The organism is Pseudomonas sp. TWR3-1-1, from assembly GCF_049896545.1.
In the GTDB taxonomy this organism is placed as follows: domain Bacteria; phylum Pseudomonadota; class Gammaproteobacteria; order Pseudomonadales; family Pseudomonadaceae; genus Aquipseudomonas; species Aquipseudomonas weihenstephanensis.
Window position 1 is genome coordinate 622314 of record NZ_JAFCUO010000001.1, and the last position, 112729, is coordinate 735042.

The 112729-nt window shown below is 58.9% G+C and carries 103 protein-coding genes, 3 tRNA genes, 1 pseudogene and 1 riboswitch (1 of these 108 running past the window's edge); of the genes and pseudogenes, 55 read left to right on the plus strand and 52 right to left on the minus strand.

Annotated features, from left to right (window positions below; translation table 11 throughout):
- Positions 1–608 carry the 5' portion of a LysR family transcriptional regulator gene (locus ACP7A4_RS02985; RefSeq protein ID WP_048362754.1) on the minus strand. It extends 319 nt beyond the left edge of the window, so only the first 608 of its 927 coding nucleotides appear in the window; its start codon is at positions 606–608; the stop codon falls past the left edge of the window.
- A gap of 117 nt (positions 609–725) precedes the next feature.
- On the opposite strand from ACP7A4_RS02985, the gene fpr reads away from it, so the two are divergent.
- Positions 726–1505 carry a ferredoxin-NADP reductase gene (gene fpr, locus ACP7A4_RS02990; protein WP_048362755.1) on the plus strand — a complete coding sequence of 260 codons (780 nt, stop codon included), beginning with the start codon at positions 726–728 and terminating at the stop codon, positions 1503–1505.
- A 62-nt stretch (positions 1506–1567) separates the two neighbouring features.
- Here the strand turns inward: fpr and tsaA are convergent, their stop codons facing one another.
- The 5 genes from tsaA to rimO all read right to left on the minus strand — a co-directional run bounded on the left by tsaA (position 1568) and on the right by rimO (position 5615).
- Positions 1568–2263 carry a tRNA (N6-threonylcarbamoyladenosine(37)-N6)-methyltransferase TrmO gene (gene tsaA, locus ACP7A4_RS02995; RefSeq protein WP_426245463.1) on the minus strand — a complete coding sequence of 232 codons (696 nt, stop codon included), beginning with the start codon at positions 2261–2263 and terminating at the stop codon, positions 1568–1570.
- 122 nt (positions 2264–2385) lie between these two features.
- Positions 2386–2850, minus strand: a complete 465-nt coding sequence (locus ACP7A4_RS03000) for a DUF1456 family protein (protein WP_048362757.1) — start codon at positions 2848–2850, stop codon at positions 2386–2388.
- Positions 2851–2926: 76 nt separating this feature from the next.
- Entirely contained in the window at positions 2927–3637 is a 711-nt protein-coding gene (locus ACP7A4_RS03005) for an rRNA pseudouridine synthase (protein ID WP_048362758.1), read from the minus strand.
- Between the two features lie 50 nt (positions 3638–3687).
- A complete protein-coding gene (locus tag ACP7A4_RS03010) occupies positions 3688–4173 on the minus strand; it encodes a GNAT family N-acetyltransferase (protein ID WP_426245465.1) in 486 nt (161 codons plus the stop codon).
- A 104-nt stretch (positions 4174–4277) separates the two neighbouring features.
- On the minus strand, positions 4278–5615 hold the full coding sequence (rimO, locus tag ACP7A4_RS03015) for a 30S ribosomal protein S12 methylthiotransferase RimO (RefSeq protein ID WP_048401048.1): 1338 nt from the start codon (positions 5613–5615) through the stop codon (positions 4278–4280).
- A gap of 291 nt (positions 5616–5906) precedes the next feature.
- Between rimO and ACP7A4_RS03020 the strand changes: the two genes are divergently transcribed.
- Positions 5907–7808, plus strand: coding sequence for a potassium transporter Kup (locus ACP7A4_RS03020; RefSeq protein WP_426245468.1), 1902 nt, complete (start codon positions 5907–5909; stop codon positions 7806–7808).
- Positions 7809–7972: 164 nt separating this feature from the next.
- Here ACP7A4_RS03020 and ACP7A4_RS03025 read toward each other — a convergent pair whose 3' ends face one another.
- From ACP7A4_RS03025 to ACP7A4_RS03045, 5 genes are all read right to left on the minus strand, one after another.
- On the minus strand, positions 7973–9253 hold the full coding sequence (locus ACP7A4_RS03025; protein ID WP_203302408.1) for a virulence factor family protein: 1281 nt from the start codon (positions 9251–9253) through the stop codon (positions 7973–7975).
- Complete coding sequence (gene mprF / locus ACP7A4_RS03030) at positions 9253–11895, minus strand: bifunctional lysylphosphatidylglycerol flippase/synthetase MprF (RefSeq protein WP_059761484.1); 2643 nt, start codon at positions 11893–11895, stop codon at positions 9253–9255. The genes ACP7A4_RS03025 and mprF overlap by 1 nt, the downstream gene beginning before the upstream one ends.
- A gap of 259 nt (positions 11896–12154) precedes the next feature.
- A tRNA-Met gene (locus tag ACP7A4_RS03035) sits at positions 12155–12231 on the minus strand.
- A 147-nt stretch (positions 12232–12378) separates the two neighbouring features.
- Positions 12379–12455 (minus strand) — tRNA-Met (locus ACP7A4_RS03040).
- A 230-nt stretch (positions 12456–12685) separates the two neighbouring features.
- Positions 12686–12762 (minus strand) — tRNA-Met (locus ACP7A4_RS03045).
- Positions 12763–13050: 288 nt separating this feature from the next.
- On the opposite strand from ACP7A4_RS03045, the gene dinB reads away from it, so the two are divergent.
- Positions 13051–14118, plus strand: a complete 1068-nt coding sequence (gene dinB, locus ACP7A4_RS03050; protein ID WP_059761568.1) for a DNA polymerase IV — start codon at positions 13051–13053, stop codon at positions 14116–14118.
- A gap of 37 nt (positions 14119–14155) precedes the next feature.
- Here dinB and ACP7A4_RS03055 read toward each other — a convergent pair whose 3' ends face one another.
- The 4 genes from ACP7A4_RS03055 to ACP7A4_RS03070 form a co-directional block, all read right to left on the minus strand.
- Positions 14156–15109, minus strand: coding sequence for a hypothetical protein (locus tag ACP7A4_RS03055; protein ID WP_048362798.1), 954 nt, complete (start codon positions 15107–15109; stop codon positions 14156–14158).
- A gap of 17 nt (positions 15110–15126) precedes the next feature.
- Entirely contained in the window at positions 15127–16842 is a 1716-nt protein-coding gene (locus tag ACP7A4_RS03060) for a proline--tRNA ligase (protein ID WP_048362799.1), read from the minus strand.
- A gap of 103 nt (positions 16843–16945) precedes the next feature.
- Positions 16946–18490: an AmpG family muropeptide MFS transporter gene (locus ACP7A4_RS03065; RefSeq protein ID WP_059761566.1), complete on the minus strand. Its 1545-nt coding sequence runs from the start codon at positions 18488–18490 to the stop codon at positions 16946–16948.
- A gap of 42 nt (positions 18491–18532) precedes the next feature.
- The gene (locus ACP7A4_RS03070; RefSeq protein WP_059761565.1) at positions 18533–18886 is read right to left on the minus strand and encodes an MGMT family protein; all 354 of its coding nucleotides are present in this window, start codon (positions 18884–18886) and stop codon (positions 18533–18535) included.
- Positions 18887–19051: 165 nt separating this feature from the next.
- Here ACP7A4_RS03070 and ACP7A4_RS03075 point away from each other — a divergent pair, with 165 nt between their 5' ends.
- Positions 19052–20065: a DUF481 domain-containing protein gene (locus ACP7A4_RS03075; protein ID WP_059761564.1), complete on the plus strand. Its 1014-nt coding sequence runs from the start codon at positions 19052–19054 to the stop codon at positions 20063–20065.
- Positions 20066–21005: 940 nt separating this feature from the next.
- Here the strand turns inward: ACP7A4_RS03075 and ACP7A4_RS03080 are convergent.
- Positions 21006–21764, minus strand: coding sequence for an SDR family oxidoreductase (locus tag ACP7A4_RS03080; RefSeq protein ID WP_426245472.1), 759 nt, complete (start codon positions 21762–21764; stop codon positions 21006–21008).
- Positions 21765–21920: 156 nt separating this feature from the next.
- On the opposite strand from ACP7A4_RS03080, the gene ACP7A4_RS03085 reads away from it, so the two are divergent.
- From ACP7A4_RS03085 to ACP7A4_RS03125, 9 genes are all read left to right on the plus strand, one after another.
- On the plus strand, positions 21921–22646 hold the full coding sequence (locus ACP7A4_RS03085) for a HugZ family protein (protein ID WP_059761562.1): 726 nt from the start codon (positions 21921–21923) through the stop codon (positions 22644–22646).
- A 71-nt stretch (positions 22647–22717) separates the two neighbouring features.
- Positions 22718–23191 (plus strand): FxsA family protein, encoded by a 474-nt coding sequence (locus ACP7A4_RS03090; RefSeq protein WP_059761561.1) that lies wholly within the window; start codon positions 22718–22720, stop codon positions 23189–23191.
- Positions 23192–23434: 243 nt separating this feature from the next.
- A complete protein-coding gene (locus ACP7A4_RS03095) occupies positions 23435–23728 on the plus strand; it encodes a co-chaperone GroES (RefSeq protein WP_016779794.1) in 294 nt (97 codons plus the stop codon).
- 49 nt (positions 23729–23777) lie between these two features.
- The gene (groL, locus tag ACP7A4_RS03100) at positions 23778–25421 is read left to right on the plus strand and encodes a chaperonin GroEL (RefSeq protein ID WP_048362806.1); all 1644 of its coding nucleotides are present in this window, start codon (positions 23778–23780) and stop codon (positions 25419–25421) included.
- 443 nt (positions 25422–25864) lie between these two features.
- Positions 25865–26548, plus strand: a complete 684-nt coding sequence (colR, locus tag ACP7A4_RS03105) for a two-component system response regulator ColR (RefSeq protein WP_048362807.1) — start codon at positions 25865–25867, stop codon at positions 26546–26548.
- On the plus strand, positions 26538–27815 hold the full coding sequence (locus ACP7A4_RS03110; protein ID WP_048362808.1) for a sensor histidine kinase: 1278 nt from the start codon (positions 26538–26540) through the stop codon (positions 27813–27815). Before colR ends, ACP7A4_RS03110 begins: the two co-directional genes overlap by 11 nt.
- A 203-nt stretch (positions 27816–28018) precedes the next feature.
- Positions 28019–28699 carry a class I SAM-dependent methyltransferase gene (locus ACP7A4_RS03115; RefSeq protein WP_059761560.1) on the plus strand — a complete coding sequence of 227 codons (681 nt, stop codon included), beginning with the start codon at positions 28019–28021 and terminating at the stop codon, positions 28697–28699.
- A 3-nt stretch (positions 28700–28702) separates the two neighbouring features.
- The gene (locus tag ACP7A4_RS03120; protein ID WP_048362810.1) at positions 28703–29416 is read left to right on the plus strand and encodes a lipopolysaccharide kinase InaA family protein; all 714 of its coding nucleotides are present in this window, start codon (positions 28703–28705) and stop codon (positions 29414–29416) included.
- Positions 29416–29637, plus strand: a complete 222-nt coding sequence (locus tag ACP7A4_RS03125; protein WP_426245476.1) for a hypothetical protein — start codon at positions 29416–29418, stop codon at positions 29635–29637. Before ACP7A4_RS03120 ends, ACP7A4_RS03125 begins: the two co-directional genes overlap by 1 nt.
- A 124-nt stretch (positions 29638–29761) precedes the next feature.
- Here ACP7A4_RS03125 and ACP7A4_RS03130 read toward each other — a convergent pair whose 3' ends face one another.
- From ACP7A4_RS03130 to ACP7A4_RS03160, 7 genes are all read right to left on the minus strand, one after another.
- The gene (locus tag ACP7A4_RS03130; protein ID WP_426245478.1) at positions 29762–30859 is read right to left on the minus strand and encodes a DUF1513 domain-containing protein; all 1098 of its coding nucleotides are present in this window, start codon (positions 30857–30859) and stop codon (positions 29762–29764) included.
- Positions 30860–30873: 14 nt separating this feature from the next.
- Positions 30874–31938, minus strand: coding sequence for an imelysin family protein (locus tag ACP7A4_RS03135; RefSeq protein WP_059761558.1), 1065 nt, complete (start codon positions 31936–31938; stop codon positions 30874–30876).
- Positions 31939–31964: 26 nt separating this feature from the next.
- The gene (locus ACP7A4_RS03140; RefSeq protein ID WP_426245480.1) at positions 31965–33386 is read right to left on the minus strand and encodes a di-heme oxidoredictase family protein; all 1422 of its coding nucleotides are present in this window, start codon (positions 33384–33386) and stop codon (positions 31965–31967) included.
- Between the two features lie 296 nt (positions 33387–33682).
- Complete coding sequence (locus ACP7A4_RS03145) at positions 33683–35029, minus strand: imelysin family protein (protein ID WP_059761556.1); 1347 nt, start codon at positions 35027–35029, stop codon at positions 33683–33685.
- A 162-nt stretch (positions 35030–35191) separates the two neighbouring features.
- Entirely contained in the window at positions 35192–37243 is a 2052-nt protein-coding gene (locus ACP7A4_RS03150; protein ID WP_059761555.1) for a putative bifunctional diguanylate cyclase/phosphodiesterase, read from the minus strand.
- A 264-nt stretch (positions 37244–37507) separates the two neighbouring features.
- Positions 37508–38104, minus strand: a complete 597-nt coding sequence (locus ACP7A4_RS03155; RefSeq protein WP_059761554.1) for a superoxide dismutase — start codon at positions 38102–38104, stop codon at positions 37508–37510.
- Between the two features lie 212 nt (positions 38105–38316).
- Positions 38317–38919, minus strand: coding sequence for a LysE/ArgO family amino acid transporter (locus ACP7A4_RS03160; protein ID WP_048362818.1), 603 nt, complete (start codon positions 38917–38919; stop codon positions 38317–38319).
- Positions 38920–39029: 110 nt separating this feature from the next.
- Here ACP7A4_RS03160 and ACP7A4_RS03165 point away from each other — a divergent pair, with 110 nt between their 5' ends.
- The 3 genes from ACP7A4_RS03165 (at position 39030) to ACP7A4_RS03175 (ending at position 41940) form a co-directional block, all read left to right on the plus strand.
- The gene (locus ACP7A4_RS03165; protein ID WP_048401009.1) at positions 39030–39923 is read left to right on the plus strand and encodes a LysR family transcriptional regulator ArgP; all 894 of its coding nucleotides are present in this window, start codon (positions 39030–39032) and stop codon (positions 39921–39923) included.
- Between the two features lie 52 nt (positions 39924–39975).
- Positions 39976–40974, plus strand: coding sequence for an NAD-dependent epimerase/dehydratase family protein (locus tag ACP7A4_RS03170; RefSeq protein WP_426245484.1), 999 nt, complete (start codon positions 39976–39978; stop codon positions 40972–40974).
- A gap of 111 nt (positions 40975–41085) precedes the next feature.
- The gene (locus ACP7A4_RS03175; RefSeq protein WP_426245486.1) at positions 41086–41940 is read left to right on the plus strand and encodes an ATPase; all 855 of its coding nucleotides are present in this window, start codon (positions 41086–41088) and stop codon (positions 41938–41940) included.
- Between the two features lie 130 nt (positions 41941–42070).
- Here the strand turns inward: ACP7A4_RS03175 and ACP7A4_RS03180 are convergent, their stop codons facing one another.
- The 3 genes from ACP7A4_RS03180 to ACP7A4_RS03190 form a co-directional block, all read right to left on the minus strand.
- Positions 42071–43588, minus strand: a complete 1518-nt coding sequence (locus ACP7A4_RS03180; RefSeq protein WP_059761552.1) for an MDR family MFS transporter — start codon at positions 43586–43588, stop codon at positions 42071–42073.
- Between the two features lie 136 nt (positions 43589–43724).
- Complete coding sequence (locus tag ACP7A4_RS03185; RefSeq protein WP_156425770.1) at positions 43725–43901, minus strand: hypothetical protein; 177 nt, start codon at positions 43899–43901, stop codon at positions 43725–43727.
- A 118-nt stretch (positions 43902–44019) separates the two neighbouring features.
- A complete protein-coding gene (locus ACP7A4_RS03190; RefSeq protein WP_426245489.1) occupies positions 44020–44925 on the minus strand; it encodes a LysR family transcriptional regulator in 906 nt (301 codons plus the stop codon).
- A 113-nt stretch (positions 44926–45038) separates the two neighbouring features.
- Here ACP7A4_RS03190 and ACP7A4_RS03195 point away from each other — a divergent pair, with 113 nt between their 5' ends.
- Positions 45039–45923 (plus strand): MBL fold metallo-hydrolase, encoded by an 885-nt coding sequence (locus ACP7A4_RS03195; protein WP_426245491.1) that lies wholly within the window; start codon positions 45039–45041, stop codon positions 45921–45923.
- A 48-nt stretch (positions 45924–45971) separates the two neighbouring features.
- Positions 45972–46160: pseudogene (locus ACP7A4_RS03200) on the plus strand (NAD(P)-dependent oxidoreductase); the annotation flags it as partial.
- A 1778-nt stretch (positions 46161–47938) separates the two neighbouring features.
- Here ACP7A4_RS03200 and ACP7A4_RS03205 read toward each other — a convergent pair.
- On the minus strand, positions 47939–48829 hold the full coding sequence (locus ACP7A4_RS03205; RefSeq protein ID WP_426245493.1) for a LysR substrate-binding domain-containing protein: 891 nt from the start codon (positions 48827–48829) through the stop codon (positions 47939–47941).
- Positions 48830–48978: 149 nt separating this feature from the next.
- Between ACP7A4_RS03205 and ACP7A4_RS03210 the strand changes: the two genes are divergently transcribed.
- Entirely contained in the window at positions 48979–50616 is a 1638-nt protein-coding gene (locus ACP7A4_RS03210; RefSeq protein WP_426245495.1) for a 5-guanidino-2-oxopentanoate decarboxylase, read from the plus strand.
- Here ACP7A4_RS03210 and ACP7A4_RS03215 read toward each other — a convergent pair.
- On the minus strand, positions 50611–51540 hold the full coding sequence (locus tag ACP7A4_RS03215; RefSeq protein WP_059761794.1) for an AraC family transcriptional regulator: 930 nt from the start codon (positions 51538–51540) through the stop codon (positions 50611–50613). The genes ACP7A4_RS03210 and ACP7A4_RS03215 overlap by 6 nt on opposite strands.
- Positions 51541–51856: 316 nt before the next feature.
- On the opposite strand from ACP7A4_RS03215, the gene ACP7A4_RS03220 reads away from it, so the two are divergent.
- Both ACP7A4_RS03220 and ACP7A4_RS03225 read left to right on the plus strand, forming a co-directional pair.
- A complete protein-coding gene (locus tag ACP7A4_RS03220) occupies positions 51857–52186 on the plus strand; it encodes a putative quinol monooxygenase (protein WP_426245497.1) in 330 nt (109 codons plus the stop codon).
- Between the two features lie 41 nt (positions 52187–52227).
- Positions 52228–52461 (plus strand): hypothetical protein, encoded by a 234-nt coding sequence (locus ACP7A4_RS03225; RefSeq protein WP_048362829.1) that lies wholly within the window; start codon positions 52228–52230, stop codon positions 52459–52461.
- Here ACP7A4_RS03225 and ACP7A4_RS03230 read toward each other — a convergent pair whose 3' ends face one another.
- The 6 genes from ACP7A4_RS03230 to ACP7A4_RS03255 form a co-directional block, all read right to left on the minus strand.
- On the minus strand, positions 52462–53082 hold the full coding sequence (locus ACP7A4_RS03230) for a flavin reductase family protein (protein ID WP_048362830.1): 621 nt from the start codon (positions 53080–53082) through the stop codon (positions 52462–52464).
- 201 nt (positions 53083–53283) lie between these two features.
- Positions 53284–53580 carry a hypothetical protein gene (locus ACP7A4_RS03235; protein ID WP_203302826.1) on the minus strand — a complete coding sequence of 99 codons (297 nt, stop codon included), beginning with the start codon at positions 53578–53580 and terminating at the stop codon, positions 53284–53286.
- Positions 53581–54004: 424 nt separating this feature from the next.
- Positions 54005–55327 (minus strand): MFS transporter, encoded by a 1323-nt coding sequence (locus tag ACP7A4_RS03240; protein WP_048362832.1) that lies wholly within the window; start codon positions 55325–55327, stop codon positions 54005–54007.
- A gap of 199 nt (positions 55328–55526) precedes the next feature.
- Positions 55527–56861, minus strand: coding sequence for a sigma-54-dependent transcriptional regulator (locus tag ACP7A4_RS03245; RefSeq protein WP_048362833.1), 1335 nt, complete (start codon positions 56859–56861; stop codon positions 55527–55529).
- A gap of 3 nt (positions 56862–56864) precedes the next feature.
- Positions 56865–58619 carry an ATP-binding protein gene (locus ACP7A4_RS03250; protein ID WP_426245501.1) on the minus strand — a complete coding sequence of 585 codons (1755 nt, stop codon included), beginning with the start codon at positions 58617–58619 and terminating at the stop codon, positions 56865–56867.
- Positions 58620–58769: 150 nt separating this feature from the next.
- A complete protein-coding gene (locus tag ACP7A4_RS03255) occupies positions 58770–59513 on the minus strand; it encodes a 4'-phosphopantetheinyl transferase family protein (RefSeq protein ID WP_426245503.1) in 744 nt (247 codons plus the stop codon).
- Positions 59514–59657: 144 nt separating this feature from the next.
- On the opposite strand from ACP7A4_RS03255, the gene ACP7A4_RS03260 reads away from it, so the two are divergent.
- The 3 genes from ACP7A4_RS03260 (at position 59658) to ACP7A4_RS03270 (ending at position 63385) form a co-directional block, all read left to right on the plus strand.
- Positions 59658–60335, plus strand: coding sequence for a response regulator (locus ACP7A4_RS03260; RefSeq protein ID WP_059761797.1), 678 nt, complete (start codon positions 59658–59660; stop codon positions 60333–60335).
- Positions 60332–61678, plus strand: coding sequence for an ATP-binding protein (locus ACP7A4_RS03265; protein ID WP_059761798.1), 1347 nt, complete (start codon positions 60332–60334; stop codon positions 61676–61678). Before ACP7A4_RS03260 ends, ACP7A4_RS03265 begins: the two co-directional genes overlap by 4 nt.
- A gap of 372 nt (positions 61679–62050) precedes the next feature.
- Complete coding sequence (locus ACP7A4_RS03270; RefSeq protein WP_048362837.1) at positions 62051–63385, plus strand: dicarboxylate/amino acid:cation symporter; 1335 nt, start codon at positions 62051–62053, stop codon at positions 63383–63385.
- 49 nt (positions 63386–63434) lie between these two features.
- On the opposite strand, the gene ACP7A4_RS03275 is transcribed toward ACP7A4_RS03270, so the two are convergent.
- Both ACP7A4_RS03275 and ACP7A4_RS03280 read right to left on the minus strand, forming a co-directional pair.
- The gene (locus ACP7A4_RS03275) at positions 63435–63929 is read right to left on the minus strand and encodes a SprT family zinc-dependent metalloprotease (protein WP_048400987.1); all 495 of its coding nucleotides are present in this window, start codon (positions 63927–63929) and stop codon (positions 63435–63437) included.
- Positions 63930–64095: 166 nt separating this feature from the next.
- Positions 64096–64698: a Yip1 family protein gene (locus ACP7A4_RS03280; RefSeq protein WP_048362839.1), complete on the minus strand. Its 603-nt coding sequence runs from the start codon at positions 64696–64698 to the stop codon at positions 64096–64098.
- A gap of 271 nt (positions 64699–64969) precedes the next feature.
- Here ACP7A4_RS03280 and ttcA point away from each other — a divergent pair, with 271 nt between their 5' ends.
- Complete coding sequence (gene ttcA / locus ACP7A4_RS03285; RefSeq protein ID WP_048362840.1) at positions 64970–65794, plus strand: tRNA 2-thiocytidine(32) synthetase TtcA; 825 nt, start codon at positions 64970–64972, stop codon at positions 65792–65794.
- 56 nt (positions 65795–65850) lie between these two features.
- Positions 65851–66522, plus strand: a complete 672-nt coding sequence (locus tag ACP7A4_RS03290) for a DNA-3-methyladenine glycosylase I (protein ID WP_059761799.1) — start codon at positions 65851–65853, stop codon at positions 66520–66522.
- Between the two features lie 105 nt (positions 66523–66627).
- On the opposite strand, the gene ACP7A4_RS03295 is transcribed toward ACP7A4_RS03290, so the two are convergent.
- Genes ACP7A4_RS03295 through arsC form a run of 3 tightly spaced genes read right to left on the minus strand, consistent with a single transcriptional unit; the run spans position 66628 to position 67983 of the window.
- Positions 66628–67035, minus strand: coding sequence for a DUF2069 domain-containing protein (locus ACP7A4_RS03295; protein WP_059761800.1), 408 nt, complete (start codon positions 67033–67035; stop codon positions 66628–66630).
- Entirely contained in the window at positions 67028–67633 is a 606-nt protein-coding gene (gene wrbA / locus ACP7A4_RS03300) for an NAD(P)H:quinone oxidoreductase (RefSeq protein ID WP_426245508.1), read from the minus strand. Before wrbA ends, ACP7A4_RS03295 begins: the two co-directional genes overlap by 8 nt.
- Positions 67630–67983, minus strand: coding sequence for an arsenate reductase (glutaredoxin) (arsC, locus tag ACP7A4_RS03305; RefSeq protein ID WP_426245510.1), 354 nt, complete (start codon positions 67981–67983; stop codon positions 67630–67632). Before arsC ends, wrbA begins: the two co-directional genes overlap by 4 nt.
- A gap of 126 nt (positions 67984–68109) precedes the next feature.
- Here arsC and ACP7A4_RS03310 point away from each other — a divergent pair, with 126 nt between their 5' ends.
- Positions 68110–68574, plus strand: coding sequence for a TlpA disulfide reductase family protein (locus ACP7A4_RS03310; protein WP_048362845.1), 465 nt, complete (start codon positions 68110–68112; stop codon positions 68572–68574).
- Positions 68575–68621: 47 nt separating this feature from the next.
- Here ACP7A4_RS03310 and ACP7A4_RS03315 read toward each other — a convergent pair whose 3' ends face one another.
- From ACP7A4_RS03315 to ACP7A4_RS03330, 4 genes are read right to left on the minus strand one after another with little or no spacing between them, the layout of a single operon-like run.
- On the minus strand, positions 68622–69026 hold the full coding sequence (locus tag ACP7A4_RS03315; RefSeq protein ID WP_048362846.1) for an META domain-containing protein: 405 nt from the start codon (positions 69024–69026) through the stop codon (positions 68622–68624).
- The gene (locus tag ACP7A4_RS03320; RefSeq protein WP_426245515.1) at positions 69023–69460 is read right to left on the minus strand and encodes a hypothetical protein; all 438 of its coding nucleotides are present in this window, start codon (positions 69458–69460) and stop codon (positions 69023–69025) included. Before ACP7A4_RS03320 ends, ACP7A4_RS03315 begins: the two co-directional genes overlap by 4 nt.
- A 60-nt stretch (positions 69461–69520) precedes the next feature.
- Complete coding sequence (locus ACP7A4_RS03325; protein ID WP_426245517.1) at positions 69521–70510, minus strand: 2-hydroxyacid dehydrogenase; 990 nt, start codon at positions 70508–70510, stop codon at positions 69521–69523.
- Between the two features lie 27 nt (positions 70511–70537).
- Positions 70538–73297, minus strand: a complete 2760-nt coding sequence (locus tag ACP7A4_RS03330; RefSeq protein WP_426245519.1) for a response regulator — start codon at positions 73295–73297, stop codon at positions 70538–70540.
- A 214-nt stretch (positions 73298–73511) separates the two neighbouring features.
- On the opposite strand from ACP7A4_RS03330, the gene ACP7A4_RS03335 reads away from it, so the two are divergent.
- The 7 genes from ACP7A4_RS03335 (at position 73512) to ACP7A4_RS03365 (ending at position 81811) form a co-directional block, all read left to right on the plus strand.
- Positions 73512–74240: a response regulator transcription factor gene (locus tag ACP7A4_RS03335; protein ID WP_426245521.1), complete on the plus strand. Its 729-nt coding sequence runs from the start codon at positions 73512–73514 to the stop codon at positions 74238–74240.
- Complete coding sequence (locus ACP7A4_RS03340) at positions 74230–75615, plus strand: histidine kinase sensor domain-containing protein (RefSeq protein WP_426245888.1); 1386 nt, start codon at positions 74230–74232, stop codon at positions 75613–75615. The genes ACP7A4_RS03335 and ACP7A4_RS03340 overlap by 11 nt, the downstream gene beginning before the upstream one ends.
- Positions 75616–75701: 86 nt before the next feature.
- Positions 75702–76604, plus strand: a complete 903-nt coding sequence (gene cysM / locus ACP7A4_RS03345; RefSeq protein WP_059761807.1) for a cysteine synthase CysM — start codon at positions 75702–75704, stop codon at positions 76602–76604.
- A complete protein-coding gene (gene rlmD / locus ACP7A4_RS03350) occupies positions 76604–77956 on the plus strand; it encodes a 23S rRNA (uracil(1939)-C(5))-methyltransferase RlmD (RefSeq protein ID WP_059761808.1) in 1353 nt (450 codons plus the stop codon). The genes cysM and rlmD overlap by 1 nt, the downstream gene beginning before the upstream one ends.
- A gap of 120 nt (positions 77957–78076) precedes the next feature.
- Positions 78077–80329 carry a GTP diphosphokinase gene (gene relA / locus ACP7A4_RS03355; protein ID WP_048362854.1) on the plus strand — a complete coding sequence of 751 codons (2253 nt, stop codon included), beginning with the start codon at positions 78077–78079 and terminating at the stop codon, positions 80327–80329.
- 80 nt (positions 80330–80409) lie between these two features.
- On the plus strand, positions 80410–81243 hold the full coding sequence (gene mazG, locus ACP7A4_RS03360) for a nucleoside triphosphate pyrophosphohydrolase (protein ID WP_059761809.1): 834 nt from the start codon (positions 80410–80412) through the stop codon (positions 81241–81243).
- Between the two features lie 22 nt (positions 81244–81265).
- A complete protein-coding gene (locus ACP7A4_RS03365; protein ID WP_048362856.1) occupies positions 81266–81811 on the plus strand; it encodes a DUF2058 domain-containing protein in 546 nt (181 codons plus the stop codon).
- Positions 81812–82562: 751 nt separating this feature from the next.
- Here the strand turns inward: ACP7A4_RS03365 and ACP7A4_RS03370 are convergent.
- From ACP7A4_RS03370 to purM, 4 genes are all read right to left on the minus strand, one after another.
- Positions 82563–82745: a hypothetical protein gene (locus ACP7A4_RS03370; RefSeq protein ID WP_048362857.1), complete on the minus strand. Its 183-nt coding sequence runs from the start codon at positions 82743–82745 to the stop codon at positions 82563–82565.
- A 262-nt stretch (positions 82746–83007) separates the two neighbouring features.
- Positions 83008–83721, minus strand: a complete 714-nt coding sequence (locus ACP7A4_RS03375; protein ID WP_048362858.1) for a DUF3108 domain-containing protein — start codon at positions 83719–83721, stop codon at positions 83008–83010.
- Positions 83722–83729: 8 nt separating this feature from the next.
- On the minus strand, positions 83730–84380 hold the full coding sequence (gene purN / locus ACP7A4_RS03380; protein ID WP_059761810.1) for a phosphoribosylglycinamide formyltransferase: 651 nt from the start codon (positions 84378–84380) through the stop codon (positions 83730–83732).
- The gene (gene purM, locus ACP7A4_RS03385; RefSeq protein WP_059761811.1) at positions 84380–85438 is read right to left on the minus strand and encodes a phosphoribosylformylglycinamidine cyclo-ligase; all 1059 of its coding nucleotides are present in this window, start codon (positions 85436–85438) and stop codon (positions 84380–84382) included. The genes purN and purM overlap by 1 nt, the downstream gene beginning before the upstream one ends.
- Positions 85439–85822: 384 nt before the next feature.
- Here purM and ACP7A4_RS03390 point away from each other — a divergent pair, with 384 nt between their 5' ends.
- The 5 genes from ACP7A4_RS03390 (at position 85823) to ACP7A4_RS03410 (ending at position 90405) form a co-directional block, all read left to right on the plus strand.
- A complete protein-coding gene (locus ACP7A4_RS03390; protein WP_426245526.1) occupies positions 85823–86851 on the plus strand; it encodes a DUF2066 domain-containing protein in 1029 nt (342 codons plus the stop codon).
- Positions 86852–86883: 32 nt separating this feature from the next.
- Entirely contained in the window at positions 86884–87957 is a 1074-nt protein-coding gene (locus tag ACP7A4_RS03395; RefSeq protein WP_203302836.1) for an AI-2E family transporter, read from the plus strand.
- A 225-nt stretch (positions 87958–88182) separates the two neighbouring features.
- Positions 88183–88887 carry a DnaA regulatory inactivator Hda gene (gene hda, locus ACP7A4_RS03400; protein ID WP_047276383.1) on the plus strand — a complete coding sequence of 235 codons (705 nt, stop codon included), beginning with the start codon at positions 88183–88185 and terminating at the stop codon, positions 88885–88887.
- Positions 88888–89097: 210 nt separating this feature from the next.
- The gene (locus ACP7A4_RS03405) at positions 89098–89721 is read left to right on the plus strand and encodes a C40 family peptidase (protein WP_426245529.1); all 624 of its coding nucleotides are present in this window, start codon (positions 89098–89100) and stop codon (positions 89719–89721) included.
- A gap of 144 nt (positions 89722–89865) precedes the next feature.
- Positions 89866–90405, plus strand: a complete 540-nt coding sequence (locus tag ACP7A4_RS03410) for a C40 family peptidase (RefSeq protein ID WP_203302837.1) — start codon at positions 89866–89868, stop codon at positions 90403–90405.
- Between the two features lie 87 nt (positions 90406–90492).
- Here the strand turns inward: ACP7A4_RS03410 and ACP7A4_RS03415 are convergent, their stop codons facing one another.
- Positions 90493–91800 carry a PQQ-dependent sugar dehydrogenase gene (locus tag ACP7A4_RS03415; protein WP_059761816.1) on the minus strand — a complete coding sequence of 436 codons (1308 nt, stop codon included), beginning with the start codon at positions 91798–91800 and terminating at the stop codon, positions 90493–90495.
- A gap of 126 nt (positions 91801–91926) precedes the next feature.
- Positions 91927–92170: riboswitch (cobalamin riboswitch) on the plus strand.
- A gap of 82 nt (positions 92171–92252) precedes the next feature.
- On the opposite strand from ACP7A4_RS03415, the gene cobO reads away from it, so the two are divergent.
- Genes cobO through ACP7A4_RS03485 form a run of 14 tightly spaced genes read left to right on the plus strand, consistent with a single transcriptional unit; the run spans position 92253 to position 103554 of the window.
- Complete coding sequence (cobO, locus tag ACP7A4_RS03420; protein ID WP_048362866.1) at positions 92253–92864, plus strand: cob(I)yrinic acid a,c-diamide adenosyltransferase; 612 nt, start codon at positions 92253–92255, stop codon at positions 92862–92864.
- Positions 92865–92874: 10 nt separating this feature from the next.
- Complete coding sequence (locus tag ACP7A4_RS03425) at positions 92875–94188, plus strand: cobyrinate a,c-diamide synthase (protein WP_059761817.1); 1314 nt, start codon at positions 92875–92877, stop codon at positions 94186–94188.
- The gene (gene bluB / locus ACP7A4_RS03430; protein WP_426245532.1) at positions 94185–94835 is read left to right on the plus strand and encodes a 5,6-dimethylbenzimidazole synthase; all 651 of its coding nucleotides are present in this window, start codon (positions 94185–94187) and stop codon (positions 94833–94835) included. The genes ACP7A4_RS03425 and bluB overlap by 4 nt, the downstream gene beginning before the upstream one ends.
- Positions 94832–95740 (plus strand): adenosylcobinamide-phosphate synthase CbiB, encoded by a 909-nt coding sequence (gene cbiB, locus ACP7A4_RS03435; RefSeq protein ID WP_203302839.1) that lies wholly within the window; start codon positions 94832–94834, stop codon positions 95738–95740. Before bluB ends, cbiB begins: the two co-directional genes overlap by 4 nt.
- Positions 95733–96725, plus strand: coding sequence for a threonine-phosphate decarboxylase CobD (gene cobD / locus ACP7A4_RS03440; RefSeq protein WP_059761819.1), 993 nt, complete (start codon positions 95733–95735; stop codon positions 96723–96725). The genes cbiB and cobD overlap by 8 nt, the downstream gene beginning before the upstream one ends.
- Positions 96722–98176 carry a cobyric acid synthase gene (locus ACP7A4_RS03445; RefSeq protein WP_426245535.1) on the plus strand — a complete coding sequence of 485 codons (1455 nt, stop codon included), beginning with the start codon at positions 96722–96724 and terminating at the stop codon, positions 98174–98176. The genes cobD and ACP7A4_RS03445 overlap by 4 nt, the downstream gene beginning before the upstream one ends.
- A 49-nt stretch (positions 98177–98225) precedes the next feature.
- Entirely contained in the window at positions 98226–98747 is a 522-nt protein-coding gene (gene cobU, locus ACP7A4_RS03450; protein WP_203306612.1) for a bifunctional adenosylcobinamide kinase/adenosylcobinamide-phosphate guanylyltransferase, read from the plus strand.
- Entirely contained in the window at positions 98744–99799 is a 1056-nt protein-coding gene (cobT, locus tag ACP7A4_RS03455) for a nicotinate-nucleotide--dimethylbenzimidazole phosphoribosyltransferase (RefSeq protein WP_426245537.1), read from the plus strand. Before cobU ends, cobT begins: the two co-directional genes overlap by 4 nt.
- Positions 99796–100374: an alpha-ribazole phosphatase family protein gene (gene cobC, locus ACP7A4_RS03460; protein WP_203302842.1), complete on the plus strand. Its 579-nt coding sequence runs from the start codon at positions 99796–99798 to the stop codon at positions 100372–100374. The genes cobT and cobC overlap by 4 nt, the downstream gene beginning before the upstream one ends.
- A complete protein-coding gene (locus ACP7A4_RS03465; protein WP_426245540.1) occupies positions 100374–101108 on the plus strand; it encodes an adenosylcobinamide-GDP ribazoletransferase in 735 nt (244 codons plus the stop codon). Before cobC ends, ACP7A4_RS03465 begins: the two co-directional genes overlap by 1 nt.
- Positions 101109–101152: 44 nt before the next feature.
- On the plus strand, positions 101153–101566 hold the full coding sequence (locus ACP7A4_RS03470; protein ID WP_059761824.1) for a MarR family winged helix-turn-helix transcriptional regulator: 414 nt from the start codon (positions 101153–101155) through the stop codon (positions 101564–101566).
- Positions 101567–101618: 52 nt separating this feature from the next.
- Positions 101619–102827: an MFS transporter gene (locus ACP7A4_RS03475; protein WP_426245543.1), complete on the plus strand. Its 1209-nt coding sequence runs from the start codon at positions 101619–101621 to the stop codon at positions 102825–102827.
- Positions 102824–102946 carry a hypothetical protein gene (locus ACP7A4_RS03480; RefSeq protein ID WP_256209668.1) on the plus strand — a complete coding sequence of 41 codons (123 nt, stop codon included), beginning with the start codon at positions 102824–102826 and terminating at the stop codon, positions 102944–102946. The genes ACP7A4_RS03475 and ACP7A4_RS03480 overlap by 4 nt, the downstream gene beginning before the upstream one ends.
- 56 nt (positions 102947–103002) lie before the next feature.
- Positions 103003–103554, plus strand: coding sequence for a glutathione peroxidase (locus tag ACP7A4_RS03485; RefSeq protein ID WP_426245545.1), 552 nt, complete (start codon positions 103003–103005; stop codon positions 103552–103554).
- Positions 103555–103640: 86 nt separating this feature from the next.
- Here ACP7A4_RS03485 and ACP7A4_RS03490 read toward each other — a convergent pair whose 3' ends face one another.
- The 3 genes from ACP7A4_RS03490 to ACP7A4_RS03500 form a co-directional block, all read right to left on the minus strand.
- Entirely contained in the window at positions 103641–104909 is a 1269-nt protein-coding gene (locus ACP7A4_RS03490; RefSeq protein WP_426245547.1) for an OmpP1/FadL family transporter, read from the minus strand.
- 148 nt (positions 104910–105057) lie between these two features.
- A complete protein-coding gene (locus ACP7A4_RS03495) occupies positions 105058–105537 on the minus strand; it encodes a hypothetical protein (RefSeq protein WP_426245549.1) in 480 nt (159 codons plus the stop codon).
- 270 nt (positions 105538–105807) lie between these two features.
- Positions 105808–106032, minus strand: a complete 225-nt coding sequence (locus ACP7A4_RS03500) for a hypothetical protein (protein ID WP_019407963.1) — start codon at positions 106030–106032, stop codon at positions 105808–105810.
- A 1046-nt stretch (positions 106033–107078) separates the two neighbouring features.
- On the opposite strand from ACP7A4_RS03500, the gene ACP7A4_RS03505 reads away from it, so the two are divergent.
- Both ACP7A4_RS03505 and rmuC read left to right on the plus strand, forming a co-directional pair.
- Positions 107079–107402: a hypothetical protein gene (locus ACP7A4_RS03505; RefSeq protein ID WP_059761829.1), complete on the plus strand. Its 324-nt coding sequence runs from the start codon at positions 107079–107081 to the stop codon at positions 107400–107402.
- Positions 107403–107574: 172 nt separating this feature from the next.
- A complete protein-coding gene (gene rmuC / locus ACP7A4_RS03510) occupies positions 107575–108939 on the plus strand; it encodes a DNA recombination protein RmuC (RefSeq protein WP_165599911.1) in 1365 nt (454 codons plus the stop codon).
- A gap of 126 nt (positions 108940–109065) precedes the next feature.
- On the opposite strand, the gene ACP7A4_RS03515 is transcribed toward rmuC, so the two are convergent.
- Entirely contained in the window at positions 109066–112536 is a 3471-nt protein-coding gene (locus tag ACP7A4_RS03515) for a hybrid sensor histidine kinase/response regulator (protein ID WP_203302846.1), read from the minus strand.
- Positions 112537–112729 lie beyond the last annotated feature (193 nt).

Below are 112729 nucleotides of genomic sequence, written 5' to 3' on the forward strand. Positions count from 1 at the left end.
GTCAGCCGTGTGCCCGAACCCTGTTCACGCAAAATCCACGCTTCACGAGTCAGCTCTTGCAGTGTGGCGCTCCCCTTGGCGGCCAGCGGATGCTGCGGTGCGCAAAACACCACCAATTCATCCTCGACCCAGCTCTGAACTTCGATGTCCGGGTGGCTACAGTCGCCCTCAATTAGACCCAGATCAATTTCATAATGGGTCACTTGTTGCACGATGTGCGCTGTGTTTTGAACAACCAGTTTCACTTGGCTTTCGGGGTGAGCTTGCATAAAGCTGCCGATGAGCAAAGTGGCCAGGTAATTGCCGATGGTCAGGGTTGCCCCCACCGTCAGCGAGCCAAACCCGGACTTACCGTTGAGCAGGTCTTCGATTTCTTTGGCCTGGTCGAGCAGGGCGACAGCTTGTGGCAATAGTTGGCGGCCGAGCGCGTTGAGGCTTAAACGCTTGCCGGCGCGATCAAAGAGTTGGCAACTGGTTTGGCGTTCCAGTTCGGTAATTGAGGTACTGGCGGCCGATTGTGAAAGGGCCAACAAGCCAGCAGCGCGTGACACGCTCTCTTGTTGGGCGACGGTGACGAACACTTGAAGTTGTCTGAGAGTAAATCGCATATCGATATAACCGATAACCCTTATCTTAATAATTCAGTTAACAGATATTGTCGTCGCCATTAGAATGCTATGCAATCGCGCCCATAGTCAGCGCAGGCGAAATTAGGAGCCCCGTACATGAGCAACATGAACCACGAACGTGTCCTCAGTGTTCATCACTGGAACGACACCCTGTTCAGCTTCAAGTGCACCCGCGACCCGGGCCTGCGCTTTGAGAACGGTCAGTTCGTGATGATCGGCCTGCAACAACCCAACGGCCGTCCGCTTATGCGTGCCTACTCGATCGCCAGCCCGAACTGGGAAGAGCATCTGGAGTTCTTCAGCATCAAGGTGCCAGACGGCCCGCTGACGTCCCAGTTGCAGCACTTGAAGGAAGGCGACGAGATCATCATCAGCAAAAAACCTACGGGTACGCTGGTGCTGGACGACTTGAAGCCGGGCAAGCATTTGTACTTGCTCAGCACCGGTACAGGCTTGGCGCCGTTTATGAGCGTCATCCAGGACCCGGAAACCTACGAGCGTTTCGAAAAAGTGATCCTGTGCCACGGTGTGCGTTACGTCAACGAAGTCGCTTACCGCGAATTCATCACCGAGCATTTGCCGCAGAACGAGTTCTTCGGTGAAGCGCTGCGTGAAAAGTTGATCTACTACCCCACCGTAACCCGCGAGCCGTTTGAAAATCAGGGGCGCCTGACCGACCTGATGCGCAGTGGCAAACTGTTCAGCGACATCGGCTTGCCGCCGATCAATGCGCAAGATGACCGTGCCATGCTGTGCGGTAGCCCAAGCATGCTGGACGAAACCAGCGAAGTTCTGAACAGCTTTGGCCTGACCGTTTCGCCGCGTATGCGCGAGCCGGGTGATTACCTGATCGAGCGCGCTTTCGTAGAAAAGTAAGTGTCTTTCAACAAAAAGCCCGCGGTGTCTGACGACAGCGCGGGCTTTTTGTTGACCGGGTTTTAGGCCGCTGTGATGACTTCCAGCACTCGGATCATGCCCGGCTCGGGGTAGTGCCAGCGCACATCCAGGTCCCAAAACTGAGCACCGTACTCTCGTTCTGCTGTAGGCGTCTGGTAGGCCGGACGTGGGTCTTGCGCCAAACACTGTTCAATCAGGGCCACGAGCGGCTCTTGAAGGCGCAGGGCGTGGGCATGCGCCTGTTGCAGCGCGTTCTCGGCCCAAACCACCGGGATCAGCACAGGGGCTGCGCTGGCCATGTCGTTACTGGCGCCAGGGATTATGTCGGCGTAAGGCACATAGGGCTTGATGTCCAGAATCGGCGTACCGTCGAGCAGGTCGATACCCGAGATGTGCAGCCGGCCTGCTTCAACGCGATCCAGCTTGACGACAGACTGGCCGATGCCATTTGGACGATGAGTGGCACGGGTCGCAAATACGCCCATCGACGTGTTGCCCCCAAGGCGCGGCGGTCGCACTTTTAATCGTGGTGTGTCCTCCAGGGCTTGATGGAACACAAAGAGCAACCAGACATGGCTGACCTGCTCAAGCCCTTGCACCGCATCGCCCTGATTGAACGGCGCGACCAGCTCCAGCACACCACGGGCGGCGGGGGCCAATTGCGGCTGACGCGGAATGGCGAACTTCTCCTTGAAACAGGAGCGCACAAAACCGATGGGGGAAACGCTGTAGCTCATGAAGGGACCCTGTAGTCGCGGCCGCAGGCTGCGATGGGCTGCGGTTGCGGCCCATGAAATAGGTGTTGCATCAGATCTTCAGATCTTTTCGCGGCCTGTGCCAGTGACGACTACGGCAGCACTCAGGCGGGCCGGACGCGCAGGGTCAGGCCTTTGAGGAAGTTGCGCAGCAACTGGTCGCCGCAGGTGCGGTAGTTGGTGTGACCAAACTTGCGGAACAGGGCGCTCAGCTCAGGCTTGGACACCGGGAACTCGGCGGCTTTAAGAATCGCGTGCATGTCGTCTTCTTTCAGCTCGAAGGCCACGCGCAGTTTTTTCAGGATGATGTTGTTGGTCACTGGCGTTTCAATCGGTTGCGCAGGACGGCTTTCGTCTTTGCCGCGCTTGAAGATCACCAGGCCATCCAGGAAATGCGCCATCACCACGTCCGGGCAGAAGACATAACCTTCTTCATCTTCTTTTTTCAGGTAGTTCAAGAGGTCTTCCTTGGACACTTCAAAGCCGCCCAGTTTGATGATGTCGACCATCTTGTTGTCGCTGATGTCGAGCATGTAGCGCACGCTGCGCAGTACGTCGTTATGAATCATGGTGGGTAATCCTGATATTCAGCAGAGAGCACCGCAGGCGTGCTGCGGTGTCGATATGTTCGGGGTGAAGCCGTGTTTAGAACTTTTCTTTGGTCGTCATGTAGCGCCATTGGCCTACAGGCAGCTTGCCCATCGACACGCCGCCGATACGAATACGGCGGGTGGAAATAACCGTCAGGCCCACGGCCTGGCAAAACAGTGCAATAACCCCCGGCTGCGGGTTTTTCATCGCAAAGCGCAGGCGGTTTTCACTCTGCCAACTGGCTTTGACGGCAGGCAGCTCACGGCCTTTGTACGTCATGCCGTGATTGAGCCGATTGAGGCCGTGAGGCGCCATCTCGCCAGACACTTCAACCACGTATTCCTGTTCAATCTTGTTGGCGTCAGCGGTCAGCTTGCGCACGATCTTCCAGTCCTGGGTGAACACCAGTAAGCCGCTGGCGCCTGCTTGCAGTTCATTGCCAACGCTCAAGCGCAGGAAGTGACCTTTTAGCGGGCGTTTGCCGTAACGGTGCTCTTCACTCAGGGTGTCCGGGCCGATCAACGCCATGGCGCTGTCAGTGTCCAGCCCGGCGGGGGCATTCAGCAAGATGGTCACCGGCTCGGGGGCGGTGGCCTTGGCTTCAGGGTCCAGCTCGACTTTTTGGTTGTCGACCTTGAATTGTGGTTCGTCGATGACTTCGCCATCTACCGTGACCCAGCCACCTTCAATGAACAGTTCGGCCTCACGGCGCGAGCAGCCGACGAGTTCGATGAGGCGTTTGGAGAGACGTATCGGTTCAGACATGACAAGGGCCGTAATGTAATTGGGCGGCTATTGTACCCGCCTCGCGTCGGTTAAGCCCGGCTACATTTGCCTTGGGCCGGTGTTGTGCGTTTATAACGCAGGTGCAGGAGTGGATAAGGCTCACCCATGCCGTCTGTTTCACTGCGGCCGATGACTTCAAATCCTTGTTTGAAGTAAAAGCCGATGGCTTGCGGGTTCTGCACATTGACATCGAGTTGTACGGCATGGAGGTTGTCGATGGCATGCCTGAGCAGTGTTTTACCTACGCCACGCCCTCGGTACTCAGGGTCAATGAACAGCATTTCAACTTTGTCGGCATGGATCCCGGCAAACCCCACGATGCGGCCGGTGAGCGGGTCTTTACAGCAAATCAGCTTCACCGCCTTAAGGTAGGCGTGCGCCACTAGTTCGCGCAGTTCTTGGATATAACGGTCAGGTAAAAAGTCATGGCTTGCCCGCACGGAGCCTTCCCAAACCTGGCACAGCTCTGTGAAATCGTCCTGTTGTGGTGTTTCTACCACCCATACCCGGCCCATTACGCCTTTCTCCTGACGCCCGTCGTTAAACCATGAGGTTAACCATAGCCGTAAAAAAAGCCCTGGCGCGAGTGCGGCAGGGCTTTTTCAGAGCGTGCGGCGATTTAGATCACTTCAGCCCACAGGTCATACTCGTCGGCGTCGGTCACGCGACACATGATCTTGTCACCCGGCTTGATGTCTTTGTCGGTGGCGATAAACACGTTGCCGTCGATTTCCGGTGCGTCAAAGAAGCAACGGCCTACAGCGCCTTGCTCGTCCACTTCATCGATCAGGACTTCGATGTCCTTGCCGATTTTCATTTGCAGACGTGCCGCACTGATGGCTTGCTGGTGCGCCATAAAGCGATCCCAACGGTCCTGCTTGATGTCATCGGGCACGATGTCCAGATCCAGATCGTTGGCCGGTGCGCCTTCTACGGGCGAATACTGGAAGCAACCCACGCGATCCAGTTGCGCTTCGCTCAGCCAGTCCAGCAGGTACTGGAAGTCTTCTTCGGTTTCGCCGGGGAAGCCGACGATGAAGGTCGAGCGGATGATCAGGTCCGGGCAGATGACGCGCCAGTTCTTGATCCGCGCCAGGGTCTTGTCTTCAAACGCCGGGCGTTTCATCGACTTGAGCACTTTAGGGCTGGCGTGCTGGAACGGGATGTCCAGGTACGGCAGGATTTTGCCGGCGGCCATCAACGGGATCAGCTCATCAACGTGCGGGTACGGGTAAACGTAGTGCAGGCGCACCCATACACCCAGCGAGCTCAAGGCTTCGCACAGTTCAGTCATACGGGTTTTGACGGGGGCGCCGTTCCAGAAACCGGTACGGTATTTCACGTCAACGCCATAGGCACTGGTGTCTTGGGAAATCACCAGCAGCTCTTTAACCCCGGACTTGACCAGACGCTGCGCTTCGTCAAGCACGTCGCCGACCGGGCGGCTGACCAGCTTGCCGCGCATCGAAGGGATGATGCAAAAGCTGCAACTGTGGTTACAGCCTTCGGAGATTTTAAGGTACGCGTAATGGCGCGGGGTCAGCTTGATGCCTTGAGGCGGCACGAGGTCGATCAGCGGGTTGTGGTCCTGACGCGGTGGCACCACTTGGTGAACGGCGTTGACCACTTGCTCGTACTGCTGCGGGCCGGTGACGGCGAGCACGCTTGGATGAACGTTGCGGATATTGCCTTCTTCGACGCCCATGCAGCCAGTCACGATGACTTTGCCGTTTTCCTTGATGGCTTCGCCGATGACTTCCAGCGATTCAGCTTTGGCGCTGTCGATGAAGCCGCAGGTGTTAACCACCACGACGTCAGCGTCCTGATAGGTGGAGACGACATCGTAGCCTTCCATACGCAGCTGCGTGAGGATGCGCTCGGAGTCGACCAACGCTTTTGGGCAACCCAGGGAGACAAAACCAACCTTGGGGTTGGCAGGCTTGGTAACGGTGGACATGGCGAACCTCGGTATGTAGTGACGTTACATGCCCGTAAAGGCTGCACGACGAACGGGCGCTTGATGCGCCTCTAATGAAAAAAAGTGCGTGATTTTAGCTATGGTCAACGCACTTGACCAGCGTTATGCGGGGATTTACGACGAGTGCTGCGCTATGCTGCGCGCCGTCACGAAAGTAGGGTTTCTAACCTATGAATTTTCGTAGATAACAGTCAGACAATCAGCGCATGCTGCCGAGCAAACGTAGCGCTCGCCATTAAGAACAGCGGTCTAGAGTTGTAGGAGTGGTTGATGGGGCAGGCAAGTAGTCAGGCGGCAGACGGCGGGCATTCGAAAGCCAAGCCGATTGGGATGCTGGTTGCGGCGGTCGGGGTGGTTTACGGCGACATTGGTACCAGCCCGTTGTACACCCTCAAAGAGGTGTTTTCCGGCGGTTATGGGGTACAGGTCAACCACGACGGTGTGTTCGGCATTTTGGCGCTGATTCTGTGGTCGCTGATTTGGGTCGTGTCGATCAAATACGTACTGTTCATCTTGCGCGCCGATAACCAGGGCGAAGGCGGCATTATGGCCTTGACCGCGCTGGCTCGCCGAGCCGCTTCGCCTTATCCCAAATTGCGTTCGGTGCTGGTGATTCTGGGGTTGATCGGCGCATCGTTGTTTTACGGTGACAGCATGATCACCCCGGCGATCTCGGTTCTATCCGCGGTTGAAGGGCTTGAGCTGGCGTTTGATGGCCTGGACCACTGGGTAGTGCCCCTCGCGTTGGTGGTGCTGGTGCTGCTGTTTCTGATTCAGCGCCACGGGACTGCCAGCATTGGCAAGCTGTTTGGCCCGGTGATGGTGGTGTGGTTTCTGGTATTGGGCGGGCTGGGCATTCACGGGATAACCCAGCACCCTGAAGTCCTCAACGCACTGAACCCTGTTTGGGGCGTGCGTTTTTTTGTGTCACACCCTGGCATGGGCGTGGCCATTTTGGGCGCGGTGGTCCTGGCCTTGACCGGGGCCGAGGCGTTGTACGCCGACATGGGGCACTTTGGTCGCAAGCCGATTGCACGGGCGTGGTTCATTTTGGTGTTGCCTGCGCTGGCGCTTAACTACTTTGGACAAGGCGCATTGCTGCTCGAAAACCCGGGCGCTGCGCGTAACCCGTTCTATCTTCTGGCCCCCAGTTGGGCGCTGATCCCGTTGGTGGTGCTGTCGACGCTGGCCACGGTGATTGCATCGCAAGCGGTAATTTCCGGGGCGTTTTCCTTGACCCGCCAGGCGATCCAGTTGGGTTACATCCCGCGTATGCACATCCAGCACACTTCCAGCGCCGAACAGGGCCAAATCTACATCGGCGCCGTGAACTGGTCGTTGATGGTGGGGGTGATTTTGCTGGTGTTGGGCTTTGAGTCCTCGGGCGCGCTGGCATCGGCTTACGGCGTGGCGGTGACCGGCACCATGCTGATCACCAGTATTTTGGTGTCGGCGGTGATGTTGTTGCTGTGGAAGTGGCCACCGATTTTAACGATGCCTATTTTGGTCGGCTTTCTGCTGGTGGATGGCCTGTTTTTTGCGGCCAACGTGCCGAAAATCGTGCAGGGCGGAGCGTTTCCGGTGTTGGCGGGTATTGTGCTGTTTGTACTGATGACCACTTGGCGTCGCGGTAAACAGTTGTTGGTTGATCGTCTCGACGAGAGCGCCTTGCCACTGCCGCTGTTTATTAGCAGCATTCGCGTGCAACCGCCGCACCGTGTGCAGGGCACCGCTGTGTTTTTGACTGCCCGCCCGGACGCTGTACCCCACGCGCTATTGCATAACCTGCTGCATAACCAAGTCCTGCATGAGCAAGTGGTGCTGCTGACGGTGGTCAACGAAGACTCGCCACGGGTGCCCGCTGAGCGACGCTTTGAGGTGGATGCTTACGGTGATGGCTTCTATCGGGTGATTCTGCATTTTGGTTTTATGGATGAGCCGGATGTACCGCAAGCGTTGAAGCTGTGCCATCTGGACGAGCTGGACTTCAGTCCGATGCGCACGACCTATTTCCTCAGTCGCGAGACGGTGATCCCTTCAAAACTGGTGGGCATGGCGCGTTGGCGCGAAGGGCTGTTTGCTTTCATGCTCAAAAACGCCAACGGCAACCTGCGCTTCTTCAAGCTGCCGGTAAACCGGGTGATCGAGCTGGGAACCCAGGTCGAGATGTAGCCTGATAAAAAAGCCCGGCCTTGTGAGAGGTCGGGCTTTTTGTTGCGCCATGGGTTGACGTGCTCAAGGCCTGTAGCCGATGACGCGCCATGCGAGGCTGCGTGCAGTTGCGCAGCCGTCGTAAACTCACCCGTCATGGACGTCTGCGCACCGCTTGCACCGGGTTATTCGGCTACGGCCTGGTGTTTCTTGATCAGGTCGACCAGCCGTTGCGCCAGTGCCGGGTAGTTCTCGTCGAAGTGATGGCCGCCCGGTAGCTTCAAGCCTTCACCCACTGCTGTTTTGGCCGTACAGCCGCTTTCGTCGACTTCCTCTTCGCCATAAATACACACGACTTTGGCTGGCGGCAGTTTTGACATTTCTTCGCCTGTGTCGGCTTCTGCACCCGCTTTACCCAGCCAGCCATCCACATGGATTTCAAAACTGCCACTGCGGGCAAATGCCAGCAACATAATGGCATCTACGCGCTTTTGCTCGGCTTCTGGTAGACGGTTGTAGGTGGCAGGCAGCACATCAGCACCAAACGAGTAGCCGACCAGCACAAAACGCTGGGTGCCCCATTTCTGACGGTAGTGCTGCATCAGTTCTGTCAGGTCGGTAGCGCTTTGCTCCGGGGTTTTGTGCTGCCAGTAGTAGCGCAGCATGTCGATACCCACCACCGGGTAGCCGATCTTGGCCATTTCACCGGCCACGTCACGGTCCAGATCACGCCAGCCGCCATCACCCGATAAAAACAGCGTCACGGTATTGTTTTGCTGACCGGCCGGGACTTCGACCACCGGCATGCTCAGCCCACCGTTCTCATTGCCCACCAGGATTTTGCGCAGTTCATTGCTCAGCACTTGCGGCAAATGGATGTCGTAGTCGCTGATGCTGGTCTGTGCATTGCTTTGATCGCGTACGAACGCAGCACTTGGATCGTCAGGGTTGTCGTTCCAGGCCACCAGCCAGTTGCCGTGGGCAGCCGCCTTTGGCACGGGCAGGGCGCATCCCGGCTCTTCGAGCTTGAAGCCCACTGACACCGCTTGCGCTTTGTCGTTGGTTTGCCCGGCCAGCCAGCGCCAGGCCAACGTTGCGCCGGGACCTATGCCACTGACCAGCGTGGCCGGACCTTTGAGCTGAGCGAGTGCGTTTTGCAGCGCTTGCTGCTGCAAGGTGCAGTCCTCTTTGGGCAGGATGACCTGCGCCAACTGAGCTGCGCCGCCGCGGCTCAACGCCAGTAATTGCTTATCGTTGAGCGCTTCTTCGGCGGGTACGGCGATGACCACTTGGGCGCGGGCTTTCTGGCCCGGGATGACCTTGGTCAGCGTCGAGCCGTCGGCTTGGCTGATGTGTTCAATTGTGGGCTCAGGAGCGGGGCGGTTCCATGCCCAATAGCCGCCTGCCACCAGCGCGACCAACACCACCAGAGTGACCAGCAAAAACCGCCAGGAACGATGTTTCATTAACGTTTCACCAATCCAGTCAAGCCGCCTGCAATCAGGGCGGCGGTATCAGCCAGTGCGACCAGCGGATCAAGTCCGGCAGGCACGGCCATATAACGAGGTTCCCAGTCAGGCTGGAATTTGTCTTTAAAACGGCGCAACCCCTGGAAGTTGTACAGGTGCTCGCCGCGCTGGAACAACATCGACCCCAAACGCTGGGTCAGCGGTGCGCCCCGACGCGGTTGCAAGCCGGACAACGGCACCATCCCCAGGCTGAAACGGGCATATCCGTGCTTCTTATAATGCTGAATCAGGCCGACCATCATGAATTCCATGGTCAACTTCGGCGCATCGGGGTGAGCGCGCATCAGGTCAAGGCTCGACAATTCGTGGCTGTGAGTCTCCAGCAAGTTGGCGAACGCCACCGGTTTACCTTCGAAACGAATAATCGCCACACGAAAATGCTTGATGTAGTCCTCGCTGAATCGTCCCAGCGAGAAGCCTTTTTCGCGCACGTTCTTGCCCGTGAGCCAGGCATCGGAAATCACCTTCAATTCATCCATCGGCGCTTCACCCGGTTCGTGAATCTCCAGTGACAGGCCGTCACGAGTGCCGCGGTTCCAGGTGTAACGCAGGTCCTTCATCTCTTTGCCTTTGGCGTCGAGATCAAAGCGCTGCAAATCGACGCGGGCTTCTTCGCCCAGCTTGATCGCGGTCAGGCCGATGTCCATATAGAACGGCAGGTTCTCAGCACGAACCTGATAAAAAACGGGGCGCGCGTGATAGGTGTCGCACAGGTCGCGAAACTGCCAGATCAACTCGGCACGTTGCTGGTTCGGCCCAATCGGGTCGTACAAGGCCACCAGGCTGCGGCCACGGCGGGCGTACATCAAAAAAGCGTTATCGTGCGGGTGGAACAGCAAGGCTTTATCGCCGGTCAGGGCCAGGCCGCCGTCGGGTTGGTTGGACGCCAGGAGGATTTTCTCGGCGCGTGCCAGTTCCTCGGCATCCGGCAGGTGGATGACGGGCCGGGCGGTGCGCAGCAGCCAGGTCAGCGAAACGATCACCAGCACCACGGCGGCGCCCAGCAATGAGCGCAACCCGCGTGGCGCATCGGCATCCAGGGTGAATTGCCACCACAGCTGATGGCTGTAAGGCACGTCCTGATAGGCAAACAGCAGCAGCCAGATCGAGGCGCCCAGCACACAGAGGCTGGCGACCAGATACAGGGGAGAGAAGGGCAGTTCAGTCAAACGGCTGGGGCGATAGAACGAGCGGCGAAACAGCGCCAGCAGGCTGGCGGTCAGGGCCAGAATGCACGCTTCTTCCCAGTCAAAGCCCTTGAGCAGCGACAGCACGGCACCCACCAGCAGCAAAATGGTGGTCAGCATCCACGCCGCCGACAAGCGTCGACGCAAGCCTTGAGCCAGCAACAGGCACAGCACGCCAATCAGGCTGGCGCCAAAGTGTGAGGCATCAATCAGGCGGTGCGGGATAAGAAAGCCGATGTGTTCAAGGCGGGTGTCGATTTCAGGAGTCGCCCCCGAGAACAGCAACACCACGCCCGACATGAACACCAGCACCGCGAGGATCGGGGCGGCAAGGCCCGAAGCGACGCGCAGACTTTGGCGGGTTTGAATCAGGCGCTGGGCTTCGTTGATCAGCAGCATCAGGCACGCGACCAGCAGCGGCAGAATCACGTAAATCATGCGGTACAGCAGCAAAGCGGCGGCCAACGGCGCAGCCCCCAGCTTGTCGGCAAAGGCGGCGAGCAATATCGCCTCAAAGACACCCACGCCGCCGGGTACATGACTCAACACGCCTGCAGCCAGCGCCAGCAGGTAAACCAGCATGAAAGCGCCAAACGGGGGCGCTTCGGGCAGTAACAAATACAGCACGGTAGCTGCTGCGGCCACGTCCAGGGCGGTGATCACCAGTTGCAGGAGCGTCAGGCGTGGGCTCGGCAGGCGCAGGGTGCGTCGGCCAGCCTTGACCAGCAAGTTGTCCGGTATCGGTTGTTCGGGCAGTCGGCGACGATAAATGCCCAGTGCCAACAAACCGAACAGTGCCAGCACCGCGAAAGAAATCGCACCCAATAAATAGGCGGGAAGGTGCAGGGCGGCTGCGGCTGCGGGCAAATTGCTTAATGTTGCGAGCGCTGCCAGGGGCGGTAACGCGCAGCCTAAAGAGAGGCTGGCGAACAGCGTCATGTGTGCCACTTCCGAGGCGCCGACACCGTGGCGTGCATATAAACGGTAGCGCACCGAGCCGCCGGACAGCAGCGACAGGCCGATGGCGTTACCAATGGCAAAAGCTGTGAAGCCGCCAAGAGCCAAAGTTTTGGGAGGCAGTTTGACCCCCGCGTAGCGACTCGCAGACCATTCATACCCGAGCAGGATCAGAAACCCGACAGCCGTGGCAGCCACAGCGCCGAAGAGGGCGGGCTTGGGCACTTCAAGAATGGAGTCGTGCAGTGCGTACAGGTCAAGTTCGCTGAGTAGATGGCGACATGCAATCAGGGCTATCGCAAACAGCAGCAAGGTGAGCACCAGCCCGATGGGTTGGCGGTACTTGCTCAACAAATCCAGCCAGCGCAAGCGGGTCGCGGCAATCGGGTGGGCTGCTGTAACGGTGTCTTTGGGGAGTGGCGAGTTATCGGGCATCAATCACCTCGTGGATCGTGCGCGATAGGATGGAGGCATCGACTCAAGTTACCAATCCTTTTGGCTAAAATATTTTGAAATACTTTCAGTTGTTTGCCTGAGGTTCAGGTTGACGAGGTGAAAAGAAGGTAGTTGCTGCGTCAGGGGATAGCTGCACGAACTTTCAGAAATATGCCGTTTATTGTCAATAAACGCGTGCCGGGCACTTTTCGAGCGCGCACAAAAAAGGCCACTCTTTCGAGTAGCCTTTTTCGATGTTTGGTTGCGGGAGCCGGATTTGAACCGACGACCTTCGGGTTATGAGCCCGACGAGCTACCAGACTGCTCCATCCCGCGTCTGTGTGGGCGCATTCTACAGATGAACGAAGATGTGTCAACGCTTAATTGACCGTGCGGTCGAAATAAACAACGTTGAGGTGGTAGGTCAGCAAAAACACACACGCACAAAAAAGGCCGCTCTTTCGAGCAGCCTTCTTCGATGTTTGGTTGCGGGAGCCGGATTTGAACCGACGACCTTCGGGTTATGAGCCCGACGAGCTACCAGACTGCTCCATCCCGCGTCTGTGGGGCGGATTCTACAGCGATACGCCGCAGTGTCAAACTTTAATACGTAAAAACAATGAATTAGGTCGCATGCGCAGATTTCAACCTGAAAGCCGGGCGCGGACTTGCCAGTCACTGCCGCAGGCTGCAATGGGGGTGGCAGTGCAAATGAGGGTCAGCAAGTGTCATTGCATAAAACGCGCGCGCACAAAAAAGGCCACTCTTTCGAGTAGCCTTTTTCGATGTTTGGTTGCGGGAGCCGGATTTGAACCGACGACCTTCGGGTTATGAGCCCGACGAGCTACCAGACTGCTCCATCCCGCGTCTGTGGGGTGGATTCTACAGCGATAGGCTTTGCTGTCAAACGTTAATTTACGGAAAAACCTTTTGGTTCAATCGGTTAGCTGATAAATGCAGCTATAAAAAGCGTCACAGAGCCCGCAGCGCAAGGGCTTAGGTTCTATTAGGGGTGTGATTCCGATTAGAAAAATAAATTAAGCGTGAAAATTCCCACGCTGGTCGGGGAGTATTAAGACTACTGGTGCTATATACAGTTCAGGGTGACATACTAGCGATCCGCTTTACTTCACCTCGGAAAGAACGCCGGCCTACATGACGCAGCGAAAAATCATCCACGTCGACTGTGACTGTTTCTATGCCGCCATCGAGATGCGTGATGATCCGAGCCTGGCCAACAAGCCTATGGCGGTCGGCGGCTCGGCCGATCGACGCGGCGTGATCTCTACCTGTAACTATGAAGCGCGGGCTTACGGCGTGCGCTCGGCGATGTCATCCCGGCATGCCCTTAAGCTGTGCCCGGACCTGGTGATTGTCCACGGTCGCATGGAGGCTTATAAAGAGGCGTCCAGGGAAATACACGGCATCTTGCGTGATTACACCGAGCTGATTGAGCCGCTGTCGCTGGACGAAGCTTATCTGGATGTCTCCGATAGCCCGCATTTTGCAGGCAGTGCAACGCGTATCGCGCAAGATATTCGGCGCCGGGTCTCTAATCAGTTGCATATCACCGTCTCTGCGGGCGTGGCGCCAAACAAATTCCTGGCCAAAATTGCCAGTGACTGGCGCAAGCCCAATGGTTTGTTCGTCATCACCCCTGACCAAGTGGACGATTTTGTATCGGCACTGCCGGTAAACAAGTTGCATGGGGTGGGCAAAGTCACGGCTGACAAACTGGCGCGACTGGGGATTGAAACCTGCCTTGATTTGCGCGACTGGAAAAAATTGGCGTTGGTGCGTGAATTCGGCAGTTTCGGTGAGCGACTTTGGGGATTGGCGCGGGGGATTGATGAGCGCTTGGTGCACAGCGACAGTCGTCGTCAGTCGGTCAGTGTCGAAAACACCTACGATGTGGACTTGCCGGACCTTGCCGCATGCCTGGAAAAAATCCCTGAACTGCTCGATACCCTCAATGGGCGCATCAGTCGGCTCGATGCCAGTTATCGCCCGGGCAAACCGTTCGTCAAAGTGAAGTTTCATGACTTCACCCAAACCACTCTTGAGCAGTCGGGTGCAGGGCGGGACGTGGAAAGCTATCAAAGCCTGATGAGTCAGGCGTTCGCACGAGGCGCCAAGCCCGTTCGATTGCTCGGGCTGGGGGTGCGTTTACAGGATTTGAGCACCGGATTTGAGCAATTGGAGCTGTTCAGCGCACGCCCGTAGCCGCAGCCTTGGGCGGCCGCTACGGATGGCTTTTATGTCAGCTAACCCCCGGATCTGCCACCAGGCGCCCGGCGTTTTTGGTCAAGGACTGAAGGAATTCGCGCTGTAATTCAGGATCATTACGCGTGAGTTCGATCAAGCTCTGCTCCAGCTCGCTGGCTTCTTCTTCCAGCCCCAGTTCAGACAAGCGTTTAACCCGATGCACCCATTGGCTGACGTCATCACCCTCCAGGTCGTCGTAAATCAGGTTGTGCGCTTCCAGCAGTTTGCCTCGCAGGTTGCTGCTTACCGACAGGGTTGAATCCGAATGGGTTTCGTCCTGCGCGTCTTCTACGGTGATTGTCAGCTTGCCGACGTGATTGAGGTCTTGTTCGGCAAACGGGCTGTCCAGCAAATTGAGGCGCAGCACGCCATTACGGTCAGTGGTCAGCTCATGGTGTTGGGTGCCTGCGGTCACCACCACGGGACGCTCGGCCCACGGCAGGCTGGAATATTCCAGGCGCGATTCGCGCTGAACGTCTTCAATGCCTGCCAGGTTCTGCTGCGCACGGCCGTTGGATTGCACGTTCATGGCCGGGTTCAGGCCGTCGACGCCATAGCTGAGCCAGTCTCTGGTGACACTGTCTGGCAGTTGCCCAAACATGAAGATGTTCAGCACATTGGCGCCCACACCTGCCACAACCGCTACAGCCCCCAGTGGTACCTCGTAGATTTCTCGCCAGGGTTGGTAGGGGGTGTAGCGGTCATAGCGCCGGGTAACATCGAACTCAGTGACCTCAAAGGTCTTTTGTTCATTGATGCGCACACGGCGTTGCGGCAGCTCAAGCACAGACGGTGAGCCCACATCGATTTGTAAGCTGTGGGAGAGCAATTTGCGCTCAATGCGCTCCTCGTGCTCGCTGCGTTGCGACATGTGATTGGCACAGCCGCTCAACAGCAGGGCGCCGCACATGGCGGCGCCCCCGAGGGTTAAGGTACTTCGATTGAACATGGCGTCTCTATCTGGGTTCAGCGACGGATACGCGCCTGAAGGAATGCGAGGACGTCAGCGACAGGCAGGGCTTGCGGCTCTGCTTCGGTGCGGCTCTTGTACTCAAGGTTGCCTTCGGCCAGGCCACGGTCGCTGACCACGATGCGGTGCGGGATGCCGATCAGTTCCATGTCCGCGAACTTGATGCCCGGGCTGGTTTTCTTGTCGCGATCATCCAGCAGCACTTCAAAGCCTGCGGCGGTCAGTTGGGCATACAGGGCATCTGTGGCTTCACGTACCGCTTCGGTTTCGTAGCGCAGGGGTACCAAGGCAACCTGGAAAGGTGCCAGAGCATCGCTCCAGATAATGCCGCGCTCGTCGTTGTTCTGCTCGATGGCGGCTGCCACCACGCGCGAAACACCGATGCCGTAGCAGCCCATGCTCAGCGTGACCGGCTTGCCGTTCTCACCCAGCACCTGGCACTTCATGGCTTCGCTGTACTTGGTACCCAGCTGGAAGATGTGACCGACTTCGATGCCGCGCTTGATTTCCAGCGTGCCTTTGCCGTCCGGGCTAGGGTCGCCAGCCACCACGTTGCGCAGGTCGGCAACGGTAGGGACGGGCAGGTCACGTTCCCAGTTCACGCCGAAATAATGCTTGTCGTCGATGTTGGCGCCAACGGCAAAGTCGCTCATCAGCTCGACCGAGCGGTCAATGATGCACGGCAATGGCAAGTTCAGCGGGCCCAAAGAACCTGCACCGGCACCAATGGCCTCGCGCAGTTCAGCGTCACCGGCCATGACCAGCGGGCTGGCCACGAGCGGGTGGTTGGAGGCTTTGATTTCGTTCAGCTCGTGGTCGCCACGGATGACCAGGGCGATCAGCTTGCCTTCTTCGGCAGCGTGAACGATCAGGGTCTTGACGGTTTTCTCGATCGGCAGGTCGTAGCCTTCGACCAATTGCACGATGGTTTTGGCGTCTGGAGTGTCCACCAGGCGCAGCTCCAGTGCAGGAGCAGGGCGCGAGGTCTCGGTGGGTACGGCTTCGGCTTTTTCAATGTTGGCCGCGTAGCTCGAACCGTTGCTGAAAACAATGTCGTCTTCGCCTGACTCGGCCAAGACGTGGAACTCGTGGGAACCGGCACCACCGATAGAGCCGTTGTCGGCTTCAACCGGGCGGAAATTGAGGCCCAGGCGTGTAAACACGTTGCAGTACGCCTGATGCATGCGGTCATAAGTGACTTGCAACGACGCTTCGTCAGCGTGGAAGGAGTAAGCGTCCTTCATGATGAATTCGCGGCCGCGCATCAAGCCGAAGCGTGGGCGGATCTCATCACGGAATTTGGTCTGGATCTGATACAGGTTGATAGGCAGCTGTTTGTAGCTGTTCAACTCGTTGCGGCACAGGTCAGTAATGACTTCTTCGTGGGTCGGCCCCACGCAGAATTCGCGACCGTGGCGATCTTTAAGGCGCAACAGCTCAGGGCCGTACTCTTCCCAGCGACCGGACTCCTGCCACAGCTCAGCCGGTTGAATGCTCGGCATCAGCACTTCCAGAGCACCGGCAGCGTTCATTTCTTCGCGAACAATGGCTTCGGCCTTGCGCATGATGCGCAGGCCCATCGGCAGCCAGGTGTACAGCCCCGAAGCCAGTTTGCGAATCATGCCGGCGCGCAGCATCAGCTGATGGCTGATAACGACCGCGTCCGATGGCGTTTCTTTTTGTGTGGCGAGCAAATATTGACTGGTGCGCATGGTTAGCCGGTGCCGTTGCTGATGACTAGAAATGACTGGGCATTGTACGGGCGAGAGGTGCTTGCGTACAGGCCAGGCGGGGGAGCTAGGCTCCCCCTCGTGTTTACGGGGTTTTTTCGAGGTCGACGGGGGGATTCAAGCGAGCGCGACGGCTCTCTTGATACCAGTGCAGGCTAATCAGCAGCAGCGTTGGTATGCCCATGACGGCCGTAATGATGAAGAAGGTGTGGTAGCCAAACTTTTCGACCATCACACCCGAATAGCCGCCCATCAAGCGCGGGAGCAATAACATGATCGAGCTGAGCAGGGCGTATTGCGTGGCCGAGAACTTCAGGTTGGTCAGGCTCGACAGGTAGGCCACGAACGCTGAAGTGGCGAGGCCCGAGCTGAAATTGTCGAGTGAAATCGTGACAATCAGCATCTGCAGATTCGGCCCCATATCCGCCAGCAGCATAAACAGCAGGTTCGTCCCTGCCGACGCCGCGCCGCCAATCAGCAGAATCGGCAAAATGCCAAAGCGCACAATCAGCAAGCCGCCCATGCCAGCACCGACCAGGGTCATGATCAGGCCAAAAATCTTGCTGACGCCGGCGATTTGATCTTTGGTGAAACCTTGGTCGATATAGAACACGTTGGCCATCACGCCCATTACCGTGTCCGACATGCGGTAGGTGGCAATCAGCCCGAGCAGCAGCAGGGCTTGCCAGCGATAGCGCACGATAAAATCGTTGACTGGCGTCAGTACAGGCGCCAGCCCGCGTCGTCCAATTGACGACAAACACAGCACCGTCAGCAGGGTGTACAGAATCGCTCGCAAGAATGCGCGGTCTTCGAGCAGCAGGTCAGTGGGGCTCAGGTCCCCAAACATGACGCCCGCAAAGTCGGTGTTGTAGAGCTGCGTAAACATCGCGGGCACCGACACCAGCAGCACAATCAGCACAAAAACCGACGCCAGCTGATGGCCGAAACTGTAACGCCCGGCGGACAATTGGGTGCGCAAAGGCACCGGGGGTTCGCGCATAAAGAAAGTGGTCAGCAGGGCTGGGACCATCAGCAACCCAAACAGCACGTAGGTGCCTGTCCAGGCCGAGTGTTTGTAGTTAAAGCCGGTTGAGCCGAAGCCTTCGGCAAAAAACAGTGCGCCCGCGGTGGCCAGTAACGCGGCCACGCGATAGCCGGACATGTAACTGGCGGCGAGAGCGGCCTGGCGGCTGTCTTCTGCAATCTCCAGGCGATAGGCGTCCACGGCGATGTCTTGGGTTGCCGAGGCAAATGACACAATCACCGCGATGGCAATCAGCCACGAAAGGTGTTTTTGCGGATCACAGAAGCCCATGCCGATCAGGCCCAGGATCACCAGCGATTGCGACAGCACAAGCCATGAACGCCGCCGTCCCAGTTTGCCGAGCAAAGGCAGGCGCCACTGGTCGAGCAGCGGTGACCACACCCATTTAAAGGCGTAAGCCAAACCAATCAGGCTGGCATAGCCGATGGTTTCGCGGGCCACACCGGCTTCTCGCAACCACACGGAAAGGGTTGAGAACACCAGCATGTACGGCAAGCCGGCGGCAAAACCGAGCAACAACAGCACAAGAGTCGAGGGGCTGGCATAGGCAGCGAGCGCGGCGCGCCAGGTTTTACGGGGCATGGGCTGGAGTCTGCCTCAGGTTACGGAAACAAAGGGCGCACTCTAACCGCAGTGCTCTATCGGGCGCCAGCCATGACGCTGGATATCCACACGATTATTCATAATGCTCAAGCCCTCAGTGCGCAGGCGCGCACGTTGCTCGTCCCCCGACGGGCTGCCTGCTGGCAAACTGATACGTCCTCCAGCGGCCAGCACGCGGTGCCAAGGCAGTCGCGAGCCTTCGGGCAGTTGGCTGAGAGTGCGTCCCACCCAGCGAGCGGCCCGGCCCAGGCCTGCCAGCTCGGCGAGTTGGCCGTAAGTCACAACGTAACCGGCAGGGACCTGCATCAATGTGGAGTACAGCGCCTCACGACGAATCTCGGCGGCTGTTTGAGTGGCGCAAGAGTCTGAATTCACCGCAAGTGCCTTAATGTTTTTTGCCTATAAATGTAAATGAAGACATTTCTGTCAATTGGACTAATGAAGGAACTACAACCTTTTCAGTCGGTCTTTCTATGCCTGGGGCGTATCCATCGGGATAATGCCGGCATTCTTTCGCAAATCTGAGTTTCGCATCTGCTTATGTTGTCCAGAACCTTGTTATGCCTCGCTGTCCTGAATGTGTCCACGCCTTTGCTCGCAGATACGGTCTGGTTGAAAAACGGTGACCGCCTGAGCGGCAAAATCAAAGTGTTTGATGGTGGCAAATTGCTCATTCAAACGGAATATGCGGGTGCCATTCCGATTGACTGGAAGCAAGTCAAAACCCTGGAGAGCGATCAGGAGCTTCTGGTCAAGCAAGATGCTTACGCAGGCGAAAAGGCCAAGTCACTCAAAGCCGCTGAAGACGGCAAGGTTATTCTGGCCAACGGCGAAGCGCCTAAAACGGTAGAGCTGGCGAGCATTCAGCAAATACTCAAGCCCAAGCCGGTGATTGAAGACCTGGTCTGGAAGGGCAATGTAGATGTGGCGCTGGACTACAAGCGTGCAGACAAAGACACCGACGATTACGACATCGATTTCAAAACCACGGCGCGTCACGGGTCTTGGCGTCACCATGCTGAAGGCGAATACAACCGCGAGTTCCAGAACGACGTTGTGACCACAGACAACTGGAGCGCCGAATACGCGCTCGACCACTTTATTGATGAAAAGTGGTATTGGCAGGGCCGTTTGACCTACAAGCGCGACAAAGTAGAAGACGTCTCCCGCCAGCGCACTGTGGGTACCGGTCCCGGTTACCAGTTTTGGGATGATGAGTTGGGTTCGTTTTCCTTGGGTTCTTTGCTCAACCGTACCGATTACGAATACTCGGATGGCAAAAAAGACAATTTCTACTCTTTGGCCATGAAGTGGGATTACAACCGTTACTTGTTGGGTAAAACGGTTTCGCTCTTCACCAATGGCGAGTTGGGTAAACCGCTGGGCAGTGCTGCGGATTACAGCCTGGATGCCGAGATCGGCCTGCGCTACAAAGTCACCGAATGGGCATCGCTCAACCTCAAGGCAGAGAAAGACCTGATTGGTGGCGGCAGCGGCAGTGACAACACCCTCAACAAAACCCGCTACACCGCAGGCTTTGGTGTGACCTGGTAATGGCCTCGACAGCTAAAGAGCACTGATCACCCTGTAGCCGCTGACGAGCAACGCGAGGCTGCGTCCGGCGGCGAAGCCGTCGCAAACCTCTCTAGGCCGGAAAATAAGCTGTTCGAATTGAGGCTGCTTCACACCTCGACAGCAAAAGAGCACAGAGCACCCTGTAGCCGCTGACGAGCAGCGCGAGGCTGCGTCCGGCGGCGAAGCCGTCGCAAACCCCTCCAGGCCTGAACATCAGCTGTTCGAATTGAGGCTGCTTCACACCTCGACAGCTACAGAGCACAGAGCACCCTGTAGCCGCTGACGAGCAGCGCGAGGCTGCGTCCGGCGGCGAAGCCGTCGCAAAACCAACCAGCGCGAAACATCAGCTGTTCGAATTGAGGCTGCTTCACACCTTGACAGCAAAAGAGCACAGAGCACCCTGTAGCCGCTGACGAGCAGCGCGAGGCTGCGTCCGGCGGCGAAGCCGTCGCAAACCCAACCTACGCGGAACATCATCTGTTCGAATTGAGGCTGCTTCACACCTCGACAGCAAAAGAGCACTGATCACCCTGTAGCCGCTGACGAGCAGCGCGAGGCTGCGTCCGGCGGCGAAGCCGTCGCAAAAACCCCTCCAGGCCGGAACAGCAGCTGTTCGAATTGAGGCTGCTTCACACCTCGACAGCTAAAGAGCACTGAGCACCCTGTAGCCGCTGACGAGCAGCGCGAGGCTGCGTTCGGCGGCGAAGCCGTCGCAAACCCAACCAGCGCGAAACATCAGCTGTTCGCATTGAGGCTGCTTCGCACCTCGACAGCAAAAGAGCACAGAGCACCCTGTAGCCGCTGACGAGCAGCGCGAGGCTGCGTCCGGCGGCGAAGCCGTCGCAAAAACCCCTCCAACCTTGAACGTCAGCCCTACCGCAGTACGCGCCTCACTTACCGGTGCGGTGTCCCCTGCGGGTTAAATCCGTAACCCGCCATCCAGCTCAAGAATCCGGCCGGTGTAGTAGTCGTTTTCAAAGATGTAGGCCGCCGAATGGGCAATTTCTTCAACGTTGCCCATGCGCTTAAGCGGAATAAATGCCGTCATTTTTTCCAGCGCTTCGGGCTTCATGCCCAAGGTCATTTCTGTCTCAATAAACCCCGGAGCAATACCCGCCACGCGGATGCCATAGCGCGCCAGTTCTTTGGCCCAGGTCACGGTGGCGGCAGCAACCCCTGCTTTGGCGGCAGAGTAGTTGGTTTGACCCACATTACCGGCCCGCGAAATGGATGAGATGTTGATGATCGCGCCCTGATTGCTCAGCTCGACCATCTTGGCCGCCACTTCACGGGTGCACAGAAAAACACCGGTCAGGTTTACGTCGATCACCGCTTGCCATTGCGCCAGGCTCATTTTGCTCATGACGCCATCTTTGACCTTGAGCAACAGGCTGTCACGCAGGATGCCGGCATTGTTGATGAGGCCGTTGATCGCACCAAAGTCCTCAGCAATTTGTGACACGGTTTGTATGACTTGTTCTTCATCCGCCACGTTGCACAGGTATGCACGGGCCTCGACGCCGTGGGCCTGACAGGCCGCCACAGCCAATTCGAGCTTCTCGGGGTTGAGGTCAATCAACGCCAGTTTTGTCCCTTTGCCAGCCAGATACTCTGCCATGGCACGACCTAACCCTTGGCAACCGCCAGTGATAATGATTACTTTGTCTTTTAGTTGCATGACAGCCCTCGGCAGCAGTTGAACGGTGTGATTCCTTACGCAGCCGTTGATCAACGCCTTGGGAGCGGTCGTCTATCAAACATAGCCCTGAGTGCGGGTGTACTGCATGCCCTGAACTCGTCCGTTTTTGACGGAGTTTTTATAAGGAGTCATAAGTTGAGCGTTGAAGCCGTCAAGCATGCCCGAGAATTACTGCTCAAGGAATACCGTGGAGCGCTGGCCACCCAGTCCAAGGCGATGCCGGGCTTCCCGTTTGGCTCGGTGGTGCCCTATTGCCTGGACGAGCAAGGGCGGCCCTTGATCCTTATCAGCCGGATTGCCCAGCACACCCATAACCTGCGCAAAGACCCCAAGTGCTCCTTGATGGTCGGCGAGCGGGGCGCTGAAGATGTGCAGGCGGTGGGTCGCCTTACCTGCCTGGCTGAAGCCGAGCAGTTGACTGACCCTGAGGCGATTGAAGCGGCTGCCGAGCGTTACTACCGCTATTTCCCTGAGTCGCAGAGCTACCACACGGCCCATGATTTTGACTTTTGGGTGCTCAAGCCCGTTCGTCATCGTTACATCGGCGGTTTTGGCGCGATTCACTGGCTCGATCAGGTTACGTTGGCAAACCCGTTCGCCGGTCAAGCTGAAGTGCGCATGGTCGAGCACATGAACGATGACCACGCCAATGCGATCCAGCACTACGTTGAACTGGCCGGCTTACCGCAAACCGTGCCCGCCACGCTGGTCGGTATTGACAGTGAAGGCATGCATTTGCGCATCGGCGACGGCCTTTATTGGCTAGGCTTTCCAGAGGTGTGTAACAACCCTACACAGGCCCGCGAGGCTCTGGTCTTTCTGGCGCGTGCGAGCCAGTGGCCGAAAAAACAGCCAGCCTGACCTTGAATTCAGCGCCAAGCGCCGTCATCTAAGAGGGGTTGGAAGATATTCTTCCGGAGAGGAATCATTTGATGCGCGCTTTTCTATTGCTCTTTCTGTTGTTTCCAGTGCTAGAGCTGTACGTCTTTTTCAAGGTCAGCACCGCTATCGGGTTCTTCCCCGCGTTGCTGCTGATCATTGCTGGCTCCATGCTGGGCGTTCTCGTCGTGCGTGTGGCAGGTTTGGCGACTGCGCTCAGTGCGCGTGAAAGCTTGAACCGCGGTGAGTTGCCCGCCGAACAAATGCTTCACGGTCTGATGATGGCATTGGGTGGCGGTTTGCTGGTGCTTCCAGGTTTTATCAGCGATGTTGCCGGTTTGCTGTTGCTGCTGCCGCCCGTGCGCAGCCTGTTGGTGAATCGTCTGCGTAAACGTGCGCAAGAACAGGCCATCCGTCAGCGTGCTTTCGCCGATGAATTTGATGTGCCGACCCGGCCTGGTTCGCACACGCCTCTAGGCCGTGAGCCTAATGTGATCGAAGGCGAATTCGAGCACCGCGACAAGTAAAGCGGCTTAGCGTTTTCAACACGGCACCTAGAGTGCCGTGTTTGTTTTTTAACGGTGTGCAAACGCAAAAAAAACACGCGTGGGCCCTTGTAATCACTAAGGGCGCCCTCATGTAACGGACACCGCAGGGTTTTGCTGGCAACAGCAAACACTCTTTCGCGAAACACTCCCGGCAATTCCGGACTTGTAAACCCAGCCGGTATGAAACCGGCCGATGAACACCACAATTAGGAGAGATCGACAATGAAGCTTCGTCCTCTGCATGACCGCGTCGTAATCCGTCGCAGCGAAGAAGAAAAGAAAACCGCTGGCGGTATCGTTCTGCCGGGTTCGGCTGCTGAGAAAGCCAACAGCGGTGAAGTCATCGCTGTGGGCACTGGTCGCGTTCTGGACAACGGTGAAGTGCGCGCGCTGGCCGTAAAAGTGGGTGACAAGGTTGTGTTTGGCCCGTACTCCGGCAGCAACACCGTGAAAGTAGACGGCGAAGACCTGTTGGTAATGGCTGAGAACGAGATTCTCGCTGTTATCGAAGGCTGATTTCCCGCTCATTTTCCCGTTACTACACAGTATTTAAGGAAGAACGAACATGGCTGCTAAAGAAGTTAAATTCGGCGACTCCGCCCGTAAAAAAATGTTGGCCGGTGTAAACGTCCTGGCTGACGCAGTAAAAGCGACCCTGGGCCCTAAAGGCCGCAACGTGATCATCGAGAAGAGCTTCGGCGCTCCGACCATCACCAAGGACGGCGTGTCCGTTGCCAAAGAAATCGAGCTGAAAGATCGCTTCGAAAACATGGGCGCGCAGTTGGTTAAAGACGTTGCCTCCCGTGCCAACGATGACGCCGGTGACGGCACTACCACTGCAACCGTACTGGCTCAGTCGATCGTCAACGAAGGCCTGAAAGCCGTCGCTGCCGGCATGAACCCGATGGACCTCAAGCGCGGTATCGACAAAGCGACCATCGCTATTGTTAAAGAACTGCGTCAGCTGGCCAAGCCATGCGCTGACAGCAAGGCTATCGCTCAGGTAGGTACTATCTCTGCCAACTCCGACAGCTCCATCGGCGACATCATTGCCGAAGCCATGGAAAAAGTCGGTAAAGAAGGCGTGATCACCGTTGAAGAAGGCTCGGGCCTGGAAAACGAACTGTCTGTGGTTGAAGGCATGCAGTTCGACCGTGGCTACCTGTCCCCTTACTTCGTAAACAAGCCAGACACCATGGTGGCTGAGCTGGACGGCCCGCTGATCCTGTTGGTTGATAAAAAAATCTCCAACATCCGCGAAATGCTGCCAGTGCTGGAAGCCGTTGCAAAAGCCGGCCGCCCACTGCTGATCGTGGCTGAAGACGTTGAAGGCGAAGCCCTGGCGACTCTGGTTGTGAACAACATGCGCGGTATCGTTAAAGTCGCTGCTGTTAAAGCACCTGGCTTCGGCGATCGTCGTAAAGCAATGTTGCAGGACATCGCTGTTCTGACAGGCGGTACCGTAATCTCCGAAGAGATCGGCCTGAGCCTGGAAAGCACCACCCTGGAGCACCTGGGTAACGCCAAGCGCGTGATCCTGTCCAAAGAAAACACCACCATCATTGATGGCGCTGGCGTTGACGCGGACATCCAGGCCCGTGTAACTCAGATCCGTGCACAAGTGGCTGATACCACTTCTGACTACGACCGTGAAAAACTGCAAGAGCGTCTGGCCAAGCTGTCGGGCGGCGTTGCAGTGATCAAGGTTGGCGCTGGTTCTGAAGTAGAAATGAAAGAGAAGAAAGCTCGCGTTGAAGACGCCTTGCACGCAACCCGTGCAGCCGTTGAAGAAGGCGTGGTACCTGGCGGTGGCGTGGCACTGGTGCGTGCGTTGCAGGCTATCTCCGAACTGAAAGGCGACAACGCTGATCAGAACGTAGGTATTGCTCTGCTGCGTCGTGCTGTTGAAGCCCCTCTGCGCCAGATCGTTGCCAACTCCGGTGACGAGCCAAGCGTAGTCGTCGACAAAGTGAAGCAGGGTTCGGGTAACTACGGTTACAACGCTGCCACTGGCGAATACGGCGACATGATTGAAATGGGTATTCTTGACCCGGCTAAAGTGACGCGTTCGGCTCTGCAAGCGGCTTCCTCGATTGCCAGCCTGATGATCACCACTGAGGCGATGATCGCTGAGATCCAGGAAGACAAAGCAGCTGGCGGCGGTATGCCAGACATGGGCGGCATGGGTGGTATGGGCGGCATGATGTAAGCCAGCCTTACCCCGCTACGCAAAAGCCCCGCCTGAGTAATCAGGCGGGGCTTTTTAGTGCCCGGCTATTAGTGGTGGTTGTCCGGCGCACATGTGCTTGCGAGGCCATCGCGCGGTGATAGCAAACTGGCGTAGAACTGCTGGTCATCGAGTTCGTTGTTACGAGAAGCGGCGAAGAATTGAGAGGGGCCGTTACTGGCCCGTTCGGGCTGGTAAGCATTGCCGCCCTGGCCGCGCCAGCAGACCTGCGAAAACGATCACGCGCGTGCGCAAGTCTGCTGGCGCGGCTGTCGATCGTTTGTGAACCGCAGGTGAAAAAAATGTCAGGGTCTGATGAGCGTCAACTAAATACGCAGAACGCCTTATGGCACTGGCCCTGCGCCGATCTTCACTCTAAGCTGCGCGGGCCAAGACGGCCGTAACTGCGTACGGAGAAAGTGCCCATGCGAATTCTGTTGGTTGAAGACAACCGCGATATCCTCGCCAATCTGGCCGATTATCTAGGGCTTAAAGGCTATACCGTGGATTGCGCACAGGACGGTTTGTCGGGCCTGCACCTGGCGGCCACCGAGCATTACGACTTGATCGTGCTCGACATCATGCTGCCCGGCATTGACGGCTATACCTTGTGCAAGCGCTTGCGTGAAGACGCGCGCCGCGACACACCGGTGATCATGCTCACCGCCCGTGATCAGTTGGACGATCGCCTGCAAGGCTTCAAGTCCGGTGCCGATGATTACCTGCTCAAACCCTTTGCGCTGTCTGAATTGGCGGCGCGCATTGAAGCCGTATTGCGCCGTGCCCAGGGCGGCGGGCGGCGCGAGTTGCAAGTGGCAGACCTTAAATATGACCTGGACACCCTTGAAGTCACGCGCGATGGGCGCCTGCTCAAGCTCAACCCGGTAGGGCTAAAACTGCTGGCTGTGCTGATGCAAAAAAGCCCGCACGTGCTGCGCCGCGAAGTTTTGGAAGAAGCCTTGTGGGGCGACGATTGCCCGGACAGCGACAGCCTGCGCAGCCACGTCCACCAACTGCGCCAGGTGATCGACAAACCGTTCGATAAACCGCTGCTGCAAACCGTGCATGGCGTGGGCTATCGCCTCGCCGAGGCACGCGATGGAGTTTAAGCAAAGCCTTGCCCAGCGGATCATCATCGCGTTTGCGCTGATGAGTGCGCTGGTTGCGGGCACCTTCGCGATGGGTATTGTCGCCACCGTGCACCTGGTGGAAGAAAAACTGATCTCGGCCGGTTTGGGCGGTGACTTGCAGCGCTTGCTGTTGATGGACAACGTTGCCGACTGGAATCACCGCCCCGAGCCAGACCAGTTGTTCTACTTCAGTGGTGGGCGCGGCGACTTTGCCTTACCCAAGGATCTGCGCCATTTGCAGCCGGGCTTTCATGAGGTGTTTCGCGACCAGTTGTCGTATCACGCCATGGTTGAGGTGGTTGACGGGCGGCGCTATGTCTTGCTGCAAGACCAAAGCGATTTTGAAGAGCGTGAGCGCGTACTGTTTGCCGTGGTGCTGGTGGGCTTTGTGCTGGCGCTGGCGCTGGCGGTCTTCCTGGGTTGGGTGCTGGCCAGACGGGTGATGGCGCCGGTGGTAAGGCTGGCGCGCCAAGTGCGCCATCGCGATCAATTGCTCGGGTTGGCCCCGCCCTTGGCGCCCGATTACGCTGCCGATGAAGTGGGTGAACTGGCCGTTGCCTTTGACGCCACGTTGGGGCGCTTGCGCGATACGCTGACCCGCGAACGGCTGTTTACCAGTGACGTGAGCCACGAGTTGCGCACGCCGTTGATGGTCCTGGCCAGCTCCTGCGAGCTATTGCTCGAAAACCCGGCCCTGGATCAACGCAGTCGTTCACAAGTGGAGCGTATTTCCCGCGCTTGCGAAGAGATGCGCGAGTTGGTGCAGACCTTTCTCATGCTGGCTCGCGCGCAACACGAAGACGCCAGTATGTCGCCAAAGGTCAACCTCACCACCGTGGCTGAAGGCTTGATCAGCCTGTGGCGTGGCCCGATTGAAGCCAAAGGCCTGGAGCTGATCTACCAGCCGGGTCAGCCGCTGGACACGCTCTATAACGCAACATTCCTGCACGCGGTGATGGGTAACTTGTTACGTAATGCGTTGCACTACACCGATACCGGCTTCATTCGCCTGACCCTCGAACCGACCGGTTTTGTGGTGGAGGACAGCGGTGTCGGCATCCCGGAAGAGAAACGCCAGGCCATGTTCCAGCCTTTTGTACGCGGCAGTGAAAAGCGCGGAGAGGGGCTGGGGCTGGGCTTGTCATTGGTTCAGCGCATCTGTGACAGCCAGGGCTGGCGTGTGTCATTGACCACGATGGAACCCAACGGTTGCCGTTTTCACGTCGAACTCGATCCCAAGGATTGATGCCCGCTTAACGACGGCCTGCACCTTGCTCGCCGTCGTCTCCTCTTAGCTTTTAGTCGTTAAATGGCCCCGCGCCAGCACTCCATGCCTGTAAAACCCTGCGATCTTTGCGGTGTTTAGCGGCACAAATTTTTCACTCGATGATGACCTGATGCTCACACCCGCCTGATTAAGGTAGGGCTACATGCTTCAGGAGAGCCGTCATGAGCCCCGCGATCACACTTAAGTTTTCTGAAAAGTACGACCAGCAGCACGCAGCTGATTATCTGTTAAAGCACCAGAACGGTTGGGCGCGACGCTTGTCCCATACCCGTGACGAGCAGTTGGCGCGTCGCGCCCTGGCGATAGCGGGCGAACCTGGGGTGGTGCTGGATTTACCGTGCGGCGCAGGTCGTTTTTGGCCGTTACTGGCCGCAAAACATAACCGTGAAATCATCGGGGCTGATAATTCAGCGTCTATGCTGGAAGTGGCTTGCGTCGCTCAGCCGGCCGAAGTGGTGAAACGGGTACGCCGTTTGCAGACGTCTGCGTTTGATATAGACCTGCCAGATAACGCGGTCGACAGTATTTTTTGTATGCGCCTGCTCCACCATATCGGTGACGCAAGTCATCGGATGGCTCTATTGCGGGAGTTTCACCGTGTCAGCCGCGACAGCGTGATTATTTCTCTGTGGGTCGACGGCAACTTCAAGGCGTGGAAGCGCAAGCGTCTGGAGCGTCAACGGGGCACTTCGCCTGTGCAGGAGGGTTACCAAAATCGGTTTGTGTTACCTGCTGTTACAGTTGAGGCGGAGTTTAGAAAGGCTGGTTTCACCGTTCAGGAGCATTTGGACTTTATTCCGCTGTATGCGATGTGGCGGGTTTACGTACTACGCAAGAGGTAACTCATGGCCGTTGATTGTGTACAGCAACCCCCGATGTCGACAGAAGACTGTTTTGAACATTACTGGCGCCAGGAGGGCGAGTGGGTCGAAGAACCCAACCAGCGTCGTGGCGGGGAGAGTGGGGTACAACGAATCCACGAAGCGGGTCGGTTGTTGTATGCCAAGCGCCAAGTGGGCCATATCTACCGCAGTTGGCGCTACCCGCTAGGGCGCCCGACTGTGTTGCGTGAGCGCGATGCGCTGCTGGCCCTGAGCGCCTTGTCAGTCAATGTGCCGGAACTGGTGTTTTGTGGGGCCAGGCAGGCACCGGACGGGCAATGGCGTGCGTTGTTGGTGACGGCGGCGCTGGACGGCTTTATCGAAATCGACAATTGGTACGCCGCCGGTGGGCGTGAGCGCTATGGCGAAGCCGTGCATGAGCGCGTGCTTGAGGCGGTGGCGCAAAACCTGGCGCGCATGCACCTGGGGCGTTGGCAGCACGGTTGCCTTTATATCAAACATGTCTTTGTACGGGTCACGGGCAGCGCGCAGAGTGCAACGGTAGATGTTGCCCTGCTTGATCTGGAGAAATGCAGGCAACGCCTGACACCCTACAAGGCGGCCTCACACGATCTGAAGCAGCTGCGTCGCCATTCGTCGTGGAGCGACACCGACTGGCGCAAGTTGATCTACTTTTATGAGACGGTGTTTGGCAGCGCCATCAAAGGTTTACGGTGATGAAGAGAGAAATAGCACGAGGTTTGTTCCTGCTGGGTGCGCTGGCGATTGCTTCGGTGGCAATGGCTGCCTGGGAGCAACCCCGTTTGCAAGTGCTGAGTTCAACCACCAGTGGCAGTCAATGCCCGCTGCCGCGCGTCGCTAAAGTCGAAACCATAGCCAGGCCGGATCATGATTTATTGCTGTTCATGTTTGGTATGTCCCAAGGCCTGCGCCCCTGACAGGCTGTCTGTCACCGTTGCCGAAGGCCATGTGCGCAAGCGAAGACGTCGTTAACTCAGGGTGCTGGTTTTGCCTGATTTAACGACGTTATCGGATTTGGTGATTGCTGCGCAGGCAAGTGCCCTACATCACATGCAAATGGTTGTCCCAAAGCCCTGCGGGCAAATCCAGCGGTTTGGCGGTCAACGGTGTTTGTCGGCAGTCATAGAACCGGCAGCGCCCCTGGCCTGATGTCACCACGAAACCATCTTTTACCGCGGCTACGCCTGCGCAATCGGGCAACGGCGCATCCAGTCGTACTGCGCCACTGTCCAGATCCCACACAAAAAACCGATTACCGCGAGGGGCCGTCAATGCCACCAGCCGCAGGTCGCTGTGCACCGCCACGCTGGCGGTGTAATGGCCCATTGCACGCAGTTGCTGTTCGGCCACCGGGAACGGCTCAAAGGGCTGGCCGGGGCGCTTGATTGCCAACAACTCGGACAGCGCGTGGGCGTCACCCATAAATTGCTGGCACGCCACTATTGTGCCGTCGTTGGCAATGCCTAAGTGACGCACGCTGTTCATCTGCTGGCTGAGGGTTTCTTTACTCAGCAGGGTGCCGTCACGCTGCATCAGCACCAAGCTGGGTTGCATGGCGTTGAGGTTCATCTCGACCCGGCTTTCAGCTTCGGTACGGATACCGCCGTTGGCCACCACCAGCGTTTCGCCGTCTGGCATCCACGACACTTGATGCGGGCCTACGCCGTGAGTCGGGATTTCGCCACTGTGTATCAGACGCTCGCCTTCAAAGCGGTAAACCCCCAGCACGCCCCGGCCCGGGTCGGTGGTGTCGTTTTCTGTGGTGTACAGCCACTCGCCATCTTTATGAATCACCGCGTGACCATAAAAGTGGCGATTGGGCAGGGATGTCAGGGTTTGCAGCAACTGCCCATCCTTGAGGTTGATCAGGTAGCTCTCGGTGCCGGGGCGCCGGGCAACGAACAACGCAATGGGCAGTGTGGGGTGGTTGATGATGTCGTGGCAGCGCTGGCCCACTTGGGTGTTGAATACCTGAGTGCCGTCGAGCGTGTAACCCACGGCAAAGTGATTGCCGTCCACGTCATCCCGGGCGCTCAACAACAGCGGGCTGTGGCCTTTGTTTTTGAACAGCGACCAGCCGCCCAGCGTAACGGCGCTCAGCAGTAAACCGCCGAGTTTCAGAGCTTGCCTGCGCATCATCGAACCTTCCTTCATTAATCGCCGTCGTTGGCGTTAAAGCCCAGTTGAATGCCCAGCGCCTTGGCCAGTTCACCTTCGTGCAAGCGGTGAACCACGTTCAGGCTGTCGTAAATCGCATTCAGCCTGGCGCGGCCGGCGTCATCGGCCAGCAATTCATTAAGCGACTGCTGGTTATCATTGAACAATTTGAGCGAGGCGGCATACGCGGCGTCAATTTTGTCGGCCAACGGTTTCTGGTCGGCGGGCAACAGGCCACGCAAACCTTTGTTGTCAACGCCAGCCCATACGGTCTGAGCGGCGGCCAAGCTGGCGGCCAGGCTCTTGAGCGACGACTCGCTGCGCCATGCATCGGCCTGGAAAGGCTGTGCAATGCCCTTGCTCTGGCGGCCCATCGGGGTGCCGAGTTTCTTTTTCAGGGTGTCCAGTGCGGTGACCTGAACCCGCAGCAGGTCAGCAATGGCTTCGTGGGAATCGGCATAGCGCTGGTTGGGGAACTTGCTCATCTGCGCCAGCATGCCGTCGGTGCTGTTCCAGCTCGCCAGAATTTCTTCGGCCAGTTGTTTCTGACGCTCGCCAATGGCCGTCAGCAGTGGGCAATAACGGGCTTTTTGCGTGTCATCGGCAAGGTCAATCTTGCTGTCGAACAAGATGTACTCGTAAGCCGACAGACCCTGCACCACAACACTGGATTTGGCCAGGGCAGCGGCATCGATCTGCGGCTGAGCGATGACCAGTTGTTCAACCTGACGCCCGACCAGGTTCTTTTTGTCCGGCCAGAACTGCACTTGCCACGAACGGTTGCCCTCAGCCAGCGGACCGATCAGCAGCGGTTGCAGCTCGGCCCAGGCTTTCTGCGCATGCAGGAAGTCGGCACGGGCGGTTTCCAGGGTTTCTTTGCCTTCGCAATACGCCAGGGCGCTGACAGCCAATTGGCGATCGGCATCGGCCCAGCGGCTGTAAGTTGGCAGGATCACTTGCTTGGCAATGGCGGCCGAGGTCACGGCCTGCGGGTCTTGCGGTGCACACGCGCCCAAGGCAAGGGCGGCAAGGCTGGTGAACAACAACTTGGGTCGAAACATGTCGGGGTCCCCGATCTTATAAGCGTTTAAAGAGAATTCAGGAACGCCAGCAACGCAGCGCGCTGCTCGGCATTGAACTGTAAAACCTGCTGCCTGGCCGGTTCGGCCTCGCCACCATGCCACAGCACGGCTTCGAGCAGGTTGCGCGCACGTCCATCGTGCAAAAACTGGGTATGGCCGCTCACGTTCTGGGTCAAGCCAATCCCCCATAAGGGCGCAGTGCGCCATTGTCGACCACTGGCGGTGAACTCGGTGCGGCCATCGGCCAGCCCTTCGCCCATGTCGTGCAATAACAGGTCGCTGTAAGGATGAATGACCTGATTGGCCAACTCCGGTTCAGCCGCCGTGGCTGAGGTGGTGAAGGTCGGGGTGTGGCACGCAACGCAGCCAGCTTTGTAGAACAGGTTTTTACCGGCCAGCACCTCTGGTGCGCCGACATCACGACGCGCGGGCACCGCGAGGTTGCGGGTATAGAACTCGACCAGACGCAGAATGTTGTCGCTGACCTCAGGCTCACCTTGCGGGCCATTGCCGTTGGGCGCTTCAAGGCAGGCAGTTTGAGCCTGGGTGCAATCATCAAACGGTCGCAGGGACGTGGTAAGCCCCATATCACCAGAAAAGGCGTGAACATTTTGTTGATTGAGATTGGGTTGGCCCGCTTTCCAGCCAAATCGGCCCAAGACAGTTTTTTGTTGTGCGTCGTCCCACACCCAATTAGGGCGCCCGGTCACGCCATCAGCGCTCTTGTCTTTGGCGTTGGCCAAAATGTCTTGGTCCGGGATCGCTTCAAGCAGCCCCAGGCCAATCATCGGCGGCGCAATACGGGCGGAAAAACGCGTGTCGGGGTGCATCGGGCCGTAGCCTAATTGAGTGATGTGCAGCACAGGTTTGCGCAGTTCGACTTCGGTGCCGTCCTTGAATCGCACGGGCACCGGCGTGTAATCGACCCGCACCTTGCCCTCAGGGGGCACGCCGGGCACTGACATGTCCTGTAATTGGCCGCCGTAGACCGGTTCGGGGACGATGCCGATGTGTTCGATCAGCGTGGCAAATGCCGGGTCATTGGGAATCGACAGGCGTACCAGCATCGACACGGCGTTCTTGGCGTTGGGGGCGGGCGGATGACCACGGCCGTCCTTGATGTGGCAGTTTTGGCAGGCGTTGGTATTGAACAGGGGGCCCAGCCCGTCGCGCGCCGTGGTGGTAGACGGGGCGATCACCCACGGGCTGCGGAAAAAACTGTTGCCGACACTGAAATCCAGACGCCGGGTGGGCGCCAGGTTGGCGGAGGGCATTGAAAACGCATTTTGATCGGTTTTACGCACCGTCGTGGCCCCACCGGAGCGGGCTTCGCCAGGCTCGGGTTTGGTAAAGCGCGGGGCGTCATCACAACCGCCAAGGCCAAGGGCCAGGAGCAGCAGAGACAGGCGAAGAGGCAACGAAGGCATCAAGCGTCCAGTTCAGCGAGCAAAATCGAGGGCGCAAAGTTTATCAGGGAAGGTGAATTGAAATAAGAGGAATTAGCATTTGGTTTGATCTGCGGCAGTCAACGACCGTAAACCCTTCATCGGATGGAATGATCTGCCGGGTTGAATAATCGCGTGCCGGGCTGGCGCATCGCGACCCATCGCAGCCTCGCTTTACTGGTCAGCGACTGCGGGCCATGCATCGGTGATGCATCGGTACACCCACAAAAAAGGCGGCCCGCAGGCCGCCTCATGTTCACTCATTCAAACGCTGTCGATCAAAAATCGTGATCGGCGTTGTCCGGGTTCAGGTCGCTGATGCCCAGCTTGCCAGCGGCTTGTTCAATGGCACCGGTCTGCTTGACCAGCGCGCCGATGGCGTCACGAACCACTTGGTTGCCGGACTCGTTGCCCGCGGCGATCAATTGGTCGTAGTGCTCGCCCTTGGCTGCACGATCCACCATGACCTGGATCTTGGCTTCGGTGTCGGCCAGGTCAGACTTCAAGGTGGCGTCAGCAGCCGGGTCAACCACGACTACCAGCGAAGACAGGCTAGGGCCGGTCATCTTGGTGCCATCGGCGCGTACGTATTCACCCAGGTACACGTTACGAATGCCTTTGGCGTCGTAGAAGTGCGAGTTGTGGGTGTTGTCGCTGAAGCAGTCTTGCTCGTCTTCAGGGGAGTTGGCTTCCAGCGAGACTTTCATGCGCTCGCCTGCCAGTTCGCCCAACGACAGGCTGCCCATGCCGAACAGCATTTTGCGCAGACCGTTTTGGACAGGCTCTGCTTCCAGCGATGCGCGGTAGTTGTCGGCCACCTCAGGTGCCCAGTTCGCCACCATTTCGTTCAGGTCATTGACCAGCAATTGGGTCACGGCTTTCAGGTAGGCACGACGACGGTCGTTGTGGCCGCCCGTAGCGCCTTCACCTTCCAGGTAGTCCGACGCAGGGCGGTTGCCTGCACCCGGACCGGTGCCGTTGAGGTCCTGACCCCACAGCAGGAATTCGATAGCGTGATAGCCCGTGGCTACGTTAGCTTCCGAACCGCCCAGCTCGTTGAGGCTGGCAAGGACTTCAGGGGTGATTTGGGTGACGTCGACTTTATCTTCGCCGACCTGGATCTGGGTGTTGGCAATGATGTTGGCGGTGGCACCCGGGTTGCCCAGAGCGTGCGCGTAGCTGGCGTCAACGTAGTCGATCAGGCCCTCATCCAGTGGCCAGGCGTTAACCTGACCTTCCCAATCGTCAATGATGGTGTTGCCAAAGCGGAACACTTCGCTTTGCAGGTAAGGCACGCGGGACTCAACCCAGGCCGCTTTGGCTGCTTTCAACGTGTCGTCGTTAGGGTTGGCCAAAAAGGCGTCGATTGCGGTTTGCAGCTTTTTAGCGGTGGATTCGGCGTCGCTGTAGACGGCATGCACCATGTCGGCGTAATGCGCCACAACAGCCTTGGCGGCAGCTTCGTCGATTTTCACTGCGCTGATGTCAGCTGCGGGAGTCGCTTGAGTCGTCGCTGCGGCAGGCGCTGGGGTCGCTGCATTTTTTTCTTGGTCTTTGTCGCCACAACCGGCGAGTGAAATAGCAATGGCCAGCAGACTGGCGGAGGCCAGGGGCATACGAATCATGGCGAAAATCCTGCTTCGAGAGGTGGGACACGCGTGCGACTGCACGCAATACTGGCGACATGATGCGAAAGATATGCATTTTCTGTAAAGGGTTAGCGTTGTAAATATTTCCTATTCACGTCACCTCTACGCCGGACGCTTCACTGCACTCGAAACATGCATTTACATAATGACGGCATTGTTGCGCTGCGCCTGCTTCAGAAAAATGCTCAATTCCCGTGCAATCAGGGGCTTGCTGTACAAGTAGCCCTGGCCTTCATGGCAGCCTTCATTGATCACGTACATCTCTTGCGCCAGGGTTTCGACGCCCTCGGCAATCACTTGCATGCCCAAACTTTTACCGAGCTGGATGATGGCCCGCACGATGGTGGCATCGTCGTCATCGTCAATCAGGTCCTGCACAAAGCTTTTATCGATCTTGATTTTGTCCAGCGGCAGGCTCTTGAGGTAGCTGAGCGACGAATAGCCCGTGCCAAAGTCATCAATGGCGATCAATGCCCCCGAGCGGCGCAGGCTCAGCAGGTGCTGGGCGGCGGTGCTGATGTCTTCCATCAGGCCGGTTTCAGTGACTTCCAGTTCGAGGCTGCGCGCGGGTAAACGGTAAATTTGCAGCAGATTGTTAACCATGCGCGGCAGGTCGGCGTGGTGCAGCTGCACGGTCGACAGGTTGACCGCCATGCGCAGCTCAGTGAAGCCCTGATCGTGCCACTCGCGCAATTGATGACAGGCTTGATCCAGTACCCACTCGCCAATGGCGATGATGCTGCCGTTTTGCTCGGCCAGGGGGATGAACAAGTCAGGCGGCACCATGCCGTGTTCGGGGTGCTGCCAGCGTAACAGCGCCTCGACGCCGACTACGCGGTGATCGCTGTAGCGGATCTGCGGTTGATAGACCAGGTACAGCTGATTGCACAGCAAGGCGTCACGCAGGTCTTTTTCCAACTCACGCCTGCGGCGTATCTCGCTGTCGACGCTGGCGATGTAGAACTGGTAGCGGCTGCGCGAGCGGCTCTTGGCCAAGGTCATGGTCTGCTCGGCCTTTTGCAGGAGTTTTTCGCTGGTGTCGCCATCTTCGGGGAACAGCGTGATACCGATGGTGGCCCGCAGTCGAATTGTCTGTTCTGCCAGCGAAAACGGGGTTTCGAGGTCGTCGAGAATACTTTGCGCCAACTCGGCCACCTGATAAGGCTGGTCGATATCGGCCTGCACCAGGGCAAATTGATCACCGCCTAGGCGGGCGAGGGCGCCCAGGCGGCCGCTGTGAGAGCGCAGACGGTCAGCAACGGCCATCAGCAGTTGGTCGCCGGTCTGGTAACCGTATTGCTCGTTGATGCTTTTGAAATCGTCCAGGCCCACGCACAACACGCCCACCCGGCGTTGCAAGCGCCCGGCATCGAATAAAATCTTGGCCAGTTGCGTTTGCAGTTGCTGGCGATTTGGCAGGCCGGTCAGAAAGTCGTACTGGGCCATGCGCAGCAAGGTGTTTTCGGCTTCGTGGCGCAGGTGCGTGTTGCGTTCTATTGAGGTCAGTAACTGATTGGCGGTGTTAATCCAGATCCCCAGTTCGTTTTTTTCGTGGCCCTTGAGCAACGGCAACAGGTGTTCGCTGGGACGGTCGGGGTTGATCGTGCTCAGGTGCTCAATCATGCGCGACAACGGTTTGGTCAGCAGCCAGTGATAGATCAGGTACAGCACCAGACCCATCAGCAAGGCGCGCAGTACACCGGAGATGAAAATAATCCCGGAATTGACCAGAAAACCGTCGCCATAGGTCGCGGTGTCCAGGGTGATGGTCAAATCGCCGTAGTACTCGCTGTAAGGGCCGCGACCGACCAGAGGGGTGACGAAGGTGAGTTCCTTGCCCAGAAACACATCTGTCAGCCAGCGGCTGGAGGCTTCTCGCAGCGGTCGGGACTTTTGCGCCAGGGTGGTTTCTTTGGGGTGCCCGATAGAGGCCTGGCGTACGGCTTCGTCCTGAAACAGCCCCTCGATCACTTGCATGGCCATTTCGCGGTCCAGGCTATAAACGGCCTGGGTCGAAGGGTCGCGAAACATATCCAGAATGCGTTCGGCGTCATTGTTGATCGACTGCCGGGTTTTGTAGGCGTCGAACACAATTTGCGCGCAGCTGAGCACCACCCCGACGACCAGCGCTGACAGCAGCACGATCCGGAGCAACTTGACTGACAAGCTGTTTTTAAGTTCCAGCTTCAAAGAGCGCTTCCTTGTTTCTGGCCGATGATATCAAGTAGCCATGACTGTGGGTAATCCCTCGCAGACACTATTCGCTTTCAAAACGTTGATGCGGCCATGCTGTGCACACTGTGTCGGTCTTGTGCCTGCTGAACTTGAGCCGGTGCCGAAGAAAATTTCAGTGGTTTGATTCTAGCTGGCGTTAGTGCGCCGGCCAGTGGGGCACGGACTTTTCAGCAGGCAAAAAAAACCCGGCAATGCCGGGTTTTTTATCTGGCGCATCGCTTAAGCGGTGAAGGTTTTGCCTTCGAACTGCTCAGCCACGAACTTCCAGTTAACGAGGTTCCAGAAGGCTTCTACATACTTCGGACGTACGTTGCGGTAGTCGATGTAGTAAGCGTGTTCCCACACGTCGCAGGTCAGCAGCGGGGTGTCGCCGCTGGTCAGCGGGTTACCGGCGCCGATGGTGCTGGCCAGTGCCAGGGAACCGTCAGCCTTTTTCACCAGCCAGCCCCAGCCGGAACCGAAGGTGCCGATGGAGGTTTTGCTGAATTCTTCTTTGAACTTGTCGAACGAGCCGAACGAGGCGTTGATCGCTTCAGCCAGTGCGCCAGTCGGTTGGCCGCCGCCGTTTGGCGTCATGCAGTTCCAGTAGAACGTGTGGTTCCACACTTGGGCTGCGTTGTTGAAGATACCGCCCGAAGAGGTTTTAACGATCTCTTCCAGGGTTTTGCCTTCAAACTCGGTGCCTGGCACCAGGTTGTTCAGGTTCACGACGTAGGTGTTGTGGTGCTTGTCGTGGTGAAACTCCAGGGTTTCTTTGGAGATGTGCGGCTGCAGGGCATCGTGTGCGTACGGCAGCGGCGGCAATTCGAAAGCCATGTTGATTCTCCTAATCAGGTCAGTTGCGATGAGCGCAAGGCCGATCACGGGCGGCCAAACACGCGCCGATGAGTTTTTACTCTTCGCGGCGCAGGGTCAGGATCATAGCACCGGGGTGACGCCTTAACCACGCAACAACTGTGTGGAATAGAGGTTCCAGCGCGATTGATGGAAAAACTCGATGGGTTCGGGCGCGTCTTTTTTGTCCTCGATCACCCGGCAACAATCAACTGCACGGCCACGGTGTACATCATCACGGCCACCAGCAAATCGAGCAGGCGCCAAGTGCCGGGACGCGCCAGCCACGGTGCCAGCCATGCCGCGCCGAGGGCCAGGGTGAAGAACCACAACAGTGAAGCGCTGGCTGCACCGATGACATAAGCGCCGGGCACACTTTGCTGCGCCCCCAGCGAGCCGATCAGCAAAACGGTGTCGAGGTACACATGGGGGTTGAGCAGGGTCACGGCCAATGCACTGAGCATCACCGCCTTGAGCGAGCGGGCGGTTTGCCCCGCCGATTGTTCAAGGCTGGAATTGGAAAAAGCGCGGCGCAGCGCCTGGGTGCCGTACCACAACAAAAACACAGCGCCACCCCAGCGCGCCACGCTGAGCAGGATGGGGTTTTGCGCCAAAATCGTCGCCAGCCCGAACACCCCGGCAGCCACGAGCAAGGCGTCGCATACCACACAAAATGCCGCCACTGGCAGGTGGTGCTCACGGCGCAGGCTTTGCGCCAGCACGAAAGCATTTTGGGTGCCGATGGCCATAATCAGGCCGAACGCGACCAACAGGCCGTTGAGGTAGCTTTGCCACATAGGAATTACTCGTCTAACTACAGCGCGGAGAGCGGTGTGCTGCTGGCTATTCTCCGGTCGTTAGAGGTATAAGAAAAACCAATATTGCTGATCGCTCATTAGGAAAACTGATGTTCGACTATAAATTACTCTCCGCGCTGGCAGCGGTGGTGGAACAAGCGGGTTTCGAACGTGCGGCGCAGGTGTTGGGGCTGTCACAATCGGCCATTTCCCAACGCATCAAATTGCTCGAAGCGCGCATCGGTCAGCCCGTGTTGATACGTGCTACACCGCCCAGCCCCACCGAGATCGGGCGCCGTTTGCTCAACCATGTGCAGCAAGTGCGTTTACTAGAACGTGATCTGCAAAGCGCTGTGCCTGCGCTGGATGACGAAGGTTTGCCGGAGCGTCTGCGCATTGCCTTGAACGCCGACAGCCTGGCCACGTGGTGGGCGCAGGCGGTGGGAGATTTTTGCGCCGAACAGCACCTGTTGTTGGACTTGGTGGTCGAGGACCAGACCGTAGGCCTCAAACGCATGCGTGCCGGTGAAGTGGCGGCGTGTTTGTGTGCCAGTGAACGCCCGGTGGCGGGTGCGCGCAGTGTGTTGCTGGGTGCCATGCGGTATCGCGCGTTGGCCAGCCCTGCGTTTATTGCGCGGCATTTCCCACAGGGGGTGAGCGCAGCGTTACTGCCAAAAACCCCCGCGCTGGTCTTTGGCCCGGACGATTTCTTACAACACCGCTATCTGGCTTCGTTGGGGGTGGACGGTGGTTTCGAGCATCATCTGTGCCCGTCTTCCGAAGGCTTTATTCGCTTGACCGAGGCAGGGCTGGGCTGGGGGTTAGTCCCCGAGCTGCAAGTGCGCGAACAACTTGAAAGCGCAACACTGGTGGAGCTTTTGCCAGATAAACCGATTGACGTGCCACTGTACTGGCATCATTGGCGCAACGGCGGACAACTGCTGGGGCAACTGACCGAACATTTATCGCGTTCGGCGCCGCGCTGGTTAGTGCCTTTGGCCTGATATCCAGCGTTTAAACAGCAGGCAGCACGCATTAGAGCATTTGGAGCGATTGATGAAGATTCTGGTCACCGGCGCAAGCGGCTTCATTGGCGGACGCTTTGCGCGTTTTGCCCTGGAGCAGGGCTTTGACGTACGGGTCAGCGGGCGGCGTGCCGACGGTGTTGAACACCTGGTGCGGCGTGGCGCTGAGTTTATTCCGGGTGATTTGACCGATGGCTTGCTGGTGCGCGACCTGTGCGTCGACATCGACGCCGTGGTGCACTGCGCGGGCGCCGTCAGTGCATGGGGCCGTGCGCAGGACTTGCAGCGCGATAACGTGCTGGTTACCGAAAACGTGGTCGAAGCTTGCTTGAAACAGCGCGTACGGCGCCTGGTGCACTTGTCTTCGGCCTCGCTGTATTTCGACGGCCGCTCACACGTGGGCCTGAGCGAAGAACAGGTGCCAAGACGTTTGAGCCACACCTATGCCGTCACCAAAAACCTGGCCGAGCAAAAAGTCTTCGGCGCCCAAGAGTTCGGCCTTGAAGTGATCGCCTTGCGCCCGCGCATGGTGACGGGGGCGGGTGACATGAGCCTGTTTCCGCGTTTGCTTCAAATGCAGCGCAAAGGCCGTTTGGCGATCATCGGCAACGGGCTCAACAAAGTCGACTTCACCAGTGTGCAAAACCTTAACGAAGCCCTGCTCAGCAGCGTGCTGGCCACAGGAACGGCATTGGGCAAGGCGTACAACATCAGTAATGGCACGCCGATCCCGTTCTGGGACGTGGTCAATTACGTGATGCGCCAAATGAACGTAGCGCCGGTTACGCGTTACCGTGGCTACGGCTCGGCGTACAGCTTGAGTGCGCTCAGTGAAGTTGCCTGTAAACTGTGGCCCGGTCAGCCCGAGCCGAAACGCTCGCGCTTGCGCACGCAGGAAATGAGCAAAGACTTCACGCTCGATATCAGTCGCGCCCGGCATTGCCTGGACTACGACCCAAAAGTCAGCGTGTGGGCGGCGCTTGATGAGTTCTGTGGCTGGTGGAAAGCCCAGGAATCGCCCTACCGTTAAACACCCGTACTGCCGATGAACCCGATGAAGGTTCAAGGACGATCAAGGCGCGAGTCAGCGGTTTATACTCGCGCCATTCAGCTTTCACTCAGGTTTTGAATAAGGTTTGCCATGCGTAACGATGCCCGCGACGACTTCGATGATGTCCCGACCCTGCGAGCCACGGTCGATGACCACGATGAACTGGCCACCACAGCCGGTGCCCGAGAACGCACCACGGTGTATTCGCGCAACACCCCTGTGATCAAGGTCAAGGCGCCCACCACTGGCCCGCTGTGGGCACTGCTCGGCGCGGTCTTGCTGGCGTTTGCCGGGTTGGCGTGGTGGAGTTTTCAGCAGTTGTCGATGATGGAGCAGCAACTGGTGGCCACCCAGGAAAGCTTTGCACGCATCAGCGAAGAAGCGGCGGGGCGCTTGCAAGCCATCTCCGGCAAAGTGGTGGCCAGTGAATCCACCCTCAACAGCGGCAGCGAAGCGCTGAAGTTGCAGATCAAGCAGCTTGAAGAAAAACTCCTTGAGCAGAGCAAGCAACAGCAAGGCGCTGTGGTGGGCCAGCAAGGTGAGCTGGACAAACGCTTTGAGCAAATCAATGCGGCGATTATGGCGCAAGTGACCGCTCAGCAAGCGGACAGCACACAACTGGCCACCGAGGTGAAGGCCTTAGGCACCGAGCTGGCCACACTCAAAGCCACCGTGGCGGAGCAGGGCAAGCTGGACGCTCAGCTCAAAGGTTTAAGTTCCGATGTGGCTGCGTTGAAAAAACAGGGCAACCCGGCTGCGGCCATTCAGCGCCTGGAGCAGGACTTGATCGTGCTCAAGAGCGAACTGGAAACCCGTCCGGCAGCGGCCCCGGCGCAAGGTGCCAACACCGCCGAGTTTGACCTGTTCCGTGGGCAAGTCACACGCAACATCAACACCTTGCAAAGCCAGATCCAAAACCTGCAAAAACAGATCAGCGCCAAGTAAGCACGCGTAGCCGCAGCCTTCGTAGAATCGATACTCGCGCAGTGTCAGGCTGGTCGAGTTGTCAGGTTCTACGCTTGCTGCGCAACCGGACGTCGCCTGCGGCAAGCTCTACGTCATGGGTTGCGAGCGCTTACCGCGCCTTGTCTTCACGCCCGCGCAGCACTTGATTGGGCATGGCAATTGCCGCACATAAACCCAGCACTGAAATGGCTGCGCTGACGCTCAGTAAATGGCGGAAGGTCACCTGCAACTCGGCCCGCAAGTTGTCCAGCGCGGGGCCTTGAACCGCGTTGAGTCCGTCCAGCAGCACGTTGCCCGAACTGCCTTCGCCCAGCAGCGGCTGGCCCATGATCGGGGTGATCAACGAATCGTGCAGTAACGCCAACAGCAGTGCCGACATCAACGCCACGCCCATCGCGCCGCCCAGCGAACGAAACAGGTTGGTGGTACTGGTCGCCACGCCGATATCACGTTGCGCGACGCTGTTTTGTGCCCCCACCAGAGAGGTCGGAAACTGCATGCCCGAGGCGATCCCGCTGAGCAGCATGAACACACCGCTCAACAGCTCGGCACTCGGCGGGCTGAGGGCCATGCCAAAAATCGCCAAAGGCATTAACACTGCGCCGCCCAAAATCATCGGTTTGTAATGCCCGGTCACGGACGTCCTGCGCCCGGCAAAGTACGCGCCGATGGGTAAACCGATGGCCAGCGGCAGCAAGTGCAAGGCCGCGCTGTCGGCACCGGCACCGGTGATGCTCTGGTATCGCAGCGGCATCAGTACGATCAACGAGATGGCCTGAAAACTGGTGAAGAACACTGTGCACCAGCACAGCACCGCACTGCGATTGGCAAACAGGTGCATGGGCAGCAGCGGTTCTGGCGCCCCTCGTTCATGCCACACAAACAGCAGCAGTGCGATCAGCGAGGCGCCCAGTAACATCAGCACCTGTTCACTGCGCCAGCTCTGGCCTTGGCCAATCAGCGTGATGCCCAACAGCAAGGAACTCAGGCCGATAATCATCAGCACGGTACCCAGGTAATCAATGATCGGTTTTCGCTGTGGCACCGGCAGCCCGACCAGGGTGCGGTGGGCGATCCACCACGACACCAGCCCCAACGGCAAGTTGATCAAAAACACCCAGCGCCACGACAGGTATTCGGTCATGTAACCGCCCAATACTGGCCCGGCGACGCTGGCCAGCGCGTACATGCTGCTGAAATACCCCTGGTAGCGGCCGCGTTCGCGCGGGGGCACGATGTCACCGATGATTGCCTGGCTGACCGAGATCATCCCGCCCGCACCCATGCCTTGAATGATCCGCGCCAGTACCAACTGCTCCATGTTTTGCGCCAACCCGCAAAACAGCGAGGCCACGGTAAACAGGCCCATGCCAAACAACATCAGGCGCCGCCGGCCATACAGGTCGCCAAGTTTGCCGTAGATCGGCACGGCCACCGTCATGGCCACCATGTAGCCTGAAATCACCCAGGCCAGTTGGCTGACATCTTTGAACTGGGCGGAGATAGCGGGCATCGAGACCGCCACGATGGTCTGGTCCAGCGCCCCGAGGAAAATCGCCAGCATCAGGGCGACCAGGATGCTGCGAATGGCGGGTTTGGCTTGGGCGGGTTGGTTCAGGCTGCTCATCAATACACCTGTGGGCGCAAAGGCACAGGCGCGGCCGCCTGTGGCGTAATGGCGCTCAGTGTACTGGATAGCTGGCTAACGGATGTGCGCAAAAATCGGTGCAGGCGTTATTCCATCAACGGGTGCACCGACCTTGTTATCGCAGTGCGCTGAATGCGGCATTCAACGAGTTGCAGTGCTCGCCCTGGCAACTGGCGGTAAAGCGTGGGGACAAGCGTGTTTGCTCAGCACGGTAGCAGGCGCTGGCGAACAGTACGGCGGCAGCAAATACAACAAACGCGGTCATGCATCTGGTTTTTGTTTTCGTGGTCATGGCAGTCATCTCCTGATACCTAGACGTCACACTTTTAAAGCTAGTACAGACCATCGGACTTGCCACGCCAGTTGTACGACTGCCTTTGTAAGCCTTCATCCCTCAAATGGACTACCTGTTACAAACCTGTGTCCCAGGCAGGCTCTGCTGTGAAACGCTCTGCCAGAAAGTCGAGCATGCTGCGCAGCGCGGCCGGCATGTGTTTGCGCGAGGCGTACACGGCATAAATGTTCATCACCCTGGGTTCGGCCTCGGGCAGCAAGCGCACCAGATCGCCGCGATGCACATGCACGCCGGCCTGATAGCTGGGCAGCAATGAAATGCCTGCGCCCGCGAGGGTCGCGCTGAGCAACGTACTGGCCTCGTTGGCGCTGATATTGCCTTGAACGGGCACCGACACGTCTTCGCCCTGGCAGGTGAAATGCCACAGGCTTTTGCCGAAATATGAGTGGGTCAGACAGTTGTGCAGGCTCAGGTCATCTACCTGCCGTGGCGTTGCGTGCTCACGCAAGTACGCGGGTGCCGCGCACAGCACCGAACGGCACACGGTCAATTTGCGTGCAATCAAACTGGGGTCCAGCTCATTACTGGTGCGGATTGCCAGGTCGATGCGCTCGTCCACCAGATTCACGGTGCGGTCGAGCATTTGCAGGTCAATGGTGACGCCGGGGTTGAGGCGTACATAGTCGGTCACTGCCGCTGCCAGTTGTGATTGCCCGAACGAAGTACTGACACTGATGCGCAACAGGCCGCGAGGTGCATCCCCGGCGGTGCTGACAGCGGCCTGCATGTCTTCGGACAGCTCCAGTAGCTGGCGGCAGCGGGGCAGGGTTTCATTGCCTGCGGCAGTCAGGCTCAGTTTGCGCGTGGTGCGGTGCAGCAACCGCGCGCCCACCCATTCTTCCAGCTCAGCCAAATAGCGCGACACCACCGGGCGCGACAGGTCCAGGTGATCGGCCGCCGCTGACTGGCTGCCGAGGTCGACGACGGAGACGAACACCCGCATTGCAATGAGACGGTCCATGATTTGCCCGATTTGTGAAACAAACTATGTCGCAGCATCGCATTTTTTATGCCCGATCGTGCGACTAAGCTTTGTTCATCGCCGACCTTGGCCTCTTGACTATGGACACCCTCATGACAGCACTGACAACCCTGCGTCGTTTATTCCTCAGCGCCGTTGCGCTGGGTTTTGCCGCCCATGCCGCAGCGGCGCCAGCGCCCTTGACCCTGGACGTGTACAACCCTGGCGCGGCGGCTATTTTTCCGGTGTCTTCCGTGCTGGTCAGCGGTGACAAAGATGCCATTTTGATCGATGCCCAATTCGGCAAGGCTCAAGCGCAGCATGTCGTGGATAAAATCCGCGCCAGTGGCAAACACCTGACCACCATCTACATCAGCCACGGCGACCCGGACTACTACTTCGGCCTTGAAACCCTGACCCAGGCATTCCCGGACGCAAAAGTACTGGCCTCAGCCCCCACGGTTGAACACATCAACCACACCAAAGACGCCAAGTTAGCGTTTTGGGGCCCGCAAATGGGGGGTGATGTACCGGCCAAGCTGATCGTGCCTCAAGTGCTCAAAGGCAATAGCCTGCAACTGGAAGGTCGCGAACTGGACGTCATCGGCCTCAATGGCAAGCAGCCGGACCGCAGTTTTGTATGGATTCCATCGCTCAAGGCCGTGGTCGGTGGTGTGGTGGTGGCCGACAACATCCATGTGTGGATGGCCGACACCCAAACCCCTCAATCCCACAAACAGTGGCTGGCGACTCTCAAACGTATCGACAGCTTGCAGCCCCTGACGGTGGTGCCTGGTCATTACGTCGGTGATAACGACCGCTCAGTGAACGCCGTGCATTTCACGCGTGACTACATCAAGGCGTTTGATGAAGAAACCCTGAAAGCCAAAAACTCGGGCGAACTGATTGCGGCAATGAAAAAACGCTACCCGGACCTGGCCGAAGAGTCTTCGCTGGAACTGAGCGCCAAAGTGGCCAAAGGCGAAATGAAGTGGTGATTCAAGCGCTCAGTGAAACCTGATTTGTCCATTCAACAGGAGAGCGTCATGAGCAACATTGCAATCATTGGTGCCACCGGGCGTGCGGGTAGCCAACGGCTGGAAGAGGCGCTGCGTCGAGGCCATAGCGTGGTCGCCATTGCGTGCCACGCCTAAAAAATCGGCGCACGTACTGGGGCTCTGACCAAGGATGTGGACGTCAACGATGCCCAAACACTCGCGTCAGCGTTCCACGGCTCTCCACGCTTTGTAGTCGCTGACGAGTAACACGAGGCTGCGATCGAGCGCGAAGCGGTCGTAAATCAATCCGCGCACTGCGGTGTACCCGTCGCAAGCGGTTGAATGTTTTGCGACTGCTGCGCAGCCGTACGCAGCCTCGCACGCTCGATAGCGGCTACACGGTTCTCCACGTTTTGTAGTCGCTGACGAGTAACACGAGGCTGCGATCGAGCGCGAAGCGGTCGTAAACCCCAGCACTGCGGTGTACCCGTCGCACGCGGTTGAATGTTTTGCGACTGCTGCGCAGCCGTAAGCAGCCTCGACAGCGGCCACCCGGCTCTCCACGGCTCTCCACGTTTTGTAGTCGCTGACGAGTAACACGAGGCTGCGATCGAGCGCGAAGCGGTCGTAAACCCAAGCACTGCGGTGTACCCGTCGCACGCGGTTGAATGGTTTTACGACTGCTGCGCAGCCGTACGCAGCCTCGCACGCTCGACAGCGGCTACACGGTTCTCCACGGTTCTCCACGTTGTGTAGTCGCTGACGAGTAACACGAGGCTGCGATCGAGCGCGAAGCGGTCGTCAACCCAAGCACTGCGGCGTACCCGTCGCACGCGGTTGAATGTTTTGCGACTGCTGCGCAGCCGTACGCAGCCTCGACAGCGGCCACCCGGTTCTCCCCGGCTCTCCACGTTTTGTAGTCGCTGACGAGTAGCACGAGGCTGCGATCGAGCGCGAAGCGGTCGTCAACCCAAGCACTGCGGCGTACCCGTCGCACGCGGTTGAATGGTTTTACGACTGCTGCGCAGCCGTACGCAGCCTCGACAGCGGCCACCCGGTTCTCCCCGGCTCTCCACGTTATGTAGTCGCTGACGAGTAACACGAGGCTGCGATCGAGCGCGAAGCGGTCGTCAACCCCAGCACTGCGGCGTACCCGTCGCACGCGGTTGAATGTTTTTGCGACTGCTGCGCAGCCGTACGCAGCCTCGCACGCTCGACAGCGGCTACACAGTTCTCCACGGTTCTCGACGTTTTGTAGTCGCTGACGAGTAACACGAGGCTGCGATCGAGCGCGAAGCGGTCGTCAATCCCAGCACTGCGGCGTACCCGTCGCACGCGGTTGAATGGTTTTACGACTGCTGCGCAGCCGTACGCAGCCTCGCACGCTCGACAGCGGCTACACAGTTCTCCACGGTTCTCCACGTTTTGTAGTCGCTGACGAGTAACACGAGGCTGCGATCGAGCGCGAAGCGGTCGTAACCCCAAGCACTGCGGCGTACCCGTCGCACTCGGTTGAATGTTTTGCGACTGCTGCGCAGCCGTACGCAGCCTCGCACGCTCGACAGCGGCTACACAGTTCTCCACGGTTCTCCACGTTATGTAGTCGCTGACGAGTAACACGAGGCTGCGATCGAGCGCGAAGCGGTCGTAAATCCGCGCACTGCGGTGTACCCGTCGCACGCGGTTGAATGTTTTGCGACTGCTGCGCAGCCGTACGCAGCCTCGCACGCTCGACAGCGGCTACACGGTTCTCCACGGTTCTCCCCGGCTCTCCACGCTTTGTAGTCGCTGACGAGTAACACGAGGCTGCGATCGAGCGCGAAGCGGTCGTCAACCCAAGCACTGCGGCGTACCCGTCGCACGCGGTTGAATGTTTTTGCGACTGCTGCGCAGCCGTACGCAGCCTCGCACGCTCGACAGCGGCTACACAGTTCTCCACGGTTCTCCACGTTTTGTAGCCGCTGAGGAGTAACACGAGGCTGCGATCGAGCGCGAAGCGGTCAATGGTTTACGCGTCAGCCGCTACGGGTCTCTGCGGCTTTTTCCACCAACCAGTGCATCAGTTCACGCAAGGGCGCGGACGGTTCGCTGCGGGGCGGGCACACCAGGTAATACGCCGCGCCGGTTTTTACCTTCAAATCAAACGGTATGGCCAATCGGCCTGCCTTTACATCGTCCCCCACCAACGACCAGTCGCCAATCGCGACACCATTGCCTTGCGCCGCTACGCTCATGGCCAGGTCCAGGGTGTCGAAATACTGCCCTTTACGCGTTGTCGCAACATCCGCGCCCGCCGCACTCAACCACAGCGCCCAATCGCGTTGGTCACGGCTGGGGTGCAGTAAGGTGTGTTGCTCCAGGTCACGCAGGCTGTTGAGCGATGCGCTGCCTTCTAACAACTGTGGGGCGCAAACCGGGGTGAGCTGTTCGTCGAACAAGTGTTGGCCTTGGCGCTTTGGCCCCGGTAAAGGGCTGTAGACCACCGCAGCATCAAACGCCTCATGCCGAAAATCTACCCCGTGGTGCACGCTGCTGGTGAGTTCGACGGGTACGTCGGGGCGCAGGGTTTGCCAGTCCTGCAACGTGGGCATCAGCCAGCGCAACAGGCAGCTCGGGGCTTTGAGTTGCAGCGGTGTGCGACGAATGCTGGCGTGTTCGATGGCTTCGTCGATCAGGTTAAAGGCTTGCTCAATACGCGGCAGTAATGCCTGGCCCTGTTCGGTGAGGCTCAAACCTCGCGCCTGACGGTGGAACAGCGCAAACCCTAATTGATCTTCAAGCCCGGCGATTTGTCGACTGACGGCGCCCTGGGTGATGTGCAAGTGCTCGCCCGCCCGGGTGAAGTTGCAGTGGTGGGCCGTGATCAAAAATGTGTGCAATGCGGGAAGAGGCGGTAAGCGTTTCATAGGGGCTGAGCCATGCGTGCAGGACATGGCCAGTATGAGCAGGTTTACGTTGTGCGCGCTACCTGCGCTCGCTTCAATGGTTGCCATCGGGACCCCATCGTCCAGGCTGCGATGTCCAGTCCCAGGCACAACAAGAGAGGGCGTAATTGATGGCTACCTGCGGCGAAGTGTTGGTCAAGTTATTGGAAGCCTACGGCGTTGAGCACGTTTTCGGTATTCCCGGGGTGCACACCATTGAGCTGTACCGGGGGCTGGCAGGTTCCAGCATCCGGCACATTACCCCGCGTCATGAGCAGGGCGCAGGCTTTATGGCCGACGGCTATGCGCGCAGCAGCGGCAAACCGGGCGTGTGTTTCATCATCACCGGGCCGGGCATGACCAATATCGCCACGGCGATGGGCCAAGCCTACGCGGACTCGATCCCGATGCTGGTGATCTCCAGCGTGCAGTCGCGCAGCCAGTTGGGCGGGGGGCGCGGCAAACTGCATGAGTTGCCCAATCAGGGTGCGCTGGTGGCGGGTGTGGCCGCGTTTTCCCACACCTTGATGTCGGCGGCCGAGTTGCCCGGCGTGCTGGCGCGAGCATTTGCGCTGTTTCAGGCCGCACGGCCAAGGCCGGTGCATATCGAAATCCCGCTGGATGTGCTGGTTGAAAATGCAGACGCGCTGCTCCACAGCCCGCCGATGACACTCGCGCGCCCCGGCCCTTCAGTTGCTGCTATTGAGCAGATGAGCGAGCGCCTGATGCACGCCAGACGTCCGCTGATTCTGGCCGGTGGCGGCGCCATTGACGCGGCCCCGGCGCTTACCTTATTGGCTGAGCGCTTAGGCGCCCCCGTCGCATTGACCATCAACGCCAAAGGCATGCTGCCCACCGCGCACCCGTTATTGATCGGCTCGGTGCAATCGCTGGCGGCCACCCGGGCATTGGTGGCTGAGGCCGATGTGGTATTGGCCATTGGCACGGAGCTTGCGGAAACCGACTACGACGTATTTTTTGGCGGAGGGTTTGAGATCCCCGGCGCTTTGCTGCGCATCGACATTGATAGCGACCAGACGGTGCGTAACTATCTGCCGACGCTGGCGCTGGTGGCCGATGCGCGGTTGGCCGCCGAGGCGTTACTGGCTGCGCTCAGTCAACGTTCGCTGGCCCCACGCGAAACCGCTTGGGGGGCTGCACGCGCGCAACGCTTGCGGCTTGACGTGGATGCTCAATGGGACGCGCCGACCCGCGCGCAAACGCACTTCATACACTGCGTATTCGACGTCTTGCCAGACGCGGTCTGCGTGGGCGATTCCACCCAACCCGTCTATACCGGCAATTTCACCTTCAACCCTGCGCAGCCACGGCGCTGGTTCAACTCGGCCACCGGCTACGGCACGCTGGGTTATGCGTTGCCTGCCGCTGTTGGCGCCTGGTTGGGGCGGCGGGCCGCAGGCAAGGCGGGTGGCCCGGTGGTGTGTCTGATCGGTGATGGCGGTTTGCAGTTCACCTTGGCGGAGCTGGCCAGCGCGGTGGAAGCGCGCACGCCCATCATCGTGCTGCTGTGGAATAACCAGGGGTATGGCGAAATCAAAAAATACATGCTCAACCGGGGTATCGAGCCAGTCGGTGTCGACATCTACACTCCCGACCTGGTGGGTGTCGCCAGAGCGTTGGGCTGCGCGGCGGAATCTGTGGCGGATGAAGCGCAATTACGCACGGCGCTGGCCACGGCGGCAGGCCGACAGGGGCCTAGCGTGATCGAGATTGATGAACACCAATGGCAGCAATCGTTGGGCTTATAAACGCATGCGCAGGCGCGCCAGATCCCTGACCGGTGGCGCGCCGAATTGGCGGCTGTACTCGCGGCTGAATTGCGACGGGCTTTCATACCCCACGCGATAGCCTGCCGCTGACGCGTCGAGCCCTTCGCAGAGCATCAAGCGGCGTGCTTCATTGAGGCGCAGTTGTTTCTGGTATTGCAGCGGGCTCATGGCCGTCATTGCCTTGAAGCGGTGATGCAGCGTCGACACGCTGAGATTGGCTTCACGGGCCAGGCTATCAATACGCAACGGTTGCTCAAAATTACCGTTGAGCCATGACACGGCCCGGCTCACACGGTGGGTTTGGCTGTTTTCGGTAGCAATTTCATACAGCCGGTAGCCCAGCGGGCTGCGCAGCAAGCGGTAAAGAATTTCGCGGCGAATCAACGGCGCGAGCATGGCGATGTCACGCGGGGTGTCCAGAAGCCGGGTGAGGCGCAAAAGGGCGTCAAGCATGACTTGATCGATTGGTTCGACGTACAGGCCGCGTCCAGCCGTGCGCGACGGCATCCCTATGGGCCCGGCATCGCTGATCAACGTTTTGATTTCCATCGGGTCGATGTCCAGGCGCAGGGCCAGGACCGGGCGTTCGGGTGATATCTCCACCACCCGGCCACTGATGGGCATCGACACGCTCACCACAAGATAATTAAGCGGATCGTAGGCGAAATACTCATCGCCCAGCCGCACTTCTTTGCGGCCCTGGGCGAGGATGCACAAGGCCGGTTGCGGCAAGCTGGGCGAAAAGTCGCTGGAGTAGCTGTAGCGCGACATGAACAGCGCGCCGACAGCGCTTTGGACGGTGCCGTCCTCGCGCGTATGGCGATAGATAAGGTCAGCCAACTCCACGCGTTTTTCTTCGAGGGCAGCGTCGAGTGTGGCCTGGGGCGGTTCCAGCAGTGACATCGGCACGTCCTGATTCAGCGGTGATGGGACCCTAGCTTAAGTTTGTGCAAGGCAGGGGGGTAGCCAATTTCTGCCGCACACTTGCCTGATCCTGTCAGGCCACACCGTAAGTGACGTGCAGACGGCGTTTCAGGGCAGGGAGATTGCTTGAAACGGCCGCTGAGAGTGAGGTGAGTGCATGGGCGATGAGTTTTTCGCGAGTGGGCTGTTTGGCACAATTGTGCAATCGAGGGGCAGGAATCGACTAACGGTCAGGTGACGGTGGCCCCTAAGCTTTGAACCTCCCCTCACGCCACTTTCTTTTGTGGAGGCCACCATGCCCCAGTCCCCTGTTGTCAGTCACACGACCTTGGTACGCGCCCGCATTGGCTGTGCGGCGCAAGTCCAGACATGCCTGAACCAACTGATTGAACCTACGCTGCAAACGCCCGGTTGCCTGCATTTTGCCTTGCAACATTCCCACAGCGACCCGTTGCTGTGGCACGTCGCAGGGTATTGGCAAGATGAGCCGTCGATGCAGGCGTACTTCCATTCACCGGTGATGCAGGTTTACAGCGAGCTGGTGCATGAACAGGTTGTCGATCACCTGGATTTTCAGACCTTCAGCGATGTGGCCTGCGCAGGTTTGCGCCAGCGCACCGGTTAAGCGGGTAGAATGCCGCTTTTTCACAGGCCGGAATTTGAAACATGGCACGTAAGGAATTTGCACAGTTTGAAGCCGTCTCGGCAGTGGTTCCGGTGGAACCTGGGGTTTACCACGCAGCGATAGCCGTTAAAGCCTTGTACGAAGGTGGTGCACCGCGCTTTCACACGATTTTGCCGGGCCAGACCTTCAGCACCGCGACGGCAGCCGATGCTGCCGCCGAGCAGCAACTTCACGCCCTGCAAGGCGTGAGCGAAGACGCTGAACTGGTCTGGTAGTTATTGGGGGCGGTGCATCTTGAACAGTGCTTCAGGGCCAAGCTGGAAGTAATCTGCCGGGCCGCCGCCGCGCAAGATCGGTTCGGCGGCGGCCGTGTCGTAAATCCCGTCTTTGAGCAGATGTTTGGCGATGTGCACCGCCACCACTTCACCCAAAATCAGCCAACTGGGCACTAATGCCTTGTCTGCACGTTGCAGCTGAATAATCTGCGTCACCTTGCATTCGAATGACACCGGTGTTTCAGCCACCCGCGGCACACTCACCACCCGCGACGCGACAGTCGTCAGCCCCGCCAGCTCAAATTCATTCACATCCGGCCCGACTCTGGCGCAGCTCTGGTTCATGGCCTCGGCCAGTGGGCGCGTGGCCAGGTTCCAGACGAACTCGCCGGTTTGCTCAATGTTGTTGAGGCTGTCTTTGCGCCCCACACTGCAAAAACCAATGATCGGCGGGATGTAGTTGAACGCGTTGAAAAAACTGTAAGGCGCAAGGTTCAGCCGGCCTTGGGCATCCTGTGACGAAATCCAGCCTATCGGGCGCGGCCCGACAATGGCGTTGAACGGATCGTGGGGCAGACCGTGGCCCAGGGATGGTTCGTAGAAATGGATATCGTCAGGCATCAGAAGTGTCCGTAAACAGCTGAATTAGAAGGCCCTATAGTGCAAGGCAATGGGGCGAAAGACAAAGTTTGTCTCAACCGGTTGTGAGTGATTGGCCTTGATTTGAATCAGCTCGCAGCCCTCGGCAGCGACGGCAGGTTTTGCGTCCCCAAAAAATGACTAAGCCCGGCCGAGGCCGGGCTGATGTGCCGCGATCAGGTGTTAGCTGAAGCGGGCACCTTGCGTGCGGTCATAGCCATCTTCAGCAAAGGTCGCCGAGTGAGTGCGGTCAAAACCGTCGGCAGCAAACGTGGCTGAGTGGGTGCGGCTGTAGCCGTCCTCTGCAAAGGTCGCCGAGTGAGTGCGATCAAAACCGTCGGCAGCAAATGTGGCTGAGTGGGTGCGGCTGTAGCCGTCCTCTGCAAAGGTCGCCGAGTGAGTGCGATCAAAACCGTCAGCGGCAAAGGCGTTGAGGGCCAGGGCAGAGAGGGCAGTGGCGAGGATCAGTGAGGTTTTCATGGTAGTGCTCCGTGTTGCGTGTAAGGGGTGTTAAGTGGGTATGGCTCTAAGGTTACGCCGATCAATTCGATTAAAAAGCGCAAAAAATAGCACTAAAGAATCGTTTTATTCGATGTATTAAGGCATGGCTTCGCCGATTCACGTTGCGATCATTCGGGCGTTAAGCCTTCGATCAAAACGCGTATCGCTTCAGGGGCTTTATTGAGGCTGAGCGTGAGCTTTTAGAATTAACGGACAATTAATTCCGAAAAATCTTACGCAATTAGTGGCGGGGGGAGTTGCAGGGGCAGGTTGCTCAGGACTCAACGCAACCGGTAAAGCGACCGCTAAACCCTTTGACGGGGTGCCTCACAGGCACCGCCGTCATTGGGTCCAGGACCGCTTCGCATTGAAGCCTCGGCTACGCAGCCTTGGCAGACGACGTTTAGTCGGTCTCGATGCGCGAGTGTTTACGGGTGTCTTTCATGGTGGCGTACACCAGCAGCGAGCAGGCGATACACGCCGTGACGTACCAGTAGTAACCGGTTTCCATGCCAGCGCTTTTGAACCACAGTGCGATGTATTCGGCCGTGCCGCCAAAGATCGACACGGTCAGGGCATACGGCAGGCCCACACCCAGTGCGCGAATTTCAGTCGGGAACAGCTCTGCTTTAACCACCGCGTTGATCGAGGTATAGCCGCTGACGATGATCAGTGCCGCCATGATCAGGAAAAACGCGCCCCACCACGTAGTGATGGTGTGCAGCGTGGTGAGGATTGGCACGGTGAACAAGGTGCCCAGCACGCCGAACGCGATCAGGATCGGACGACGCCCCACTTTGTCTGAGAGCGCGCCTACCAGCGGTTGAATGCACATGAACAGGAACAGCGTGGCAGCCGAAATCGTGGTCGAGTCCGAAATGCTCATGCCCACCGTGTTCACCAGGTATTTCTGCATGTACGTGGTGTAGGTGTAGAACGCCAGCGTACCGCCCATGGTCAGGCCGACCACCGTCATCAGCTCTTTGGGATGGCGCAGCAAGGTGCGCATGGCACTTTCTTTAGGCTTGACCTTGGTCTTTTTGAAGGACTCGGTTTCTTCCATGCCGCGACGCAGGTAGAGCGCGACCACTGCACACAGCGCACCGATCACAAACGGCACACGCCAGCCCCAGCTGTAGAGTTGCTCTTCGGTCAGGGTTTGTTGCAACACGATCAACACGCCCAGCGCGATGAGCTGACCCGAAATCAGGGTCACGTACTGGAAGCTGGAGAAGAACCCGCGGCGCTCCTTGGTGGCCATTTCGCTCAGGTAGGTTGCCGAGGTGCCGTATTCGCCACCTACCGACAAGCCTTGCAGCAAGCGGGCAAAGACCAGCAGCACTGGCGCCCAGACGCCGATGCTTTCGTAACCCGGCGACAGCGCGATGATCAGTGAGCCGAAGCACATCAGCAGCACCGAAGCCATCAGCGCGGCCTTGCGGCCTTTGCGGTCAGCGTACAGGCCCATCAGCCAGCCGCCGATGGGGCGCATCAAAAAGCCCACGGCAAAAATCGCGGCGGTGTTGAGCAGTTGTGCAGTGGTGTCGCCTTTAGGGAAAAAGGCCTTGGCGAAGTACAGCGAGAAAGCCGCGTACACATACCAGTCGTACCACTCGACCATGTTGCCGACGGAACCACTGAAAATGGATTTGATGCGACTGGAGGTGGTCTTTTCTGGTGGGGTCGTAGAGGCCGACCCGGCAGGCAGGGAACTGGCGTTATCCATTAAATGGATCCTTCTATTTTTGGTTTTGTTATAGCGCGTCAAAACGCGTGCTTACGGGGCAATAGCAGGAGTTGTGCCAAGATGTGAACCCCCGGTTTATAAGGGGTTCAATTGATAAGTGAGCGGAAATCCGCTGATTCACACTTTGCGGTGAGCGGATTTCCGCCGATGCGGCTGAGCCAGCGTCTGCGAACCGATATCAAGCGTCATTCAAAAACGCTTCTCGCACCAAGCCATGACGCTGCATTTTTTCGTTGAGCGTGCGGCGCGGCAGTTGCAGCTCGGCCATCACTGCCTTGATATCGCCTTTGTGCCGGGTCAAGGCTGAGCGCAGGCATTGGGCCTCAAAGGCTTCTTGTTGGGCCACCAGCGATTGCCCCACCTCAGGTTCATCCCATTGCGGTTCACCCAGGCCCAACACCTGACGCTCGGCCACGTTGGCCAGTTCGCGCACGTTGCCTGGCCAGTCGTGGCTGAGCAGTGTGGTCAATTGCACGCCGCTCATCGGTTGCACGCTACGGCCCAAGCGTTCAGCGGCGCTGCGCGAAAAATACTCGTACAACAGCGGGATGTCTTCGCGGCGCTCGCGCAAGGGTTGCAGGCGCAATTCGGCCACCGTCAGGCGGTAGGCCAGGTCTTCGCGAAACCGCCCGGCGCGGGCTTCTTCCAGCAAGTCCGGTTTGGTGGCGGCAATCACCCGCAAGTCCACATGAATGCTTTGGTTGGAGCCTAGCCGCTCCAGTTTTTGCTCCTGCAATACCCGCAGCAGTTTGGCTTGTTGAGCCAGTGGCATGCTTTCGATCTCGTCGAGAAACAAGGTGCCGCCATCGGCGTATTCGAGCTTGCCGATACGCTTGCCTTGCGCCCCGGTAAAGGCGCCGCTTTCGTGCCCGAACAATTCTGCTTCGAATAATTGCTCGGGGATGGCGGCACAGTTGAGCGCCACAAACGGTTTGTCGGCACGCGGGCCAAAGTCATGCAGGCAACGGGCAACCAGCTCCTTGCCGCTGCCGGTCTCACCGCGAATCAATACATTGACCGGCAACGGTGCCAGGTCCATGACTTGGCGGCGCAAGGTGTGCAAGCTGCGGGACACGCCCAAAAGGCGCCCCTCGATCTGTTCGCGCAGGTCGACCTGTTCATGCAAGCGCCGGTTTTCCAGCACCAGTTGACGCTTTTCCAGGGCGCGGCGCAGGCTGCTGAGCAGCGCATCCGGGCTGAAGGGTTTTTCCAGAAAGTCGTAGGCGCCGTCGCGCATGGCTTCGACGGCCATCGGCACGTCGCCGTGGCCGGTGAGCAAAATCACCGGCAAATCGGGGTCCAGTTGTTGCAAACGTGTGAGCAAGGCAAGCCCGCCCATGCCTGGCATGCGCACGTCGCTGACAATCACCCCGGCAAAGTGTGCGGGCAACTGGCTCAGGCAGTCTTCGGCGCAACTGTACAGCTGCACCTCAAAGCCGCTCAGGCTCAGCCACTGTTCCACGGCAGACCGAATGCTGGCTTCATCATCGACCACGATTACCGAGTTGAGCATGGGTCAAAGTTCCTGTGCGATGGGCAGCGTCAGCGTGAACAGCGCGCCCTCGGCATGGTTGCAAGCGGTCAGGCGGCCGCCGAGTTCGTGAACAATGGCGTAAGACACCGCCAGCCCCAAGCCCAATCCATCCCCCACCGGTTTGGTGGTGAAGAAGGGGTCGAAAATTTTACCCAAATGTTCGTCGCTGATACCGCCTCCGCTGTCGCTGAGGGTCAAGTGCCACAGCTGTTGATCGGCTTCGATGCGAATCTCCAGGTGCTTGCGCGGGGTGTCGCGCATGGCATCCAGCGCGTTACGCAGCAGGTTGATCAGCACTTGCTCCAGACGGATGGCATCACCGCGCACCCAGGCCGGGCGTATGAGCTGGATGTCCAACTCAACCCCTTCCTCCTTCAGGCGTGGTTCTACCAGCTGTAAGGCCTGATCGACCACACTGGCCAGGTCCAGCCGTTCGCGCAGGCCGCTGGGGCTTTGCCGGGCGTAGGTCTTGAGGTGGCCTGTGAGCGCCGCCATGCGTGTCAACATGTGCTCAAGGGGTGTCAGCGCTTTATAGGCGTCCTCAATACGACCGTGGTCGAGCAGCAGGCGCAGGGTCGCCAATTGCATGCGCTGGGCGGTCAGAGGCTGGTTGATTTCATGGGCCAGCGCTGCTGACATCTGCCCCAACGCCGCGAGCTTGGCCGATTGCACCAGCCCGTCCTGCGCGGTGCGCAAATCTTTGGTGCGGGCTTCAACCAGTTGCTCAAGCTCTTCGCGATTGCGCTGGCGCAACCTTCCAATGCGCCAGCGTTGCAGCAAAAAAAGCCCCAGGAAAACCAGCGTCAGCCACAGGCCGATGGCGGCCAGCGCCGCATTTCGTCCATCCTCGGCAGCAGTGGGCGGCTTGCGTAACAAGTGCAAGGTCCAGCCTTCGGCTTTGAGCGCCAGTGAACCCCACAAGTAATCGGCCGGGCCGCCGGGGCCGTCAACCCGGCTCAGGTAGCTGTTGTCGCCAAAGCTTTGCAGCGTGCGTGTGGCCATCAGGCTGAGCGGCTGTTTGTCGTATTGACGGGTGGTGGCAATCTCGCTGCGGTCAGTGTCGTTCAACGCGCGTAGATGGCGATAACGCCAGCCGGGCTGGTTGGCAATAAACACAATGCCTCGTGCATCACTGACCAGCAGCGTGTCGTTGCCCTGGCTCCATTCGCGCTCCAGCTCCGGGAATTCAAGCTTGACCACGATAGCGCCCAAAAACGCGCCGTTGGCATCGTGCAGTGCACTGGATAAAAAGTAGCCCGGAATCCCGCTGGTCACACCCACGGCAAAAAAGCGCCCGGTGCCCTGGCTGCGGGTTTGGCTGAAATAAGGCCGAAATCCGTAGTTATGGCCGACGTAACTGTTGGAGGTGTTCCAGTTACTGGCGGCAACTGCCAGGCCGGTGCTGTCGAGCAACTCCAGGGTCGAAGACTGCGCGGCGCCATTGATACGTTCAAGTTTGCGGTTGAGCTGGGTCTGTATGTCGGCCGTGACCGGCCCCGCCAGCGCCGAAATCAACTCGGGGTCTTGTGCCAAAACAGCCGGTAATGCGCGGTAGCGTTCAATCAGGGTGTGCAGCGAGTTGGCATACAGGTTCAACTGCTCGGGGCCGCGTCGGGCGCTTTCTTCTAATGCCTGCTGCTTGGCCTGCTGCATGGCCCAACTGCCAACCACCGCCGCTCCCATCAGGATTAACACGGTGTACAGCGCCAAACGCAGATAACGGGACGTCACGGGCATAGTGGCCATACGCTCGATTAGGGGGCGCAAACGATAGCATGCAGGCATGCCGGGCCAATAATGGCGTTTGCGCAAAGCCGCATAAAGCATGACACAGGTCTATGTCATGAGCGGGTGAAGCGATTGCGCAGGGCGCACTCGGGCGTGGCGTCAGGGGCGCTGATGCGGCACGCCGTGAATGGCCACCAGGCTCAACAACTGACCGTCAGTCAGCGCAAATTGGCCGTCGATTTCGCGCCCGTGTTGCCAGTGCTCAGAGAGATCAGTCAGCAGGCGCAAGCGCACCTGCCCGTTCGGCGTCCAACTGAGGACTTCGGCGTGTTCAAAATAAAAGCGCGTGTTCACCAGCGGATACAGGGCTTTGAACAAGCTTTCCTTGATCGAAAACGTCAGCGTGACCCCCAGCGCCATGTGCTCAGGAGGGCTGGCGGCCATGCGCTCCAGCTCGGCTGGGGTCAGGATCTCTTTGGCCAGACGTTGCGCGCGTTCTGCACTGAGCAGGTTTTCAAGGTCGATGCCAATGCCTTGCCAGTCACGCTTGAGCGCTACCACCGCCGCGGCGCGGCCGTTGCTGTGGGTGATGGCACCGCTGATGTGCGCGGGCCACACGGGCGCCCGGTCTTCGCCGATGGCGGGTGCGCCAAGGGTGCCGTCCAATTGCAGCAAGGCGGCGCGAGCGCACAGGCGCCCGGCCAGAAATTCGGCTTGGCGTTTGGCCACCGAGCGTTGAATACTGGCGGGCATTTCGATGGCACTGCGCGCAAAGTCATCCACGCCAAGCTGTGCCGGAACGAAGTCTGTGCTGCGCCATACGCTGCCGGGCAGTGGCTGGGGCATGGGCCAGTCGGCACGCAAGGGCGTGCAGCAGGCGGGCAAGGCGGGGAGTCGGGTCATGCCGCGCATTTTGCCGGGTCTGGGCCGAGCTGGGTAGGGGGCCGGTACTCTTGGACTATTGTTCAGAGTGTGTTCAGGGCCAAACCCGTAGAGTGCGGGTGTGTTTTATGCCTTTGCAGGCGCGATCAAGCGTGGGAGAGCGCGATGAAATTGCTGGTGGTTGAAGATGAGGCGCTGTTGCGTCATCACTTGCAAACCCGCCTCACGGAAAAGGGGCATGTGGTCGAGGCGGTGGCCAATGCTGAAGAAGCCTTGTACCAGAGTGAACAGTTCAACCACGACTTGGCGGTGATCGACCTGGGCTTGCCCGGTTTGGGCGGGCTGGAGCTGATCCGCGAGTTGCGTAAACGCGGCAAGACCTTTCCGATCCTGATCCTCACGGCGCGCGGGAACTGGCAGGACAAAGTGGAAGGGCTGGCGGCGGGTGCCGACGATTACGTGGTCAAGCCCTTTCAATTTGAAGAGCTGGAAGCGCGATTGAATGCCTTGTTGCGCCGCTCCTGCGGTTTTACCCAATCGACCATTACTGCGGGCGAACTGGTGCTGGACATCAATCGCAAGCAAGCGAAGCTTGAGGATGAGCCGCTGGCGCTGACGGCCTATGAATACCGGATTCTGGAATACCTGATGCGTCATCACCAACAGGTGGTGGCCAAGGACCGACTGATGGAGCAGCTGTACCCGGATGACGAGGAACGTGATCCGAATGTGATCGAGGTGCTGGTCGGGCGCCTGCGACGCAAGTTGGAGGGGGCAAACGGCTTTAAGCCAATCGATACCGTGCGCGGCTTGGGGTATCTGTTTACTGAGCGCTGCCGATGATTCGATCGCTGCGCGTCAGATTGATGCTCGCGGCCACGTTGCTGGCCGTGTTGTTCATGCTTGCGCTGTTACCGGCCATGCAGGGGGCTTTCAGTCTGGCGCTCAAAGACGCCATCGAGCAGCGTTTGGCTTCAGATGTCACCACCCTGATTTCTGCCGCACGGGTCGACAAAAATCACCTGAAAATGCCGGCCCTGCTGCCGGACGAACAATTCAACCTGCCGGACAGCCGCCTGCTCGGCTACATCTATGACCGCGAGGGGCACCTGGTGTGGCGCTCGCGGGCCACGCAAGAAGAAACCATCAACTACAAGCCGCGCTACGACGGGCGCGGCAACGAGTTTGCAAGCATTCGCGAGGACAACGGCGAAGAGTTCTTCGTCTATGACGTGGAGGTCAAGCTGCTGGGCGGCAAAAGCGCGGCCTTCAGCTTCGTCGCGTTGCAGCCCATGCGCGAATACAACATGACCCTCGCCGGGCTGCGTGAAAATCTTTACCTGGGATTTGGCGCGGCATTGTTTGTGTTGCTGGCGCTGTTATGGATTGGTTTGACGTGGGGGTTACAAGCCTTGCGACGTTTGAGTCAGGAACTGGACCAGATTGAAACCGGCGAGCGCGACAGCCTCAGCGAGCAACACCCGCGTGAATTGCTGCGGTTGACCGGCTCCTTGAACCGCCTGCTGCAAAGCGAGCGCGAACAACGCGCGCGGTACAGGGATTCGCTGGATGATCTGGCCCACAGCCTGAAAACACCGCTGGCGGTGTTGCAGGGGGTCAGTGAAAGCATGGCGCAGCGTCCGCAAGACCGTGAACAGGCGTGGGTGCTGCAAACCCAGATCGAACGCATGAACCAGCAGATCAGCTACCAGTTGCAGCGGGCCAGCTTGCGTAAAAGCGGTTTGGTGCGCCATCAGGTTGAGCTGATCCCGGTGGTTGAAAGCCTGTGCAACACCCTTGAGAAGGTCTATCGCGACAAACGGGTCAACGTCAGCTACGACATCCCGGCCTTGAGCCATGTGCCGATAGAGCAAAACGCGCTGCTGGAATTGCTCGGCAACTTGCTGGAAAACGCCTGGCGGCTGTGTTTGAGCCAAGTGCGCATCAGCCTGCATCGCACTCAAGCAGGTATCGACGTCTGCGTGGAAGATGACGGTCCCGGTGTACCGCCCGATCAGCGTGCGCGTATTCTGCAACGCGGCGAACGTCTTGATCGTCAGCATCCGGGGCAGGGCATCGGCCTGGCAGTGGTCAAAGACATCATTGAGAGCTACGACGCACAACTGACCCTCGATGATTCACCCTTGGGCGGGGCAGCGTTCCGCATCCATTTTCCGGCGCTATGAAGCACCTGTAGTCGCTGTCGAGGTACGAGGCTGCGATCGGCTGCGCCGCAGTCGCACCCTTGTACCTGAGCAGCGACCTGCCAATCTCGAAGGCGGAAACCCGCCATCTGCTGTGTTCATTTACGCCAAATGGGCGGAAACCCGCCAAAGTTGTCCTACAAGATTTATCTGCAATTTCCTACAAGGCTGGGTGCTGCCGGGCGTTGGCGAGGTTTAGTCAACATTGGCCCGCGCCTTGCAATAAGTGCGAGAGGTCTGCCGTTAGAGCAGCTCGACACAACAAATCCCTCCAAGTACAGGAGGGTTCGCGCTTTGGGCGTTGCCGGTCTCAGATGGAATGATGGCCGAGTGATGCACTTGAGGAACTTTGCAATGACGACTCGTCAGCCACTGTACAAATCCCTGTATGTGCAAGTGATCGTAGCGATCACCATCGGCATTTTGCTGGGCCACTACTACCCGGAAACCGGCGTAGCACTCAAACCGTTGGGTGATGGCTTTATCAAATTGATCAAAATGGTCATTGCCCCGATCATTTTCTGTACGGTGGTGAGCGGTATTGCCGGTATGCAGAGCATGAAGTCGGTCGGTAAAACCGGCGGTTATGCACTGCTCTACTTTGAAGTGGTCTCCACCATTGCGCTGTTGATCGGTCTGGTCGTTGTCAACGTGGTGCAGCCGGGCGCCGGCATGCACATCGACGTGTCTACCCTGGACGCCTCCAAAGTCGCGGCTTACGTGACCGCGGGTGCAGACCAGAGCATCGTTGGCTTCATCCTGAACGTGATCCCGTCGACCATCGTCGGTGCCTTCGCCAATGGCGACATCCTGCAAGTGCTGATGTTCTCGGTGCTGTTCGGTTTTGCCCTGCACCGCCTGGGCGCCTACGGCAAGCCGGTGCTGGACTTCATCGACCGCTTCGCCCACGTGATGTTCAACATCATCAACATGATCATGAAGCTGGCCCCACTGGGTGCGCTGGGTGCGATGGCCTTCACCATCGGTGCTTACGGCGTCGGTTCGCTGGTGCAGCTGGGTCAACTGATGATCTGCTTCTACATCACCTGCGTGCTGTTCGTGCTGGTGGTGCTGGGTGGTATTGCCCGCGCTCACGGTTTCAGCGTAATCAAGCTGATCCGCTACATCCGTGAAGAACTGCTGATCGTGCTGGGCACCTCCTCATCCGAGTCCGCACTGCCACGCATGCTGGTGAAGATGGAGCGTCTGGGCGCCAAGAAGTCTGTTGTAGGCCTGGTGATCCCGACCGGTTACTCGTTCAACCTTGACGGCACCTCGATCTACCTGACCATGGCTGCGGTGTTTATCGCGCAAGCCACCGACACGCACATGGACATCACGCACCAGATCACCCTGTTGCTGGTGCTGTTGCTGTCGTCCAAAGGGGCGGCGGGCGTGACGGGTAGCGGCTTTATCGTACTGGCGGCCACGCTGTCGGCCGTTGGCCACTTGCCGGTGGCTGGCCTGGCGTTGATTCTGGGTATCGACCGTTTCATGTCCGAAGCCCGTGCCCTGACCAACCTGGTGGGTAACGCGGTCGCGACTCTGGTGGTTGCCAAGTGGGTCAAGGAGCTGGACGAAGACACGCTGCACGCTGAGCTGGCTTCTGGTGGTCGTCCGCTGGAAGAAACCCGCCCTGAAGACGATTTGGGTGTAGCTGAAGGCCCAACCCCTTCGCTGATGAAGTAACGCGCAGCGCATTAAAAAACCCATCTTCGGATGGGTTTTTTATTGCGCGTTATTCGACGCGGGTCAGGCCGCTGAATATCAGGGTTTCGCGGCATTTACGGCACAGGTAGCGCCGTCCTTTTTTTACCAGCCCGTGACGTTGCGCGGTGAACGCAAAGTCGCTGTCGGGGCAGGGGCAGCGGTAAATGTAGCGGGTGACGCTGCGGCGCTTGATGTCGTAGGTGTGGCAGCGGTTGGGCGGCAGTTCGTACACGCCGCGCATGATCAGTTGCCACTCTTCGCCATGGGCCGCGATGCGTTCGCCAAACAGTTGATGGGCGATCAGGTGCGCGACCTCGTGGGCCACGGTCTGCTTGAGAAAGTCTTCACTGTTTTCGCGGTACAGCTGGGGGTTAAAGCGCAGCAGGTTTTCATGCAGATGGGCGACGCCAGCCTTTTGGCCGCGCAATTTGAAACTGACCACGGGGCGTTTGAAGGGGCGCTTGAAAAACACTTCGGCCTGTTTGAAACAGTCTTCGACGCGGGTATTGAGCAACTCGGGCATGCGGTTCGGTTCTCCAGAAGCCGCGATTATGCCGCAAGTGCAAAGGCTTCCGAACCGCTTACTGCTCAATGGTCACGCACCCGGTAGGCGCTGGCGAAGGCTGCGAGCGGTTAAAAGACTCAAAGCTCGCAACCTTTGGCAACGCCTACCGGGTGGGGCGGGCGCGTTAATTGGTGTAGACGGGGCCGACCCCCAAGCCCCATACGATCACGGTGAAGGCCATGATCGCGACGAGCACCACCAGGCCGACCGCAAGCACCGAGCTTGAAAACAAAAAGCCTTCATCCGGGTCGATGCTCATGAAGGTTGGCAAGCCGACGTACAGCAAGTAAACGGTGTAGCAGATCGCTGCGGTGCCCACGGCCATGCCCAGCCACATGTGCGGATACAGCGCGGCCAGCCCGCCGATAAACAGCGGCGTGGCGGTGTAGGTGGCGAATGCCACGCAGCGCGCCATGCTCGGTTGCGCGTCATAGGTGCGGGCCATCCAGTGAATGAAGGCCCCCATCACGCCCACGCCCACCAGCATGGACAGGTAAGACATCACGGTCATCCACAGCGCACTTTCAGTGGTCAGCATCACCGGGGCACGGCTGCCGATGACCCAGCCGACCTGAGTGGTGCCAATAAAGGCGGAAATGGCCGGGATCGCGGCCAGGATCAACGTATGGGTGAAGTACATGTGGCTGATGCTTTCTTCGGCATCGCCACGGATCTGGCGCCACTCTTTATCGGGGTGGGTGAAAAGGCCCACAACGTGATGGATCATGGCTGTCGCTCCTGTAGTAAGACGCATCGCCCCCAGTGGGACGCGTGCCGGTCGCGCAGCCTGAATAGGTGATCAAGTGAGAGGGCTTGCGGCCTTATGTCGCAGTATAGGAAACCTGCCGCCCAATAGAGCCGGTGCTTTAGAGCATATTGTGCTGTCAGGCCGGGGGTTAATCGCTTTGGCGTCTTAAGCCTTGCACAGGGGGTTCGTGCGTCGCGAATTTAGGGGTAAAATCGCCAGCTTTTGTCTTAACTCGCGGAATTGAAGCGCTATGGGCACTCTGTCGGTCTCTCAAATAAAACTCCAGAAACGCCTGCGCCGATTGACCGGTGAGGCCGTTGCCGATTTCAACATGATCGAGCATGGCGACAAGGTGATGGTCTGCCTGTCGGGCGGCAAAGACAGCTACACGCTGCTTGATGTGCTGCTGCATTTGCAGAAAGTGGCGCCCATCCGCTTTGAAATCGTCGCCGTGAACATGGACCAAAAACAGCCGGGCTTCCCTGAAGACGTGCTGCCGGCCTATCTCAAAGCGTTGGGCGTTGAGTACCACATCGTCGAAAAAGACACCTATTCGGTGGTCAAGGAACTGATTCCAGAGGGCAAGACCACCTGTTCGCTGTGCTCGCGCCTGCGCCGTGGCACGCTGTACACCTTCGCTGACGAAATCGGGGCGACCAAGATGGCTTTGGGGCATCACCGCGACGACATCGTTGAGACCTTCTTCCTCAATATGTTCTTCAACGGTCACCTCAAGGCGATGCCGCCCAAGCTGCTGTCCGATGACGGGCGCAACGTGGTGATCCGCCCGCTGGCGTACTGCAAAGAAAAAGACATTCAGGCCTACGCCGATGTGCAGCAGTTCCCGATCATCCCGTGCAACCTGTGCGGTTCTCAGGAAAACCTGCAACGCCAAGTGGTCAAGGACATGCTTCAAGAGTGGGACCGCAAAACGCCGGGCCGCACCGACAGCATCTTCCGCAGTTTGCAGAATGTGAACCCGTCACAATTGGCCGATCGCAACCTGTTTGACTTTGCCAGCCTGAAAATCGATGACACGGCAGCCTCGCGTTTCGTCAATGTGCTGAACCTCTGAGCCGTTCGCAGGCTCTGATCCCACACGTAACACCCCAACTGCCAAGAGGAGAGGGCATGCGCGACTACAAATGGCTGCACGAGTATTGTTTGAACCGTTTTGGTTCTGCCGCCGCGCTCGAAGCCCACTTGCCTGTGCCGTTAAACGCAGCCCAGTTGCGGGCGATTCCAGACGACCGTTACCTCTCGACCCTGGCCTTGCGCGTATTTCGCGCCGGGCTCAAACACAGTGTGGTTGATGCCAAGTGGCCGGTGTTTGAAACCGTTTTTTTTGGCTTCGACCCGGAAAAAGTAGTGCTGATGGGCGCAGAACACCTGGAGCGCCTGATGCAGGACGCCCGGATCATTCGGCATTTGGGCAAGCTTAAAAGCGTGCCACGCAATGCGCAGATGGTGCTCGACATCGCTCACGAGCACGGCAGCTTTGGTGCATTTATCGCTGACTGGCCGGTGACCGACATCGTGGGCTTGTGGAAGTACCTGGCCAAGCACGGGCACCAATTGGGCGGGCTTTCGGCCCCGCGTTTTTTGCGCATGGTGGGCAAAGACACCTTCGTGCCGAGCTATGACGTGGTGGCGGCGTTGAATGCGCAAAAGCTGGTGGACAAAGCGCCGACCAGCCTGCGGGATTTGGCCATTGTGCAAAACGCTTTCAACCAATGGCATGCCGAGAGCGGGCGGCCGATGTGCCAGCTGTCACAAATGCTGGCCTTCACCGTCAATCACTGATTAACCCCTGTAGTCGCTGCCGCAGGCTGCGATCAATCTTCAGCGATCTCGCATCCTGTGGCCGCGACTACAAGGGCGTCGATAACCCAGCGTCGCAGCCTCGTCTTACTCGCCCGCCAGCCGCCGGTCCAACTGATGGCGCCAGCGCACAAACAGCATCGCGCTGACAAACACCGCCACACTGCCGGCAATTTCCAGCACACCGAACAGCTGACGGTTGGGGTCGAAGGCCGCCAGTGCGCCTTTGATCAGGTACAAATTGATCACATAACAGGTGAAGGAGTGCCCGCGCGGGTTGCCGAGCAGCATGCCGGGCACCAGAAACATCAGCGGCACCAACTCGATCAGCAAAATCACCCAGGGACGGGCGCCATGCAAGTTGGCGAACATCAGGTAGTACACGCACAGCAAGCCGATAAAGCCAAAGAAGCACACCAGGCTTAGCGCCCGCATGAGGCGCACGCGCGGCTGTAGCCACTCGATGGACGGCAGCACTTTGGGCTGTTTAGCCACGGGTGTTCTCCAGTTTCAGCGCGATGCCGGCGAGGCGTTGGCCCAGTGCACGACACAACGCGATTTCGTGTTCGTCCAGCCCGCGTTTACCGTCGGCGCCCGCATGGTGGCTTGGCCCGTAAGGCGTGCCGCCTGCGGTGGTCTGTAGCAAGGCCGATTCGCTGTAAGGCAGGCCGGTGACGAGCATGCCGTGGTGCATCAGTGGCAACAGCATCGACAGCAAGGTGGTTTCCTGACCGCCGTGCAAGCTGGCGGTGGAGGTGAACACGCCAGCCGGTTTGCCCACCAGGGCACCGGTCAGCCACAGGTTGCTGGTGCCATCCAAAAAGTATTTGAGAGGCGCGGCCATGTTGCCGAAGCGGGTCGGGCTGCCCAATGCCAGGCCCGAGCAGTTTTTCAAGTCATCGAGGCTGGCGTACAGCGCGCCTTCAACTGGAATCGCAGGGGCCACGGCTTCGCATTCAGTGGAAATCGCTGGCACGGTGCGCAAGCGTGCCTCCATGCCGCCTTGCTCAATGCCGCGGGCGATTTGGCGTGCCATTTCGCTGGTCGAGCCATTGCGGCTGTAATACAGCACCAGAATGTAAGGCGTGCTCACGGCAGAATCTCCAGGACTTTTTCGGGCGGGCGACCGATCACGGCGTGGTTGCCGACGACCAGAATCGGGCGCTCGATGAGTTTGGGGTGAGCGGCCATCGCGTCGATCAACTGTGCATCGCTCAGGTTGCTGTCAGCCAGGTTGAGGGTTGTGTATTCCTCTTCACCGGTGCGCAGCAGTTGGCGGGCGCTGATCTTCAGTTTGGCCAGCAGATCGCTCAGTTGGGCTGCGTTGAGTGGCGTTTCGAGGTAACGCACCACGTTGGGCGTCAGGCCCTGAGCCTGGAGGAGTTCGAGCGCACCGCGCGATTTCGAGCAGCGCGGGTTGTGATAAAGCGTCAGATCGGTCATGTGCGGGTCGCATCTTGCGTAAGGTGGCGGCTATTCTACCCGCCTGACGGCCGCGCCTGAACCGTGTGCGGTAAATGGCCGCCGTCCCGTGGTTTTTTGTGGGTATTCATTGAGAAGGATCAACGCATGTTTAAGCGACTCATGGCGCTCGCCGCCGTCACTGCGACGTTAATGCTGGCGGGGTGCGGCAATGATTACGGGGTTGACCAACACGGTCAAAAAGTTGCGTCCGAGCGTTTGGACAAGCAGTGGAAGGTCATTAATTACTGGGCTGAGTGGTGTGGGCCGTGCCGGGTAGAAATTCCAGAGCTCAATGCGCTGGAAAAACAGCTGCAAGGGCAGTCGGTGGGCGTGTTCGGGGTGAACTTCGATGGCTTGCAGGGCAAGGAGCTGAGCGATGCGGCGACTGCGCTGGGCATTACCTTTACCGTGCTGGCGCAAGACCCGGCCGAGGTGTTTGATCTGCCACGCAGTGAAGCGCTGCCGGTGACGTTCATTCTCGATGAGAAAGGCAAAGTGCGGGCGCAGTTGCTGGGCGAACAGACCGCGGCGGGCGTGTTGGCCAAGCTCAAGGAATTGAAGGGGTCGTAATCACATCGGTGTACAGGAGCGAACACGCTCGCTCCTGTACCAGGGGATCAGCTTTCTTCGGGCCACAGGCGCAGGGGCTTGCCTTCGGCCGGCCAGAAACGCACTTGCTCGATGGGCGAGATGTCCCAGCGTTCAACGGTTTGCAGGGCCTTGAAGAAGCGTTGCTCCTGCTCCATCAGCGCCGGAGCGCAGGCCTTGCGGGTGCTGCCTACGCCACCGAAGGTCAGTTTATGGCCGTCCAGGGTGTAAGGCGCGAACCAGTGGTTGCAACCACCGCTGCCATACGCGCGGCCTGCATCGTCCAGCGTCACGGTCAAGTGGCTGCGGTCAATCAGCGGGCGTTCGCCAATCCACTCCAGTACGTAGGTGTGGTTTTGCTGCAATTTAACCGGATCACCCGCGCAGCCCATCAGGCTTGCGCCTAGCAGGGCCAGTAAGGTCAGGCGTTTCATGCGCGTTCCTTTTGGCATTGGGGGCACAGGTGTTTGCTGCCTTCGGTGCTCCAGCCCAACTCGGCAATGCGCGCGCTGGCAGCAGGCTTTTGCGCTTTGGTGCCCAGTTTGGCGTCGACCGCAAATTCAAACTTCAGCTCTTTGTCACACGCATCACAGTTGACCTGCCATTCGTGAATCGCCAGTTCGCCGAAGACCGGGCCGTGGGCCACGGCTACCCATTGACCGCGCGGGTTGATCAGGTGACGGACTTTTTCGACCGTCAAACGCATGGCCAAGTCCTTGCTGCCTTTGAGCGTCACAATCAGCACGTCATCGTTTTGAATCGAGCCGCCGTTGCCGGTCACTTGGTAGCGACCCGGCATCAAGGCACGGCATTCGATCAGGGTGTGCTGCGGGCTAAGCAGGTTGTAGCGGAAATCGTGTTCGACCATGGGTCCTCCAAATAGGCCGCTATGCTAGCACGCAGACCTCAAAGCTCCAGGCGTGAGCGCTCAACCTTCGATCAGGTTGTGTGGCGAGCCGCTTTTCCAGGCCTGGATATTGTCCAGCGTGGTGCCCGCAATTGCGCTGAGCGCCTCGCGGGTCAGGAACGCCTGATGCGCAGTGATGATGACGTTGGGAAAGGTCAGCAACCGTGCCAGTACGTCGTCTTGCAGCGGCAAGTCTGAGCGGTCCTCGAAAAACAGCTGGGCTTCTTCTTCGTACACATCCAGGCCCAAATACCCGAGCTGGCCGCTTTTGAGCGCGTCGATCAGGGACGGGGTGTGCACCAGTGCGCCACGCCCGGTGTTGATCAGCATTGCGCCGTGTTGCAGGGTGGCGAGGCTGTCGTGGTTGATCATGTGTTTGTTTTCGCTGGTCAGCGGGCAATGCAGGCTGATGATGTGCGAACCGGCAATCAATTCGGCCATGCTCACGTATTCAGCGCCAAGTGCCAGCAAGGCGGGGTTGGGGTACGGGTCGAAGCACAGCAGCTTGCAACCAAAACCGGCCATGATTTTGCCGAACGTGGCACCGATTTGCCCGGTGCCGACCACGCCGACGGTCTTGCCCACCAGATCGAACCCGGTGAGGCCGTGCAGGGTGAAATCGCCTTCGCGGGTGCGGTTGTAGGCCCGGTGCAGACGGCGGTTAAGCGCCAGAATCAACGCCACGGCATGTTCGGCCACCGCATGCGGGGAATACGCAGGCACGCGCACCACGCTTAACCCCAGACGCTTGGCGGCCAGCAGATCGACATGGTTATACCCCGCCGAACGCAGGGCGATCAGGCGCGTGCCCCCGGCTGCCAATTGTTCAAGCACCGGGGCGCTCAGGTCGTCATTGATAAAGGGGCACACCACCTCGTAGTCATGGGCCAGTGCGGCGGTGTCCAGGCTCAGGCGCGCCGGTTGAAAGTGCAGCTCAAAGCCTGCGTGCTGCGTGGCGGCGGTAAAGCTGTCGCGGTCGTAGGTTTGGCTGCTGAACAGAAGGATGCGCATGAGGGTCTTCCTTGGTTGAGGGTGGGGCTAGGCGGTGCTTCGCGCTTCATTGGACAGGCGCGTGATGGCCTGATCCAGTTCGTCCAGCGCGGCGTAAGCGTTAGGGTTGTCTTGCTTGAGTAAGGTCTCACTGCGCTGGCAGGCGGCACGCAATTGCGGCACACCGCAGTAACGCGTCGCGCCGTGCAAACGGTGGACCCGCTCAATCAGTGCGTTGTTGTCTCGCGCTTCACGGGCCTGGTGGATGGCCTGTCGGTCAGCTTCCAGGGATGCCAGCAGCATGGCGAGCATGTCGGCGGCCAGGTCAGCCTTGCCGGCCGCCAGACGCAGACCTTCGTCGTGGTCGAGGACCGGCAGTTTGGCGTTATTGCGCCCAGGCTCGGGGCTGCTTTCGCTGACTTGGTTGAGCAGCGCAAGCCCGGTCCACTTCAGCACTACCTGGCCCAGTTGGCGCTCACTGATGGGTTTGGTCAGGTAGTCGTCCATGCCGCTTTGCAGCAGCGCACGTTTTTCGTTGGCCATGGCGTGGGCCGTCAGGGCGACAATCGGCAGCGGGGTGGATTGCCCCTCGCTCTCCCATTGACGGATCACTTCGGTGGTATCGCGACCGTCCATGCCAGGCATTTGTACGTCCATCAGCACCAGATCGAAGGCCTCGTTCTTGATCGCATCGACGGCGGCATAGCCACTGTCCAGTGCGGTGACCTTGGCACCCATGTCTTCCAGCAAAGTCTGTACCAGCAGCAGGTTGGCCGGGTTGTCGTCGACGCACAAAATGCGCGGCGCACGGCTGGCCAATAGCCCGATGGGTTCGTTGCGGGTTTGCCGAGGCTCGATCAAGTCCGCTAACGTGCGGCGAAGTTTGCGTGTGCATGCCGGTTTTGACTGCAATTGGTCATGGGCGTTGGGCACCGATGCGCCGAACAACTGTTGTTCAGTGGTAGGGCACAACACCAGCACTTTGCAGCCCAGGTGTTCGAGATCCCAGATGTGCTGGTTCAGACGCTCTGGCGGAATGTCTTTGGCGGTGACGCCCAGCACCACCAGTTCGAATGCCTGCTCTGTCTGGTGTGCGCTGGTCACACTGTTGCAGAGGTTTTCCAGGGTGTTGAATGGCGTGACGTCCAGCCCGCAGTCTTCGAGCTGATGCTGCAAGGCCTGGCAGGCCAGATCGTGTTTTTCCAGCAGGGCCACGCGACGGCCCAGCAGCGGGGCGCCCGGCAGGTCTTCGACATCATCCCGGGCTTTGGGCAGGCTGACGCTGATCCAAAACACAGACCCTTCGCCGGGGGTGCTCTCGACGCCAATTTCGCCCCCCATCTGCTCCACCAGGCGCTTGGAAATCACCAGTCCCAGACCCGTGCCGCCGGGTTGGCGGGACAACGAGTTGTCGGCCTGGCTGAAAGCCTGGAACAGCGCGCGCACATCCTGACTGGTCAAGCCGATGCCGGTGTCCTGAACGCTGATGCGCAGTTGCACGCTGCCGTCATTTTCATCCACGTCTTCGAGCATGGCGCGCACGGCAATCGTGCCTTCACGGGTGAACTTGATGGCGTTGTTGACCAGATTGGTCAGGATTTGCTTGAGTCGCAGCGGGTCGCCAATCAACGACAGCGGGGTATCGCGGTACACCAGGCTCACCAGCTCCAGGCCTTTTTCGTGGGCGGAGGGGGCGAGGATGGTGAGCGTGTCTTGCAACAGGTCGCGCAGGTTGAACGGCGTGCTGTCGAGCACCAGTTTGCCGGCTTCGATTTTTGAGAAGTCGAGAATTTCGTTAATGATGCCCAGCAGGTTGTCGGCCGACTTTTCAATGGTGTGCAGGTAGTCGAACTGGCGCGGGGTCAACTCGCTTTTTTGCAGCAAGTGGGTAAAGCCCAGAATGCCGTTGAGCGGGGTGCGAATTTCATGGCTCATGTTGGCCAGAAACTCGGATTTGATGCGGCTGGCTTCAAGGGCCTCTTTGCGCGCCAGGTCCAGCTCAAGGTTCTGGATTTCGATGGTTTCAAGGTTTTGGCGCACGTCTTCGGTGGCTTGATCAACGCTGTGTTGCAGTTCTTCCTGAGCGTTTTGCAGGGTTTCGGCCATGCGATTGATGCCCGATGCCAGCTCATCCAGTTCGTGACTGCCCAAGGGCGGCAAGCGGGTTTGCAGTTGACCGTCTTTGAGTTGCGCGACCGCCTGTTTGATCTGGCCCAACGGTGCATTGATGGTGCGGCTCATGCGCAGCGCCAGCAGAGCGCTAAACACCAGGCCGCTGACAATCAGCAGCAAGCTGGCAAACAAACTGCGGTAGCCGCGCAGCAACATGCTGCTGTGGGACAGTTCAAGTTCGACCCAACCCAGCAGGCGATGCGCTTCGTTGGGAATGACGTCACCGGCCAGGTTGCGGTGGCGGCCAAACACCGGCAATAGATAGCGGGTGGCGTCGTTGTCGGTACGTTGCAGCAAGTGCGTGCTGTTGCCCTGCGGGGCCTGATTGAGCATGACCGGCCCGGCATGGGCGAGGATTTCGTGATTGGCGTCGAGGAACGACACGGCACGCACATCTTGCTGCTCAAGCGACTCGGTGGCGATGCGCGCCAACAGGGCGGTGTCATGACGGCCCAGCGCGGGGGCCACCAGCGGCGCGAGTTGCTCGGCAATCATTTCACCGCGTTGCAGCAGTTGAGCCTGTAACTCCGATTGTTGCAGCCAGGTGAAATAGCCGCCGAGCAGCATCGCCATCAAGCTGACGGGCACTAACGTGAGCAACAATACGCGGCCTTTGATACCCAGATTTTTAAGCACGCAACTCTCCAGCTCCACGTCTTTCTGATTTTTTGCCCCGCGCATCCGGCGCGGGTTTGCTGGCAGTGTAGCGATTTGACTATCACCCCACGCGCAGAAATTTCAAGTTCAGGCCCTGCCTTTGATCGACATCAGCCCCGCTTACCCCTGTGCCGGTTGCTCGCGCAGGCTCAATCTTGAATAATCGCCGATTGAGAATGACTTGCAGACGCTAATGAATCCCGTCGTAATCAGCCCCTCCCGCCTTTTGGCCATTGAAGATGACCCCGTGCTGGGGGCCTATCTGCACGAGCAGTTGCAGCGCAGCGGCTTTGAGGTGGTGTGGTGCCAAAACGGCCAGCAAGGTTTGGCCCTCGCGCAACACGAACACTTTGACGTGGTGCTGATGGACATTCTGTTACCCGGCATGAATGGCCTGCATGTGCTCACGCAATTGCGCCAGACCCACGCATTGCCGGTGATTCTGATGTCGGCGTTGGGCGCGGAGGCTGACCGTATCAATGGTTTTCAATTGGGCGCCGATGACTACTTGCCCAAGCCGTTCAGCATGGCCGAGCTTGAGGTGCGTATTGCCGCCATTTTGCGGCGGGTGGCGCTTGATCGCACGCCCCGAACCAGCGTTTTGTCCGTGTCGCCTGCGGTTGAAGACGAACTGTTTATGGATGACAGCGCCAGCGACGTGCGCTACGGCGCGCAGTGGGCCGGGTTGACGCGCAGTGAGTACCGCTTGCTCGACACCCTTAACCGTCATGGCGACGAAGTGCTGAGCAAAGCTTTTCTTTATCAGCATGTGCTGCAACGTGGCTACGCGCCGCATGATCGCAGCCTGGACATGCACATCAGCCAAATTCGTCGCAAGCTCAAAACCCTCGGCTATCACGCGCGTGAAGTGCGCACGGTGTGGGGCAAGGGCTACGTGTTGAGCGCCAATGATGCGCTATAAGGTGCCGGGCAAACACTCGGTGTTCTGGAAGCTGGCGTGCCTGTTGGTTGCGTTCTGCCTGCTGATGATCTGGCTCAGTTGGTCTTGGGGACGCTACATGGACAAGCGCACCGGGTTTCTGTCCCAGGAGGCGCGCAGCACGCTGCTGCGGTATGCGAGCGAGGCCGAAAGGGCCTGGGAAAGCGGCCAGCAAGCCGGTGTCGACCAATGGTTGCAAGCGCTGGGGCAGGTAGAGAGCGGCTGGATCGGGGTCATCGGCCAGGATTTGCAGTCGCTGAGCAGCTACCCGCTCAGAGATGCCGAAAGTCAGCGTTTGACCTTTTTGCGCGGTCTGGATTGGCCCGTCAGCCATTTGAAGGCCGCGCGGCCGTGGATCAAGGTGCCGTTCCCGCGCGACTCATCGTTGGGGTATCTGGTCATCGAGTTGCCGCAACGTTTTATGCCGGGGCGCTCGCAGTTCATCTGGCGCATCATCACCAACGGCGTCATCCCCGGTTTATTCACGTTGCTGCTGTGCGTCGGCCTCTATCGGTTATTGATCGTGCCGCTCAATCATCTGCGCGAACAGGCCAATGCCTGGCGCGCCGATCAATTGGGCGCGCGGCTGTCGAGCCAGACCACCAGTCGTCAGGATGAGTTGGGCGATTTGGGGCGTGCGTTTGACCAAATGTCCGAGCGTTTGCAAAGTACCGTCAGCCAACAGCAACAGTTGCTGCGCGATTTGTCCCATGAATTGCGTACGCCTTTGAGCCGCTTGCGGGTGGCGTGTGACAGCGAGCAGGGCGAAGCCGCGTTGCGCGAACGCTTGAGCCGCGAAGTGGACGGCATGCAGCGGCTGGTCGAAGACACCCTGCAACTGGCGTGGCTGGATGCCGAGCGCGGGCCGTTGCCGCTGGAAGACATTCAAGTGCAGGCACTGTGGGAAATGATCAGTGAAAACGCGCGCTTTGAAAGTGGCTGGACCGAGGACCGTCTGCCCTGTTTCGTGGAGGCCGATTGCTGGGTGCAGGGCCATCTCAATAGCTTGGCGCAAGCCCTGGAAAACATCCTGCGCAATGCGATTCGTCACTCACCGCCTGAGGGCGTGGTCAGTTTGAGTGGGCAGCGTGAGGGCGATATGTGGCACTTATGGCTCGACGATCAGGGCGGCGGCGTGGCGCCACAAGAGCTGGAGCGAATCTTTGCACCGTTTATCCGCCTCGATGGTTCACGCCCCGGTGATGGCGGGTTTGGGCTGGGCTTGAGCATTGCGCGCAACGCCTTAAGGCTACAGGGCGGCAGTTTGTGGGCTGAGAATCACGGGCCGGGGTTGCGCGTGCATTTGCGTCTGCGAGTCTGTGAGCCTTCAGACCAAAAGCTTGCTTATAGCCTTTAGCCATAAGCTGCGCACTTTGCGTGATATGGGCAATTGGCGTTTGTCGGTATGATGTGCGGCCCCGCAGTCCGGATTGCGAATACGCCATGACCTTGCAGTACCCCACTATCGCCGACTGCGTCGGCAACACGCCGCTGGTGCGCTTGCAGCGCCTGGCCGGCAACACCACCAATACCTTGTTGCTCAAGCTCGAAGGGAATAACCCGGCGGGTTCGGTCAAGGACCGGCCTGCGCTGTCGATGATTGACCGTGCTCAAACGCGCGGCCAGATCCAGCCCGGCGATACCCTGATCGAAGCCACCTCGGGTAATACCGGTATCGCATTGGCCATGGCCGCCGCGATCAAGGGTTACAAGATGATCCTGATCATGCCCGACAACTCCAGCGCCGAGCGCAAGGCCGCCATGACGGCCTACGGTGCCGAGCTGATCCTGGTCTCCCAGGAAGAGGGCATGGAAGGTGCCCGCGACCTGGCCGACACGTTACAGGCCCAAGGCCGTGGCAAGGTGCTCGATCAGTTTGCCAACGGCGATAACCCCGAGGCGCACTACACCAGTACCGGCCCGGAAATCTGGCGCCAGACCGAAGGCACCATCACCCATTTCGTCAGTTCGATGGGCACCACCGGCACCATCATGGGCGTGTCGCGCTTCTTGAAAGAGCAAAACCCGAACGTACAAATCGTCGGTTTGCAGCCGATGGAAGGCGCCGCCATCCCCGGTATCCGTCGCTGGCCGACCGAATACCTGCCCAAAATCTATCAGGCCGATCGTGTAGACCGCATCGTCGACATGGCTCAGCGTGAAGCCGAGGACGTGATGCGCCGACTGGCCCGCGAAGAAGGCATCTTCTGTGGTGTGTCGTCGGGCGGGGCGGTGGCAGCGATGTTGCGCTTGTCTGAGGAAGTCGAGAATGCGGTCATCGTCGCCATCATTTGTGACCGTGGCGACCGTTACTTGTCGACCGGCATTTACGATGCGCCTAACTGATGGCTAAGCAAGAGAGAGGCCTGCGTTTCCAGCCAACGGGTGGCACCAAAGCCGCGCAAGTGCCGACAGGCAAGAAACAACGTGTGCGCATTGAGCGTCTGGCCAACGACGGCCGTGGCATTGCCTTTATCGAGGGGCGTACCTGGTTTGTGTCGGGCGCCCTGGCCGGTGAAGAGGTTGAGGCGCGGGTGTTGGGTGCTCACGGCAAAGTGGTTGAGGCGCGCACCGAGCGCGTGTTCAGCGCCAGTGAGGTGCGCCGTGCCGCGCCGTGTGCCCATGCCGGACGATGTGGCGGATGCAGCGTGCAACATATGCCCCACGAAGAGCAGCTCGCACTGAAACAGCGCATGCTCACCGAGCAATTGTCGCGTGTGGCCGGGGTAGAACCCGACGAGTGGGCGGCGCCCTTGACCGGTCCCGAGTTTGGCTATCGCCGTCGCGCCCGCATTGCGGTGCGTTGGGACGTGCGGGCCAAGCATCTGGAGGTCGGTTTTCGGGCTGCCGGCAGTCAAGACATCGTGGCAATTGATCACTGTTTAGTGCTGGTACAGGCTTTGCAACCTATCATGACCGGGCTGCCCGCCATGTTGCGTCAGTTGAGCAATCCCAAGGCGCTGGGCCATGTCGAGTTGTTCAGTGGCTCGGCGATTGCCGTGTTGTTGCGGCACATGGCGCCCCTCAACGAGGCAGACATGCAGGTGTTGCAGGCGTTTTGTGCAGCCCATGACGCTCAATTGTGGCTGCATGGCGACGGCGATCCACAGCCGGTCGATGCGCAGCAACGCTTGGGCTACCGTTTAGAGCAATGGGATTTGGAGTTGGCGTATCGGCCCGGTGATTTTGTTCAGGTCAACGCAGGCGTCAACGAAGCCATGGTGGCGCAGGCGCTGACATGGCTTGCGCCACAGGCCGAGGAGCGGGTGCTTGACTTGTTTTGCGGGCTGGGTAATTTCGCCTTACCTCTGGCCAAGCAGGTTCGCGAAGTGGTGGCCGTTGAGGGGGTTACGACGATGGTCGAACGCGCCGGGCAAAACGCGGTCACTAACAACCTGCATAATGCAGCGTTTTTTCAGGCTGACCTGTCGCAGCCGCTGGCGAACGCACAATGGGCCAAACAAGGGTTTGCTGCTGTGTTGCTCGACCCGCCCCGCGACGGCGCTTATGAAGCAGTACGCACGTTGTCTGGCCTGGGGGCCAAACGTTTGGTGTATGTGTCGTGCAACCCGGCCACGCTGGCGCGCGACACGGTTGAGCTGATGAAACAGGGTTATCGGTTAAAACGTGCCGGAATCCTCGATATGTTTCCGCAAACCGCGCATGTCGAGGCAATGGCGTTATTTGAAGCAGACTAGGACGGTCTGTCTATTTCGACGGGCCCGCAGTTCCACGCGACTTGGCCCAGTGGCGTGGAGTTGGGATTCGGGTCGGTGATTTCGGCGCATTGAATGTGCGCCGTAGGGAAGGTAAGCAAGATGGTACAGGTCAGAGCACACCAGCCGATCAACACTGACGGCAGTCTCAACCTTGAGGCATGGCTTGACCATGCCGTGAGCGTTGACGTCGCGCTGGACCGTGAAGCCTTGAAAGAAGCCTGTGAGTTTGCACGCGAGGCCGAACAACAAGCCAATGCGGCGAAAAACCTGTGGACCGAGGGCACGTCGAGCTTTCGGACCGGGTTGGAAATCGCTGAAATCCTGGCGGACCTCAAGCTGGACCAGGATTCGTTGGTCGCCGCGATTTTGTATCGCGGCGTACGTGAAGGGCAGATTCAACTGCCCGCAGTCAGTCAGCGTTTTGGTCCGGTGGTGGCCAAGCTGATTGATGGCGTGCTGCGCATGGCGGCCATCAGCACCAGCCTCAGCCCGCGCCAGTCTATGGTGCTGGGCACGCAGGGACAGGTTGAAAACCTGCGCAAAATGCTGGTGGCGATGGTCGATGACGTGCGTGTGGCGCTCATCAAGCTGGCTGAACGTACCTGCGCCATACGGGCGGTCAAGAATGCCCCGGACGAGAAGCGCAATCGCGTCGCCCGTGAGGTGTTCGATATTTATGCGCCACTGGCGCATCGCTTGGGCATTGGCCATATCAAGTGGGAGCTGGAGGACTTGTCCTTTCGCTACCTTGAGCCTGAGCAATACAAACAGATCGCCACCTTGCTGCATGAGCGTCGCCTTGATCGCGAGCGCTTTATCAGTGATGTGATGAACCAGTTGCGCACCGAACTGGTGGCCACCGGGGTGGACGCTGACATCAGCGGTCGGGCCAAACATATCTATTCCATCTGGCGCAAGATGCAGCGCAAAGGCCTGGCCTTCAGCCAGATCTATGACGTGCGTGCCGTGCGCGTGCTGGTGCCCGAAATGCGCGATTGCTACACCGCGCTGGGGATCGTCCACACGTTGTGGCGCCACATCCCCAAAGAATTCGACGACTACATCGCCAACCCTAAAGAGAACGGCTATCGCTCGCTGCACACCGCCGTCATCGGCCCTGAGGGCAAAGTGCTTGAGGTGCAGATTCGCACCCACGCCATGCACGAAGAAGCTGAACTGGGCGTGTGTGCACACTGGCGTTACAAGGGCACCGACGTTAAAGCCGGCTCCAACCAGTACGAAGAAAAAATCTCGTGGTTGCGCCAAGTGCTGGAGTGGCACGAGGAACTGGGCGACATCGGTGGTCTGGCCGATCAGTTGCGGGTCGATATCGAACCGGACCGGGTCTACATCTTCACGCCCGACGGGCATGCCATCGACTTGCCCAAAGGCTCGACGCCACTGGACTTCGCGTATCGGGTACACACCGAAATCGGCCATAACTGCCGGGGCGCGAAGATCAACGGGCGCATTGTGCCGCTCAACTACAGCCTGCAAACCGGTGAACAGGTCGAGATCATCACCAGCAAACACGGCACGCCGAGCCGCGACTGGCTGAACCCCAACCTGGGCTACATCACCACCTCGCGGGCGCGGGCCAAGATTGTTCACTGGTTCAAGTTGCAGGCGCGTGATCAAAACGTTGCGGCGGGTAAAACCCTGCTTGAACGTGAACTGGGGCGCTTGGGCCTGCCGGCCGTCGATTACGAGAAGCTGGCCGACAAAGCCAACATGAGAACCGCCGAGGACATGTATGCGGCGTTGGGCGCGGGTGACTTGCGTTTGGCGCAGTTGATCAACCTCGCGCAGCAAATGGTCGAGCCGGAACGCGGCAACGAGCAAATGGAGCTGATCCCGCGCAAGGCCACGGGTTACAAACCGGGTAAGCGCGGCGACATCCAGATCGAAGGCGTGGGCAACTTGCTGACGCAAATGGCTGGCTGCTGCCAGCCGCTGCCGGGCGATGCGATTGTCGGTTACATCACCCAGGGCCGTGGTGTGAGCATTCACCGCCAGGACTGCCCTTCGGTGTTGCAACTGGGCAGTCGCGAGCCGGAGCGAATCATTCAGGTCAATTGGGGCCCGATTCCGGTGTCGACCTACCCGGTGGATATCGAGATTCGTGCGTACGACCGTTCTGGTTTGCTGCGTGATGTGTCGCAGGTGCTGCTCAACGAACGCATTAACGTACTGGCCGTCAACACCCGCTCGAACAAAGAGGACAACACGGCGTTGATGTCCCTGACCATCGAGATTCCGGGGCTGGATGCGCTGGGGCGTTTGCTGGGGCGTATTTCGCAACTGCCCAACATCATCGAAACCCGCCGCATCGGGCGCAGCGAGCCACGCTGATGCGCAGCCGCTGGCGCAGGCTTTGAATACCGCCTGCGCCAGCGCTACGGGGTTTGAGTGCACATTAGAAGAGATCCGCGATGTACAACCTCGACGACTTGCTCCATCTCATGGCCCGGTTGCGTGACCCGCAGTACGGTTGCCCGTGGGACATCAAACAAACCTACAAGACGATCGTGCCCTACACCCTTGAAGAGGCCTACGAGGTCGCCGATGCCATCGAGCAAGGTGACTTTGAGCACCTGCAAGGCGAGTTGGGCGATTTGTTGTTTCAGGTGGTGTATTACAGCCAGCTGGCGCGCGAAGAAGGGCGTTTTGAATTTGCCGGGGTGATCGACAGCATCACCCGCAAGCTGATCCGCCGTCATCCCCATGTGTTCCCGACCGGTGATTTGTATGCGCCGCTCGACGTTCCGCGCCTGAGCGAAGAACAGGTCAAGCTGCGCTGGGAGCAGATCAAGGCCCAAGAGCGGGCAGAGAACGCCGAACGTCCTGAGCAGCTGTCATTGCTCGATGACGTGCCAGTCGCGTTACCGGCCTTGTCGCGTGCCGCCAAATTGCAGAAGCGCGCCGCGCAGGTCGGTTTTGACTGGCCTGCGGCCTTGCCGGTGCTGGACAAGGTGCGCGAAGAACTCGACGAAGTGCTTGAAGCGATGGCGGACAACGATAGTGCTGCGATTCACGATGAAATCGGCGACCTGCTGTTCTCGGTGGTCAATCTGGCCCGGCACCTTAAAGTTGACCCTGAAACCGCCCTGCGCGGCGCTAACGCCAAATTTGACAGACGTTTCCGGTTTATCGAACAGGCATTGCGCGATACCCTGCGTCCCATTGAAAATTGCACCCTTGAAGACCTGGACGCCCTGTGGGGCGAAGCCAAGCGCCAGGAAAAGAATTTACCCAGCTGCGGCTGAGTTTGCCTAAGTGAGTAAGTAGATGAGCATTTCCCTACGCGACCAGTTGCTCAAAGCCGGACTGGTCAACGAGAAGCAGGCCAAGCAGGCCGGCAAAGAAAAGCAAAAACAGCAGCGCCTGGCCCACAAAGGCCAGATCGAACTTGACGACACTCAGCAGCGCCTGGCGGCAGAAGCCAAGGCCGAGAAGATCAAGCGTGATCAGGAACTCAATCGTCAGCAGCAAGAAAAGGTCGAGCAAAAGGCCCGCGCTGCCCAGATCAAGCAATTGATCGAAGTGTCGCGCTTGCCCAAGTTGACCACTGAGGACTACTACAACTTCGTGGACGACAAGAAGGTCAAGCGCCTGTCGGTCAACACGTTGATGCGCAACAAGCTGGCCAATGGTTCGCTGGCGATTGTGCAGCATCAGGGGGGCTACGAAGTGATCCCGCGCGAGGCCGCGCTGAAGATTCAGGAACGTGATCCGCGCCGTATCGTGCAACTGAACATCCTGGTCGAACCGAAAACACCGGAAGAAGACGACCCGTACGCGGCTTACCAGATCCCTGACGACCTGATGTGGTAACGGGGCGCTCGGTACACGGTAAGTTGGTGTAGCCGTTGCCGTAGGCGACGTCCGGTTGCGCAGCAATCGTTAACGTGCGAAGGCGGTGTTTATGAAGGACCGCGTTGCATGGCTTGACGACCGCTTCGCGCCCGGACGCAGCCTCGCATTACTCGTCAGCGACTACACGGTCAGTTGGTGTAGCCGTTGCTGAAGGCGACGTCCGGTTGCGCAGTAATCGTCAATGTTGCTGACGTCTGAAACACCGAGTTGAATGGCTTGACGACCGCTTCGCGCCCGGACGCAGCCTCGCATTACTCGTCAGCGACTACACGGTAAGTTGGTGTAGCCGTTGCCGAAGGCGACGTCCGGTTGCGCAGTAATCGTTAACGTGCGAAGGCGGTGTTTATGAAGCACCGAGTTGAATGGCTTGACGACCGCTTCGCGCCCGGACGCAGCCTCGCATTACTCGTCAGCGACTACACGGTAAGTTGGTGTAGCCGTTGCCGAAGGCGACGTCCGGTTGCGCAGCAATCGTTAACGTGCGGACGGCGGTGTTTATGAAACACCGCGTTGAATGGCTTGACGAGCGCTTCGCGCCCGGACGCAGCCTCGCGTTACTCGTCAGCGACTACACGGTCAGTTGGTGTAGCCGTTGCTGAAGGCGACGTCCGGTTGCGCAGCAATCGCAGGCCTGAGGGTCGCGGTGCATCAAATACAACAAACCCCGCTTCGGCGGGGTTTGTGTTTTCAAGACAGTAGTTTCAGTACTTCAGGCCTGACGTTTCTGCGCTTCTAGCTGTTCCAGCTCGGCTTTGTAGTTGTGAGCGTCGCTTTCGCGGTGAAACATACCGACCAATATGTCTTCCTGGTGAACATCCCACAGGTGTACGCCGTGGGCGACAAGTTGGTGAAACATACGTGAATCGTCGCGCTCAGTTACTTTGATAGTCATCTGCTTGCTCCAAATTCTGATGAGGTATGCGGCAAGTCGTCGCAGGCCTTCTTTATAGAATCTGTTAGCTTCCTAAGTAAATAGGTATTGCACAGGGTGTCATCTGCCGGGAATTCGTGAAATCCACGCAGGCCACGGTTGGCGCGGTGTTTAGCGATTTGGCCAATAGTTTTATGACAAAAGCTTCATCTTGCGCGGGCATATCCGGGCAAAAAAAACCTCGCCGAAGCGAGGTTTTTTGCAGCCCGAAGACGGTCGTGACTCAGTTGCCTTTGACCGACTGGCCGTTCACCGTGCCGTCGAGCAGCATGATGTTGTATTCCTTGCCGTCTTTTTCGACCTGACGCAGTTTGACCAGCAGGCCGTCCCATTTTTTGGCGAACCACATTTCGGTGATGCGCTTGTTTTGGGACGGATCACGCACACGCTCGACCTTGATCGCGTCTACTTTGCCTGCTTTGGTGTCGACCACTTCAGGCCCAATGACGCGAAAGTCATAGGTGTCCACGTCGTTGCCATCAACCACTTGATAGCTCATGGACTTTTTACCCGCCAGTACATCGCGCTGAAGAGCCAACTGGTAGGTGGACTTGTCGAGCATGCCGGTCAGCAGCTTTACGTTTACCGCTTCGCTGTTGTCGGTGCCGGTCACCGTCATGTCCGACCAGTCAAACTTGAGGTCGATGTTTTTGCTTTTACCCAGCCCGCCACGCTTGAAGTGGTAGGTCAGGGGAACCGGTTTGTCTTTGTCCAGCTTGAGGGTGCTTTCTTCGTTCAGGCTGGCCACCAGCATCGACGCCTGGAAGTTCAGGGTCCAGACGTTGTCGGCGCCTTTGGTCAGGCTGCGCTCTGCCGAACCGCTCATGGGTAACTGTTTCCAGTCGGCGGTGTAGCTGGCTTTGAAAGGCTGAAGATCGGCCGCTTGCACTGCTGGGATGGCCAGCAAGCTAAGGGCAAGGAGCAGGGCACGACGCATAAAATCTCCTAGATTTGTATCTGGTGGCCGCTGGCCGGGAGTAATTGACCGTCCAATAATGCGCCTTGTTCGTTGAGAGACAAACGACCCTCTGCAAACCAGCGCACTGCAAGCGGGTAAATCAGGTGCTCTTGGGTGTGAACCCGTTGCGCCAGACTGCTTGGCGTGTCCTCGGACTCTACCGGTATCACTGCCTGTACGACCAGTGGGCCGCCATCGAGTTCCTCGGTAACAAAGTGCACGCTGCAACCGTGCTCACGATCACCCGCTTCCAATGCGCGCTGATGCGTGTGCAGGCCTTTGTATTTGGGCAATAAGGAGGGATGGATATTGAGTAGCCGCCCTGAGTAGTGACGCACGAAATCAGCGCTGAGGATGCGCATGAAGCCGGCCAGGACCACCAGGTGCGGATTGAATTGGTCGATGATTTTGATCAGTGCAGCATCGAAGGCCTCGCGGCCCTCGAATGCTTTGTGATCCAGTACGCGGGTGTCGATACCCGCGTCTGTGGCGCGTTGCAGGCCGTAGGCATCGGCGCGGTTGGAAATCACCGCGCGAATCGTGGCCGGGCTGCCCTTGACGTCATCGCTGTCGATCAAGGCCTGCAAGTTGCTGCCGGTGCCGGAAAGCAGCACCACTACATCACAGGTATCAGGCATTAGTGCGCCTTGAGGTTTTGCAGCTCAACTTGTGCAGCGCCTTCAGCGGCTGTTGCAATACTGCCGATGACCCAAGGCTGCTCGCCGGCTTCACGCAGTACGTTCAGCGCGGTTTCAACGTCGGCCTGAGCCACGCAGATCACCATGCCGACGCCGCAGTTGAGCACGCGGTGCATTTCGTTTTCGTCCACGTTGCCTTGCGCTTGCAGCCAGTCGAAGACGGCCGGGCGCTGCCAGCTGGCCACGTCAACCAGGGCTTGAGCGCCTTTTGGCAGCACGCGCGGGATGTTGTCCAGCAGGCCGCCACCGGTGATGTGGGCCATGGCTTTGACCACGCCGGTTTCTTTGATCAGCTTGAGCAACGGCTTCACGTAGATACGGGTCGGGGCCATCAGCAGGTCGGTCAGTGGCTTGCCGTCCAGCTGGGTGTTTTCGATGTCGGCGCCCGACACTTCGATGATCTTGCGGATCAGCGAGTAGCCGTTGGAGTGCGGGCCAGAAGATGGCAGGGCGAGCAGGGCATCGCCAGCAGCCACTTTGGAGCCGTCGATGATTTCGGATTTTTCGACCACACCGACACAGAAACCGGCCAGATCGTAGTCTTCGCCTTCGTACATGCCTGGCATTTCAGCGGTTTCGCCGCCTACCAGCGAGCAACCGGACAGTTCGCAGCCCGCGCCGATACCGGTAACCACTTGGGTCGCGGTTTCTACGTTGAGCTTGCCGGTGGCGTAGTAGTCGAGAAAGAACAATGGCTCGGCGCCGCATACGATCAAGTCGTTCACGCACATGGCAACCAGGTCGATGCCGATGCTGTCGTGCTTGTTCAGGTTCAGTGCCAGACGCAGCTTGGTGCCTACACCGTCGGTGCCGGAAACCAGAACAGGCTGCTTGTAGCCAGCAGGAATTTCGCAGAGGGCGCCAAAACCGCCGAGGCCGCCCATCACTTCCGGGCGTGCAGTGCGCTTGGCCACGCTCTTGATGCGTTCGACCAATGCTTCACCGGCGTCGATGTCTACACCGGCGTCTTTGTAGCTCAGGGATGGTTGCTTGCTCATTAATCCAGGCCTTTAGGGGGGATTCGGGGAGGTCGACCGATCTCAGAGGGCCCGCTGGCAAGTGCTCATCGTTGGGGATAGAGCATTTGCCGGGTGCCCGGCTGTCGCCGGTCTGCGAAGGCGCGCGATTTTATCAGGCTTGAAGGGCAGCGGCCATCCTCGGGCCGACGGGCAGGGTTATATAGCGCGAAAAAAACCTTTTTTAGTCGTACTGGCCGCTGCGCGCAGCTCTGTATAAGGTATACGGGTTCACTTTTGATTTTTTATGGCTGGATGAAAACCGCTGTGGCCGGGTGAATGATTGGGCGCGTGCCCTGTCTGAAGCCTGCTTGCGTATTTTTCTCGGGTCTTTCAAGACTACTTTTTTGTCGTCAGGAATCTTTCATGCGTTTTCATCATTTTTTAGCGGCGGGCTGCTTGTCATTTTTCAGTCTGGCGAGCCATGCCGAAATTCTGACCAATCTGTATCAGGTGCGTGAGCCGGTGAGCAGTCAATCACCCGAAGAGCGCACTCAGGCGACACAAAAAGCGTTAGAAACCTTGGTGCTGCGCCTGACCGGCGATGCCAAGGCGGTGCAAAGCCCGGCACTTGAGGCGGTGCGCAAAGACCCGCAGCAGATCATCAGCCAATACGGCTACGACGCAGGGCCACCTGAAAGCCTGCAAGTGGATTTCGACCCGATGAGCACGGAGCGTGCGTTGCGTCAGGCCGGTTTGTCGCTATGGGGCAGCAACCGTCCGGCGTTGCTGAGCTGGTGGCTTAACGATTCGGTCGACGGCTCAAGCCTGGTGGGCGACGGGCAATCGGCCGCCGAACCCTTGCGCCGCGCCGCACAGCACCGAGGTTTGCCGTTGCGCCTGCCGCTGGCGGACTTGAACGAACAGTTGGTGGGCACGGTCGAAAATCTGGAAGGCACTAATCCTGCACCTTTGCGCGAAGCGTCTGAGCGTTATGGGGCCGATGCCCTGCTGGCGGTGCATGCGCGTGAAGAGGGCGGCCAATGGCAAGCCAAATGGCGTCTGTGGCTGGGCGATCAGCAGGAGCAAGGCAGTGCGCAGGCAACTGATCAGGCAGCGTTGGCCGATGCGGTGATGTTGGCGGTGAGCGAGCGTCTGGCGCCGCGCTACGTGGTCAAGCCGGGTGTCTCGAGCGACCAGTTGCTTGAAGTGCAGGGCATGACCCTTGAGCGCTATGCCTCGCTGGGCCGTTTGCTCGTACCGTTTGGCGGACAGCTCAAGCGTGTCGAGGGTGACCGGATTGTGTATCAGGTAAACGGCAGCGCCGAGCAGTTGCGCTCGCAACTGGGGTTGGCGCATTTGCAGGAAGTGTCAGCGCAAGAAGTGCCCGCTGTGACGGACGCCGGACAGCCGCCTGCGGATAACCCGGCCGTGCAGCTACGTTTTCGCTGGTAGGTTTTTTCTTCTCTATAAAGGATGGGTGCTTGATGACGGATTCGCGGCGATGGGTATGGTGGGGCGTGGCGCTGGTGTTCGCCCTGTTTGTGTATTTTCTGCATCCGATACTCACGCCGTTTCTGGTCGCGATTGTGCTGGCTTACATGTTCGATCCGGTGGTTGATCGTCTTGAAAGGGTGGGTTTTTCCAGGACCTGGGGCGTGGTCACGGTGTTTGCGCTGTTCACCATCATCGTGACAGCGCTGGTACTGGTGCTGGTGCCGCTGTTGGCCAAACAGCTGATGAAGCTCTATCAACTGGCGCCGCAAGTGCTCGACTGGTTGCAGAACACCGCGATGCCGTGGGCACAGAGCAAGTTTGGCCTGAGCGACGGGTTCTGGAAGTTCGACAAGATCAAGGCTGCGATCACCGGGCACATGGGCCAGGCCTCAGACATCGTGGGCATTGTGCTGTCACAGGCAACGGCATCGAGTCTGGCGCTGATCGGTTTTATGGCCAATCTGGTGCTGATCCCGGTGGTAGCGTTTTACCTGCTGCGTGACTGGGATGTGCTGCTGAACAAGATCCGCAGCTTGCTGCCGCGTGATCGCGAAACGCAAATTGTGTCCCTGGCCAAGGAATGTCATGACGTGTTGGGGGCGTTTGTGCGTGGCCAGTTGCTGGTGATGCTGGCGCTGGGTGTCATCTACTCGGCGGGCTTGATGATGCTGGGCCTGGAGTTGGGGCTGTTGATCGGCTTGATGGCGGGCATCGCCGCCATCGTGCCGTATATGGGTTTTATCGTCGGCATTGGTGCGGCGTTGATCGCGGGGTTGTTCCAGTTTGGTGGCGATCTGTACCCGATGCTCGGGATCGTGGCGGTGTTCATGGTCGGTCAGGCGCTCGAAGGCACGGTGCTCACGCCATTGCTGGTGGGCGACAAAATTGGCATGCACCCGGTGGCGGTGATTTTTGCGATTTTGGCGGGCGGTGAATTATTCGGTTTCACCGGTGTGTTGCTGGCCTTGCCCGTGGCCGCCGTGATTATGGTGCTGGTGCGCCATGTGCAAGATATCTACAAGGATTCGCAGGCTTATAAGGGCACCGAAGACCCTGAGTTGTAAGTGTTTGTTGCGTTAATAAAGGCAGGTCAGTCAACGCGCTGGCCTGCCTTTTTGTTTAGCGTGGCGTGCGCGAGGGCGCAAAAAAACTTGATCTAATCCAAGGTCTTAACGCAAACCTTTGATTTTGCTCGTGGTCTGTTACATTGTGCGCCCGGCTACACGGGTATAAACTTTGCAAACTTTACACAGAGGCCACTAACGGTTCGTTTGAACTGTTCAGTCAGCATGAAACCGATTCAGCTGCCCCTAGGTGTGCGTCTGCGTGATGACGCTACCTTCATAAACTACTATCCAGGCGCCAATGCCGCTGCACTCGGCTATGTCGAGCGTCTATGCGAAGCCGACGCCGGCTGGACAGAAAGTCTGATCTATCTTTGGGGTAAACACGGGGTAGGGCGTACGCACTTGCTCCAGGCAGCCTGCTTGCGTTTTGAACAGATGGGTGAGCCTGCTGTTTATCTGCCGCTGGGCGAGCTGATGGACCGTGGCATCGAAATCCTCGACAACCTTGAGCAATACGAGCTGGTGTGCCTGGACGACCTTCAAGCCGTGGCCGGTCGTGCTGATTGGGAAGAGGCCTTGTTCCACTTGTTCAACCGTCTGCGTGACAGCGGTCGGCGTTTACTGATTGCCGCTTCGGCCTCGCCGCGCGAATTGCCGATCAAGCTGGCTGACCTCAAGTCGCGCCTCACGCTGGCGTTGATTTTCCAGATGCGCCCTTTGTCTGACGAAGACAAACTGCGAGCCTTGCAGCTGCGCGCCTCACGCCGTGGCCTGCACCTGACCGACGAAGTCGGGCACTTCATCCTGACCCGCGGCACCCGCAGCATGAGTGCATTGTTTGACCTGCTTGAGCAGCTCGATCAAGCCTCGTTGCAAGCCCAGCGCAAGCTGACCATCCCGTTCTTGAAAGAAACATTGGGCTGGTAAAGGCGGCACTTCACCTCTGTTTGGCAAGTTTCAGGCGCCAGAAAACCTGCGGGCCAGAAGGGCTGCGCGCGCAGAATCTATCGTCAGGGGTGTAAAACCTTAGATGTCATGAGAAAACTGGCGAGTCACATTTAGATCGATTGAATTTGCAAATGAGGATCATAGTTGGCATAGTCGCGACTACTTTTCCTACAAGCCACGGTCGTGCCCATGCTAAATCGCTTCGCACCCCTCGTGCCTCTCGCACTCGTTACCCTGTTGTTTGGTTGCGCTGCGCACTCGCCAGTGTCTCAGCAAGTGGTCGATCAACAGGTTCAACCGTCATCTTCGTCCCAGGCTTCCGCTATTTATCAGGAAGAGTTGGCGACCGAAAAAGAACTGGCTCAATTCTCCGAGAACAGCAAGCCTTACGAACTGCCAGCCCTGGCTGACAGCATCCTTGAGCGTGGCATGTCCTTGATCGGTACCCGCTACCGTTTTGGCGGCACCTCTGAAGCAGGCTTCGATTGCAGTGGCTTTATCGGTTATCTGTTTCGCGAAGAGGCGGGCATGCAATTGCCGCGTTCCACGCGAGAAATGATCAACGTAAAAGCACCGCTCGTCGCGCGCAACAAACTCAAGCCGGGTGACTTGCTGTTCTTCAGCACCAACGGTCGTGGCCGCGTCAGCCATGCCGGCATTTACCTGGGCGATGACCAGTTCATCCACTCCAGCAGCCGCCGCAGCGGGGGCGTACGGATTGACAACCTGGGTGACACCTACTGGAGCAAAACCTTTATTGAGGCCAAACGTGCCTTGGCGATGGCGCCTACGAGCGTAGTAGCCCGCAAGTAAAGTTAAAGCTTCACTTGAAGTTTGGCCTCTAAGGGCTAGAATTCAGTCGCATTGTTAAATTCTTGAAGCCGCGAAGGTGCTCCCTCTCGCGGCTTCAGGTTTCGCGGCCGAGTTGCCGTATCCAGAATCAGGAACGTTCTGTTTATGTCGATCATCGCCCGCGTTGCCGTTTTAACTCTAGCTGCCTTGCTCAGTGCTTGCGCCAGCAACCCACCGCCAGCCCCTGTGGCCAAAAAACCGGTGGTATTTAACAACCCCTCTGAAGACTTTTCGCCGGTCGCGGCCGATGTGCTGTTTCGCGCCTTGGGTTTGGTCGGTACGCCTTATCGCTGGGGCGGTAATACCCCGGATTCGGGCTTTGATTGCAGCGGTTTGATCAAGTACGTCTATAACGACGCCGCGGGTATTTCGTTGCCGCGCTCAACCCGCGAAATGATCGTGATGAGCGCGCCGAATGTGGGCAAAGACAAACTGCAAACCGGTGACTTGCTGTTCTTCGCCACCAGTGGTGGTACGCAAGTCAGCCATGCAGGGATTTATGTAGGGGAAGGGCGCTTTGTGCATGCGCCTGCCACGGGCGGCACCGTCAAGCTCGACAGCCTGTCCAAAGCCTATTGGCAAAAAGCCTACCTGAATGCCAAGCGCGTCTTGCCGACCGAGCAGCACCTGGCACGTAATCCTTAAGCATTCTGCGCGCTTCTTAAAAGCTCGCAACCTGTGCCAGCTCCTACGGGACGTCTGTAGGAACTGGCGAAAGCTGCGAGCCTCAGCTTACTTGGCGGACACCCGCCAAATCTTGTTGCCGACGTCATCGGCTACCAGCAAATCCCCCTGTTTATCAATCACTACCCCCACCGGGCGGCCCATGGCTTTTTCGTCGGCGTTGAGAAAGCCGGTGAGCACGTCCATCGGCATGCCGGTGGGTTTACCGTCAGCAAAGGGCACGAAGATCACTTTGTAGCCACTGTGCGGTTTGCGGTTCCAGGAGCCGTGCTGGCCAATAAAAGCCCCTTCAGTGAAGTTCGGCAACTTGCTGCCATCGGCAAAACTCAAACCCAGTGAAGCGGTGTGCGGGCCGACGGCATAGTCAGGCGCGATGGCTTTGGCCACAAGCTCGGGGTTTTGCGGATCAACCCGCACATCGACATGCTGGCCGTAATAGCTGTAGGGCCAGCCATAAAAGCCGCCGTCTTTGACGGAGGTGATGTAGTCCGGCACCAGATCGCTGCCGATCTCGTCACGTTCGTTAACCGCCGTCCAGAGTTTGCCGGTCGCAGGTTCCCAGTCCATGCCGTTGGGGTTGCGCAGCCCGGAGGCGAAAATGCGGTGGCTGCCGGTCGCCGGGTCAACTTCCCAAATGGCGGCGCGGCCTTCTTCCTTGTCCAGGCCGTTTTCACCCACGTTGCTGTTGGAGCCGACGGTTACGTAGAGCTTTTTGCCGTCGGGGCTGGCGATGACGTTTTTAGTCCAGTGATGGTTCAGCGGCCCACCCGGCAAGTCGACCACTTTGGTCGGTTGGGCGCTGATGGAGTCTTGGCCGGCTTGATAGGGAAAGCGCAGCAGCTTGTCGGAGTCGGCCACGTACAGGTCGTTGCCCACCAGCGTCATGCCGAATGGCGAGTTGAGGTTTTGCAAAAACACGGTGCGGGTTTCGGCGATGCCGTCATGGTTGGCGTCGCGCAGTAACGTGATGCGGTTTGCGCTGGGCACGCCGGCACCGGCTTTGCCCATGACCTTCTCCATCACCCAGCCGCGAATGCCTTTGCTGTCATCGGGTTTGGGCGGGGCGTTGGTTTCGGCCACCAGCACGTCGCCATTGGGCAGTACGTAGAGCCAGCGCGGGTGGTCGAGGTCTTCAGCAAATGCGCTGACGTTCAAGCCTTGAGCTGCAATCGGCTTGGCGCCTTGGCTCCAGCCCACGGCGGGGGCAATGTTAACGGTGGGGATCAAGGTTTTATTGGGTTCAGGCAGCTTGGGCGAGGGGCCGGTGCCATCCGCCACTTGCAGTGACGAACTCTCACCACAGGCGGCTAAACCGGCCGCAAGGACGATGACGACGGCGTGTTGGCGCTTGAGCATGTGAATCTCCATGAGTTCAGGGGGCGTAAGTGATAGAGAAGCCTAGTCGCTTAAAGGTTCAGGGCAATGCGAAGCGAGCCGATATGCGCACCACCTTTAATTGACGCTCCACCCCCAACCCTCTAACCTTTGGCGCTTGTTTCAGGTGCCCTGCAATCCAAGGTTCGCAGGGTGAAACAGGGAAGCCGGTGAGGGCGCGTGCATTTCGCACAGCCGCCACGATCCCGGCGCTGCCCCCGCAACGGTAAATGAGTCAACGCCGCGCTGAGTGCCACTGTGTTTATTCACGGGAAGGCGCGCGGTCAGGGCTGCCCCGCGTCAGGGCCGCCTGCTTGTGAGCCCGGAGACCGGCCTGAGCCATCCAGCACCTTCGCGGCGGGCGAGTGTGTGTCGTTATTGACCTATTCCCCCCGCCTCCCGTTTGCTTAATTCAGCCCCGACGGAGAGCTGCCATGAATGAATCCCCCGAACGCGACGAACGTCATCAGGCGCGCATGCTGCGCAAAAAAGCCGTCATGGATGAGCGCATTGCCAGCGCCCCCAACGAGTGTGGCTTGTTGCTGGTATTGACCGGCAATGGCAAAGGCAAAAGCAGCTCGGCTTTTGGCATGTTGGCCCGTGCCATGGGGCACGGCATGCAATGTGGCGTAGTGCAGTTCATCAAGGGTCGCAACAGCACCGGCGAAGAGATTTTTTTCCGCCGCTTCCCCGAGCAAGTGCGTTACCACGTGATGGGCGAAGGCTTTACCTGGGAAACCCAGGACCGCCAGCGTGACATCGCCGCAGCTGAAGCGGCGTGGGAAGTGTCGCGCGAGATGTTGCGCGACCCCTCCATCGGGCTGGTGGTGCTGGATGAGCTGAACATTGCGCTCAAGCACGGCTATCTCGACCTGGAGCAGGTGCTCAGTGACCTGCAAGCCCGTCCGCCCATGCAGCATGTGCTGGTCACCGGCCGTGGCGCCAAACCCGAACTGATTGATCTGGCCGACACCGTGACGGAAATGAACGTGGTCAAACACGCGTTTCAGGCCGGCATCAAAGCCCAGAAAGGCATCGAATTGTGAGTGTTCAAGCATGAGAGAGTCGCGTCATTGCCCGGCGGTGTTGATCGCCGCACCGGCTTCCGGTCAGGGCAAGACCACCGTTACCGCCGCTTTGGCCCGATTGCATCGCAATCAAGGGCGCAAGGTGCGGGTATTTAAATGTGGCCCGGATTTTCTCGACCCCATGATTCTGGAGCGCGCCAGCGGTGCGCCGGTGTATCAGGTTGATTTATGGATGGTGGGCGCGGACGAAAGCCGACGCCTGTTGTGGGAAGCCGCAGGCGAGGCCGACCTGATTCTGATTGAAGGGGTCATGGGCCTGTTCGACGGCACCCCGTCCAGCGCTGATCTGGCGCGCCATTTTGGTGTGCCCGTACTCGGGGTCATTGATGGCACCGCAATGGCGCAGACCTTTGGTGCGTTGGCGTTGGGGCTGGCGATGTATCAGCCTGATTTGCCATTTGCCGGGGTTCTGGCCAACCGCGTCGGCACGGTACGCCACGCGCAATTGCTCGAAGGCAGCTTGACCCAAGGCTTGCGCTGGTACGGCGCGCTGTCGCGTGAAACCGGTATCGAACTACCCAGTCGTCACTTGGGGCTGGTGCAGGCCAGCGAGTTGAACGATCTGGACGCACGTCTCGATGCCGCCGCCGATGCGCTCGCCAGCACCTGTGAGGTAGCGCTGCCACCGGCGGTTGAGTTTGCCGCGCCGCAGCCGGTCGCGATTGAACCGCTGTTGGCCGGTGTGCGCATTGCCGTGGCCCGCGATGAAGCGTTCGCCTTCACCTACGGCGCGAGCCTGGCCTTGTTGCGAGACATGGGGGCTGAGTTGCTGTTTTTCTCGCCGATTCGCGACACGCAACTGCCGCAGGCGCACAGCCTGTATTTACCAGGCGGCTATCCCGAGTTGCATCACCTTGAGTTGTCGCGTAATCGCCCAATGCTGGAGGCCATTCGTGCCCACCACGCCGCCGGTAAACCGCTGCTGGCCGAGTGCGGCGGCATGCTGTATTTACTCGATGCGTTGACCGATGTTGAAGGCCAGCGGGCTGAACTGGTGGGGTTGTTGAAAGGCGAAGCCACCATGCAGAAACGCCTGGCGGCATTGGCGTTGCAGGCGGTGGACATGCCCGAAGGCCTGCTGCGTGGTCACACCTACCATCACTCGCTGACCAGCACCGAGCTGCTCCCCATCGCCCGTGGCCTTAGCCCCAATGGCGGGCGCGGCGCCGAAGCGGTGTATCGCGAAGGCCGGATGACGGCGTCTTATGTGCACTTTTACTTTCCCTCCAACCCCCAGGCCGTGGCTGCGCTGTTCGCACCGTGTGCCGTGAAGGTGCCATGAGCGACAACGCATTTAGTCCCCAAGAACGCGCAGCGGTGTACCGCGCCATCGCAGAACGCCGCGATATGCGTCATTTCAGCGGCGGTACGGTAGCGCCCGAGCTGTTGGCGCGCCTGCTCGAAGCCGCGCATCAAGCCCCCAGCGTGGGTTTGATGCAGCCGTGGCGGTTTATCCGCATCACAGATCGTGCATTGCGCGCCAAGATTCAACGTTTGGTCGAAGCGGAGCGCGTGCGCACCGCCGAGGCGCTGGGCGAGCGTTCGGATGAATTCATGACGCTCAAGGTCGAAGGCATCAACGACTGCGCCGAGGTGTTGGTGGCCGCGTTGATGGATGACCGCGAAAAGCACATTTTTGGCCGTCGCACCTTGCCGGAAATGGACATGGCGTCGTTGTCCTGTGCCATTCAAAACCTGTGGCTGGCCGCGCGGGTTGAAGGGTTGGGCATGGGGTGGGTGTCGTTGTTCGAGCCGCAGGCGCTGGCAGATTTACTCGGCCTGCCCCCCGGCGCCAAGCCTCTGGCGGTGTTATGCCTGGGGCCGGTTGCGGCGTTTTACCCGGCGCCGATGCTGGTGCTGGAAGGGTGGGCGCAAGCGCGACCACTGAACGAATTGGTGTACGAGAACTATTGGGGAGTGAGTCCATGAGTGTGGCGTTACTGTGCGTCGCCGGTGTGGCGTTGGATGCGCTACTGGGTGAGCCAAAACGCTGGCATCCGCTGGTTGCGTTTGGCCGTATGGCTGAGCGTATCGAGCAACGTTTTAACTCCGGCGGGCGGGGTTGGCGCAGTCATGGGGTGACGGCCTGGGTGCTGGCGGTCGTCCCGCTGACGATCCTGGCCACGGCGCTGTCGTGGCTGCCCTATATCGGCTGGTTGGTGGAGATCGCGGCGCTGTATTGCGCGCTGGGCATGCGCAGCTTGGGCGAGCATGTGCAGCCGGTGGCCGAGGCGTTGCGCAGTGATGACCTGGAGACCGCACGCACCCGCGTCGGGTATCTGGTCAGTCGCCAAACCAGTGAACTGGACGCCACCGACGTCGCGCGCGCCGCCACCGAGTCGGTGCTCGAAAACGGCAGTGACGCTGTGTTTGCCGCCATCTTCTGGTTTGCCGTGGCAGGCGCGCCGGGCGTGGTGCTCTACCGTTTGAGCAACACGCTGGACGCCATGTGGGGCTATCGCAACGAACGCTTTGAGCGTTTTGGCTGGGCCGCTGCGCGCATCGACGATGTACTCAATTACATCCCTGCACGTCTGGTGGCGTTAACGTACGCCCTGTTGGGCAAAACGCGGCTGGCCTTGCAGTGCTGGCGCAAACAGGCGCCGCAGTGGGACAGTCCCAATGCTGGCCCGGTGATGGCGGCGGGTGCCGGTGCGCTGGGTGTGGAGCTGGGAGGCCCGGCGATTTACCACGGTGAGCTGCACCAACGCCCGCCGTTGGGTGAAGGCCCGCCCGCCGACGCCGACGCCATTGGGCGCGGCTGGCAGTTGGTACAGCGCGGTGTGTGGCTGTGGTTGTTGATCTTGTGCGTGTGGAGTGAATTCTATGCTTGAGCACGGTGGGCGTTTACGTCAGGCGGCGCTGCAATACGGTATTGGTGAAACCGACTGGCTGGACTTGTCCAGCGGTTTGGCGCCCTGGCCTTTTGCGGTGCCTGCGATTGCTGAACGGGCCTGGGCGCGTCTGCCTGAAACCGACGACGGGCTTGAGCACGCCGCGTGCGCCTATTACGGCGCGCCGAACGTGCTGCCCGTGCCGGGTTCGCAATGTGCCATCCAGTTGCTGCCACGCCTGCGCCGTACGGGCAAAGTCGGGGTGTTGTCCCCGTGCTATGCCGAGCATGCCGAAGCCTGGCGGCGTAACGGGCACGTCGTGCGTGAAGTCATGGAGCAAGAAGTCGACTTCTACCTCGATACGCTGGACGTGCTGGTGGTGGTCAACCCCAACAACCCGACCGGCCTGAGCCTGTCGCCAGAGCGCTTGCTGGAGTGGCATGCGCGGTTGGTGCAGCGTGGCGGTTGGCTGGTGGTGGACGAGGCGTTCATGGACAACACCCCCGATTTGAGTCTGGCAGCGCAGAGCCATCGCACCGGTCTGATTGTGTTGCGTTCATTCGGCAAGTTTTTTGGCCTGGCGGGCGTGCGTCTGGGCTTTGTGCTGGCTGAACTTAAATTACTCAAATTACTCGCCGAGCAAGTCGGACCCTGGGCCGTCAGTGGCCCGACGCGGGTGCTGGGGCAGGCGTGCTTGCTCGACTACGAGGCGCATGCGCGTCAGCGCGAACGCAGCGAGCGGGCCAGTGAGCGTTTGGTTGCGCTGTTAAGCCAATACGGGCTGCCGCCTTTGGGCGGTTGTGCGCTGTTTCAGTGGCTGATCACGCCGCATGCCGAACGCTTGTACGACTTCATGGCGCGGCGCGGCATTTTGTTGCGCTTGTTCCCCCACAACAGCAGCGTGCGTTTGGGCCTGCCTGGCGACGAGGCAGACTGGCTCAAACTTGAACACGCCTTGCAGGCTTATGCCCAGGAAACCCCATGAGCACATTGATGGTGCAAGGCACGACGTCTGACGCCGGTAAAAGTACGCTGGTGACGGCGTTGTGTCGCTGGGTGACCCGCCAGGGCGTCAGCGTGGTGCCTTTCAAGCCGCAGAACATGGCGCTCAACAGTGCCGTGACCCCCGAGGGGGGCGAGATCGGACGCGCACAAGCGGTTCAGGCGCAGGCCGCGGGGCTGGCGCCACACACCGACATGAACCCGGTGCTGCTCAAACCTAACAGCGACACCGGTTCGCAAGTGATTATTCACGGCCGCGCCGTGACCAGCATGAACGCGGTGGCTTACCACGATTACAAAGCCATCGCGATGCAAGCGGTGCTGGCCTCGCATCAACGCCTGAGCGCGGCCTACCCGGTGGTCATGGTCGAGGGTGCCGGCTCGCCCGCCGAGATCAATTTGCGCGCCGGTGACATTGCCAACATGGGGTTTGCCCAAGCTGTAGATTGCCCGGTGATCCTGATTGCCGACATCAATCGCGGCGGGGTCTTCGCGCATTTGGTCGGCACCCTTGAGCTGCTGTCCGAGAGTGAGCAGGCGCGGGTCAAAGGTTTCGTCATCAACCGTTTTCGCGGTGATATCGCGCTGCTGCAACCGGGTCTGGACTGGCTGGAGCAGCGCACCGGTAAACCGGTGATCGGCGTGCTGCCATACGTGATGGACTTGCACCTTGAAGCCGAAGACGGCATTGATCAGCGTCAGATCGAGAAACACGCGCACGTGCTCAAGGTGGTGGTGCCCGTGCTGCCGCGCATCAGCAATCACACCGACTTCGACCCGCTGCGCCTGCACCCGCAGGTGGACTTGCAGTTTGTGGGGCCGGGGCAGCCGATACCGCCTGCGGACTTGATCATCCTGCCGGGTTCCAAAAGCGTGTGCAGTGACTTGGCCTACTTGCGCGCCAATGGCTGGGACACGGCCATCAGCCGTCACCTGCGCTATGGCGGCAAAGTGCTGGGGATTTGTGGTGGTTTGCAGATGCTCGGCGAGCACGTCCACGACCCGCTGGGCCTTGAAGGCCCGTCGGGTTCGAGTGCCGGTTTGGGTTTGCTGGCGTTCAGCACCCGGCTTGAAGCCGAAAAACAACTGCGCAACGTGCGCGGGCGTTTGACACTGGAAAACGCAGAGGTCAGCGGTTATGAAATCCATGCAGGCGTTACGACCGGGCCTGCGCTTGAGCTGCCCGCGGTGCAGTTGGATGACGGGCGCTGCGATGGCGCGCGCAGTGCCGACGGGCAGATTTTGGGCACCTACCTGCACGGTGTGTTCGAGTCCCCGGCCGCCTGTAGCGCGCTGTTGCGCTGGGCCGGATTACACACCGTGCAAACCGTGGATTACCACGCCCTGCGTGAGCGTGACATTGAACGGCTGGCCGACCTGGTAGAAAACCATCTCGACACCGCCTTCCTGCGCGAACTCTGTGGGCTTGGCTAACCGCGTGATGACAGGCGCAGAGTGCTGCGTCTTTTAGAGGTGGACGAACATGTTGCAACTGATTTTGGGCGGTGCCCGCTCGGGTAAAAGCCGCTTGGCCGAGAAGCTTGCGGCCGACTCGGGCTGTGCGGTGACCTACATTGCTACCAGCCAACCGCTGGACGGCGAGATGAATGAGCGCGTGCGCCACCACCGTGAACGCCGTCCGCCCCATTGGGCATTGATTGAAGAGCCTATCGAACTGGCCCGTGTGCTGCGTGAAAACGCGCGCGTCGATACCTGCCTGCTGGTCGACTGCCTGACGCTGTGGCTGACCAATTTGCTGATGCTCGAAAACCCGCAGCGCCTGACTGATGAGCGCGATGCATTGCTGCAATGCCTGGGCGAGCTACCGGGTGAAATCCTGTTTGTCAGCAACGAGACCGGCATGGGCGTTGTCCCGCTGGGCGAGCTGACCCGTCGCTTTGTCGATGAAGCCGGCTGGCTGCATCAAGCGTTGGCCGAGCGTTGCCAGCGCGTTGTGCTGACCGTTGCAGGCTTGCCTCTCACTTTGAAAGGAACTGCTTTATGAACACGCCGTGGTGGCTGCTGCCCTGCAAAACCGTTGACCTTGATGTGCAACAGGCGGCAGCCGAGCGTCAACAGCAACTGACCAAACCTGCCGGTTCGCTGGGTCAACTGGAAGCGGTGGCGATTCAATTGGCCGGGCTGCAAGGCCAGCTCAAGCCGCGTGTCGATCACCTGTGGATTGCCATTTTTGCGGGCGATCACGGCGTGGTGGCCGAAGGTGTTTCGGCGTATCCGCAAGCTGTGACCGGGCAAATGCTGCATAACTTTGTCAACGGCGGTGCGGCGATCAGTGTGCTGGCACGGCAATTGGGCGCGCAGCTGGATGTGGTGGACCTGGGCACGGTTTCGCCGATGCTCAACCTGGCAGGCGTGCGCCATGTGCAATTGGGCGCAGGCACGGCGAACTTTGCGAACGCCCCGGCGATGACCGACGCGCAAGGGTTGAAGGCGTTGCAGGCGGGGCGCGACAGCGTTTTGCGGGCACGGGAGCAGGGCTGCGAATTGTTTATCGGTGGCGAAATGGGCATCGGCAACACGGCGTCCGCCAGTGCCGTGGCCAGCGCGCTGCTGCAATGCCCGGCCTCTTTATTAACCGGGCCGGGCACCGGGCTGGATGCAGCCGGTGTCAGCCATAAAGCGCGGGTCATCGAGCGGGCGCTGGCGTTTCATGCCGGGCTGCTCGACGACCCGTTGCAAGCCTTGTTTCGTCTGGGCGGCTTCGAAATTGCTGCCTTGGCGGGCGCCTACGTGGCGTGCGCGCAAGCGGGTGTCGTTGCGCTGGTGGATGGTTTTATCTGCACCGTTGCCGCAATGGTGGCTGTGCGTTTGAACCCTGAGTGCCGCCAGTGGTTGATCTTTAGCCATCGCGGTGCCGAGCAAGGGCATCGTCATGTGCTTGAAAGCCTTGAAGCTGAGCCTTTGCTCGACTTGGGCTTGCGTTTGGGCGAGGGCAGCGGCGCTGCGTTGGCGGTGCCGTTGCTGCGTCTGGCCTGCGACCTGCACGCGCAGATGGCGACGTTTGCTGAGGCGGCCGTGGCGGATCGTCCGGCATGAGCGTGCGCCTGGACCTGCTGCGTCATGGCGAAACCGAGTTGGGCGGCGGCTTGCGCGGCAGCCTGGATGATGCGCTGACCGAACTGGGCTGGTCGCAAATGCGTAAGGCGGTGATCGGACAGGGGCCGTGGGATCGTATTGTCAGCTCTCCTTTGCAACGCTGCCGTTTGTTTGCTGAAGAATTGGCGGCCTCGCTCAACCTGCCGCTGAGTCTGGAAAAAGACCTGCAAGAGCTGCATTTCGGGGCGTGGGAAGGGCAGAGCGCGGCGGCGCTGATGCAAACCGATGAGCAGGCGCTGGGGCTGTTTTGGGCCGACCCCTACCGCTTTACCCCGCCTGATGGTGAGCCGGTGGTTGAGTTCGCCGAGCGGGTCTTGGCGGCAGTGCTGCGTTTGCAGCGCAGCTGTGCGGGTGAGCGGGTGTTGGTGGTCTGTCACGGTGGCGTGATCAAGCGACTGCTTGCACAGGCCCGAGGCTTGCCACGCGAGCAGTTACTTAACGTTGCTGTCGCGCATGGGGCTTTGTTTGGCCTGCAAGTGATGGCGGACGGTCAGTTGCATGAGGTGACGGACTGATGCTGCCCTTCTGGATTGCTTTGCAGTTTCTGAGCAGTTTGCCGGTGCGGTTGCCGGGCATGCCGCAGCCCCAGGAACTTGGGCGTTCGTTGCTGTTTTATCCATTAGTGGGCGTGCTGTTCGGTGCCGTGCTGTGGGGGGTTAATGGTGTGCTGGCAGGTGCTCCGGCCATGCTCCATGCCGCCTTGCTGCTGACGGTGTGGGTGCTGCTCAGTGGCGGGTTGCACCTGGACGGTCTGGCCGACAGTGCCGACGCCTGGCTGGGCGGGTTTGGTGACCGCGAGCGCACCCTGACCATCATGAAAGACCCGCGCAGCGGGCCGATAGCCGTGGTGGTGTTGGTGCTGGTACTGCTGCTGAAATTTTGCGCGCTGCTGGCGTTGATTGAGCAGCGACAGTGGGCGGCATTGTTGATCGTGCCGCTGATCGGGCGCAGTGCGTTGCTTGGGATATTCCTGACCACGCCTTATGTGCGCGCCGGTGGGTTGGGGCAGGCGTTGGCCGACCACTTGCCGCGTCACGCGGGGTGGTGGGTGCTGGGGTTCAGCGCGCTGGCTTGTGTGTTATTGGCAGGCGTGAGCGGTGTGTGGGCGTTGGCGTTGGCCGTGCTCGGGTTTGCGTGGTTGCGCCAGATGATGATGCGCCGGTTGGGCGGCACCACCGGCGATACAGCGGGCGCCATGCTGGAGCTGCTGGAAGTGCTGATGCTGGTAGGCCTGGCACTGGTGGGCTGATCTTTGACCTTGATTCTCTTTTATTGCGGGTATATACATACAAAATGTTACCGACCCAGTGTTTATGCACCAACCTGCGACGCGCCGCCCGTGGCGTCAGCAAACATTACGACGGCGCCCTCGATGGCTTCGGGATCAACGTTGCCCAGTATTCACTGCTGAGCAATCTTAAGCGTCTTGATCAACCGAGTATTTCCAGCCTGGCAGAAGCTATGGGGCTGGACCGCAGCACCTTGGGCCGTAACTTGCGTGTGCTTGAGGGCGTAGGGCTGGTGAAGCTGTCCGAGGGCGCGGACCAGCGTAATCGTCTGGTGTGCCTGACCAAGACAGGAAATGAGCGTCTGGCTGCTGCCTTGCCTGCGTGGGAAGCCGCACAGCAACGTTTGATGGATCGCTTGGGTGAAGAGCGACGCTCACAGTTGTTAGCGCTATTGGATGAATTGGCCGGCCCTGACTGAAGGTCAGTCGCCTGGGCTTAAATGGGTATATACCCGCTCCCGGAGAACAACAATGACAACGGTGTGGCGTAACAGCGGTTGGGTGCTGCTGGGCAGTGCTTTGATTTTGGCGCTGTCTTTAGGGGTCAGGCACGGTTTCGGATTGTTTCTGCCGCCCATGAGTGCGCAGTTCGGTTGGGGCCGTGAAGTGTTTGCCTTCGCCATCGCCCTGCAAAACTTGATATGGGGCTTGGCTCAGCCGTTTACAGGAGCCTTGGCAGACCGCTTTGGGGCCGCCAAAGTGGTGATTGTCGGCGGGTTGCTGTACGCCGTCGGATTATTGCTGATGGGCTTGTCGGATTCGCCGCTGTCGTTGTCGCTGAGCGCGGGTCTATTGATTGGTATTGGCCTGTCTGGCACCTCGTTTTCAGTCATTTTGGGCGTGGTTGGTCGCGCTTTGCCGCCGCAAAATCGCAGCATGGGCATGGGGATCGCCAGTGCGGCAGGTTCGTTCGGTCAATTCGCCATGCTGCCCGGTACGCTGGGGCTGATTGGCTGGCTCGGCTGGTCGGCGGCGCTCTTGGTATTGGGCTTGTTGGTCGCGCTGATTGTGCCGCTGGTGAGCATGCTCAAGGATCGCCCCCTGCCCAATTTGGGCGGTGAGCAAACGCTTAAAGAAGCCTTGCACGAAGCGTGTAGCCACTCGGGTTTTTGGTTGCTGGCGTTTGGTTTTTTTGTGTGTGGTTTTCAGGTGGTGTTTATCGGTATTCATCTGCCAGCGTATCTGGTGGACCAGCATTTACCGGCCACCGTGGGCACTACGGTGCTGGCGCTGATCGGGCTGTTCAACATTTTTGGCACTTACACGGCTGGCTGGCTGGGCGGGCGTATGTCCAAGCCGCGCTTGTTGACCGGGTTGTATCTGGCCCGCGCGGTGGTGATTGTGCTGTTCTTGTGGGCGCCGGTTACCCAGTTCAGTGCTTACGTGTTTGGCATGGTCATGGGCTTTCTCTGGCTGTCGACGGTACCGCTGACCAACGGCACGGTGGCGACGATGTTTGGCGTGCGTAACTTGTCGATGTTGGGCGGGATCGTGTTTCTGTTTCACCAGCTCGGGGCCTTCCTGGGTGGCTGGCTGGGCGGCGTGGTCTATGATCAAACCGGCAGTTATGACCTTATCTGGCAGGTTTCGATTGGCCTGAGCCTGTTGGCGGCGGCGCTTAACGTGCCGGTACGCGAACGACCGGTGGCGCGCTTGCAGGCACAGGAGGGGATGGCATGAGTTCAACCTGGCTATGGCTGAGCGGCGTAAGTGTTGGGTTCGCGTTGCTTGCATGGGCGTGGTGGGGCTGGCATCAGGGCGCTCTGGCACTCATGCAACTGGGCATGGGGGTTTGCTAGATGGCAACCTGGGCGCGTAAATTCAGAACCGGTTCTTTTATTCAAGGATAGCGATGATGCTCAAACGCTGGATTGCGATGCCCGTGCTGCTGTTAGCGTGCGCAGGTTCTGTTTGGGCGGCCGATTGCCCGCCGCTGCTTGAAGGCTCATTGCCCAAGTTGCGCGCCAAAGAATCAATCGATATGTGTCAGCGATTCGCGGGCAAGCCCTTGTTGATCGTCAATACCGCCAGTTTTTGCGGCTTTGCCCCCCAGTTCAAAGGGCTTGAGGCACTGAATCAGCGGTTCAAGGACCAAGGTTTGGAAGTGATCGGCGTGCCGTCGGATGACTTCAAGCAAGAAGCCAAAGATGGCGAAGAGACCGCCAAGGTGTGTTACGTCAATTACGGCGTGACGTTCACCATGACTGAGCCACAAAAAGTACGGGGTGCTGATGCGGCGCATTTGTTCAAAGTGCTGGCTGAGCAAAGCAGCGCGCCGAAGTGGAATTTCTACAAGTACGTGGTGGACCGTCAGGGCAATGTGATTGCCAACTTTTCCAGCCTGACCAAACCGGACAGCCCGGAACTGATCGAGGCGATTGAACAAGCCATTGCTTCAAAACCTTGAGTCGGCGCCATTAAAAATCCCCGCTCTCGTGACCGAGGCGGGGATTTTTTTATTTCAGCAGGCGAGGGGTTGAGGCTCGTTGCGAATTAGAACTTGTAGGTTGCGCCTACACCAAAGCCGTTTGCACTGTTGTGGTAGGTGGCCCTGTAGTTGCCTTTTGCCGGCTGGTTCACGGTCACGGACTCTTCTTTGAGGTAAGAGTAAGCGGCGTCGATGGTCAGATCGTCGGTCGGGCTCCAACCTACACCAAAGCTGATTGCCTTACGGTCGCCAGTGGGGATGCGAACCGAACGATCAGTGTTGTTGGTAGGCGACTGGTCAACCGACAAGCCGGTACGCAAGGTCCATTGCTTGTTGATTTTATACGCCGCACCAATAGCCGAAGCCCAGGTGTCGTGCCAGTTTTGCTCTTCTTTGATCGTACCGATGGGGCCAACGCTACCACCGAGAGGACGAGGAACCCCGTCGTTTTCTACAGTGATGTCTTTAAGGCGACTCCAGCGTGTCCAGGTACTACCTGCATAGATAGTCCACTGGTCGTTCAGCTCATGAGTGACCGAGAAGTCAACGGACTCAGGCGTGGTGATGTCCAGACCTGCATCGTACTTAGTGCCGTTGAATGGACCGAAACCAATACCGGAAATTTTGGTATGGCCATCAAGGCTGTATTTAACTTTTGAGTGGTAAGTCAAACCAAGGCGAGTGCTATCTGTGGCTTGTACGAGAACACCGACGTTGTAGCCCAGTGCAGTGTCGTCACCTTTGATTTTTACTTCGCCGTCGCTAGCCGGACCAAGAGGTCCTGGGGTTGCGGAAGTTAGCTTGCCGTCAATCCGGTTGATGGTCGGGCCAAAACCGATCGATACGACGTCGTTGAATGCGTAGCTGACAGTGGGTTGCAGGGTCAGGACTTGAACCTTGCTTTCTTTGCCTGCATATCGCCCGGCAAAGCTACTTTCATAGTCGGTTACCAAGCCGAACGGTGCGTACATGCCTACACCGAATGCCCAGTGTTCATCGATTGGCTTCACGTAAAAGCCCATCGGAACGGCAGTAAAAGGGACCATGTCACCTTTGTTGGTGCCGCCAGGTGCACCGCCACTGGCGTGCTTAATGTCTGTGCTTGCGTCGATGGCGGCAACACCGCCCGTGACCTGTTCGCGTTTGATGCGCGACATACCGGCAGGGTTGCCAAATACAGTACTGGCGTCTTCAGCAGAAGATGAACGACCTGCAAAACCGGTCCCCATACCGCTGATGCTTTGTTCGTTGAGGGCGAAGCCACTGGCGAAAATCTGGCTGGAAGCCAAAGTGACGGCGAGGCTAAGTGTGGTCTTGAGCATTACTTTTTTCATTATTAGAACTCCTTTTGATCACCGGGTGGAAAGCTACCAACATTTTTGTTTAAGCGCTATAGGCCAAATCGAAGGAGATAGCGTGTTTTTGTAGGACAATCCTACCGGTTTTAGGTCTTTTTCTGATTGGATGCAGCGGTTGAAAATCTCAAGCGACTTGGTTGAGAGGTGTTACGCAGATGCGCCAGGCATCGATGAAGTCACGTAAACGTCCTTGTGGTTCAAAGGCTTGGCGCCAAATTCTGGCCATACCCAACACATCCTCACGTTCCGGGATGATGGCCTTTTGCTCTTCAATCAGCAGCCAGGCAATGGCGGTGGCGTAGCGCAAATTAACGGTCAGTTCTAAATGCGGGCTGCATAAAAAAGCGTGTTGGCTGGCGAGGCCGCGAACCTGGCTCGCTAAATCCGGGTTGTGGGCCAGGTAGTCATCCCATAACGCGGCATGGCGAAGTTCGCGAATACAGTAAAGGCCGTGACCGCGTCGGTCGTGCAGGGCTGCCCCCAGATGTGACTGACTGGCAGCAATACCCAGCAACAAAGCTTCTGCATTTGGGTTGTTTAGACCCAGATAGAGAAGCGTTGGCCGAATCACATACTGGTTCAATTCCTTGGCAGCGATACCCATAGCGTCCTCGACACCTGAAAATGGTCGGCGACACCCAAGGGCTTGGCAGCAATGAGTCGGGAGGGTTCGCCGTAAACGGCACAGGCCGCTTGAGTTGAAGTGTAGTGTCATATCTTTGCTGTAAAGGACTGTTTTTAAAACATTTGCAGCTTCGATGTGTCGGCTATATATCCGCAAGTAATTAAATCATGCTGGATATTTCATAAATAACAGGCAACAAAAAGCCCTGCTATTGAGGCAGGGCTTGTTGTATAGACGCTTACTGCGTGATCAGGCGATGAGTGCCTGACGAGTACGTTCGATCACAGCTTGCAGGGGTTCTGCGCTGGAATATTGATCGGGGTACAGGCGTTCGCTGTGACGTGCGATGCCGTGTTCGTTGACCAGAGTGAAGCTGAAGCAGCCTTTGCGAGCGGCCATAATCAGGCAGTTCATAGGAGCGAAGGCGTTGGTTAGGGTGCGAATGGCATCCTGAGTATGGATTTGAGTAGACATAGTTATTAGGTGTTCCTACAAATGACACGGATATGATCCGCGCAACGTTAAAACGTTCCAGTGACGTCGGGCCATCTTTGGCGGGACGAAGAACCTGACTGGAACAAAGCCGCCAGTTGGAGCGCATTTAAGTTGTAGCGCTTGGGCTGGCAGGTAGGTACTTAGGAGGGCAGGCAATCACAACAAGAGCTAAGGTTCCGTGCTCGGGGTGAAGATCCTGATCAATTTGCAGGTTGGTTCGGTCAGAGTAAAAGCGCTTCGCGATACCCTTTGTGTTTGTTCAAAGGCTGTATCGTCGCAAGATTTACCTGGAAACCATCGAGGGGGTCGATCCCATGTGCCTTGGCTCGACTTCTCTTTAGGGAAGGTGGCCAGGAGGGGATTTGTTCAACCCGAATTGACTTTCAGCTTGGTACTAACGCTGCGGATACTAACGGCTTGAAAATTTAAACGCAAGTGTGCTAGTAAAAATACTTTTTGTAGTCACTCGAAACCGACGTCCAATCAACGCCTTGCACGGCTCGTCAGTGCCTACACGTTTTGCGTACGCAGCCTCTCCAGCCAGGGCTGTGGATCAGCGTGGCGTGCGGCTAGTCAGTTATTGCCAATAATCCAGTGTTGTTGATCACCGCTGAGGTCTTTGAGTCCTGATGAGAAGGCTGTGCTCTCTGGCGCTGCAGTCCTACAGAATTTAGTGCTTTCAAGGCCACGTCCTGCTTCTCAATGTGAACTTGTGCACATTTGCAGTGCGCTGCGTCAGTTCGCCACACAACCCTGAGCAAGCCTTCGCTTAGCCTGTTATGCAAATTTAAGTCAATGAAAAACATCGTTTTTTTTAATTGGTGAAAAAATCGTCAGTTTGACCTTAGGCCCCGCAGGGTGGGGGTTTGCGGGAGTTAAAAGAGGGTTGTCCACTGACTTATCCACAGGATCTGTGGATTGTCCCAAGCGCTTGCTCTAGATCGCGGGTGTAGACTTTTTTCGACTTTACCCAAACGAAAAAAGGAGTAGAGTGGCGCGCCTTCTGTTCTGCCCCACAGTGTTCTATGAAGTTTCGTTCAAACTCTTCCTCTGTTACTCCGGCTGGTTCTCCAGTTGAAGCGCCAAAACGGTTTTCTCTGCGCGTGGCTATCTGGCTATTGGATAACCCGCGGCTGGGTGCCAACCCCAGCGTCAAGCATGTGGCCGGTCATCTGCTCAAACAACCTGCACGGCAAGGCGTGGTGCTGGCGCAAAGCCGTCTGGGGCAATTGATGTGCCGCGATTGCGGCAGTGCGCGCGATCAGCGCATTGGGCAGGCGCTACTGCGGCATGCCGCGCGGGCGGGTGACCAGAGCGCTCAGCAAGAACTCAACAAGATCGAAGACTGAGCTGTCTTCGACTCGCCAGCTTGGTTAACCTTGCTCTTTTACCTCGTGTGGAGGGGTTATGGCCCTGGACCTGAACAGCCTTTTGCTGGGCTTGGCAGTGGCAGGTGTGCCGTTGTTGGCGTTTATCTGGCAGTTGCAACGTCGAGCCAGCGCGTTAAACGCTGAACGCGCGCTGTTGGATGAGCGGCTGAGCATGGCGCAACTGGCCCAAGAGGGCCTCAACGCGCAACTGGACGCCAGTCGAGACGAGATCAGTGATCTGGGCCAGGCCAATGCCGCCAAACAGGCCGAGCTGGCCGCACTGCGCCGTGAAGTTGAGCTGTTGCAGCTTGAGCGTGACAACGCACGGGATGCCGCCCATGCCTGGAACCTTGAGCGGGCGCAAAAGGAAGTCGAACTGCGCAGGCTTGATGCCCAAGTGGCTGCGCAGGCGGCCGAGTTGCGTGAGCAGCAAGAAAGCCATCAACAGCGTCTCAGTGATCTGCAAGGTTCGCGTGATGAGTTGCGCGCGCAGTTCGCGGAGCTGGCCAGCAAGATTTTCGATGAGCGCGAGCAGCGCTTTGCCGAGACCAGTAACGAGCGCCTGGGGCAACTGCTTGACCCGCTCAAAGAGCGCATTCAGTCGTTTGAAAAGCGCGTTGAAGAGAGTTATCAGCAAGAAGCGCGCGAACGCTTCTCGCTGGGCAAGGAACTGGAGCGCCTCCAGCAACTGAACCTGCGATTGAGCGACGAAGCCACCAACCTTACCCGGGCACTCAAAGGCCAGAAAACCCAGGGCAACTGGGGTGAGCTGATTCTGGAGCGAGTGCTGGAGCACGCGGGGCTGGAGAAGGGCCGCGAATACCAGACGCAAGTCAGCCTCAAGGGCCCGGATGGCGAACGCTTTCAGCCGGACGTGCTGATCATGCTGCCGGGTAACAAGCAGGTGGTGGTCGATTCCAAGGTCAGCCTCACGGCGTACCAGCAGTTTGTAGGCGCCGATGATGAAGTGATTGGGCAGTCAGCGCTCAAGCAGCATGTGCTCTCACTGCGTAACCACGTCAAAGGGCTGGCCGGTAAAGACTATAAGCGCCTCGAAGGGCTGCACAGCCTGGACTTTGTGTTGTTGTTCGTCCCGATAGAAGCGGCTTTTTCCGCCGCTTTGCAGGCTGAGCCGAACCTGTTTCAAGAGGCGTTTGATCGCAATATCGTGATCGTCAGCCCTACCACGTTGCTGGCGACACTGCGGGTGATCGACAGCCTGTGGAAGCAGGAGCGACAAAGCCAGAATGCGCGCGAGATTGCAGAGCGGGCGGGTTGGTTGTACGACAAGTTCGTGCTGTTTATTCAGGATCTGGATGAGGTCGGCAACCGCTTGCAGCAACTGGACAAGGCCTATGCCGCCGCGCGCAACAAGTTGACCGATGGGCGTGGCAACCTGGTGAGTCGCAGCGAACAGCTCAAATTGTTGGGCGCGCGGGCCAGTAAAAGTTTGCCGGCCGACCTGCTGGAGCGCGCCATGACCGATGTCGATGGTGTGGCGCACCCGGCAGAATAGTGAGAGATAACGCCGTAGCCGACGTCCGGTTGCGCAGTGAGTGGTTGTTGCTGAGGCGCCGTGTTGAAGGGGTGCCCGCAGCCGCGTGTGACTCGTCAGCGGCTAGAGGCTTTAATGAACGCTGTCTTAAAGCGGCACGTGCCGACTCACCAGTGCCCGCAGCACGGCAGGTTTGACCGGTTTAGCCAGGTACTCAAGACCCGCGGCGTGCACTTGCGCAATCATTTCCGGGCGACCGTCAGCACTGATCACCACGCCCGGCACGGGCTCGCCCAGTTCGGCGCGTAACCAGCGCATCAGTTCGGTGCCGACTTCTCCGTCATCCAGGTGGTAGTCAACCAGCACTAACTGTGGCCGTACGCCCTCATTGAGCAGGGCGGCGCATTCTTCGCGATTGCGTGCCGTCCACACGCGACAGCCCCAGCGCGTCAGCAAACTTTGCATGCCGATAAGGATGCTGTCTTCGTTGTCGATGCACAGCACTTGTGCGCCTGTGACCGGTTGGCCGTTTTGTTCGGCCACCACCGGCTGCGGCGCGGTCTGGCTCTGTGCCAACGGTACGCTGACACTGAATACGCTGCCTTTGCCGGGCCATGAGCGCACTTGCAGGCGATGGCCCAGCACGCGGCACAAACCGTCGGCAATCGCCAGCCCCAGCCCCAGGCCTTTTTCGGCGCGCGTCTGATGGCTGTCCAGGCGTTTGAACTCTTCGAAAATGACCTGCAATTTGTCGTGCGGGATGCCCGGCCCGCGATCCCACACTTCAAGGCACAGTTCACTGCCACGTCGGCGTACGCCCAGCAGCACCGGCCCCTTGGCGTAGCGCAAGGCATTGGTCAGGAAGTTTTGCAAAATGCGTCGCAGTAATTTGATGTCACTGCTGACCCGCAAACGACTGCCACGCACGCGGAAGCTCAGCCCTTGTTCCTGCGCGTGCGCTTTGAACTCATTGCCCAGGGTGTCAAACAGGTCGTTCAGGGCAAACGGCTTGATGTCGGGCGTGAACTTGCCGTTTTCCAAGCGTGAAATGTCCAGCAAATCGCTGATCAGGTCTTCGGCCGAACGCAGGGAGCTGTCGAGATGCTGGACCAGTTTTTGCGCTTCCGGGCTCAAGCCTTCTTCTTGGTGGGAGAGGGCGGCTGAAAACAGGCGTGCCGCATTCATCGGCTGCATCAGGTCGTGGCTGACGGCGGCCAGAAAACGGGTTTTCGACTGGTTGGCTGTTTCGGCAATCCCTTTGGCTTCAGTTAACGCCTGGTTCAGCTCCGATAGCTCACGGGTACGTTCGTCGACCCGTTGCTCAAGCCCTTCGTTGGCTTCAGTCAATGCCTGTTCGGCTTCGCGGAAGGCGGTAATGTCGGTGAAACTCATGACGAATCCGCCGCCCGGCATCGGGTTGCCGATCAGTTCAATCACGCGGCCATTGGGGAACAGGCGTTCAGAGGTGTGCGCGCGGCCCTGACGCATCCAGTGCAGGCGGCGGGCCACATGCACTTCCGCCTCGCCGGGGCCGCACAGCCCGCGCTCGGCATTGTGGCGGATGATGTCGGCAATCGGCCGACCCACGCTGATCAGGCCCTCTGGATAGTTGAATAGCTCCAGATAGCGGCGGTTCCAGGCGACCAGGCGCAGGGATTGGTCGACCACGCTGATGCCCTGGGTGATGTTCTCAATGGCGCCTTGCAGCAGGGCGCGGTTGAACTGCAACACTTCTGAGGCTTCGTCCGCGATGCGCACCACGTCTTCGAGCTGCATTTCGCGACCTTCAATGGCCGCTTTGACCACGGCGCGAGTGGAGGACGCACCCAGCACGCCCGCCAGCAGTCGCTCGGTGTGTGCGATCCATTCGCCATCAGCGTTTTGGTTGGGGTTAAAGCCTTTGCCTTGGCGGTAAGCGAAGCGAATAAAGCTCTGGCGTGCGCGCTCTTCACCGACAAAGCGTGCGGCGAGGGTTAGCAAATCGTTGATTTGCACCGAAAGCATCGAGCGCCCGCTCGGATGGGTGCTGATTTCCTGACCGATGAAACGTCCCGCCTGCCAGTGCTCGGACACCCGTGTGCGCGACAGCACCGACACCCAGGCAAACACGGTGAAGTTGCCCGCCAGCGACAGCACCACGCCTTGGGTCAGTGGTGTGATTGGCAGGCCCAGCGGGTTGCCGTGCAGCCAGGCCAGGCCCGGGAAGTGGCTCAAGTGCCAGCCGAGGCTGTGTGCAATCAATGGCAGCACCAGCGTGTAAAACCAGATAAAGGTCCCGGTGGCCAAGCCCGCGAACACGCCTCGGCGGTTGGCCTGCTTCCAATACAGGGCGCCGATCATCGCGGGCGCGAGTTGGGTAACAGCTGCGAAGGAAATTTGCCCGATGGTCGCAAGGCTGGCGGTTGAGCCGAGCAGGCGATAACTGACATACGCCAGCAGCAAAATGACCACGATCGAGACGCGCCGCACCGACAGCATCCAATGGCGGAAGACCTCAAACGGGCGCTCGGCGTTTTTGTGGCGCAACAACCACGGCAGCAGCATGTCGTTGGACACCATGGTCGACAGCGCCACGCTGGCCACAATCACCATGCCGGTGGCGGCCGATGCCCCGCCGATAAACGCCAGCACGGCCAGCGCCGGGTGCGCTTGCGCCAGCGGCAAGCTGATCACAAACGAGTCGGGCAGCACGGAGCTGGGCAGCAGCATTTGGCCGGCCAGGGCGATGGGCACCACAAACAAGGCTGCCAGTATCAAGTACGCCGGAAACACCCATTTGGCCAAGCGCAAGTCTTGCGGCTCAATGTTTTCGACCACCGTCACATGGAACTGACGCGGTAAACAGATGATCGCCATCATGGCCACGCCGGTTTGCACCACCATCGACGGCCAGTTGACGGTCTCTTTCCAGTATTCCTCAAGGCGCGGGGCGAGCATGGCCTGATTGAACAGGTCGTCAAAACCGTCGTACAGGCCGAAGGTGACAAACGCCCCCACTGCCAGAAACGCGAACAATTTGACCAGTGACTCAAAGGCAATGGCCAGCACCATGCCCCGGTGGTGCTCGGTCGAGTCGAGGTTGCGGGTGCCAAAGACGATGGTAAATAGCGCCAGTACCAGCGACACAATCAGCGCGGTGTCTTGCGCGCGCGTACCGGTCGCGTCAGCCCCTGCGCCGATCAGCAGGTTAACGCCGAGCACGATGCCTTTGAGTTGCAGGGCGATGTAGGGCAGCACGCCCACCAGGCAAATCAGCGCCACCACAATGGCCAGCGACTGCGACTTGCCGTAGCGCGCGGCAATAAAGTCAGCAATGGAGGTGATGTTCTCCTGCTTGCTGATCATCACCATTTTTTGCAACACCCACGGTGCACACACCAGCAGCAGCACCGGTCCCAGGTAGATGGGCAAAAAAGACCAGAGTTGTTCGGCGGCCTGACCGACTGCGCCAAAGAACGTCCAGCTGGTGCAGTAAACCGCCAGCGACAGGCTATAGACCCACGCGCGAACCCGCGGCGGCAGCGGTTTGCTGCGCCGGTCACCATAAAAGGCAATGGCGAACATGATGGCCATATAGGCCAGGGCAACGGCGGCGATCAGCCCGCTGGACAACGACATGGTGACTCCTGGAGGTAAAAGCCGCAGCTATCCGTCTGCGGCAGGCTAGTCTCGCATGATGTTTGGGCGGCGTCAGTGTCGACGATGGTCGCAGCGCGGCCAAGCGCCGCAGGGCTTGAAAGCCTTTCGGATTGCCCTTATCTGTTAAGTCGATAACAGTTAGAGATATTACCCGTTATATAGATATTCGATT

Coding starts and splice junctions, on each gene's coding strand:
- fpr (WP_048362755.1), top strand. CDS start 726: ATGAGCAACATGAACCACGAACGTGTCCTCAGTGTTCATCACTGGAAC.
- tsaA (WP_426245463.1), bottom strand. CDS start 2,263: ATGAGCTACAGCGTTTCCCCCATCGGTTTTGTGCGCTCCTGTTTCAAG.
- ACP7A4_RS03000 (WP_048362757.1), bottom strand. CDS start 2,850: ATGATTCATAACGACGTACTGCGCAGCGTGCGCTACATGCTCGACATC.
- ACP7A4_RS03005 (WP_048362758.1), bottom strand. CDS start 3,637: ATGTCTGAACCGATACGTCTCTCCAAACGCCTCATCGAACTCGTCGGC.
- ACP7A4_RS03010 (WP_426245465.1), bottom strand. CDS start 4,173: ATGGGCCGGGTATGGGTGGTAGAAACACCACAACAGGACGATTTCACA.
- rimO (WP_048401048.1), bottom strand. CDS start 5,615: ATGTCCACCGTTACCAAGCCTGCCAACCCCAAGGTTGGTTTTGTCTCC.
- ACP7A4_RS03020 (WP_426245468.1), top strand. CDS start 5,907: ATGGGGCAGGCAAGTAGTCAGGCGGCAGACGGCGGGCATTCGAAAGCC.
- ACP7A4_RS03025 (WP_203302408.1), bottom strand. CDS start 9,253: ATGAAACATCGTTCCTGGCGGTTTTTGCTGGTCACTCTGGTGGTGTTG.
- mprF (WP_059761484.1), bottom strand. CDS start 11,895: ATGCCCGATAACTCGCCACTCCCCAAAGACACCGTTACAGCAGCCCAC.
- dinB (WP_059761568.1), top strand. CDS start 13,051: ATGACGCAGCGAAAAATCATCCACGTCGACTGTGACTGTTTCTATGCC.
- ACP7A4_RS03055 (WP_048362798.1), bottom strand. CDS start 15,109: ATGTTCAATCGAAGTACCTTAACCCTCGGGGGCGCCGCCATGTGCGGC.
- ACP7A4_RS03060 (WP_048362799.1), bottom strand. CDS start 16,842: ATGCGCACCAGTCAATATTTGCTCGCCACACAAAAAGAAACGCCATCG.
- ACP7A4_RS03065 (WP_059761566.1), bottom strand. CDS start 18,490: ATGCCCCGTAAAACCTGGCGCGCCGCGCTCGCTGCCTATGCCAGCCCC.
- ACP7A4_RS03075 (WP_059761564.1), top strand. CDS start 19,052: ATGTTGTCCAGAACCTTGTTATGCCTCGCTGTCCTGAATGTGTCCACG.
- ACP7A4_RS03080 (WP_426245472.1), bottom strand. CDS start 21,764: ATGCAACTAAAAGACAAAGTAATCATTATCACTGGCGGTTGCCAAGGG.
- ACP7A4_RS03090 (WP_059761561.1), top strand. CDS start 22,718: ATGCGCGCTTTTCTATTGCTCTTTCTGTTGTTTCCAGTGCTAGAGCTG.
- ACP7A4_RS03095 (WP_016779794.1), top strand. CDS start 23,435: ATGAAGCTTCGTCCTCTGCATGACCGCGTCGTAATCCGTCGCAGCGAA.
- groL (WP_048362806.1), top strand. CDS start 23,778: ATGGCTGCTAAAGAAGTTAAATTCGGCGACTCCGCCCGTAAAAAAATG.
- colR (WP_048362807.1), top strand. CDS start 25,865: ATGCGAATTCTGTTGGTTGAAGACAACCGCGATATCCTCGCCAATCTG.
- ACP7A4_RS03110 (WP_048362808.1), top strand. CDS start 26,538: ATGGAGTTTAAGCAAAGCCTTGCCCAGCGGATCATCATCGCGTTTGCG.
- ACP7A4_RS03115 (WP_059761560.1), top strand. CDS start 28,019: ATGAGCCCCGCGATCACACTTAAGTTTTCTGAAAAGTACGACCAGCAG.
- ACP7A4_RS03120 (WP_048362810.1), top strand. CDS start 28,703: ATGGCCGTTGATTGTGTACAGCAACCCCCGATGTCGACAGAAGACTGT.
- ACP7A4_RS03125 (WP_426245476.1), top strand. CDS start 29,416: ATGAAGAGAGAAATAGCACGAGGTTTGTTCCTGCTGGGTGCGCTGGCG.
- ACP7A4_RS03130 (WP_426245478.1), bottom strand. CDS start 30,859: ATGATGCGCAGGCAAGCTCTGAAACTCGGCGGTTTACTGCTGAGCGCC.
- ACP7A4_RS03135 (WP_059761558.1), bottom strand. CDS start 31,938: ATGTTTCGACCCAAGTTGTTGTTCACCAGCCTTGCCGCCCTTGCCTTG.
- ACP7A4_RS03140 (WP_426245480.1), bottom strand. CDS start 33,386: ATGCCTTCGTTGCCTCTTCGCCTGTCTCTGCTGCTCCTGGCCCTTGGC.
- ACP7A4_RS03145 (WP_059761556.1), bottom strand. CDS start 35,029: ATGATTCGTATGCCCCTGGCCTCCGCCAGTCTGCTGGCCATTGCTATT.
- ACP7A4_RS03155 (WP_059761554.1), bottom strand. CDS start 38,104: ATGGCTTTCGAATTGCCGCCGCTGCCGTACGCACACGATGCCCTGCAG.
- ACP7A4_RS03160 (WP_048362818.1), bottom strand. CDS start 38,919: ATGTGGCAAAGCTACCTCAACGGCCTGTTGGTCGCGTTCGGCCTGATT.
- ACP7A4_RS03165 (WP_048401009.1), top strand. CDS start 39,030: ATGTTCGACTATAAATTACTCTCCGCGCTGGCAGCGGTGGTGGAACAA.
- ACP7A4_RS03170 (WP_426245484.1), top strand. CDS start 39,976: ATGAAGATTCTGGTCACCGGCGCAAGCGGCTTCATTGGCGGACGCTTT.
- ACP7A4_RS03175 (WP_426245486.1), top strand. CDS start 41,086: ATGCGTAACGATGCCCGCGACGACTTCGATGATGTCCCGACCCTGCGA.
- ACP7A4_RS03180 (WP_059761552.1), bottom strand. CDS start 43,588: ATGAGCAGCCTGAACCAACCCGCCCAAGCCAAACCCGCCATTCGCAGC.
- ACP7A4_RS03185 (WP_156425770.1), bottom strand. CDS start 43,901: ATGACCACGAAAACAAAAACCAGATGCATGACCGCGTTTGTTGTATTT.
- ACP7A4_RS03190 (WP_426245489.1), bottom strand. CDS start 44,925: ATGGACCGTCTCATTGCAATGCGGGTGTTCGTCTCCGTCGTCGACCTC.
- ACP7A4_RS03195 (WP_426245491.1), top strand. CDS start 45,039: ATGACAGCACTGACAACCCTGCGTCGTTTATTCCTCAGCGCCGTTGCG.
- ACP7A4_RS03205 (WP_426245493.1), bottom strand. CDS start 48,829: ATGAAACGCTTACCGCCTCTTCCCGCATTGCACACATTTTTGATCACG.
- ACP7A4_RS03210 (WP_426245495.1), top strand. CDS start 48,979: ATGGCTACCTGCGGCGAAGTGTTGGTCAAGTTATTGGAAGCCTACGGC.
- ACP7A4_RS03215 (WP_059761794.1), bottom strand. CDS start 51,540: ATGTCACTGCTGGAACCGCCCCAGGCCACACTCGACGCTGCCCTCGAA.
- ACP7A4_RS03220 (WP_426245497.1), top strand. CDS start 51,857: ATGCCCCAGTCCCCTGTTGTCAGTCACACGACCTTGGTACGCGCCCGC.
- ACP7A4_RS03225 (WP_048362829.1), top strand. CDS start 52,228: ATGGCACGTAAGGAATTTGCACAGTTTGAAGCCGTCTCGGCAGTGGTT.
- ACP7A4_RS03230 (WP_048362830.1), bottom strand. CDS start 53,082: ATGCCTGACGATATCCATTTCTACGAACCATCCCTGGGCCACGGTCTG.
- ACP7A4_RS03235 (WP_203302826.1), bottom strand. CDS start 53,580: ATGAAAACCTCACTGATCCTCGCCACTGCCCTCTCTGCCCTGGCCCTC.
- ACP7A4_RS03240 (WP_048362832.1), bottom strand. CDS start 55,327: ATGGATAACGCCAGTTCCCTGCCTGCCGGGTCGGCCTCTACGACCCCA.
- ACP7A4_RS03245 (WP_048362833.1), bottom strand. CDS start 56,861: ATGCTCAACTCGGTAATCGTGGTCGATGATGAAGCCAGCATTCGGTCT.
- ACP7A4_RS03250 (WP_426245501.1), bottom strand. CDS start 58,619: ATGCCCGTGACGTCCCGTTATCTGCGTTTGGCGCTGTACACCGTGTTA.
- ACP7A4_RS03255 (WP_426245503.1), bottom strand. CDS start 59,513: ATGACCCGACTCCCCGCCTTGCCCGCCTGCTGCACGCCCTTGCGTGCC.
- ACP7A4_RS03260 (WP_059761797.1), top strand. CDS start 59,658: ATGAAATTGCTGGTGGTTGAAGATGAGGCGCTGTTGCGTCATCACTTG.
- ACP7A4_RS03265 (WP_059761798.1), top strand. CDS start 60,332: ATGATTCGATCGCTGCGCGTCAGATTGATGCTCGCGGCCACGTTGCTG.
- ACP7A4_RS03270 (WP_048362837.1), top strand. CDS start 62,051: ATGACGACTCGTCAGCCACTGTACAAATCCCTGTATGTGCAAGTGATC.
- ACP7A4_RS03275 (WP_048400987.1), bottom strand. CDS start 63,929: ATGCCCGAGTTGCTCAATACCCGCGTCGAAGACTGTTTCAAACAGGCC.
- ACP7A4_RS03280 (WP_048362839.1), bottom strand. CDS start 64,698: ATGATCCATCACGTTGTGGGCCTTTTCACCCACCCCGATAAAGAGTGG.
- ttcA (WP_048362840.1), top strand. CDS start 64,970: ATGGGCACTCTGTCGGTCTCTCAAATAAAACTCCAGAAACGCCTGCGC.
- ACP7A4_RS03290 (WP_059761799.1), top strand. CDS start 65,851: ATGCGCGACTACAAATGGCTGCACGAGTATTGTTTGAACCGTTTTGGT.
- arsC (WP_426245510.1), bottom strand. CDS start 67,983: ATGACCGATCTGACGCTTTATCACAACCCGCGCTGCTCGAAATCGCGC.
- ACP7A4_RS03310 (WP_048362845.1), top strand. CDS start 68,110: ATGTTTAAGCGACTCATGGCGCTCGCCGCCGTCACTGCGACGTTAATG.
- ACP7A4_RS03315 (WP_048362846.1), bottom strand. CDS start 69,026: ATGAAACGCCTGACCTTACTGGCCCTGCTAGGCGCAAGCCTGATGGGC.
- ACP7A4_RS03320 (WP_426245515.1), bottom strand. CDS start 69,460: ATGGTCGAACACGATTTCCGCTACAACCTGCTTAGCCCGCAGCACACC.
- ACP7A4_RS03325 (WP_426245517.1), bottom strand. CDS start 70,510: ATGCGCATCCTTCTGTTCAGCAGCCAAACCTACGACCGCGACAGCTTT.
- ACP7A4_RS03335 (WP_426245521.1), top strand. CDS start 73,512: ATGAATCCCGTCGTAATCAGCCCCTCCCGCCTTTTGGCCATTGAAGAT.
- ACP7A4_RS03340 (WP_426245888.1), top strand. CDS start 74,230: ATGCGCTATAAGGTGCCGGGCAAACACTCGGTGTTCTGGAAGCTGGCG.
- cysM (WP_059761807.1), top strand. CDS start 75,702: ATGACCTTGCAGTACCCCACTATCGCCGACTGCGTCGGCAACACGCCG.
- rlmD (WP_059761808.1), top strand. CDS start 76,604: ATGGCTAAGCAAGAGAGAGGCCTGCGTTTCCAGCCAACGGGTGGCACC.
- relA (WP_048362854.1), top strand. CDS start 78,077: ATGGTACAGGTCAGAGCACACCAGCCGATCAACACTGACGGCAGTCTC.
- mazG (WP_059761809.1), top strand. CDS start 80,410: ATGTACAACCTCGACGACTTGCTCCATCTCATGGCCCGGTTGCGTGAC.
- ACP7A4_RS03365 (WP_048362856.1), top strand. CDS start 81,266: ATGAGCATTTCCCTACGCGACCAGTTGCTCAAAGCCGGACTGGTCAAC.
- ACP7A4_RS03370 (WP_048362857.1), bottom strand. CDS start 82,745: ATGACTATCAAAGTAACTGAGCGCGACGATTCACGTATGTTTCACCAA.
- ACP7A4_RS03375 (WP_048362858.1), bottom strand. CDS start 83,721: ATGCGTCGTGCCCTGCTCCTTGCCCTTAGCTTGCTGGCCATCCCAGCA.
- purN (WP_059761810.1), bottom strand. CDS start 84,380: ATGCCTGATACCTGTGATGTAGTGGTGCTGCTTTCCGGCACCGGCAGC.
- purM (WP_059761811.1), bottom strand. CDS start 85,438: ATGAGCAAGCAACCATCCCTGAGCTACAAAGACGCCGGTGTAGACATC.
- ACP7A4_RS03390 (WP_426245526.1), top strand. CDS start 85,823: ATGCGTTTTCATCATTTTTTAGCGGCGGGCTGCTTGTCATTTTTCAGT.
- ACP7A4_RS03395 (WP_203302836.1), top strand. CDS start 86,884: ATGACGGATTCGCGGCGATGGGTATGGTGGGGCGTGGCGCTGGTGTTC.
- hda (WP_047276383.1), top strand. CDS start 88,183: ATGAAACCGATTCAGCTGCCCCTAGGTGTGCGTCTGCGTGATGACGCT.
- ACP7A4_RS03405 (WP_426245529.1), top strand. CDS start 89,098: ATGCTAAATCGCTTCGCACCCCTCGTGCCTCTCGCACTCGTTACCCTG.
- ACP7A4_RS03410 (WP_203302837.1), top strand. CDS start 89,866: ATGTCGATCATCGCCCGCGTTGCCGTTTTAACTCTAGCTGCCTTGCTC.
- ACP7A4_RS03415 (WP_059761816.1), bottom strand. CDS start 91,800: ATGCTCAAGCGCCAACACGCCGTCGTCATCGTCCTTGCGGCCGGTTTA.
- cobO (WP_048362866.1), top strand. CDS start 92,253: ATGAATGAATCCCCCGAACGCGACGAACGTCATCAGGCGCGCATGCTG.
- ACP7A4_RS03425 (WP_059761817.1), top strand. CDS start 92,875: ATGAGAGAGTCGCGTCATTGCCCGGCGGTGTTGATCGCCGCACCGGCT.
- bluB (WP_426245532.1), top strand. CDS start 94,185: ATGAGCGACAACGCATTTAGTCCCCAAGAACGCGCAGCGGTGTACCGC.
- cbiB (WP_203302839.1), top strand. CDS start 94,832: ATGAGTGTGGCGTTACTGTGCGTCGCCGGTGTGGCGTTGGATGCGCTA.
- cobD (WP_059761819.1), top strand. CDS start 95,733: ATGCTTGAGCACGGTGGGCGTTTACGTCAGGCGGCGCTGCAATACGGT.
- ACP7A4_RS03445 (WP_426245535.1), top strand. CDS start 96,722: ATGAGCACATTGATGGTGCAAGGCACGACGTCTGACGCCGGTAAAAGT.
- cobU (WP_203306612.1), top strand. CDS start 98,226: ATGTTGCAACTGATTTTGGGCGGTGCCCGCTCGGGTAAAAGCCGCTTG.
- cobT (WP_426245537.1), top strand. CDS start 98,744: ATGAACACGCCGTGGTGGCTGCTGCCCTGCAAAACCGTTGACCTTGAT.
- cobC (WP_203302842.1), top strand. CDS start 99,796: ATGAGCGTGCGCCTGGACCTGCTGCGTCATGGCGAAACCGAGTTGGGC.
- ACP7A4_RS03465 (WP_426245540.1), top strand. CDS start 100,374: ATGCTGCCCTTCTGGATTGCTTTGCAGTTTCTGAGCAGTTTGCCGGTG.
- ACP7A4_RS03470 (WP_059761824.1), top strand. CDS start 101,153: ATGTTACCGACCCAGTGTTTATGCACCAACCTGCGACGCGCCGCCCGT.
- ACP7A4_RS03475 (WP_426245543.1), top strand. CDS start 101,619: ATGACAACGGTGTGGCGTAACAGCGGTTGGGTGCTGCTGGGCAGTGCT.
- ACP7A4_RS03480 (WP_256209668.1), top strand. CDS start 102,824: ATGAGTTCAACCTGGCTATGGCTGAGCGGCGTAAGTGTTGGGTTCGCG.
- ACP7A4_RS03485 (WP_426245545.1), top strand. CDS start 103,003: ATGCTCAAACGCTGGATTGCGATGCCCGTGCTGCTGTTAGCGTGCGCA.
- ACP7A4_RS03490 (WP_426245547.1), bottom strand. CDS start 104,909: ATGAAAAAAGTAATGCTCAAGACCACACTTAGCCTCGCCGTCACTTTG.
- ACP7A4_RS03495 (WP_426245549.1), bottom strand. CDS start 105,537: ATGGGTATCGCTGCCAAGGAATTGAACCAGTATGTGATTCGGCCAACG.
- ACP7A4_RS03500 (WP_019407963.1), bottom strand. CDS start 106,032: ATGTCTACTCAAATCCATACTCAGGATGCCATTCGCACCCTAACCAAC.
- ACP7A4_RS03505 (WP_059761829.1), top strand. CDS start 107,079: ATGAAGTTTCGTTCAAACTCTTCCTCTGTTACTCCGGCTGGTTCTCCA.
- ACP7A4_RS03515 (WP_203302846.1), bottom strand. CDS start 112,536: ATGTCGTTGTCCAGCGGGCTGATCGCCGCCGTTGCCCTGGCCTATATG.